Below are 112,049 nucleotides of genomic sequence, written 5' to 3'. Positions count from 1 at the left end.
GGGCAAGCCCTCAGGGGTCCGTCATGGCAACCGACGCCGGAACCAGCCGCGGCGGGGCGGCAACGGCGTCCGGCGGTGCCAGTGCCACGGAGGGCGGCACCGGGCCGAGGCAGCCGGTGCAGACCGAGGCGATCGCCCGGTTGGCCCGGGCGGTGATGCGCGCCTCGAACGCCTCCCGGGCCGCGGCGGCGCGGGCGACCGCCGCCTGGCGCTCGGCCTCGCGGGCGGCCTCGGCCGTCTCGTCGCCCGAGCCGTCGACCGGCGCTTCGTCCCGGGGGCGGATGCGCAGCAGCAGCGGCGCGCCCGCCTCGGTCACGGCCGCCGGCTCGGCGACCGGACGCTCGGGCGCCGCATCCTGCGCGGCCGCCGGGGCGGCGAAGGCCGCGCCGACGAGGAGCCGGGCGGCGAGGAACGGGACGGCGGCGGGACGCATCGAATCTCCCCGGGTGACGGCCTGCAGGGTCGGACGGCGCGGTGAACGCTGCCTTAACCATAACGGCCGCGCCCGCTTCCGGGTTCACCCGGGTTCACCGCGGCTCGCGGGCCCCGGCGGCTCCCTCGTGCGCGATTCGGACGACGGCCCAGAGCCCGAACGGGCCTTTCGGGTTGACCCGGAGAGGCGGCCGGTCCGGGGCTCCCGCGAGACCCCCGGCCCGGCCGCATTCAGGGTGCATTCAGTGCCCGACGCCGATGGTCCCCGTCATGCGCCAGCTCGCCCTCCTCCTGCTCCCCGCCCTCGCCGGCCTCGCCGGCGCCTCGGGCTGGCTCGCGGCCGCGGAGGAGCGGGACGAGACCGCGACCGGAGCGGTGCCGGCCCGGCCGGTCAAGGCCGTGGAGACGACCCAGACCTGCCTCTCCTCAGGCGACCTGCGCGAGGCGGTGGCGGAGAAGCGGGTGGTCGAGCCGGTGGCGGCGATCCGGGCGGCGCGGGCCGCCGTGCCGCGGGCCGACATCGTGCGGGCCAATCTCTGCCGGCGGGACGAGGCGCTGGTCTACATGCTGACGGCCTTGCGCAAGGACGGGCAGTTCGTGCACGTGATGGTGGATGCCCGGTCCGGGAAAGTGGCCGGGCAGTGGTGATCCCGGGTTTGTCTCGAGCGTGAGAGGGTCGGATCGTGCGTCTGCTCGTGGTCGAGGATGACCGGGACCTCAACCGCCAGGTCGTGAGCGCCCTGGAGGAGGCGGGCTACGCCGTCGACAAGGCGTTCGACGGCGAGGAGGGTGCCTTCCTGGGCGAGACCGAGCCCTACGACTGCATCATCCTCGACATGGGCCTGCCGAAGGCCGACGGCGTCTCGGTGCTGTCGGGCTGGCGCCGGGCGCAGATCAAGACGCCGGTCATCATCCTGACCGCCCGCGACCGCTGGAGCGACAAGGTCAACGGCTTCGATGCCGGGGCCGACGACTACGTCACCAAGCCCTTCCACATGGAGGAACTGCTGGCCCGGGTGCGGGCGCTGCTGCGCCGCACCGCCGGCCACGCCACGAGCCAGATCGGCGTCGGTCCGGTGGTGCTCGACACCCGCTCGGGCCGCGTCTTCGTCGACGGCAGCCCGGTCAAGCTCACCTCGCACGAGTACCGGCTGCTCTCCTACCTGATGCACCATACCGGCCGGGTGGTCTCCCGCGCCGAACTGACCGAGCACCTCTACGACCAGGATTTCGACCGCGATTCGAACACCATCGAGGTCTTCGTCGGGCGCCTGCGCAAGAAGCTCGCGGTCGACCTGATCCAGACGGTGCGCGGCCTCGGCTACCTGATCGACGCGGGCACCGGCGGAAAGCAGCCGTGACCGGCCCCGGCCGGGCCGCGGCCGAGGCGCCGAGATCGACCGGCACGGCCGAGACGGGCCTCGCCGGCGCGCCCGCCACGGGCTCGTCCGCCCCGCGAGCCTGGCCGTTCGGCTGGCGGCCGTGGCGCAAGCGCTCGATCGCGGTACGCCTCGCGGTCTCGGCGCTGCTGTCGAGCGCGCTGATCCTGCTGATCGCCGGCCTGATCCTCTCGACCCTCTACCGCGAGACCACCGAGCGCGCCTTCGACAGCCGGCTCCTCGTCTACGCCAACGATCTGGCCACCAACCTCGTCTCGCCCTCCGATTCCGAGGCGCGGGGCTTCGGCTCCCTCGGCGACCCGCGCTTCGACCTGCCGCTGTCGGGCTGGTACTGGCAGGTCGGCCGGCCGAACGCCCGGCCGCGGGACCTGCGCACCTCGCGCTCGCTCGTCGGCGTGCCGCTCCAGCCGCCCGACGACGCGGTCGGCGAGGCCGGGGCCGGGCAGCTGCGCAAGGGCTACGGCAAGGCGCAGGACGACCGGCCCCTGCGCATCATCGAGCGCACCGTCGATCTCGGCGAGGAGGGCCGCTACCTCGTGCGCGTCGCCGGCCCGTCCGACGAGATCGCCGCCGACATGCGGCGCTTCACGCTGGCCCTCACCACCACCTTCGCGCTGCTCGGCCTGTCGCTCGGCCTCACCACCCTCTTGCAGATCCGCTTCGGCCTCGCGCCGCTGATCAAGCTCCGGGCGGCGCTCGGCGCCATCCGCCGCGGCGAGGCCGACCGGATCTCGGGCGAGTACCCGCGGGACATCGCGCCGCTCGCCGGCGAGGTGAATCTCCTGCTGGAGACCAACCGGGAGATCCTGGAGCGTGCCCGCACCCAGGTCGGCAACCTGGCGCACGCGCTGAAGACCCCCTTGAGCATCATCGTCAACGAGGCCTCGGCGGGGGACGCCAACAGCGAGCTCGCCGTGAAGGTCCGCGAGCAGGCCGCGGTGATGCGCGACCAGGTGAACTACCACCTCGACCGGGCCCGCGCGGCGGCGCTCGCCGGCGCGCTCGGCACCTTCACGGACGTCGAACCGGTGGTGGCGGCTTTGGTGCGCACCTTCGGCAAGATCTTCTACGACAAGGACCTGACCTTCGAGACCAGCGTGACCCCGGGCCTGCGCTTCCGCGGCGAGCGCCAGGACTTCGAGGAGATGATCGGCAACCTCGTCGACAACGCCGCCAAGTGGGCCCATGCCCGCGTCTCGATCCGCGCCGAGGTGATCGGCCAGGGCGAGTACCCCCATCTCATCGTCACGGTGGAGGATGACGGGCCCGGCCTGCCGCCCGAGGCCCGGGTGGCGGTGCTGGAGCGCGGCCGGCGCCTCGACGAGACCAAGCCCGGCTCGGGGCTCGGACTGTCCATCGTCTCCGACCTCGCCGCCCTGTATCGCGGGCGCCTGCGCCTCGACGCGGCCGCACTCGGCGGCTTAAGGGCAGTGATCGAGGTGCCGGGGGATGCGAGCCCGGCGGCGCAGGCCTGACGGCCCGCGGATGACGGGACACCCCAGGGCAGCATGATTCTGCAGCGGAGCGAAGCGGTCTACGGCCATGCCGAGGTGCGCCAGGGCCGGCCGGCCCTGCGCCTGGTCGAGGATGCGCGCTACCTCGTGCGCACCCCGGGCTGCGACAGGATCCCGGTGATCTTCGACGCCGACGGCCGGATGGTGGCCGAATCCCTCGACCACCACAGCAGCGAGCGCACCCCGACCTGGCAGGCGACCGAGTGGCCGGCCGACCAGGGCCCGGTGACCGAGGAGGCGCCCGCCGGCCCGCACCTCTATGTCGGGGCGATCCACCCGCATTACGGCCACTTCGTCATCAACACCCTGGCCCGGCTCTGGCCGCTCCTCGACCATCCCGAGGGGACGTTGCGCCCGACGTTGCTCTGCCACGGGCCGGGGCTCGGGGCGAACTGGGGCGCCACCCCGTTCATTCCCGAGATCCTCGGCCGGCTGGGCTTGAACGTGATGGACCTCGCCTCGTTCGGGCACCCGGTGCGGATCCCCACCCTGCTGGTGCCCCAGGCGGCCCTGCAGCAGGACGACTACGCCTTCCCGGTGCTGGCCGACCTCTGCGGGCGGATCGGGCGCGGCTACTACGCGCCCGAGGAGGTCGATGCCGACCCCCAGCCGGTCTACCTGTCGAAGACCCGGCTGACCGCGGGCGTGCGGCGCTTTTCCAACGAGTCGGCGGTGACGGCGATCCTGGAGCGCGAGGGGGTGCGGATCGTCCATCCCGAGCTCCTGAGCTTTCCCGAGCAGGTGCGCCTGTTCGCCCGGCACCGGGTGGTGCTCGGGGCCAACGGCTCGGCCTTCCACACCCTGCTCTTCGCCCCCCCGGGCCGGCGGGTGATCGTGCTCTCCGACCGGCTCAAGCTCGGCGGGACCTACCGGCTGATCGACCTCATCACCCGCACGCGAGCGCATTACTACTACCCGGTCGGGACGAGCAGCCACGCCGGCGACGGCTTCACGGTGAACTTCACCCTGCCGGAGCCCGAGACGGTGGCCGCCGAGTTGCTCGACAAGATCGCCCGTATCGACACCCTGCGGGAGGACGACATGCGCACCGACCCGGGCGCCTGGCACCTCTCGCCGACGATCCCGCCCCTGCCGCCGCGGCGCGGCGGCCTGCTCACCCGGCTCCTGCCGGGACTCGGCTGACGCCGGATCGCCATTCCCCGCGGGCAGGGACTGCGCTATGTCCGGGCGCCCCCCGGAGCGAATGACCGATGCCCGACCTCGACGCGATCGCCGCCCGCCACGGCGTCGGCCCGGATGCCGTCCGCCACCTCCTCGACGCGCTCGCCCGCGGCCACGGCCGGATGGCGCAGTTCGACCATCCCGATCTCGGCGGTATGGGCCAGTGGAGCGCCGGCGGCATGACGATGATCGGCGACATGTTCAATACCGGCCTCAAGGCCCGGGTCGTGGCGCTCTGCGACGAGCTGGCCCCGCTCGCCGCCGCGATGCCCGGGGAGAACCGGGGATCGAGCCAGAGCCAGGGCTTCGGCTCGGGAGGCTCCTGGAGCGGGTCATCGGTCGGCGGCTCTTGGGGCGGCGGCTCCTGGTGGCCGGACGGCCTCGGCCAGCCGGCGACCTCCGGGTCGCAGAACGACGCGCGCTACGCGTTCTTCCCGCAGGCCCGCCGCCTCGCGATCGAATCCGGCGGCCGGGTAACGCTCTACGACACCGGCGACCACCGGATCGGCGGCGTCTCGCAGCAGCAGGGTTCGTCCCATTCCCTGGCCTTCACCAGCCAGTTCGGTCCGGTGCGGCTGGAGGAGCTGCCGGTGGTCGGTGCGCCCGGTCCGGCCGAGACCTCCGCTTCCCCGCCGATGCCCGTGCCGGAGACCGCCCCGGAGGCCGTCTCGCCGGCCTCCCCGGCCGCTGCGTCGGGTGGCGACGTGTTCGGGATGATCGAGCGCCTGTCGGAGCTGCACCGCCGCGGCGTGCTGACCGAGGCCGAGTTCGCCGCGAAGAAGACGGAGCTGCTGGCGCGACTGTAAGAACCTCAGGTCGGCCGGATCCTACGGCACATCATCCGTGTCGAAAGCCGCCTGGACGTTGCGGCCGGCATAGAGGATCCGGTCGATCACCACGTGGTCGCCCATGAGATGGAACGCGATCGTGACGCGGCGCTCGAACCCCGTCACCCGCAATCCCGGGCGAAGATCGTCTCGTCTGCGTCCGCGCTCCGGAAAGGTCGCGAACCCCTCGCAATGCGCCAGGATCCGGTCGACATAGCCGAGGGCGCGCGTCGCCCCGGACTGCTCGGAGATATGGTCGTAGATTCTCTGAAGATCGCCTTCGGCCTCCGGTGAGACGACGATCGTCAGGCTCACCGATCGGCATCCCGCAGGCGGGCGGCATGGCGCGTCTGGAGCCCGGCGCGCACGTCGTCGACGGATCGCCCGCGGCCGGGATCGCTCGTCATCGCGTCGTAGGTCTTCACGACCTCGTCGCGCAGCCAGGTTTCAACGGCGGCGTCGCGCTCCTGCAACGCTCTCAAGCCGGCTCGCACCACTTCGCTGCCGCTCGCGTAGGTGCCGGATGCGACCAGGGTATCGATGTAGTGCGACTGCGCGTCGGGCAGGCTGAAGGTCCGCTTGGTCGTGGCAGACATGATCGCAGCTCCCGGGATACGGTCGACATCATCGGTATGATTCTTTCATACCGATGATGTCGAGGGAAGAGCCGCTTGCCCTCACCCCGCCACCGGGCTCCACCCATATTCCTCCGCCGCCGCGACCTTGCGGTGGAAGGCGAGCCTGCGGTCGTATTCGAGCGGGTCCTTCGGCTTCACCAGGGCGCCGGGGGGCACGTTGAGCCAGTCGACGAGGCGGGTCAGCATGAAGCGCAAGGCCGCGCCGCGGGCGAGCAGCGGCAGGGCCGCGACCTCGCGCGGTTCGAGCGGGCGCACGGCCTGGTAGGCGGCGATCATCGCCTGGCCCTTGGTGCGGTTGAACGCGTAGTCGGCCTCGAAGCACCAGGCGTTGAGGCAGATCGCCAAGTCGTACGCGAAGGAATCGGTGCACGCGAAGTAGAAGTCGATCAGGCCCGAGACGTCGTCGCCGAGGAAGAAGACGTTGTCGGTGAAGAGGTCGGCGTGGATGACGCCGCCGGGCAGGTCCTGCGGCCAGGAGCCTTCGAGGAGCGCCAGATCCGCGCGGGTGCGGGCGGCGAGCCCCGGGGCGACCCGATCGGCCTGCGCCTCCGCCGCCTCGAAGAGCGGGCGCCAGCCCGCCACCGAGAGGGCGTTCGGCCGCTGCATCGGGAAATCGGCTCCGGCGGCGTGCAGGCCGGCGAGCGCCGCGCCCAGCGCCCGGCAATGCTTGACCCCCGGCCGGCGCACCGAGACGCCCTCCAGGAACGACACGATCACCGCGGGCCGGCCGCAGAGGCGCCCGAGGGTGGCACCGTCCCGGGTGCGGATCGGTTGCGGGCAGGCGAGGCCGCGGGCGGCGAGGTGCTGCATCAGGCCGAGGAAGAACGGCAGGTCGTCCTCCCTCACCCGCTTCTCGTAGAGGGTGAGGATGTAGGAGCCGGTGGTGGTGTGCAGGATGAAGTTGGTGTTCTCCACCCCCTCGGCGATGCCCTTGTAGGACAGAAGGTCGCCGATCTCGTAGGCGGCAAGGAAGGCGGCCAGCGCCTCGTCCGGAACCTCGGTGTAGACCGCCACGGCCGTTCTGCTTTGCTCGAAGAAGTGAGATGGAGACGCAGCGTTGGGTGCCGCTACCGGAACCTGAAAAGGTTGGCTCCTTCCCCTCCCCCTTATGGGGAGGGGCTAGGGGTGGGGGTGGTGCAGGAGGCACCGCAGCGCTCCATCCGGCACCACCCCCACGCAGGATCTTCGATCCCCATGACCCCTCCCCACAAGGGGGAGGGGAGGCGCCTCACCTTGCAATCAGTCGTGTGACGCTACTCCGCCGCCTCGCTGCGCAGCTCGCGCGGCAGCGGGAAGACCATGTCCTCGGTCGTGGTCGAGACGGTGTCGACCGTGACCTCGTAGCGGGTCGCGAAGGCGTCGATGATCTCTTCCACCAGCACCTCGGGGGCCGAGGCGCCGGCGGTCAGGCCGAGGCGGCGGATGTCGGAGAAGGCCTCCCAGTCCAGGTCCTCGGCGCGGTTGACGAGCCGGGTGATCGGGCAGCCGACCCGCTCGGCGACCTCGCGCAGGCGCTGCGAGTTCGAGGAGTTCGAAGAGCCGACGACGATCAGCGCGTCGACGAGGGGGGCCACCTGCTTCACCGCCTCCTGGCGGTTGGTGGTGGCGTAGCAGATGTCGTCCTTGTGCGGGCCGACGATCTTGGGGAACTTCTGCTTCAACGCCTCGACGATGTGGTGGGTGTCGTCGACCGAGAGGGTGGTCTGGGTCACCCAGGCGAGGTTGTCGCGGCTCTCGGGCTCCAGCGCCTCGATCTGCTCGATATCCTCCACCAGGGTGATCGAGCCCTTGGGCAGCTGGCCCATGGTGCCGACGACCTCCGGATGGCCGGAATGGCCGACCAGCAGCACGTGACGGCCGCGCTTGTGGTGGATCTCGGCCTCGCGGTGGACCTTGGTCACCAGCGGGCAGGTCGCGTCGATGGTGGTCAGCCCGCGGGAGTTCGCGTTCTGCGGCACGGTCTTGGCCACGCCGTGGGCGGAGAAGATCACCGGGGCCTTGCCGTCCGGCACCTCGTCGAGCTCGGCGACGAAGACCGCGCCTTTGCGCTTCAGGCTCTCGACCACGTACTTGTTGTGCACGATCTCGTGCCGCACGTAGACGGGCGGCCCGTAGAGGGCCAGCGCCCGCTCGACGACGTCGATGGCCCGCACCACGCCGGCGCAGAACCCGCGCGGGGCGCAGAGGAGGATCTCGAGGGGCGGCTTCGCGGGCGCGGCGGCACCGGCGTCGGTCTGGTTCACGGAGGCGCTCATGATCCGGGATGTGGCGAGGCGGGGCGGCCCCTGTCAACCTCTTGTGCCACGCATTCGCGCAGATCCCTAGCGCGCGCCCGCGACACCCGGCCCGCAACGTCACCCGCGGCAGGCGCCTCGGGCGGGAAGGGACCGAGGACACGGCCGCATCGCCGCGCCCGCGCCGAACCGGGTTCGCCCGCGGGCCCCGTTCGGGTTAAGGGAGGGAGCCTAAGCCGACCTCGAACCCCGGAGACCCCCGCGCGATGGCGACCGCCGCCGACCACGCCAGCTTCCTGCCGCCGGTCCTCACCTTCCTGTCCGCCGCGGTGATCGGCGTGCCGATCTTCCGCCTGCTCGGGCAGAGCGCGGTGCTGGGCTACCTCGTGGCCGGCGTCGTCATCGGCCCCTCGGGCCTGTCGCTGATCACCGAGCCGGAGACCGCCCGCAGCGTCTCGGAACTCGGGGTGGTGCTGCTCCTGTTCATCGTCGGGCTGGAGCTCGAGATCTCGCGGCTGATCTCGCTGCGGCGCGATATCCTGGGCCTCGGCACGCTCCAGCTCGGGCTCTGCGCCCTGGCGCTCGGGGGCTTGGGCTTCCTCACCGGCCTGTCGGCGGGGGCCGCGACCGTGATCGGCATCGCGCTCGCCCTCTCGGCGACCGCGGTGGCGCTGCAGCTCCTGGAGGAACGGCGCGACCTCGCCTCGCCCTACGGCCAGCGCGCCTTCGCGGTGCTGCTGTTCCAGGACCTCTCGATCGTCGGCATCCTGGCCTTCCTGCCGCTGATCGCCCAGACCGGCCCGTCGGGCGGCGGCGAGGCCTGGATCGGCACCGCCCTGCAATCGGCCGGGACGGCGGTGGCGGCGGTGATCGGGGTGGTGCTGGTCGGCCGCTACGGCCTCAACCCGTTCTTCCGGCTCTTGGCCGCCAGCGGCGCCCGCGAGGTGATGACGGCGGCCGCCCTCCTCGTGGTGCTCGGCACCGCGCTCCTGATGGAGGAGGTCGGGCTGTCGATGGCGATGGGGGCGTTCCTCGCCGGGCTGCTGCTCGCCGAATCGAACTTCCGCCACCAGCTCGAGGCCGACATCGAGCCGTTCCGCGGCATGCTGCTCGGCCTGTTCTTCATGAGCGTCGGCATGTCGATCGACCTCACCCTGGTGATGCAGAACTGGCTCGGCCTGTTCCTCGCCACGCTGGGGGCGATCCTGATCAAGGTCGCGCTGGTCGCCGGGCTCTTCCGTCTGTTCGGCTCGTCCTGGCTCGACGGCCTGCGCGGTGCCGCCGTGCTGGCGCCGGCGGGCGAGTTCGCCTTCGTGCTCCTGCCGGTGGGCCAGGAGCTCGGCCTCGTCGACGGGCCGTCCGGGCGGCTCGCCATCGCGCTCGCGGCGATCACCATGCTGATCGGGCCGATCGGCGCCAAGGTCCTCGACGGGGTGCTGTCGCGGCGTGCCACCGCGCCGCTCGAACCCGAGCACGAGGTGATCGAGGATGCCGAGGCCCGCGTCCTGGTGATCGGCTTCGGCCGCTTCGGCCACATCCTCAACCAGGTGCTGCTGGCCCAAGGACTCAGCGTCACGGTGATCGACAAGGACGTCGAGCAGATCCGCAGCGCCGCCCGCTTCGGCTTCCGGGTCTATTACGGCGACGGCACCCGCCTCGACGTGCTGCGCTCGTCCGGCGCCGGCAAGGCCGAGGTGGTGTGCATCTGCATCGACGACCCGGAGGCCACCCTCAAGATCGTCGACCTCGTCCACGCCGAGTTCCCGGCGGCGCGCACCTACGTGCGGGTGTTCGACCGCGTGCAGGCGATCGAGGCGATGGGCCGCGACGTCGACTACCAGATCCGCGAGACCTTCGAATCGGCCCTCGCCTTCGGGCGCGCCACCCTGGAGGCGCTCGGCCTCTCGGCCGAGGAGGCGGCCCGCACCGTCGACGACGTGCGCAAGCGCGACCTCGCCCGGCTGGTGCTGCAGCAGGCCGGCGATCCCCTCGACCGGGCCGACCCGCTGCGCAGCCTGGTGCGGATCAAGCCCGAGCCCCTGACCGCGCCGCTCCACGCCTCGCACGGCCTCAACCCGGAGACCGAGGACATCATCGCCCGCGAGCGGGCCGGCGCCGATGGGTGATCCCCGCCCGCCCGGGACCGACGCCGCGCCCGCCCGCTTCGTCACCGGCTCGACGCTGCGCCACGTCGTCGTGATGGCGGCGACGGGCTCGGTCGGCCTGATGGCGATCTTCGTCGTCGACCTCCTGTCGCTGCTCTACATCGCGCGTCTGGGCGATCCGGTACTGACCGCGGCGGTGGGGTTCGCCACCATCGTCCAGATCTTCGCGGTCTCGATCAACATCGGGATGATGATCGCGGTCGGCGCCCTGGTCTCGCGGGCGCTCGGCGCCGGCGAGGTCGAGCGGGCGCGCCGGCTCGCCGCCTCCGCCCTGGTGCTGGCGGTCGTCGCCGCGGGATTGGTGACCGGGCTGCTGCTGCCGTTCCTCGCGCCCCTCCTCCGGCTGATCGGCGCGGGCCCCGAGACCGTGCCGGCGGCCCGGACCTTCCTGTGGATCGCCCTGCCCTCGAGCCTCGCGATGGCGCTCGGCATGGGGTTCTCCGGCGTGCTGCGGGCGATCGGCGACGCGCGGCGCGGCATGAACGTGACGCTCGCCGGCGCCGCGGTGACGGCCGTCCTCGATCCGCTGCTGATCTTCGGCCTGAACCTCGGGGTCGAGGGGGCGGCGATCACCGTCGTGGTCGCCCGCCTCGCCTTCGCCTGGGTGGGGTATTCCGGAGCGGTCGGCGTCCACCGGATGGTGGCGCGCCCGCGCCTCGCGGAGGTGCTCTCCGACGCCGGGCCGATCCTGCGCGTCGCGCTGCCGACCGTGCTCACCAACCTCGCCCCGCCGGTGGCGAGCGCCTTCCTCGCCCACGTCATGGCGGGGTTCGGCACCGCGACGGTCGCCGGCAACGCGGTGGTCGACCGGCTGGTGCCGGTGGCCTTCGGCGGCCTGTTCGCGCTGTCGGGCGCGGTCGGCCCGATCCTTGGCCAGAACTGGGGCGCCGGCCGCTTCGACCGGATGCGCGCGACCCTGCGCGACGCCGCCCTGGTGACCGGCCTCTACGTCGCGGTGGTCTGGCTCGCCCTGCTGCTCGCCCGCGCACCGCTGACCGCCCTGTTCGGGCTCGACGGCGCCGCCGCCGACCTGCTGGCCTTCTTCTGCCTCGCGGGCGGGGCGATCTGGTTCTTCAACGGGCTCCTCTTCCTCGGCAACGCCTCGTTCAACAACCTCGGCTTCCCGCTGACGGCGAGCGCCCTCAACTGGGGCCGGGCGACGCTCGGCACCATGCCGACGGCGTGGCTCGGGGCGCATCTCGCCGGGCCGGAAGGGGCGCTGGCCGGGACCGGGATCGGCTCGGCGCTGTTCGGGGTGGTGGGATTGGCGCTGGCGTTCCGGACGGTGGGGGTGCTGGAGCGGCGGGATGGGGCGAATGGGGAGGCGCAGGCTCCACGGGCCTGAGCGACGCCGGCCTCCGCATCGCGACGCGATGGCGCATCAATCGCCGAGCGATCAATCGCGGATCCTATGAAACCCCGATTCGAATCGCACCGGGGCTACCCCGCGCTGCCGGCGAAGCGCTCGGCCATGCGATGCTTCCTGAACGCATCGGTGACCCAGTCGACGAAGGCGCGGGTCTTGGCGGGCAGCAGGGTGCGCGAGGCGTAGTAGAGCGAGATCGCACCCGCATCGGCATACCAGCGCGGGACGAGGCGGACGAGATCGCCCCGGTCCAGGGCCGGGAGCGCGTCCGGGACGGCGAGGAGCGCGACGCCGAGCCCCAGGACCGCCGCCTCGCGCATCGCGCTGGGATCGTTGACGACGACGGTCTCCCGCAGCGGCGCCATCATCGTGCGGCCTGCGTCGTCGCGCATGGTCCAGTGGCGGATGCGGCCGGTCCGCAAGGAGCGCATCACGATGCCGTCGAGAGCCTGGAGCCCGGCCGGGTCGGCCGGCAGCACCCGGTCCCGCAGGTAGATGGGCGCGGCGACCGCGACGATGTGAGCCGGGGCCAGGGTCCGGGCGACGACGCCGGGCGCCAGATCGAACCCGCCGCCGATGGCGACATCGTACCCCTCCGCCACGAGATCGATCGGCCGGTTCTCGAAGTGCCATTCGGGCTTGATGCGCGGGTAGCGGGCGAGCAGGCCCGGAAGCAGGGGTAGGACATGCATCGTCCCGAAGGTCGGCGGCAGGCTGACCTTGAGCGTGCCGGCCGCCTCCCCGCCCTCGACGGAGACGCTGGCGAGGGCGGCCTGGAGACCGTCGAGCTTGTCGGCGATGCCGAGGCGGAGGATCTCGCCCGCTTCGGTCAGGGTCAGCCGGCGCGTCGACCGGTGGAAGAGCCGCACCCCGAGGTGGCGCTCCAGCATCGCCACGTTGCGGCTGATCGCGGCCGGCGTCAGCGACAGCCGCCGGGCGGCTTCCGAGAAGCTGCCATGCTCGGCGCTGCGCATGAAGGCTTCCAGGTTGGCGAGGGATTCCACAGCGGCACCTTCAACGGATCGTTGAAGGCATAACAACCCGTCGGCGGCTAATCCAGGACGAGGGGACGGGCCATTCTTCCCGCCATCGAACCTGCGATGGAGCGACGACCGTGATCCAAGCCTCCCATTCCCAAGCCGGCAAGCTCGCCGGCAAGACCGCCCTCGTGACCGGCGGCTCCCGCTCCATCGGTGCCGCCGTCGCCCGGCGGCTGGCGGCCGAGGGCGCCGCGGTGGCGCTGACCTACAGCGCCTCGCCAGGACGGGCGGCGCAGGTGGTGGCGGAGATCGAGGCCGCCGGGGGCACGGCCCTGGCGATCGAGGCCGATGGCGGCGATCCCGCTGCCGTCCGGGCGGCCGTTGCCCGGACGGTCGAGTCCCTCGGCGGCCTCGACATCCTGGTCAACAACGCCGGAATCGCCCTCAACGCCCCGATCGAGGAGGTGCGGTTTACCGATTACGAGCGGATGCTCGCGGTCAACGTGACGGGCGTGTTCGTCGCCACCCAGGAAGCGGTGCGCCACATGAAGGCGGGTGGCCGGATCATCCACATCGGTTCGTCAATGACGCGGTACGCCGCCTTCCCGACGGCCTCGGTCTACACGCTGACCAAGGGCGCGGTATCGGGCTTCAACCGCAGCCTGGCGCGCGATCTCGGCCCGAAGGGGATCACCGTCAACACCGTGCATCCCGGCCCGACCGATACCGACATGAACCCGGCCGACGGGCCGGTCGCGGCCCTCGTCGGCCCCGGCATGGCGATCGGCCGCTACGGACGGCCGGACGAGGTCGCCAGCGTCGTCGCCTTCCTGGCGAGCCCCGAGGCAGCCTTCGTGACCGGCGCGGACATCGTCGCCGATGGCGGCCTCACCGCCTGACCCGGGCCCATCCCGGGAAGGATCGAGATCATGCCCACTCCCGGCATCATCGGCGCGGGCCGGATCAGCCGCGCCGTCGCCTCCGCACTCGCCCGGCGCGGCATCACGGCCATGCTTGCGAGCCGCCGCAGCCCGGACAGCCTGCGGGAAACCGTCGTCGCCCTCGATCCAAGCATCGCGGCACGCCGCTGCCGGCCCTCGACCTCGTGACGCGCGACTGAACGCGCGGTTCATTCGCCATCGAAGGATGCATCACCATGTCAGACACCGATCCGGCCACCAGCGGCACACCGGAGCCCGATTTCGACGGCGTGCTCCGGGCCAACCTGGAGCGCGTCTTCAACGAGCGTGACGCCGGGCGACGGGCGACCGCCCTGGCCGAGCTCTTCGTCGACGAGCCGGTCATGTACGAGCCCGCCGGCGTCGTGGAGGGCCGCGACGCGATCGCTGCGGTCGCCGGAGCCCTGCTGGAGCGGTTCGGCCCGAGCTTCCGCTTCGTGCCGACCGGCCGGGCCGTCGGTCATCATGGCCTGGGCTCGCTGTCCTGGCAGGCCGGCCCCGAGGGCGAGCCGGTCACCGTGACCGGGGCCGACGTGGCCGAGATCGTGGAGGGCCGGATCGCCCGCCTGTGGGTACTCCTCAACCCGCCGGTCGACTGAGGTCGCCCCCGATCGTCGCGCGATCCGGACAGGGTTGGCCCCTCTCCCGGCCTCGAGAGAGGAGCATGGCGCGCCGTCGGCCGGGCGATTCGGTCAGCGCAGGCGCCTCAATGCCCCCTCCCCTCCACCGCCTGCCCGTCCCGGGCGGCGACGCGCAGGCTCACGGGCGGCGGCGGGAGCTGGCGCCGGGTGCGACGTCGATGCACCAGGGGCACGGTCGGATCCTGCATGAACGGCAGGTCGAGGGCGCCCATCACGTCGTTGCGGGTCAGCCCGATGTCTTTCAGGCCGCGGTCGTCGAGTTCGGCGAGGCGGTAGGCGGCGCGGCGGTTGATCCACAGGACGACGATCCGCGCCACGATCTGCGCGGCCTTGCGGCCGTAGCCGGGCGCCAGCGCGAGAACACCGAAGAGGGGGGCAAAGCTGATCGTCATCGTGGTCTCCGGCGGGAGCTGTCGGCGAACCTCGTCATGCGCCGGCCATCGCTCTTCCGCTGCGTCCGTCATAGCGCCGCTTGGTCGATGCGTTGAGCGAATGCTTGAGATGTGTCACATCACGGGAATTGATGCAGGAACCGACGACGGAGCCGCCCGGTGCATCCCCTCGACATCGACCAGCTCCGCAGCCTCGTGGCGATCGCCGAGAGCGGCTCGTTCACCCGCGCGGCCGAGGCCGTGCACAAGACGCAATCCGCGGTCTCGATGCAGATGAAGCGGCTCGAGGAGCGGATCGGGCGCGAGATCTTCGTCAAGGCCGGGCGCGGCGTGCGCCTGACCGAGGACGGCGAGCGCCTGCTCGACTACGCGCGCCGCATCGTGCGGCTGCAGACCGAGTGCCTGGCGACCTTCGACGAGGGCGACCTGCCCGGCCGAGTGCGGCTCGGCCTGCCGGACGACTACGCCGACCGCTACCTGCCGGAGATCCTCGGCCGCTTCGCCCGGGCCCATCCGCGGGCCGAGGTCACGGTGGTGTGCGAGCCCTCCGACATGCTGGCCGAGCGGATCGCCGACGGCGACATCGACCTCGCCATCGTCACCGAGGCCAAGACGGGAAGCAAGACGGGAGGCAGGGCGGGGAGCGCGGCGCGAGGCGCCGGTCGGAGGGGCGTCGAGACGATCCGCACCGAGGCGCTGCTCTGGGTCACGTCGAGCCGCCACGCGGTGCACCGGGAGGAGCCGGTGCCCCTCGCCCTCGGGCGGCCGGCCTGCAACTGGCGGCTCGCCGCCATCGAGGCGCTGGAGCGCGGCGGGCGCCAGAGCCGGATCCTGTTCGTGAGCTGGAACTCCACCGCGGTCGGCGCCGCGGTGCTGGCGGGGCTCGCCGTCTCGGTCCTGCCGGAGAGCGCGCTGCGCTCCGGCATGCGGGTGCTCGGCCCGCAGGACGGCTTCGCGCCCCTGCCCGCCTGTCGGATCGGCCTGATGCGCCATCGGGCGGGCGAGCCGAACCCGCTCGCCGACATCCTGGCCGGGCACATCCGGCAATCGCTGGACAACCTCGCTCTCGACGGCCTCGCGCCCGACGCACCGGGGCTGGCGGCGGAGTGAACGCCGCGCGCCCTACTGGAGCGCGGCGAGGAAGCGGGTGCTGAGGTTGGTGAACAGGCTGCCGGCCGAGTTGCCGTAGACCGCGAGCGCTCCCGTGAGGGCCAGGAAGATCAGCCCGGCCACGAGCGCGTACTCGATCGCCGTCGATCCGGATCGCTCGTCCCGGAATGTCCGGACCGCCTCCGTTCTCCGCGCCCTGTCCCGCACGCCCCGCTCCCACGATCCGTCGGCGGCAGAGTAAGGAGAGACCTCCTCATCACAGGTTAACGCGACGGTCGAAACGGCCGGCAGGGCGCCCTGCCGGCCCGATGTGAGGGCGGAACCGAGATTTTCCCGGGTTCCGCCCCCCCGATCGTCAGGCCTTGCCGGTCTCCTTGCGCAGCGCGTCGATGCGCTGCGAGGCCTCGGCCTTGTCGAGATCGGGGTCGTAGGCGTCCTCGTCCTTGGCCTGCTCGGCCAAGGTCTTGAGATAGGACGCCTGCGCCCCGGTCATCGGCTCGGAGCCGGTGGTCCAGTCCTTGGGATCCTTGATGCGGTTCGAGGTGTCCTTGGGATCCTGCTTCGGGTTCTCGGTCTCGTGCTGCGCCTCGGCGTCGTGGGACTCGGCCTTCTTGGTCCTGGCGGTCATGGGGATCCCCGTGTTCCCTTAATGTTCCAGCCAGACAACGGGGAAGCCCCGGCTCGTGTTCCCGGCCGGGACGCCGGAACGCGGCTTGTCCCCGCAAATCACGGCCGCGGACGCGCGAAGGCCCCGGGCGGTCTCCCGCCCGGGGCCTTGTTCACGCGCTCGTCGTGGGAATCGAGCGGCCTTGTTTCAGGCCGGCACGATCCGGGCGGCCTCGCGTCAGGCCGCGTTGTTTCAAGCCGCCTTGGCCTTCGGCTGCACCTCGGCGGTGTAGTCGTCCATCAGGGTCTTGGTCATCGCCGCCGGGGTGAAGCGGTACTGGGCGATCTCCGAGACCGGGGTGACCTCGGCGGCCGAGCCGGTGATGAAGCACTCGGTGAAGCCCGCCAGCTCCTCGAGGCGGATGCGCCGCTCGACCACCTCGTAACCGCGGCGCTTGGCCAGCTCGATCACGGTCTGGCGGGTGATGCCGTTGAGGAAGCGGTCGGCCTGGGGCGTGTGGATCACCCCGTCCTGGATGAAGAACACGTTGGCGCCGGTGCACTCGGCGACGTTGTCCTCCCAGTCGAGCATCAGGGCGTCGGCGTAGCCCTTGTTCTCGGCCCGGTGCTTGGAGATGGTGCAGATCATGTAGAGGCCCGCCGCCTTCGAGGCCGACGGCGCGGTGCGCGGATCGGGCCGGCGGTACTCGGCGAGGTCGAGCCGGATACCCTTCATCTTGGTCGCCGGGTCGAAGTAGCTCGGCCATTCCCACGCCGCGATGGCGAGGTGGATGGTGTTGGCCTGCGCCGACACGCCCATCATCTCCGAGCCGCGCCAGGCGACCGGGCGGAGATAGGCGTCCTGGAGGCCGCTCTCCTTGAGCACGAGCTTCTTGGCGGCGTCGATCTCGGCGACCGTGAACGGGACCTCGAAGTCGAGGAGCTCGGCCGAGCGGCGCAGGCGCTGCGAATGCTCAGTGCACTTGAAGATCTCGCCGCCATAGGCGCGCTCGCCCTCGAACACGCTGGAGCCGTAGTGCAGGCCGTGGCTGAGTACGTGAATCTTCGCGTCCGCCCACGGCACCATGCGGCCGTCGACCCAGATGTGGCCTTCACGCTGGTCGAAGGGAATGACGGACATGACGATGATCCTCGTATGCGTTCGTTTCCGCCTGGCTGGTTCTCGCGCAACCTTCGTGCTTGAGCGGGGCGCGGGGCGTTCGTTCGTTTCGCCGGCGGGGTTGACGGGTATCAATGGGACTGAGATATGTCAACAAGACTGACATAAATGACGCGAGCCCGCGAAGGCTCGGTTCCGCCAAGAGGTGCGACCCTTGACCCAGGCCGCCCGGACCCGTCCGGACCCCATCCCGGACGCCGCCGACGAGGATGGACGGGCGGCAGGCTACTCCCCGGAGGGGCCGACGCAAAGATCGCCGGAACACGGCTCGCCGGACCGAGACCAGCCGGCCTACGACCTCATCGAGCTCTTGTTCTTCGCCTACCGCGACTTCGTCGCCGATCCCGACCGGATCCTGGCCGAGTACGGCTTCGGCCGCGCCCACCACCGGGTGCTGCACTTCGTCGACCGCCATCCCGGCCTCACCATCGCCGAACTCCTGGATATCCTGCGGATCACCAAGCAGAGCCTGAACCGGGTGCTGAAGGAATTGATCGAGCAGGGCTACATCGCGCAGCGGACGGGCACGAGCGACCGCCGCCACCGCCTCCTCACCTGCACGCCGCAGGGCCGTGCGCTCGCCCAGCGCCTCGCGGGCGTCCAGGGCGAACGGGTCCGGCGGGCGCTCGCCGAGGTCGGCCCCGCGCTCCGCGAGCCGGCGGGCCGGTTCCTGCTCGCGATGATCGAGCCGGAGGAGCGCGCCGCGGTGAGCCGGCTCATCGGCGGCGAGGCGCCGGCCGAGGTCCCGGCGGAGATCCAAGCGGAGATCCGGGCCGGGAGCCCGTCCGCCGACGGGGCCCGCCCGTGAGCGCCGGCCCCGCCCTCAGCCCCCGGGCCGAGCTGCCCGACCACGCCCCCCACATCCTGGTCGTCGACGACGACCGCCGCCTGCGCGACCTCCTCGCCCGCTTCCTCGGCGAGAACGGTTATCGCGTCACCGCTGCCGCGAGCGCCGCCGAGGCGCGGGCGCGGGGCCGCAGCCTGGTCTTCGACGCGGTGGTGCTCGACGTGATGATGCCGGGCGAGACCGGCTTCGACTACGCCCGCCAGATCCGCCTGACCTCGAGCGTGCCGATCCTGATGCTCACCGCCCGCTCGAACCCGAACGACCGGGTCACCGGGCTCGAGATCGGCGCCGACGACTATCTGCCGAAACCCTTCGAGCCGCGGGAGCTGATCCTGCGCCTCAACAATATCCTGCGCCGCAACGCGCGGGGCCCCGCCGACGGCACGGCCGCGCCGCTCGACGCGGTGCGGTTCGGGCCGTTCCAGTTCCGCATCGAGCGCGGCGAGCTCACCCGCGACGAGGAGGCGATCCGCCTCTCCGAGCGCGAGCGCGAGATCCTCACCATCCTGGCGCTCGCCCGCGGCGGCAACGTCGAGCGCGAGGCGCTGACCGGGACCAACGGCGCCGCCAACGAGCGCACCGTGGACGTGCAGATGAACCGCCTGCGCCGGCGCATCGAGGACGACCCGGCCAACCCGCGCTACGTGCAGACCGTGCGCGGCGTCGGCTACCGTCTGGTCCTGGACTAGCCGTGGCCACCCCCACCCTCGCCGGGACGCTGCCGACGCCCCGGCGGGCCTGGCGCCGGCTCGGCCGCGTGATCGGCGACCGGCTGCCGAAGGGGCTCTACGCCCGATCCCTCATCATCATCATCGCCCCGATGGTGCTGCTGCAATCGGTGATCGCCTACACCTTCATGGAGCGGCACTGGCAGCTGGTGACGCGGCGCCTCTCGGCCGCGGTGACCGCCGACGTCGCGGCCTTGATCGACATCTACGAGAGCTACCCGCAGGACAAGGGCTCCGAGACCCTGGAGCGGATCGCCAGCGAGCGGCTGAACCTCGACATCGACATCCTGGAGGGCGCCAAGCTCCCCGCCCCCGGCCCGCGCCCGTTCTTCTCTCTCCTCGACGAGGCCCTGTCCGACGAGATCCGGCGCCAGATCGCCCGGCCGTTCTGGATCGACACCGTCGGGCGCTCCAATCTGATCGAGATCCGGGTCGAGATCCCCGGCGGGGTGATGCGGGTGATCGCCCGGCGCAGCCAGGCCTACGCCTCGAACTCGCACATCTTCCTGCTCTGGATGGGCGGCTCCTCGATGGTGCTGCTCGGCGTCGCGATCCTCTTCCTGCGCAACCAGATCCGGCCGATCCTGCGGCTTGCCGACGTGGCGGAGAGCTTCGGCAAGGGCCGCGAGCTCGATTTCCGCCCCCGCGGCGCCCGCGAGGTGCGCAAGGCCGGCCACGCCTTCATCGAGATGAAGCGGCGCATCGAGCGGGCGATGGAGCAGCGCACGACGATGCTCAACGGGGTGAGCCACGACCTGCGCACCATCATCACCCGCTTCCGGCTCTCCCTGGTGCTGCTGCCCCAGACCCCCGAGATCGACGACCTGCAGCGCGACGTCGACGAGATGAGCCGGATGCTGGAGGCCTACCTCGCCTTCGCCAAGGGCGATTCCGGCGAGCCGGCCGCGGCCATCGACCTGCGCGCGCTCCTCGAGGACGTGCGCACCGACGTGGAGCGTCTGGGCGGCCACGTCTCTGAGGTGACGCTGGAGGGCCAGGCGACCGTGACGGTCCGGCCCGACGCCTTCCGGCGCTGCCTGTTCAACCTCGCCGCCAACGCCGCCCGCTACGGCGACACGATCGCGATCACCGCCCGCCAGGAGGCGCGCTGGCTCGCCGTCTCGATCGACGACGACGGTCCGGGCATCCCGGTCGAGCAGCGCGAGGAGGTGTTCAAGCCCTTCGTGCGCCTCGACGACGCCCGCCAGGATGCCGGCGGCTCGGGGCTGGGCCTCGCCATCGCCCTCGACATCGCGCGGGCACATGGCGGCGACGTGGCGCTGTACGACTCGCCGCTCGGGGGCCTCAGGGCGACGGTGCGGGTGCCGGCGTGATCGAGCGATGGGACGACCGTAGCGCGGTCGCCGTTCGGGCCGGCACCCCGCGGATGGAAGCGCGCCGGATCGCACCCTGAGGCTTCGTCAGGGCCGACGCTCCCCGCTGCGAGGCTCTGACAATAACCTTTTCGCACCGCTCCCCGTGTTAAGCCCCTGCCGGATCGGGAGGGCGGGACGATGAGCGAGGCGGAACCGAGTACGGCCCCCCTGGTCGGCCTCGCAGCAGCGATCCTGGCGGCGACGCTCGACGAGCCGCGGGTGCTCACCGTGCCGGTGGCCGATCAGCCCGAGGGCCGGACCGAGGGCCTGCCGGCCGGGCCGCTCGAGCCGGCGCATCCCACCCTGGAGCGGGGCCTGCGGGCCTGGGTCGAGCGGCAGACCGGCCAGAGCCTCGGCTACGTCGAGCAGCTCTACACCTTCGGCGACCGCGACCGGCGCCGGGGCGGCAAGGGGGATGTCGGGCTGCACGCGCTCTCGGTCGCCTATCTCGCCCTGGTGCGCGAGGCGCGGCCCGCCGCCGATTCGGCCTGGCAGAGCTGGTACCGCTATTTCCCCTACGAGGACCGGCGGGCGGGGCGCACGGACGACCTCGACGCCATCGCGGCCCGGCTCGCGGCCTGGGCCGAAGCCGCATCGAGCCCGGAGGTGCGCCGGCGCCGGGGCGACCGGATCGGCCTGACCTTCGGGGCGGCCGGCAGCGGCTGGAACGAGGAGCGGGTGCTGGAGCGCTACGAGCTGCTGTTCGAGGCCGGCCTCGTGCCCGAGGCCGGGGCGGACCTGGACGTGAGCCCCCTCACCGGCCGGCCGATGGCCCACGACCACCGGCGCATGCTCGCCACCGCCCTCGGCCGCCTGCGCGGCAAGATCAAGTATCGGCCGGTCGTGTTCGAGCTGATGCCGCCCGCCTTCACGCTGGGCCAGCTCCAGCGCGTGGTCGAGGCGCTGTCGGGCATCCTGCTGCACAAGCAGAACTTCCGCCGCCTCGTCGCACATCAGGGCCTCGTCGAGGAGACCGAGGCCGTCACCGCCGAGACCGGCGGGCGCCCGGCCCGGCTGATGCGCTTTCGACGCGAGGTGCTGCTGGAGCGCCCGGCGCCGGGCCTGCGCCTGCCCTCGAACCGGACCGGCTGAGCGGCCACGGGAGCGGCCGGGGCGCCGAAGTTGCGGCACCCTGCCGCACTTATGCTCACATCCAACATATCTGGACAGTCTCGAATCCGCGGATTAGCCTAGCCGGGTAAATGCTCATATTGAGCATATGCCGGGAGGCGAGAATGGACGCGGCAACCCTCGATCGGGCGGGCTCCCTGCCCCTGCCGGAGCTGTACGACCGGGTCCGCCACCACGTCCCGGCGATCGAGTGGCCGGCGCTGGCCGGCGACGTCGCGGCGATCCAGGCGCTGAAGCGCGAGCGCAACGCCGTGGTGCTGGCGCACAACTACCAGGCGCCGGAGATCTTCCACACGGTGGCGGACATCGTCGGCGACAGCCTGGCGCTGGCCCGCGAGGCGGCCCGCACGGATGCCGACGTGATCGTGGTGGCGGGCGTGCACTTCATGGCCGAGACCGCCAAGATCCTGAACCCGGCGAAGACCGTGCTGATCCCGGACCTCGCGGCCGGCTGCTCCCTGGCGGATTCGATCACCGCCGCCGACGTGCGGGACCTGCGCCGCCGCCACCCGGGCGTGCCGGTGGTGACCTACGTCAACACCTCCGCGGCCGTGAAGGCGGAGTCGGACCTCTGCTGCACCTCCGGCAACGCCAGGGCGGTGGTCGAATCCCTCGGCGTGAAACGCGTCCTGATGATCCCCGACGAGTACCTGGCGCAGAACGTCCAGGCCGAGCTGCCGCATATCGAGATCCTGACCTGGGCCGGCCATTGCGAGGTGCACGAGCGCTTCACGGCAGCCGACATCCGCGAGGCGCGCGAGGCCTATCCGGGCGTGACGGTGCTGGCCCACCCCGAATGCCCGCCGGGCGTGGTGGCGGAGGCGGATTTCTCGGGCTCGACCGCGGCGATGCAGGATTACGTCGAGACCCGGCGGCCGGCGCAGGTGGTGCTGATCACAGAATGCGCGATGGCCGACAACCTCGCGGTGCGCAATCCGGACGTCGCGTTCGTCAAGCCGTGCAACCTCTGCCCGCATATGAAGCGGATCAGCCTGCAAAAAATCCGGCAGAGCCTGGAGGGGCTGACCCACGAGGTCACGGTGCCGGACGACCTGATCGCCCCGGCGCGCCGCGCCGTCGAGCGCATGCTGGCGGTCCGGGCATGACGGCCGATCGCGTCGTCGTGGTCGGGGCCGGCGTCGCCGGCCTCGCCACGGCCCTGCGGTTGGCGCCGCTCCCCGTCACCCTCGTCACCGCGGCGCCTTTGGGCGAGGAGACGGCGACGGCCTGGGCGCAGGGCGGCATCGCGGCGGCGATCGGCCCCGACGATGCCCCGGCGCTCCACGCCGCCGACACGCTGGCGGCCGGCGCGGGCCTGAGCGACGCAGGCATCGCCCAAATCGTCGCCGAGGCCGGTCCCGGCCTGGTGGACTGGCTCGTCGGGCTCGGCCTCGCCTTCGACCGTGGACCTGACGGCGCCCCGGCGCTGGGCCTGGAGGCGGCGCATTCCCGCCGCCGCATCGTCAAGGCGGGGGGCGACGCCACCGGCGCCGCGGTCCTGCGCACGCTGGCCCGGGCGGCGGCGGCCTGCCCGTCGATCACCGTCACGGTCGGGCGGGCGACGGCCCTGGCGCAGGACGGCGAGGGCCGGGTCACCGGCCTCGTCCTGCGCACCGACCGGGGAGCCCTGGAGCTGCCGGCCCGGGCGGTGGTGCTGGCGACCGGGGGCCTCGGCGGGCTCTACCGCTCGACGACCAACCCGACCGGCGCGGTCGGGGCCGGCCTCGTCCTGGCGGCCCGGGCCGGCGCGGTCCTGCGCGACGTCGAGTTCGTGCAGTTCCACCCGACCGCGATCGCAATCCGCACCGACGGCCCGCTGCCGCTCGCCACCGAGGCGCTGCGCGGCGAGGGCGCGGTCCTGGTCGACGCCGCGGGCGGCCGGGTGATGGCCGGCATCGCCGGGGCCGAGCTCGCCCCCCGCGACGTGGTCGCCCGGGCCATCGCCCGGCGGACCGGCCGGGGCGAGGCGGTCTTCCTCGATGCCCGCCGGATCGACGTGGCGCGCCGCTTCCCGACCGTGGCCGCCCTCTGCCGTGCCGCCGGGCTCGATCCGGCCGCAGCCCCGATCCCGGTGCGGCCGGCGGCGCACTACCACATGGGCGGGATCCGGGTGGACGGGCACGGCCGCAGCACGCTGCCCGGCCTGTGGGCCTGCGGCGAGGTCGCGGCGACCGGGCTGCACGGGGCAAACCGCCTCGCCAGCAACTCGCTCCTCGAGGCGATGGCCTTCGCGGAGCGGATCGCCGCCGACATCCGCGATTCGAAGCGCGCCGCGGCGGGCGCGGGCCGCGCCCCGGAGCCGCTCCCCGCGTCCGACGCCCTGCCGGAGATCCGCGACCTGCAAGAAATCCGCGACCTAATGGAGGCGGGGGTCGGGCTGGTGCGCGACGAGGCCGGCCTCGCCCGGGCCGTCTCCCGGCTCGCCGCCCTGGCCCGGGCCGGCTCCGCGGAGGCCGTCGCCGGGCTCCTCGTGGCGGCGGCGGCGCTTGCCCGGCGCGAGAGCCGCGGCGGCCATTGGCGGGCCGACCATCCGGGGCAGCAGGCGCCCCGCTCCACCGACATCACCCTGACCCAAGCCTTCGCGACAGCCGATGCCCTCGCGACGGCCGACGCCGTCGCGCGCCCCTCCTCCCTCGTCGAGGCAACCCGATGACCGACACGACCCTTCCCCCCGCCCTGCCCCGCCTCATGGTCGAGCCGATCGTGCGCGCCGCCCTCCTGGAGGATCTCGGCCGCGCCGGCGACCTCACCACCGACAGCATCGTCCCGGCGGATGCCCGCTTCTCCGGCGCGATCGTCTCGCGCCAGGCCGGCACGGTCGCGGGGACGGACGCGGCGGCGCTCGCCTTCGCGCTCCTCGATTCCACGGTGAGGGTCTCGGTGCTGCGCCCCGACGGCAGCCCGATCTCCCCGGGCGAGGCGGTGATCGCCCTCGACGGCCCGGCCCGGGCGATCCTCTCGGCCGAGCGCGTCGCCCTCAACCTGCTGTGCCGGCTCTCGGGCGTGGCCACCGCCACCGCCTCGCTGGTCGAGGCGGCGCGCCCGCACGGCAAGGCCCGCATCGTCTGCACCCGCAAGACCACGCCGGGCCTGCGCAGCCTGGAGAAGCACGCGGTGCGGGCCGGAGGCGGGTCCAACCACCGCTTCGGCCTCGACGACGCGGTGCTGATCAAGGACAACCACGTCGCGGTGGCGGGCGGCGTCGCCCCGGCGGTGCGGCGGGCGCGGGCCGGGGTCGGCCACCTCGTGAAGATCGAGGTCGAGGTCGACACCCTGGCCCAGCTGGACGAGGCCCTGTCGGTCGGCGCCGACGCGGTGCTCCTCGACAACATGAGCCCCGACACCCTGCGCGCGGCGGTGGCGATGATCGACGGGCGGGCGGTCAGCGAGGCCTCGGGCCGGATCAGCCGCGAGACCGTCGGCGCGGTGGCGGCGACGGGGGTCGACCTGATCTCGACCGGCTGGATCACCCACAGCGCGCCGATCGTCGATCTGGGGCTGGATGTGGCGTGAGGGGGCACGAGGCACGGGCGGCTCGGAAAGAGAGCCACCCGCGCCAGTCGTCAACCACCGCCCTTTCCCGGACGACCGGAGCGAGAGCGGAAGGAGATCCGGGAAACGGGAGATCGGCGAGGTCCGGCCTTCCCGATGTCCACAGCGATGCCCTGCCGAGCCGCCCTCAATGCGCCTCCTGCCAGTTCAGGGCCGCCTTGGCCTCGACGGCGAGGGGCACCCGCAGGGTCACGGCCGGGTGCGGCGCTTCCTCCATCACCCGGGCGATGATCGGCAGCGCGCGATCGACCTCGTCGTCGGGCGCCTCGAACACGAGCTCGTCGTGGACCTGGAGCAGCATCCGGGTCGAGAGGCCGGCCTCGGAGAGCGCGCCCTCCATCCGGACCATCGCCCGGCGGATGATGTCGGCGGCCGTACCCTGGATCGGGGCGTTGATCGCCTGGCGCTCGACCGAGGCGCGCTCCTGCGGGTTGTTGGAGCGGATCTGCGGGTAGTGGCAGACCCGGCCGAACAGGGTCGTGACGTAGCCCTTGTCGCGGCAGAGCTTCTTGGTGTCGTCGATATAGGCGCGGATGCCGGGGAAGCGCTCGAAATACTGCTTGATGAAGGCCGCGGCCTCGCCCTGCGGGATGCCGAGCCGGTCGGCGAGGCCGAAGGCAGAGATGCCGTAGATGATGCCGAAGTTGATCGTTTTGGCCCGGCGCCGCAGGTCCGAGGTCATCTGGTCGAGGGGCACGCCGAACATCGCCGAGGCGGTCGCCGCGTGGATGTCGATGCCGTCCTCGAAGGCCTGGCGCAGCTGCGGGATGTCGGCGATGTGGGCGAGCAGCCGCAGCTCGATCTGGCTGTAATCGGCCGAGATCAGCTTGTGGCCGGCATCGGCCACGAAGGCCTGGCGGATGCGCCGTCCCTCCTCGGTGCGGACCGGGATGTTCTGGAGGTTGGGGTCCGACGAGGAGAGGCGCCCGGTCGTGGTGGCGGCGAGCGCGAAGGAGGTGTGGACCCGGTCGGTCTCGCGGTCGGCATGCTCCTGCAGGCTGTCGGTGTAGGTCGATTTCAGCTTCGAGAGCTGGCGCCATTCGAGGATCCGGCGCGGCAGGTCGTGGCCCTGGCCGGCCAGTTCTTCGAGCAGCGTCGCGGGCGTCGCCCACTGGCCGGACGGGGTCTTCTTGGCGCCGGGCAGGCCCATCTTGCCGAACAGGATGTCGCCGATCTGCTTGGGCGACGAGACCGAGAACTTTTCCCCGGCCATCTCCTGGATCTCGTCCTCGAGACGCGCCAGCGACTGGGCGAAATCGCCCGAGAGCCGGCTCAGCATCTGGCGGTCGACCTTGATGCCCTCGCGCTCCATGCGCGCCAGCACCGGCACGAGCGGCCGCTCCAGGGTCTCGTAGACGGTGGCGCGGCGCTCGGCGGCGAGCCGCGGCTTCATCAGCCGCCACAGGCGCAGCGTCACGTCGGCGTCTTCCGCCGCGTAGGCCGTCGCCTTGTCGAGGGCGACCTTGTCGAACGTCACCTTCTGGCGCCCGGTGCCGGCGACGTCCGCGAAGGTGATCGGCTGGTGGCCGAGATGGCGGCGGGCCAGTTCGTCCATGCCGTGCGAGCCCTTGCCGGCATCGAGCACGTAGGAGATCAGCATCGTGTCGTCGAAGGGCCGGACCTCGATGCCGTGGCGGGCGAGCACCAGCCAGTCGTACTTGACGTTCTGGCCGATCTTGAGAACCGACGGGTTTTCCAGGAGCGGCTTGAGGCGCGCCTGCACGGCCTCCCAGGAGAGCTGCCCCGGCAGCAGGCCGCCGCCGAACAGGTCCTCGCCGCCGCGGTGGCTGAGCGGGATGTAGCAGGCCCGCCCCGGCGCGGTGGCGAGCGAGACGCCGACGAGGTCGGCCTTGTTGGCGTCGAGCGCGGTCGTCTCGGTATCGACCGCGACGATGCCCGCCTCGACCGCCTCGGCGATCCAGGAATCCAGGCTCTCGACCGTGGTGACGGTCTCGTAGGACGCGGTGTCGAACGGCTTGACCGATTCCGCCGCGCGCGCCGCCACCAGCGTCGTCGGCGTCGCCTCGGTGGGGGCCTTCGGCTTCGGGGGCGCGTCCGGCAGGTCGAGGTCGGCGAAGGGATCGACCTCGGCCTTCGCGTCGGCGGGAGCGCCGTCGGGCGTGTCGCCGAAGAACGGCGTGACGTCGCTGCCGCCCTTCTCGTTCGAAAAGCCGGGCTCGGCGCCCGCCGGCAGCAGGGCGGGGTCGGGCCGCACCGCCTCGGGGTCGACGTGCAGCATCTGGGCGATGCGGCGCGTCAGGGTGTTGAACTCCATCGCCTTGAGGAAGCCGACGAGGCGCTCGGGGTCGGGCTTCGGAAGCCTGAGGTCGTCGAGCGGCACCGGCACCGGCACGGCTTCGTCGAGGGCGACGAGGCGGCGCGACAGGCGGGCCTGGTCGATGTTGGCCAGAAGCGTCTCGCGCCGCTTGGGCTGCTTGATGGTGGCGGCCTTGTCGAGCAGCGCATCGAGGCTGCCGAACTCCTTGATGAGCGCCGCGGCGGTCTTCAGGCCGATGCCCGGCACGCCCGGCACGTTGTCGGAGGTGTCGCCGATCAGCGCCAGGGCGTCGCCGATCTGCTCGGGCCCCAGGCCCTCCCAGCGCTCGAGGATGGCGGCGCGGTCGAGGTTGCGCTCGGGCCGGTAGCCCGGCTTGCCCTTCTGGCCCGATTCGAAGTCGTAGAAGCGCACGAGGTCGCCGACGAGCTGCATCAGGTCCTTGTCGGACGAGACGATGATGACGCCCGCCCCCCGGCCTTCCGCCTGGCGCGAATAGGTCGCGATCAGGTCGTCGGCCTCGTAGCGCGGCAGCTCGATCGGGTGCAGGCCGAAGGCGCGGACCGCGTCGCGCATCAAGGGCATCTGGCGCTTGAGGTCCTCGGGCGCGTCGGGCCGGTGGCCCTTGTAGTCCGGGAAGATCTCCTTCCGGAACGAGCCCTCGGACTTATCGAACACGATGGCGAGATGGGTCGGGACGACGCCGGCCGCGCCCTCCTGCACGAACTGCGCGAGCTTGGCGCAGAACAGCCGCACCGCCCCGGTCGGCAGCCCGTCGGAGGGGCGGAAATTGTAGCGCTCGGGCTGGTTGATCGACTGGAAATAGGCCCGGAAGATGAACGACGAGCCGTCGACCAGGAGCACCTGATCGCCGGGGCCGACGGGCTTCGTCTCGGGGACGGTCTCGGTGCTCATGCGGGCTGACACTTTTGCGGCGGTCGGTCGAGACCCGTCTTAGTGCGTCGCCGGGACGAGGCAAACCGCGGCGCGGGCGCGCTCCCCCGGTATGGCAGGGCCTGCGAGGCATCGGTCGGGAACAGGCCCCGGCGAAGCCCGTAATGGACGCGGTTCCTATTTCGGTTTCGTCGGCCGTTTGATGAGACCCAGCCGCAGCTTCTCGCCATAGGTGAGACGCGGCATCGTGCCGGCCGCCAGATCGTCGGCGACCCGTGCGTCGATCTCCTTCTCGCGGGTCACGATCCCCTGCGAATGAAATCGATGGAGTCGCTCCCCGACGGGTCGATCGGCGAACGGCTTGTGATCGCTGAGTTCCAGGAAGACGACGTGGTCGGAATACTGGACGAGCCAGAGCAGCTCCTCCGTGTTCCACCGGCCGAGATGCAAGTGCATGATCCCGAAGTTCATGAGCATCGTGTCGGAGCGCAGGCCCGCGCCCTTGCTGTAATAACCGGACGGCAACGGCGTGCCGTTGGCGATGCAGCGGCGGATATGATCGACGGTCTTCGCGAAATCGTCGTTTCGCGCGATCCCGCTCGGATCGCGGAAGGTCGGGGAGAGCAAGACCTTCTTCGGCTTCGCCTCAAGCCTGCTCAGCTTCTGCCGGATCGGCATGGGTACGGAGGCGCGAGGCTCAACGCCGCAGGCGAGCGATGAAATCCTCCGACGACAGGTCGGTGACGTCCTCACCCACCTGCCCAGCGTCGTGCCGGTCGGCCGCCGCCTTCAGCCGTCGCGCGAGCGCGGCGCCCTTGCGCGCCTCGCGGCGCTCCTCCGAGGCCGCCGGAATGGGGTTCGTCTCGCCTGCTCGCGAGGCGTGTGGCCGAACTATTTCGGAAGAGGGAAGGGCGCGCGGCATGAACGTAGCGTAACATCGGAGCTGCGGACATTCAATTCGCGACACGGTCCCGGTTCGGGTTCACGCCGGTGGCAGACGCACGGGTGTGCCCCCGGCACACCAGGGGCCCGCGAAAGCGCCGGCCGGCCGGCCCGAAAGCTTGACTTGGCGCGGACGGAGCCTTGGTGTCGGGATCGAGAGAGCAACCGTCATTTGCCCGGGAAGCCGGACGCCGCCTTCGGGCGGGCGCCGCCCGGGCCCAGGGACCGGCCCATGCCCAAGACATCCTTCAGCAGGACACCCCTTCTCGCCGCCCTCCTGCTGGGTCTCACCGCCGCCGGCCTGTCCGCCGCGCAGGCCCGCTCGGCCCGCCAGGAGATCGCCCCGGCCGAGGAGCGCGAATTCCCGTTCGACGCCCAGATCCCCGGCTGCCAGGACGAGGGCGTGCTGGAGAAGATCACCTACCAGTTCGCCGAGAAGGAGGCGAAGTTCTGGAACTCGACGCTGACGATCGCGACCTACGACAGCATCGAGCGCACCGCATGGCGGCCCTGGGGCCTCGACTTCTACCCGCGCCGCTTCTGCACCGCGGTCGCCACCACCTCGGACGGGGTGCGCCGGCGGGTCGACTACTCGGTGCGCGAGAGCCTCGGCATCATCGGGGCGACCTACGGCGTCGAGTTCTGCGTCCACGGCCTCGACCGCAACCTCGCCTACGCCTACGCCTCGGCCTCGTCCTGCCGCGAGGCCCGGCCCTGATGCGCGCGCTCGCCGGCCTCCTCCTCGCGGCGACCGTCGCGGGCTCGCTCGCCGCCGGCCCGGCCGCCGCGCAGGGGCGCGGGGGCGGCGAGCCGGGCGTGTTCGACTTCTACGTCCTCTCGCTGTCGTGGTCGCCGACCTACTGCGCGCTCACCGGCGAGCGGCGCAACGACCGCCAATGCGACACCGGCCGCAACCCCGGCTTCGTGGTCCACGGCCTGTGGCCGCAATACGACCGCGGCTTCCCGAGCGAGTGCGGCGCCTTCCCCCGCAGCCCGAGCCGCCCGGCGATGCAGGAGGCCGAGGGCGTCTTCCCGAGCGAGGGCCTGGCCCGCCACGAATGGCGCCAGCACGGCACTTGCTCGGGCCTCGACCCCGCCGCCTATTTCCGCGCGACCGCCAAGGCCCGCGACGCGGTGACGATTCCCGCCGCCCTGGCGAGCCCGAAGGAGGATCTGCGCGCCGCGCCGATCGACATCGCCCGCCAGTTCGTCGCGGCCAATCCGGGCCTGCGCCCTGACATGATGTCGGTGACATGCCGGTCCGGGCAGCTGCAGGAGGTGCGGATCTGCTTCACCAAGGACCTGCGCGGCTTCACCGCCTGCCCCGAGGTGGCGCGCCAGAACTGCCGGGCCGGCGAGGTGACGGTGGGGGCGGGGCGGTAGCGCCTCGCCTTCCCGTGGAGGGTGTTCGCGCGCGGGCGCCGCGGAGCGCCCGGTGCGGTGAACGCCCGACGTCGTCGTGCCGGGGTCCGCGCGCGAGCCCGAGGAAAGGCCGCCGAGGTGGAAAGCCGTCGGCCCGCTTCCGCTCGCGATGTCGACAAAGCGGGTCTCGACGGCGTGCGATCGTGGCGCGGGGCCCGATCGCTTTGCCGCCGGGCAACGCCCCCGGTCTTCGATTTTTGCCAACTTTACTTCGAAGAACCAGTCAGTCCGTCGTCGAAAAAACCCTCTCGTCTCTTTCGAGATGCCGACCCAGGAAGTCGCCCACCAGGTGTGCGATCTCGGCGGCGTGCGTCTCCAGGGCGAAGTGTCCCGTATCGAGGAAATGGATCTCGGCCTCGGGAAGATCGCGCCGGTAGGCCTCCGCCCCGGGCGGGAGGAAGAAGGGATCGTTTTGCCCCCATACCGCGAGCAGCGGCGGCCGGTGCTCGCGGAAGTAGGCCTGGAATTGCGGGTAGAGTGCCACGTTCGTACGGTAGCTGAGGATCAGGTCGAGCTGGATCTCCCGGGCTCCCGGACGATGCATGTAGTGCATGTCAAGCGTCATCCCGTCGGGGGATATGCGGCCGGCCGGCGCGCCGTGCTCGTACTGCACATGAATCGCCTCGTCGGTGAGCGCTGCGCGGCAGGCCTCGCGGTTCCCCGGGCTCGGGTCGCGCCAATAGGCCTGCCACGGCTCCCATTTCCGGCTGAGACCCTCGAGGTAGGCGTTGCCGTTCTGGGAGACGATGGCCGTCACCCGCTCGGGATGGCGCATGGCGAGCCGGAATCCGGTCGGGGCGCCGTAGTCGAAGATGTACAGCGCGTAGCGTGTCAGTCCCATGGCCTCGACGAAGCCTTCGATCACCTCGGCAAGACGATCGAAGCTGTAATCGAAGGCATCGCGCCCGGGCGACGTCGTGTTGCCGAAGCCCGGGAGATCGGGTGCGATGACGCGGTAGCGATCGGCCAGGAGTGGGATCAGATCGCGGAACATGTGCGAGGCGGTCGGGAAGCCGTGCAGCAGGAGGAGGACCGGCGCATCGCGCGGCCCCGCCTCCCGGTAGAAGACGCCAACATCGCCGACCTGCTTGGTGCCGTAGCCGACCGTCATAGTGCCGTTCTCCGATGGGGAAGGAGCGTGCGGACGGGGCTCATGCGGCGCTGCCTCCACGGACCGTTGCGCGAGACCCACCAGGGTCACGTCCGGTCCGAGCGTTCCTGAGACGCGTGCGTCGCGCCTGGCCGTCTCGTGGCGTCGTCATGATCCCCGCGGCTCCGCGCCGCTGGACGAAGGGGATCTAGCACCTTGCTCCGGATGCAATAAGATCGACCCATCGCAAGCTACGATTTCAGGATATGAAACGATGGATCGGCTCGATGCGATGGCCGTGTTCGTCGCCGTCGTCGAGACCGGCTCGCTCGCCGCCGCGGGGCGAAAGCTGGGCCACTCACCGGCGGCCGTCACCCGGGCGGTGGCGATGCTGGAGGAGCGCCTGGGCGAGCGTCTGCTGCACCGCTCGACCCGTGCATTGCGATTGACGGAACGCGGCGAGCATCAGGTCGCCGTCTATCGCAGCATCCTGGCCGAGCTCGCCGAAGCGGACGGTGGCGATGCGGCAGGCGACCGAATCGCGGGCCGGATCGCCCTGACCGCGCCGGAGCTGTTCGGTCGCACCGTCCTCATGCCCGTCGTCGAGACGTTCCTCGACGAGCACCCCGACGTCAGCCTGCGCATGCTCCTGCTGAACCGCGTGGTGAGCCTGGTCGAGGAAGGCGTCGACGTCGCGGTCCGGCTCGCGCCGCTCCCCGCCTCGGGCATGATCGCCGTCAAGCTCGGCGAGATGCGCAGGCTGGTATGCGCGGCACCGGACTATCTTATCGATGCGGGGATACCGCCGGATCCGGGCGCCCTGCAGCATCACCGCTGCATCGGCACGGAGGACGGCGTCGCCCGCGAGCAGTGGCATTTCATCGATCGCACCTCGGCCCGCGAACGCCGGCTCTCGACGGCCGTCCAGCCCCGCATCGCACTCAACGGCGCAGGCGCTGCCATCGATGCCGCGATCCGCGGTCAAGGCGTCTGCCGCGTCATGGCCTATCAGGTGGTCGAGCACATCGAAGCCGGCCGCCTGACGGCGCTCCTGTGCGACTACGAGCCCGAGCCGCTGCCGATCCACCTGGTCTTCCACGCGATTCCGCGGCGGAACGCGGCCCTGCGCGCCTTCGTCGACCATGCGACGCCGAGATTGAGGGCGGCCGTCAGAGACGTCTCGGATCGTGCCGCACGCGCCGCAGGTGCTTCGTCGGGTGTCCGCTCCGGATGACCTGCGGCGCAGCGTTCGGGCGAAAAAATTCGGTCGAACGCAGTCCGTCCGGCAGCCGGCCCGATTCCGCCCCTCAGGCGTGCCCCTCCCGCGTGCCCCTTTGGCGGAGACGATCGGCAACACGCCAGAAACAGGCTTGCCAACAAGTTGCGCCCAATTCATCCTGCCGCCGCAGAATTCTGGGAAACGCCGTCATGATCCAATCTTCCGCGCTCCTGGCCGGCGCCGCCGCGCTGGCCGCCCTCACCGTCCCCGTACACGCCGAGGAGGCCGATCCGGCCGCCATCGTCGGCCTGCAATTCGCGGTCAGCGGCAACCACAAGGGCGTGCGGGCGAGCGGCGCCAAGGGCGTCTGCCTGAAGGGCAGCTTCGCACCGGCTCCGGACGCCGCCTCCCTGTCCAAGGCGCCCCAATTCACGAAGACCGTGCCGGTCACCGCCCGCTTCTCGATGGGCGGCGGCAACCCGAAGATCTCGGACAAGACGAAGGCCACCACCCGCGGCTTCGCGATGCGGATGGCGGACCCGGCCGGCGACATGACCTTCGTGATCATCTCCGCCCCGGTCTTCTCGACCAAGACGCCGGCGCAGCTCGAGGAATTCCTGAAGGTCCGCGTGCCGGGGCCGGACGGCAAGCCGGATGCCGAGAAGATCAAGGCCTTCGCGGCGCAGAACCCCGAGACCGGCCGACAGGCGGCGTGGCTCAACGCGCGGCCGGTGCCGGCGAGCTTCGCGGGCACCGATTACTGGGCGGTCCACGCCTACACGCTGACGAACGCCAAGGGCGACAAGACGGTCGCGAAGCTGAAGTTCGTCGCCGCCGACAAGGCCGGCCTCTCCGACGAGGAGCTGAAGGCCAAGCCCGATTCGTTCTACGCCGACGAGCTGAAGGAGCGGCTCGCGAAGGGCCCGGCGCGGTTCGACCTCGTGGCGATCCTGGCCCAGCCGGGCGACCCGACCGCGGACGTGACCGCGACCTGGCCGGAGGAGGAGCGCAAGACCCGCACCCTCGGCACGCTCGCCATCACGGCCATCGAGCCTGACGCCACCTGCGACGCCGCCACCTTCGACCCGGTGGTCGACCTGCCCGACGGCATCGCCGGCCCGGCCGACGACCCGATGTTCGCGATCCGCTCGCCGGCCTACGCGGTGTCGCTGTCGCGCCGCTCGAACTGAGGGATCACCCCCCGCGGCCGCGCAGCACGTCGAGGCGGTAATCCGCGGTGCGGACCTGCCGGTCGAGGGCGAGGTGGTCGCGGGTCTCGCGGACGAACAGGTCCGCGGCCTCGTCTCCGGTGAGCGGGTAGTGCGTCTCGCCGGTCCAGTGGACCAGAACGACGTCGCCGTCCGGGCGCAAGCTCGCCCGGACCCGGCCGGCGAGGCGGGCGACGTCGCCGGCATCAAGGTAGTAGACCACCTCCGAGAGCAGGATCAGGTCGAAGCGGCCCTCCGGCCACTCCCCCGGCACCCGGGCCCGCATCAGGCGCAATCCCGGCCGGTCGCCGCAGCGCGCCCGGGCCTGGGCCAGGGCGGCCTCGGCCACGTCGAGGGCGACGAGTGCGTCGCAGCGGGGCGCGAGCGCCGCGGTCAGCACGCCGATCGAGCAGCCGACCTCGAGGGCCGAGGCGTAGCGCTCCCGCGGCAGCGCCGCCAGGGTGGCGGCGTACTTGTCGCGCTCGTAGGGGCTCCCGGCGAAGTTCCACGGATCGGGATCGGCGGCGTAGCGCACGTCGAAATAGTCCGGCGGCAGCGAGGTCGCGTGGCGGGTCATCGAGCCATCCTCACGGGTCGATCTGGAGAAAGATTTCGTCGTCCCGGAGGAAGCGGGCGATCATCGCCGGCTCGAGGCGGAAGCCCTGCGGGTCGTCGGCGATGAGGGCGGTGGTCTGCGAGCGGTGGGCGCCGATCGCCGCCGCCTTGGCGTCGCGGTGGGGGGCGACGGCGAGGCGGGCGCCCCGGGGCGGCGGGCCGACCTCGGTTTCCGGCGGCAGCGTCCAGCCCCAGACCGGGTAGGCGTAGAGCGGCACGCCCGCCAAAAGATCCCGCGCCTTGCGGGCGAGCGCGGCGCTCGCCCGGTGGTCGCCATGCGGGTCGTGCTCCCAGGTCACGAACAGGGCGCCGGCCCCGCAGGCCCGGGCCGCGGCGGCGATCGCCTCGGCCGCCGCCTCGGCCCGGGGGCCTTCCGCCGGCACGAACCGGTCGGGCAGGCGCAGGAAGGCGACGTGGGCGGCGGGCAGGCCGAGGCAGGCCGCCGCCGCCAGGGTCTCGGCCTCGCGCAGGGCCCGCAGGCGCCCGGGCGGATGGCTCGGGGAGGACGGATGCGAGCCGACCCCGTCGCTCACCACGACGAGGCGGACCGGGATGCCGCGGGCCGAGGCCTCGGCCAGCAGCGCGCCGCAGCCGAGGCTCTCGTCGTCGGGATGCGGCGCCACCACGACGATCCCGCCGCTCGGCACGATGGCGCGCAGGTCGCGCCGGGGAAGCTCAGCGGCGGCGGCCAGGAAGGCATCGGCCCGCATCAGCCCGCCTCTCCCGGATTCCAGAGCCGGTCGACCGGCCCGTCGGCGGCCAGGATCGTGGCGGCGGCGGCGGTGAGCGCCCGGTCGGGTGCGGGCTGGCGCAGGTAGGTCGCGAGATCGCGCGACAGGCGCTCGAGCGGGTGGCCGCGCAGGAACCCCTGCAGGCCGACCGAGCGCTGGGCGAGCCCCAGCACCTCGAGCCCCGCCCGCTCGACCGCGAGCCGGGTGAGGCCCACGAAGGCGACGATGCGCTCGGGCGGCAAAGCGTCGTGCGCGACGAGGCCGGCGGCCCGGGCGACGAAGGACCGGGCGCCCTCGAGCGCGATGGCGCCCTCGCCGAGGCGGGCGAGCTGGTGGGGATCGACGCCGCGCCCGGTGCGGGCGAGATGACCGCGCCAGGCCTCGAACACCGCCTCGATCCCGCCGAGCTGGACCGCCGCGAAGCGCCAGGCTCCGCCGGAGAAATGCGGCTCGCGGTGGTAGTCGTCCGGCCCGCCGAGGCGGGCGAGGGGAGCAAGGCCCGTGAGGTCGACCGAGCCGGTGGCCGAGGCCCGCATCCCTTGCGCGCGCCAGGCCGAGAGGTCGGCCCGCGTGCCGGGGTCGAGGGCGACGACGAGCATCTCGGGTTCCCGCCGGCCCGGACGGCGCGCCGTCACGAGGGCGCGGGTGACCCGGCCGGCCCCGGACGCGAAGGTCTTTTGCCCGCGCAAGGACCCGTCCTCGCCAAGGACGAGGCCGTCCGCCGCCGGCTCGGTGTTCCAGACCCCGAACAGGTGGCCGGCCACGGCATCCGCCAGGAGGGCGCGCCGTTCCGCCGGGGCGGCGTAGCGCAGGACGAGGTCGAGGGCGTTGACGTGGCCCTCGTAGACCCGGCCGAGCGCCAGGCTCCCCGAGCCGACGAGGCGAAGGATTTCGGCGAGGTCGGCCGCGTCCGGCTCGCGGCCGAGCCCGGCGCCGCCCTCTTCCGCCGGGACCGGGGCGGCGAGGAGGCCGAGCCGGGCGAGGTCGGCGACGTCCTCGGCCGGGAAGCCGTCGTCGCGATCCTGCGCGTCGGCCCGGCCGGCGGCGAGCGCCGCGACCCGGCGGGCGGCGGCGACGAGGCGGGCGGTCTCGCGGCCCCGGCCGCCGGCCGGGCCGCGGAGGTCCCGGGCGAGGGAGAGATCGATCGGATCAGGCATTGCCGGCCTCCTCGGAGGCGCGGCCGAGGACCGGTGGGCCGGGCCGGACGGCGCCGAGGACCGGCAGGCCGCGCGCGCCGCGCCGCAGCCCGGCGAGGAGCAGGCGCGCCACGGCGATGTGGCGCGGCAGGGCGCCCGGGCGCAGGGGCCGGCGGGCGAGGAGCGGGCTTTGCGCGTCGATCGCCGCGAGCGCCGCCCCGAGGGTCGGCAGGCCGGCGATGCGGCGCGCCTCCGCCGGCCCGATCCGCAGCCAGGGCGCCCACAGCCCGGTGCGGCCGAGGCGCCCGGCCCCGTGCAGGCGCCGCAGCCGGCGCGCCCAGGCGTACCGGACCAGGGCGCGGCCCACCGGTTCGAGGCGCGCGTCGCAGGGGCTCTCGGGCCTCTCGCAGCGTCGGCGCATCGTGTCGGCGGCCCCGCCGGGGGCGCGGCCGTCGAGCCGGCCCGAGGTGACGACCACGATCTCGGGATCGTGGCGCACCCGGGCATCCATCCGCAGCAGCGCCTCGACGAAGGCGCGGTCCTCGCCGAGGGGGAGCGCCGGCATGCCGCCGACGGCCAGGTAGGCGGCATGCCGGACCGCGAGCGTCGCGCCCGAGCGGGTGGCGTGGCGCGGCCAGGGATCGTGCGGGATCGGGTCGATCAGGCCCTCGAGGGCGACGAGCAGCGCCTCGTAGGTCCCTTCGAGCCGTCCGCGGGCGTGGAGCGCATCGGGCAGGCGCGCGGCCTCGTCGCCGTCGAGGGCGATCCGCCCGGCGACCGCGTCGGCGCCGCGCGCCAGCGCCGCGAGGTTGCGGGCGACCCAGTCCGGCGGCACCCGGCTGTCGGCATCGGTGGTGAGGATCACGCCCTCGGCCGTCCCCTCCCCGAGCCAGGCGGCGGCCGCCTCCATCGCCTCGCGCCGGGCCCAGCCGGCCTGCGCCCCGGGATACTCGCGCTCGATCGCCCGCAAGGGGAGGCCGAGGGGCCGGGCGAGATCCGCCACGGCCTCGGCCGTGCCGTCGGTGCAGTTGTTGAGGAACAGGACGATCCCGAGGGCTCCCGCCCCGATCCCCTCCTGCCCGGCGAGCGCCCGCAGGCAGGCTCCGATCCGGTCGACCTCGTTGCGCACCGGCACGGCGACGATGCAGCGCGGCGGCGGGCCGGCCGGCTCGGGGGTTCGGCCGCGGGTCGGCGCCTCTCGGTTCGTCACGTACGGGGTCTCCGGCAGGCCGCGCAGACGGCCCGTCGAGACAATCTATGTCATACCCCACCCCAGTTCCCCGGGGTGCGACCATATCGACGCCGGCCGGCGCCGATGCCGGAACGGGCCCGGCTCCGGGCCCTGCGCGGAACCGTGCCGGGTATCCCACACGGAGTTTGCAGCTTCAAACCGCCGAGCCGTGCGCCCGGCGCCGGACCGGATGCGCATCCGGGCGAGCTCGGCTATTCTGCCGTCATGACCGGATTCGCGGATCGCCGTTCCCGCCGCCCTGCGGCCTGCCTCGTCGCCTGCCTCGGGGTGGGTCTCCTGCCGGGCCTCGCGGCCTTGCGGCCGGAACCGACCGCGGCCCAGGGCCTCGTCGGCTTCGGGCTCCTGCCCGTCTTCGCCTGGCCCCGGGCCCTGGAGGACCGCCTCGGCGAGGATTCGCGCTGGGCCGGCTCCTACGCCCGGGTCTCGACCGGGTTCGAGGCGGTCTCCTCGCGGCGCTTCGGCAGCTATGCCGGGCCGACGATCGGCTTCGAGGGCGGACGGATGTGGCAGGAGGGCCGGTTCGTCTACGGCATCGCCGGCGGGTTCGATTATCTCGCGGCGACCTCCGGCGGCCTCACCCCGGGCTTCGGCGGCCTGTCCTACACCCGCGACTTCGCCGGGGCGGTCCAGGTGAAGGTCGGCACCCTGCTGACGCCGGACGTGCTGCTCTACGCCCGGGCCGGGGCGGCGGCGGTGCACGGAACGCTGCGGGCCGGGGCGACGCCGGTCTCGATGCCGTTCTCCCGCGACGACGTCGTGGTCCGGCCGGACGCGCATGTCGGGGTCGAGTGGGCGATCACCGACCGCCTGTCGGTCGCCGTCGAGGCCGGCGTCGGCGGCTACGCCCTGCGCTGAGGCGCGCTGAGGCCAGGCCGGCCCGGCCGGTGCGGTTCGCCCGCCGGCTCCCCACGAGGGCAGCTGCCGCGAGGGCGGCTCACGCGCCGCCGGCCTCGCCCGTCGCCCGCACCAGGAGCCCCTCGACCGAGCTCTCCACCAGCGTGACGTGGCGCAGCATCGCGGCATGGGCCTCCTCGGCCCGGCCGGCGAGGATCGCCGCCGCCACCACCCCGTGCTCGTCGTGCGAGCGCGCGAGCCGCCCCGCCACCCGGAACTGCGCCTCGCGGTAGGGCTGGAGCCGGCGCCGCAAGGAGAGCGCGAAGTCGGCCAGCACCGTGTTGTGGGCGCCGGCATAGACCGCACCGTGGAAGGCAGTGTTGGCCCGCGCATAGGCCGCCGGATCGCCGGCCCGGGCGAGGTCGGCCATGGAATCGTGCAGGGCGTCGAGGCGGCGGCGCTCGAGCGGGCTCATCGACTGGGCGGCGAGCCGGGCGCAGGTCGCCTCGATCTCCGCCATGGCGACGAACAGCTCGGCGAGCTGCTCGGCCGTCACCTGCGCCACCACCGCGCCGCGCCGCGGCCGCACCTCGACGAGGCCCGAGGTGCCGAGCTGGCGCAGGGCCTCGCGCACCGGCGTGCGCGACACCCCGTAGCGCTCGGCCAGCGCCTGCTCGTCGAGGCGGCTGCCCGGCGCGAGCGCCCCGGTGACGATCGCCTCCGCGATCTCCCCCGCCAGCCGCTCGGCCTGCGTGCGCCCCGACCTCTCGCCCGACCGCCCGTCCATCCCGCCCCCGTCGCGAACCGCACCCCGACCCTGCCGCATCGTCACCCGGCTGGCCTGCCCGAAATTGCGGCGTCCGCGCCCAAACTAGATGCGTGCAAGATCTGTCTCATGCATGCACACTCCAGGTGTTGCATGCAATTTTTGATCCGGCCCGAACCGTGGCCGGTCCGAACCTTGCCTCACGGTGGCTCGTCCCCGCCGGTCGCGGGCGCTCGCCTCCTCTCGCCAGATAAGGTCCGTGCCGCATGATCACCCGCCGCACCGCGCTGACCGCCGGTCTCGCCGCGCCGTTCGTGGCGCGCTCGCAGGCGCAAGGCCAGAACCCGACCCGCAACGAGACCTTGCTCCTGGTGCAGGAATACGGGCCGAACTCCCTCGACATGCAGGGCATCGGCGCCTCGCAGCCGGTGAACGGGGTGGCGCTCAATTGCTACGACCGGCTGCTGCGCTTCAAGCCGGTGCCGATCCCGGGGGGCGGCGGCAACGCCGTGAGGATGGGCGAGATGGAGGGCGAGCTCGCCGAGAGCTGGCAGGTCGCCTCCGACGGGATGAGCTGCACCTTCAAGCTCCGCGACGCCACGTTCCATTCCGGCCGGCCGGTCACGGCCAGGGACGTGAAGTGGTCGCTCGACCGGGCGGTCTCGATCGGGGGCTTCGCCACCACGCAGATGAATGCCGGCTCGCTCGAGAAGCCCGAGCAGTTCGTGGCGCTCGACGACAAGACCTTCCGCATCGACTTCGTCCGCAAGGACAAGATGACGATGTCGAACCTCGCCGTCACGATTCCCTTCGTGATCGATTCCGAACTGGCGCAACGCAACGGCGGCGGCGATCTGTGGGCCAAGGACTGGCTCAAGAACAACGTCGCGGGCTCGGGTGCCTACCGGGTCGAGAGCTGGAAGCCCGGCGTCGAGACGATCTACGCCCGCAACGACGCCTGGGCGTCGGGCAAGCTGCCGCAGCTGCGCCGGGTCATCGCCCGCGACATCGCCTCGCCCTCGACCCGCCGGGCGCTGATCGAGAAGGGCGATGCCGACATCTCGTACGGGCTGCCGCCGAAGGACTTCAAGGACCTGATCGACGCCGGCAAGATCAAGGTCGTCGGCGTGCCGATCCCGAACGGGGTCTGGTCGGTCTACCTCAACTCTGCGGTCGGGCCGTTCACCGACGTCCGCCTGCGCCAGGCGGTTGCCTGGGTGCTGCCCTACGAGAAGATTCTTCAAGCCTCGCTGTTCGGCCGCGGCCTCGACATGTCGGGCGGGCCGGAGACGCCGCGCGTGGCGTGGCCCCAACCCTTCCCCTACCGGACCGATCCCGCCAAGGCCAAGGCCCTGGTGCAGGCGGCCGCCCCCGGCGGGCTCACGACCACGCTGCTGTTCGATGCCGGCAACGCCACGGTGGCCGAGCCGATGGCGGTGCTGATCAAGGAAGCGCTCGCCGGGATCGGCATCACGGTCGAGATCAGCAAGATTCCGGGCGCCAACTTCCGCGGAGAAATCTCCAAGAAGACCAACCCGATGGTGCTCAACCGCTTCGCCGGCTGGCTCGACTATCCGGATTACTACCTGTTCTGGACCCTGCACGGGGCGAACTCGATCTTCAACATCGCCTCGTATCAGAACCCGGCGCTGGACAAGCTGATCGACACCGCGCGCTTCACCGACGATCCGGCGGTCTACCAGAAGAGCGTGATCGACTTCGTGTCGCTCGCCGAGCGCGAGGTGCCGATGGTGCCGATCGCCCAGCCGACCCACGACGTCGCGATGCAGCGCACGATCAACGGCTACCAGTTCCAGCCCTGCCGCGAGCCGGATTTCCGGTACCTGACCAAGGGGACGGCTTCGTAAATGCCTGTTCTGATAAGATTTTTCTTCCAATTCTTTGAAGCGGACAGCACTTCCCACTCTCAAACCTCATCCTGAGGTGCTGCGCAGCAGCCTCGAAGGAGGGCTCCAGAAATCTCAGTGTTCTCTGGAGCCCTCCTTCGAGGTCAGTCGATCTTCGATCGACTAACGCCTCAGGATGAGGTCGCGAATGGGATGGACAATGGTCTTTCGACGCTGCTCTCGCAACTCGAACAGGTTCTGAGGAGTGGATTGATGCTGCGCACGCTCCTCGACCGCCTCTTGACCACGCTGCCGGCGCTCGCCGGGGTGGTCGTGGTGTCGTTCCTGCTCACCCGGGTCCTGCCCGGCGACACCGCGGCCTATTTCGCCGGGCCCGCCGCCACCCCGCAGGCCATCGCGCAGATCCGCACGGAACTCGGCCTCGACCGGCCGCTGCCCGAGCAGTTCGCTCGCTACGTCGCCGACCTCGCCCGGGGCGATCTCGGCCGCTCGCTCACCACGGGCCAGCCGGTCACGGCCGATCTCGGCGCCCGGCTGCCGGCGTCGGCCGAGCTGACCCTGGTCGGCCTCGTCCTCTCGCTCCTGGTGGCGATCCCGCTCGGGGTCGCGGCGGCGCTGAAACAGGGCTCGCTCGTCGACCATGCCTGCCGGGTGGTGGCGACGGCGGGGGTGTCGCTGCCGGTCTTCTTCACCGGGCTCCTCCTCGTCTACGTCTTCTACTTCGTCCTCGGCTGGGCGCCCGCACCCCTCGGGCGCCTCGACGCCTTCGCCTCGCCGCCGCCGACGCGTACCGGCTTCTTCCTCGTCGACAGCCTCGCGGCCGGCGATGCCGAGACCTTCCGGGCGGCGCTGGGTCAGATCGCCCTGCCGGGCCTGACGCTGGCGATCTTCGCGCTGGCCCCGATCACCCGCATCACCCGGGCGGCGATGCTGGCGGTGCTCGCCGCCGACTTCGTCCGCACCGCCCGGGCCGCCGGCCTGTCGCGGCGCCGGGTCGTCGTCACCTACGCGCTCCGCAACGCCCTGCTGCCGGTGGTGACCACGCTCGGCATGGTCTTCTCCTTCCTGCTCGGCGCCAACGTCCTGGTCGAGAAGGTCTTTGCCTGGCCGGGCGTCGGCTCCTACGCGGTGGAGGCCCTGATCGCCTCCGACTTCGCCCCGGTCCAGGGCTTCGTCCTGGCGATGGCGCTGCTCTACACGGTCCTGAACCTCACGATCGATCTCGCCTACGGGCTGATCGACCCGCGCGTCCGGGGGGCGGCATGAGCGCCTCCGGCTCCCCCGCCCTCGGCGCCGCCCGGCCCCGCAGCGGGATCTCGGCGACGCTGGCGCATGCCGGCACCGTCGTCTCCGGCAACCCGGTCACGGGCTTCGCCTTCGCGCTGCTCCTCGGCCTCGTCGCCTGCGCCGCCCTCGGGCCCTCGCTCGTGCCCTACGACCCCCTCGCCTCCGACACGTCAGTCGCGCTCCAGGCCCCGTCGCTCGCCCACCCCTTCGGCACCGACCAGCTCGGGCGCGACATCCTCTCGCGGGTGGTGGTGGCGGCAAGGCTCGATCTCGCCATCGCGGTCTTCTCGGTGGCGCTCGTCTTCGTCGCAGGCGGGCTTGCCGGGATCATGGCCGGGTTCTTCGGCGGCTGGACCGACCGGATCGTCGGGCGGCTCGCCGACACGATCATGGCCTTCCCGCTCTTCGTCCTCGCCATGGGGATCGTCGCGGCGCTCGGCAACACGGTCGGCAACATCGTGCTCGCCACCGCCATCATCAACTTCCCGCTCTACGCGCGCCTCGCCCGGGCCGAAGCCGCGCAGCGTCGCAACGCCGGCTTCGTGATGGCGGCGCGGCTCACCGGCAACACCGACCTGCGCATCGTGCTCACCTCGATCCTGCCCAACATCCTGCCGCTGATGATGGTGCAGATGTCGCTCACCATGGGCTACGCGATCCTGAACGCGGCGGGCCTCTCCTTCATCGGGCTCGGCGTGCGCCCACCCACCCCGGAATGGGGGATCATGGTGGCGGAGGGTGCGGGGTTCATCGTCTCGGGCGAGTGGTGGATCGCGCTCTTCCCGGGCCTGGCGCTCATGCTCGCGGTGTTCTGCTTCAACCTCATCGGCGACGGCCTGCGCGACATCGTCGACCCCCAGAGGCGGACATGACCGCGATCCCGCTCCTCGCCATCCGCGACCTCACGGTCGAGTTCGCCACCCGCCGCGGCCCGGTCCAGGCGGTGCGCCGGGTCGACGTCTCGGTCGCCAAGGGCGAGACCGTCGGCATCGTCGGCGAATCGGGCTCGGGCAAGTCGGTCACCTCCTACGCGGTGATGCGCATCCTCGACCGGGCCGGGCGCATCGCCGGCGGCGAGGTCGATTTCTCCGGCATCGACCTGCGCTCCGCCTCCGAGCGCCAGATGCGCGACCTGCGCGGGCGGGAGATCTCGATGATCTTCCAGAATCCCCGCGCGGCACTCAACCCGATCCGCAAGGTCGGCCACCAGATCGAGGACGTGCTGCGCCAGCACGCGGAGGCCGGCTCGGGCGATGCCAAGGCGAAGGCCATCGCGGCGCTCGACCAGGTGAAGATCGCCCGGGCGTCCGAGCGCTACCACGCCTACCCGTTCGAATTGTCGGGCGGCATGTGCCAGCGGGTGGTGATCGCGCTGGCGCTCGCGTGCCGGCCGCAGCTCCTCATCGCCGACGAGCCGACCACCGGCCTCGACGTGACGACCCAGAAGGCGGTGATGGACCTCGTCACAGGCCTCACCCGCGAGCGCGGCATGGCGAGCGTGCTCATCACCCACGACCTCGGGCTCGCCGCGACCTATTGCGACCGGATCGTGGTGATGGAGCAGGGCCGGGTCGTCGAGACCGCGCCGGCCTCCACCATCTTCCGCGCGCCCGCCCACGCCTATACCCGCAAGCTGATGCAGGCGACGCCGCGCCCCGGCGTCTCCTTGCGCGATCTCCTGCCCGAGGGCGCGCCCGCCGCGCCGACGGCGCATGCCGAGGCCGCGGGGGCGCCGCTGCTGGCGGTCTCGGGGCTGGTGAAGGAATACCCGAAGCCGAAGGCCCTGCTCTCGCGCAAGCCGGCGGAGGCGCCGTTCCGGGCGGTCGATGCCTTGAGCTTCACGGTCGCCCGCGGCGAGAGCGTCGGCCTCGTCGGCGAATCGGGCTGCGGCAAGTCCACCACCTCCACCATGGTGATGCGCCTCCTCGACCCGACCGAGGGCTCGATCGTGTTTGCCGGCGAGGAGATCGGCCGGGTGCCGGCGGCGCGCTTCGCCCGGCATCCTCTGCGGCCGAAGATCCAGATGGTCTTCCAGGACCCGACCGATTCCCTCAACCCGCGCTGGACCGCCTCCCGCGCCATCGCCGATCCGCTCAAGCGCTTCGGCACCGTGACGGGCTCCGACGCGATCCGGGCGCGGTGCGAGGAGCTGGCCCGCCTCGTCGGCCTGCCGGTCGAGCTCCTCGACCGCTTCCCGCACCAGCTCTCCGGCGGCCAGAAGGCGCGGGTCGGCATCGCGCGGGCCATCGCCCCCTCCCCCGACCTCGTCATCCTCGACGAGCCGACGGCGGCCCTCGACGTCTCGGTGCAGGCTTTGGTGCTCAACCTCCTCGCCGACCTCAAGCAGGCGCTCGGCATGAGCTACCTGTTCGTGAGCCACGACCTCCAGGTGGTGCGGATGCTCTGCGACCGGGTGATCGTGATGCGCTCCGGCCGCATCGTCGAGGAGGGTCCGACCGAGGCGGTGCTGGGCGCGCCGCAAGCCGAGTACACCCGCGCGCTGCTCGCGGCGATTCCCCACCCACCCGTGTGAGGGCCGATCCATGACGACACCTCCTCCCTCTCCTCCCCTTCCCATCGACGACGTCTCCGCCGGTGCGATCGTCGACGCGATGGTGCCGCTCGCCGGCATCCCCATGGCGCCCGAATGGCGCGGGACGGTGATCACCGCCGTCCAGGCGACGGCGGCCGCCGCCGCCCTCCTGCTCGACTTTCCGCTCGACGACACCGTCGAGCCGGCGCCGGTCTTCCGGGCATGAGGGAGGAGCGCGTGACGACCGACACGGCCGCCGGGATCGCCGCCGCCGTGGCGGCGGGCCGGCTCACCGCCGGCGACGCCGTCGAGACGGCGCTCGCGCGGATCGCCGCCCTCGATCCGGGCCTCAACGCCTTCACGGACGTGACGGCCCCGCGTGCCCGCGCCCGGGCCGCGGCGATCGACGCCGAGCGCGCCGCCGGCCGGAGCGTCGGGCCGCTCGCGGGCGTGCCCTTCGCGGTCAAGAACCTGTTCGACGTCGCCGGCCTGCCGACCCGCGCCGGCTCGAGGATCAACCGCGAGCGGGCGGCGGCCCCCCGCGACGGCGCCCTGGTGCGGCGGCTCGAGGCGGCGGGCGCGGTGCTGGTCGGCGCCCTCAACATGGGGGAATACGCCTACGACTTCACCGGGGAGAACGCCCATGACGGCCCCTCGCGCAACCCGCACGACCCCGCGCGGATGACCGGCGGCTCGTCGGGCGGGTCCGGCGGGGCGGTGGCGGCCGGGATGGTGCCCCTGGCGCTCGGCTCGGACACCAACGGGTCGATCCGGGTGCCGTCGGCCTTCTGCGGCACCTTCGGGCTCAAGCCCACCTTCGGCCGGCTGTCGCGGGCGGGCTCGTTCCCGTTCGTCGGCAGCTTCGACCACCTCGGACCCCTCGCCCGCTCGGTCGCCGACCTGGCGCTCTCCTACGATGCGATGCAGGGCGCGGATCCCGACGATCCCTGGCAGGCACCGCGCCCGATCGAGCCGGTCGCGGACGCGCTGGTGCAGGGCACCACGTCCTTGCGGATCGCGGTCGCCGGCGGATACTTCGCCCGCGGCGGCGAGGCGGATTGCTTTACGGCGGTGCGCCTCGCCGCCGAGGCTCTGGGCGCCCACCGCACCGTCGAGATCCCGGAAGCGGCGCGCGCGCGGGCCGCCGCCTTCATCATCACGGCGGCGGAAGCCGCCGGCCTCCATCTCGACCGGCTGCGGACGCGCCCGGGCGATTACGACCCGGCGGTGCGCGACCGCCTGATCGCCGGCACGACGATCCCGGCCGCCTGGGTCCACCGGGCGCAACGCTTCCGCAGCTGGTACCGCGAGCGGGTCCTGGCGCTCTTCGACGAGGTCGACGTGATCCTCGCCCCCTGCACGCCGTGCCGGGCGCTCCGGATCGGCCAGGCGACGATGGAGCTCGACGGGCTCACCGTGCCGGCGCGGCCCAATATCGGGGTGTTCACCCAGCCGATCTCGTTCATCGGCCTGCCGGTCGTCGCCGTGCCGGTGCGGGTCGGGGGCGGGCTGCCGCTCGCCGTGCAGGTGATCGCGGCGCCGTGGCGGGAGGACCTGGCCCTGCGGGTGGCCGGAGCGCTGGAGAGCGCGGGCGTCGGGGCGGCGCCGGTGGCGGGGTAGAAGCAACCGACTGAATTGACCCCCTCCACGTCATCCCGGGGCCGCGCAGCGGAACCCGGGATCCATAACCGCCAACCTTTCAGGATGAGGCGGCAGGCCCACCGCTTCGTTCGGAACCGTCAGCGATTATGGATCCCGGGTTCTCGGCAAGCCTCGCCCCGGGATGACGTGGAGATTGATGGATGCGGGGGCCTGAGCCTTGTGCCGTGCAGTCAGGTAGGCCTGAAAGGATGATTTCCATGGATATCGACAACCCCGAGGTGAAGGCCGAGGTCGAGGCCGCCTTCGCGGCATACGAGACCGCCCTCGTCACCAACGACGTACCGACCCTGGAGGCCCTGTTCTGGGACGATCCCCGCACCATCCGGTACGGCATCGGGGAGAACCTCTACGGCATGGATGCGATCCGGGCCTTCCGGCGGGCGCGCTCGCCGGTCGGGGTCGAGCGGCGCATCGACGAGACCGTCATCACCACCTTCGGGCGCGACTTCGCCACCGCCTCGACCCTGTTCTGGCGCGAGGCCCATCCCGGCAAGGTCGGGCGCCAGATGCAGTCCTGGGCCCGGCTGCCCGAGGGCTGGCGCGTGGTCGCCGCCCATGTCAGCCTGATCGACGAGGTGCCGGCGTGACCGACTTCCCCCTCACCCTCGCCCAGTACCGCGAGGCCTACGCCTCGGGCGCGCTCACGCCCGCGCAGGCCGTGCGCGAGGTCTACCGGCGCATCGCCGCCCACGACGACCCGGCGGTCTTCCTCGCCCTGCGGCCGGAGGCCGAGGTGGCGGCGGAGGCCGCGGACCTGCCGGCAGGCCCGCTCCACGGCATCCCGGTCGCGGTCAAGGACAACATCGACGTCGCGGGGCTGCCCACCACCTGCGCCTGCCCGGATTACGCGCGGCCCGCCGCGCAGGACGCCGCGGTGGTGGCGCGGCTCCGGCAGGCCGGGGCGCTGATCATCGGCAAGACCAACCTCGACCAGTTCGCCACCGGCCTCGTCGGCATGCGCTCGCCCTACGGCGTGCCGCGCAACACCCTCGACCCGGCGCTCGTGCCCGGCGGGTCCTCGTCCGGCTCCGCGGTCGCGGTGGCGGCAGGGCTGGTGCCTCTGGCGCTCGGCACCGACACCGCGGGGTCCGGCCGGGTGCCGGCGGGGCTCAACAACATCGTCGGGCTCAAGCCCACGCTCGGGGCGCTCTCGACCCGCGGCGTGGTGCCGGCCTGCCGCACCCTCGATTGCGTCTCGGTCTTCGCGCTGACCGCGGCGGACGCCTTCGCGGGGTTCTCGGCGCTCGCCGGGTTCGACGCCGCCGACCCGTTCTCGCGTCCCGTTCCGGTCGGGCGGCCGGGCCCGCACCCGCGGCGCATCGGCGTGCCGGATGCGGCAAGCCGGCGCTTTGCCGGCGACGTCCTGTCCGAGGCCGCCTTCGACGCGGCGCTCGCCGACCTCGAGGCGCTCGGCGCGACCCTGGTGCCGGTCGACCTGACCCCATTCTTCGCCGCCGCCGCGCTCCTCTACGACGGCCCCTGGGTGGCCGAGCGCTGGGAGGCGATCCGGGGCTTCATCACCGCGCGCCCCGAGGCTTTGCACCCGGTCACCCGGGCCATCACCGAGCGCGCCACCGCCTTCTCGGCCGCCGACGCCTTCGCGGGCCGCTACCGGCTGGCGGAGCTGCGCCGCGTCACCGAGCCGGTCTGGCACGCGATCGACGCGCTGTGCGTGCCGACCTTCCCGCGGCCGCAGACCGTCGCGGCGCTCGCCGCCGACCCGATCGGCCCCAACGCCGAGCTCGGCACCTACACCAACTTCGTCAACCTGCTCGACCTCTGCGCGCTGTCCGTCCCGAGCCGTCCACGCGCCGACGGCCGGCCGGCCGGCCTCACCCTGATCGCGCCCGCCGGCCGCGACGCGGCGCTGATCGCCCTGGGCGACGCCCTCCACCGCGCCGGCGGCACCCCGATGGGTGCAACCGGCGCCCCGCTGCCGTCGGCGCCGGAACCGGCCTCGGCCGGCGCGGACGAGATCGAGCTGGCGGTGGTCGGCGCGCATCTCTCCGGCCTGCCGCTGAACGGCGAGCTGACGGGGCTCGGCGCGCGCCTCCTGCGGGCGGTCGCGACCACGCCCGACTACCGGCTCTTCGCCCTGCCGGGCGCCGGCCCGCGACGCCCGGGCCTCGTGCGGGTGGAAGAGGGCACCGGCACGGCGATCGCCACCGAGGTCTGGGCCCTCGCGCCCGAGGCCTTCGGCCGCTTCGTCGCGGCGATCCCCGCCCCCCTCGGCATCGGCACCCTGCGGCTCTCCGACGGCACGACGCCGAAGGGGTTCCTCTGCGAGCCGGAGGGCACGCGCGAGGCCGAGGACGTGTCGCGCCACGGAGGATGGCGGGCCTATCTGGCGGCGGGGCGGGGGTAGTTTTTTCGGGCGGGGGGCCGCTCGACTCGCTCTCCAGTCCCGTCCCTGCGGGGATGCCGGTTGCGGCATCCCCGCAGGGACAAGGCCACGGCCGGGACGGAGCCCCCTTACGCCACCGCCACCTCCCGCCGGGCCTGCGCCCGGATCACCGCGAGCCCGCCCAGGCTCACCGCCAGGATCACCCCGGCATAGAGGTCCGCCGTCGCGGCGTAGCCGAGGCTGCGGGCGAGGAAACCGGCGGCGACGGCGGGCAGGCTGAAGGCGAGGTAGCTCTGGACGTAGAAGGCGGCCAGGAGCCCGGCCCGCTCCTCCGGCTCGGCGAGCGGCATCACCGTGCCGAGGCAGCCGAGGAAGCTGGCGCCGAAGCCGGCGCCGGTGACGAGGGTGCCGAGGATCAGGACCGGCACGCTCGCCGCGTGGATGCCGGCGACCACCGCGACGACGCCCAACGCCGTGGCGAGCACCCCGAAGGTCAGGTTCTCCCGGGCGCCCGCCGTGCGCCGCACGAGCACCGAGACCGCGCCGGCGACCATCAGGGCGGTGACGACGGCCCCGCCGGTGAGCGGCGCCCGGCTGCCGGTGGCGGCGGCGACGACCGAGGGGACGAGCGACAGGTAGAAGCCGCCGAGCGTCCAGTTGGCGAGGTTGATCGGCGTCACCAGCGCCAGAGGCCGGCGGATCCGGGGCGGCACGGCCATGCGGGGCCGCAGCGAGGCGAGCGCCCCGGGCCGCAGCGCGCCGGTCTCGGGAATGCGCCGGATCGCGAGCGCCAGCCCGGCGAAGACGAGGAGCAGCCCCCCGTAGACGAGGTGGAGCGGCCAGGGCCCGTACTGGATCAGCGCCGAGGTGCCGAGCGCCCCCAGCGCCATGCCGGCGAGCGGCGCCACCGCGTTGACGACCTGGCCGCGGGCGCGATCGACATCGACCAGGGCCGCGCCCAGGGAGGCGGCGGCGATGCCGGTGGCGAGCCCCTGGACGATCCGGGCGACGACGAGCCAGCCCGCCCCCTCCCCGACCAGCAGGAAGAGCCCCATGGCCAGAGCCTCGAGCGCCAGCGCCCCGGCGATCACCGGGCGGCGCCCGAGATGGTCTGAGAGCGACCCGGCGATCAGCAGGGCCTTGAGCAGCGCGACCGCGTAGACCGCGAAGACGAGCGTCACGAAGACCGGCGAGAGCGCCAGGGTCTCCTGGTAGATCCGGTAGAGCGGCGTCGGGGCGGCGGCCGCGGCGAAGAACGCCCCGAGCGTCGCGGCGTGGAAGACGAGCGGGTCGCGCCAATGGGGGCTACGCCACCGGAATCCTTGACCTTCGCGCATCGCTGTGGCCCTTAAAGCAAATCCGTTGCGTTAACGATCTAGCGCCGCGGGACGCTAAAAGCAAATTATTTGCGTTTGGAGGACGGGGAACGATGGTGGAGCGGGAGGGAGGGCCGCGCCCGGGCGGGCGCAGCGCGCGGGTCCAGGCCTCGGTCCACCGGGCCACCCGCGACCTGCTCGCCCGGATGGAGCGCACCGCCGTGACGATCCCGCTCATCGCCGCGGAGGCCGGCGTCACGCCCTCGACGATCTACCGGCGCTGGGGCGAGCTGAACGAGCTTCTGGCCGACGTCGCCGTCGAGCGCCTGCGCCCGGACATGGTGCCGGTGGAGACCGGCCACGGCCGCGGCGACCTCCTGGCCTGGGCCGAGCAATATGCCGAGGAAATGTCGTCCGATCTCGGCCGCGAGATGATCCGCGACGTGCTGGCGGCCGAGGGCGCCGCCGGCCCCCGCCGATGCTGCAGCTACGCCCGCCAGCAGATCGCCCTCATCGCCGAGCGCGCGGCGGCCCGGGGCGAGGCGTTCCCGAGCCTCGACGCGGTGCTCGACGGCGTCATCGCGCCGATCCTGTTCCGGATCCTGTTCGACGAGGCGCTCGGCAACGCGCGCGTCGGGGAGCTGGTCGCGCGGGTGTTCGAGGGCGATCGACGCGGCGACGATCCGTAGTTTTCACGAACCACGGAATGCCCGCATCCCTCCCTCTCTCGACTTCATCCTGAGGTGTCAGAGCCTGTTCGATACACGCAATAGGTCAACGGATGATCTTGCCTCCCACACGCAACCTCATCCTGAGGTGTCAGTCCATCGCAGATGGACTGACACCTCAGGATGAGGTCGAGAGCAGGATAGGCCACGCCCCTCGTCGGCAGCCGGATCCGCCCGGACGGGCTTTCGGGATGAGGTGGCGCGTCGGATGAAAGCCTCCGCCCGGGTCATTTCGACCCCGAATCGACGCTCCCCTCCCCCGCCGCCAGCCCGCAGATCCGCCGCGTCACCCGGTACGACGCCGCGAAGGCCGGGACCGGCAGGAACTCGAACCGGGAGTGGAAGTTGCTGGCGCCGGTGAAGTAGTTCGGGGTCGGCAGGCCGCGGGCCGAGAGCGCCGCGCCGTCGGTGCCGCCGCGCATCGGGATTTCCTTCGGCGCGATCCCCTCCGCGGCCAGCGCCGCGAACAAGAGGTCGACGGAGCGGCGGTCGTCGCCGAGGCTGTCGTGGATGTTGCCGTAGGTATCGGTGATCCGGCAGTCCACCCGCCCGGTCGGGTAGAGCGCGGCGATGTCCTCGGCCACCGCGTGCAGGCGCGCCTTGCGGGCGGCGAAGCCCTCGCGGTCGAAGTCGCGGATCATCGCCTGGAGGCGGGCCTCGCCGGAATGGGCCTGGAGGCCGTTGAACCAGACGTAGCCCTCGCGCCCCTCGGTGGCCTCCGGCGTCGCCGCCCGGTCGAACCGGCCGATGAAGTCGTGCGCCATCAGGAGCGGGTTCACCATCACGCCCTTGGCCGACATCGGATGCGCGGCGACGCCGGTGAACACGATCTCGGCGCCGGCCGCGTTGAAGGTCTCGATCACCACCTCGCCGACCGCGCAGGCGTCGATCGTGTAGGCGAAGTCGCAAGGGAAGCGCGCGAGGTCGAGGGCCTTGGCGCCGCGCAAGCCGATCTCCTCGTCCGGCACGAAGGCCACCACGATGTCGCCGTGCGCGTCCTCCGGCGCCAGGGTGGCGAGCAGCGTCATCACCACGGCGATCGCCGCCTTGTTGTCGGCCCCGAGCACGCTCGTCCCGTCGCCGACGATCACGTCCTCGCCGCGATAAGCCGCGAGCTCGGGATGCTCGGCGGCGCGCAGCCAGATGTCCTCGGATGGATTGAGGCAGAGGTCGTCGCCGGTAAACCTTAGGACCTGCGGGCGGATCTCGGGCGACAGCCCGACATCGACCGTGTCGAGATGGGCGATGAAGCCGATCCGCGGCGCGCCCGGCCGGGTGCCGGGCTTGCGGGCGGTGAGGATCGCGTGCGCGTCGAGCACCACGTCGTGGAGGCCGAGCTCGCGCAACTCCCCGGCCAGCAATTCGGCCAGCCGGAGCTGGCCCGGCGTGCTCGGGAGGGCGGTCGCGCGGGCGTCGCTCTGGCTCGGCACGGCGAGGTAGCGGAAGAAGCGCGCGATCAGCTGCGCCCGGAGCGCGGTCTCGTCCGTCATGGCGTAGGCTCCCATCAGCTGAGCGCGACCGAGAAGCCGCGCTGCACCGCCGGCCGCGCCATCAGGGCGTCGTACCAGCGCCGCACGTTCGGGTACTCGGCGAGGTCGACCCGGTGCCGGGCGTGGCGCCAGGCCCAGCCCAGGATGGCGAAATCCGCGATCGAGAGGTCGCCGGCGACGAACTCTGTTCCCGTCAGGCGCCGGTCGAGCACGCCGTAGAGCCGGTGCGTCTCCTTCTGGTAGCGGGCGAGCCCGTAGGCGCGGTCCTTCTCGTCGACCGAGAGGAAGTGGTGGACCTGGCCCGGCATCGGCCCGAAGCCGCCCATCTGCCACATCAGCCATTCCATGGCCTGGACCCGGCCGCGGCCGGTCGGCGGCAGGAAGCGCCCGGTCTTCTCGGCGAGGTAGACCAGGATCGCGCCGGATTCGAACACCGGGAGCGGCGCCCCGTCCGGCCCGTCGGGATCGACGATCGCCGGGATGCGGTTGTTGGGGCTGATGGCGAGGAAGTCGGGCTCGAACTGCCGGCCCTTGGTGATGTCGACGGGCTCGACCCGGTAGGGGAGCGCCATCTCCTCGAGCGCGACGCTGATCTTGCGCCCGTTCGGGGTGTCCCAGGCGTAGAGCTGGATCATTCGGTGCATCCTCCGGTGCCGGGGACGGACCGTAATGCGGTTCCGCCCCGGAGTCGTGTCAGTTCTCCGGTCGGCCCGTCCGCCGCGACCGCGCGCCAGCCTCTCCACCGGCCTTGACGCGACGATCACCGGATCGTCTCACGCGGGGATGACGACCGGGATACCCGGTTCGTTTTCAGACACGCCCAAGTCATGATTGGCACCATCGAGCGATATATGACTCCTTCATGCCTCTTGTTTTGACGCCATATCATTGCGGTTCGCGATTTTTACGACTGATCGGTCGCCTCGAAATCCGATCCGATTCGGACGATCGACGTCTCGACCCTATTTTCAGTCGATCTTCGATCTGAAACGGGAGATTCATGCCATATAACCGGTAATACAATTGTCAAAATTGTGAAATATTGTTATGTCATCCTGGCAATCAACATTCCTTTGGCGGGGAGGCACGGGGGATGCGCGCGCGTGCGACGGGCGGATCGATCGACCTGCGAGCGATTGCGGGCACGCGCGTCGTGCTGCTCGCGATCGCCATCGCCGAGGAGGCGCGCGCGGGCCTGCTCGGCTTCGCCATCGCGCGGATGAACGGGTCGGTGCCCGACTGGCTCGAAGGCCGCAAGGTCTTCCGCTCGGTCGTGCCCCGGCCCGATCCCCAGGACCGTTTTCCGAGCAACCTACATCCGATCCAGAGCCTGATCTGGTCCGACTACGAGGCCAAGCCCGGCACGACCACGCGCTACCGCGTCCAGCCCGTCTACGGCAGGCCCGCGGCCCCAGTCCTCGGCGAGGGGACCGAGATCACGGTGACGACCGAGGACCCCACGACCGGCACGCACGGGATCTGGTTCAACCGCGGCGCCATCGCCTCGCAGGCCTTCTCCAGCCATTTCCAGAACCGGCCGCCGGAGGACGAGGACGATCCCGCCGATCCCGAGGTGCGCTGGCTCTCCCGCGGTGCCCTCGATGCCGCCCTCGCCTTCATCGACCGCGCACAGGACGGCGAGGCGCTGCGGGTCGCCGCCTACGAGTTTACCTACGCGCCGATCCTCCGCGCCCTGAAACGGGCGGCCCGCCGCGGGGTGGACGTCCGGATCGTGCACGAGGCCGGCCAGGACTACGACCGGGACGACAAGCGGCTGGAGGACACCTCCGCCACCGTCGCGGCGCGCAACGCCATCGCGGCGCTCGGTCTCGACCGCCAGGCCAACCTGCAGCTCATCCCGCGCACCCGCCGGCGCAAGATCCCGCACAACAAGTTCATCGTCTGGATCCGGGCGGGCGCTGCCCGCGAGGTCCTGACCGGCTCGACCAACTTCACCGCCTCGGGCTTCATCGGCCAGACCAACGTCCTACATGTCGTGCGCGAGGAGGGCGTGGCGCAGGCCTATCTCGACTACTGGACCGTGCTGTCGCACGACCCCGCGACGCCGACGCTCTCGACATGGACGCAGGAGCGCACCCCGCAGGACGCGCTCGACGCCCTGACGGCCGTGCCCGGCACCACGCCATTCTTCTCGCCGCGCAAGAACGACGCGATGCTGAGCTGGTACGCGGCGCGCATCGCCGGCGCCCGAGAGACGGTGATGTTCACCGCCGCCTTCGGCGTGAACAAGCTTCTGGCAGCGCAGTTCGGCATAAACCGGGACTTCGTGCGCTTCCTTCTGCTCGAGGATGCGCCCGACCGGGAGCTGCGCGACAGATTGAAGGGCGATCCGGACGTCGTGGCCGCCTACGGCGCGCTGCTGGGCGCCTATGCCGAGGGCAAGAAGGCGTTTCCGGCGACGAGCCTCGACGACTGGTTCCTGAAGGAGGAGCTATTCCGCAAGCAGGGCCACATCTTCTTCATCCACACCAAGTTCCTGCTGATCGATCCGCTCGGCGACGATCCGCTGGTGTGTACCGGCTCGGCGAACTTCTCGTCCTCATCGCTCACCGGCAACGACGAGAACATGCTGCTGATCCGCGGCGACACCCGGGTGGCCGACATCTACCTGACCGAGTTCGACCGCCTCTTCCGCCATTTCTACGCGCGCCAGACTATCGACCGGCTGGCCGAGCGGGGGGCGCCGCTGGCCGAGGCCAAGTTCCTCGACGAGACGGCCGGCTGGCTCGACGCCTACGTCGCACCCGGCCGGATGAAGACCAACCGCCAGCGCCTGTTCTTCCCCGCCTGGCCCGCCCGCTGACCGAATCGGCCCCCGAATCGATCCGTCGCCGCCGAGACACCGCCCGGGAGAACCCGTCATGCCGCTCAAGACCTATTCCGTCCTGAAGGGCCGTCCGATCAACAACCGCCTCGCCACCGGCCGCAGCCCGCATTACCAGGTGCTGGTCTCGGCCAACGGCGAGATGCATCGCATCGCCATCAACGTGCAGTCGCAGGACGGCAGCGAGGTGCAGTTCCTCGTCCGCTCCCGCTTCGAGCACCCAATCACCGCGGCGCTGGCGACGCTCCCCGAGGGCGTGAACCCGGCCTCGAGCCGACCGGACGGCGTCGCACTCGACTACATCCGGGGCAACCTCATGCAGCCCTGGGAGTTGAAGCCGCTGCCCCTCTCGGCCGCCGGGCCGGACAACGACCTCAACGAGAAGCTCGACGCCTATGTGCAGCGCGCGATGGCGGACGAGGAATCCTGGATCTATGCCTTCGGCGAGACCTGGGGACCGGAGGAGGACAAGGCCGACCGGTATTTCGGCTTCAAGCCGGGCCGGGGAATCCACGACATCCACATGAACCAGGGAAACCCGCCTGGGCGCTTCGCCGGCGACAACGGTCCCTATCAGGATGGCGGCCTGATCTTCCGGTTCCCGCGCGAGGAGCAGTGGGTGGCGGTGTTCCTGAAGTTCCAGACCCAGGCCTGGCACTCGGACGACGCCTCGGCGAATCCGGCGGTGCCGCCCGATCCGGGTCACGGCGGAGAGCCGCACGCGCCGGTCGACCGCGACCGCATCCCGCCTCGCGACGTGCCGGACGGGCTGGTGCGCATCATCGCGGCTCTCGTCAACGACACCCATACGCCGGAGCGCGAGACGGTGACGCTGCTCAACACCGCGGACGTCTCCGTCGACCTGACCGGCTGGTCGCTCAAGGACAAGCAGAAGAACGCGATGCCGCTCACCGGCACGATCGCGGCCGGCGCGACGCTGACCGTGGCGGTGCAGGCGCCGGCCACCCTGTCGAACAAGGGCGGCATCATCACCCTCCTCGACGAGAAGGGGATCAAGGTGCACGGCGTCGCCTACACGAAGGAGCAGGCGCGCCAGCCCGGCCGCACCATCCCGTTCCAGGGCTGAATCCGGCCCGTTCCGGGTCCGACCGGCGATCCCGGTCGGACCCGGGCGGATCAGGGCGCCAGGTCGCCCACCGGCCCCTTGACGGGGGCCTCTGTGCCGGAAGCGCTGACCGGGAGCGGCTTGAGGGTGCCGCGGTCGATCGCCGGCGGGGTCGGGAGCTGCAGCTGGCCGCTGGTATAGGCCCATTCCTGGGCCACCTTCTCCGGATCGTCGTTGAGCTTCCCGCCGAAGCTCGGGACGATCTGGCGGATCTTGGCCTGCCACTCGGGGGTGGCGACCTTCTGGGCGAAGACCTTCTGGAGCACGTCGAGCATGATCGGGGCGGCCGTCGAGGCGCCCGGCGAGGCGCCGAGCAACGCCGCGATGGTGCCGTCCTTGGCGTTGACGATCTCGGTGCCGAGCTTCAGCACGCCGCCCTTGTCCTTGTCGCGCTTGATGATCTGCACGCGCTGGCCGGCCTGCCACAGGCGCCACTCGCCCTTCTTGGCGTTGGGGAAGTACTCGCGCAGCGCCGCCATCCGGTCGTCGTCGGAGAGCATCAGCTGCCCGGCGAGGTACTCGACCAGCGGGTACTCGTCGATGCCGACCCGCATCATCGGCCAGACGTTGCTGCTCGTGGTCGAGGTGAGCAGGTCGAGATACGAGCCTTCCTTCAGGAACTTGGTCGAGAAGGTCGCGAACGGCCCGAACAGAAGGACGCGCTTGCCGCCGAGAACCCGGGTATCGAGGTGGGGCACCGACATCGGCGGCGAGCCGACCGAGGCCTTGCCGTAGGCCTTGGCGAGGTGCAGCGTCGCGACGTCCGGGTTCTCGTTGATCAGGAACGAGCCGCCGACCGGGAAGCCGGCGTAATCCTCGCCCTCCGGGATGCCGGAGGCCTGGAGCAGGTGCAGGGCGCCGCCGCCGGCGCCGATGAACACGAACTTGGCGTCGACGCTCCGGCGCGAGCCGTCCTTCACGTTGCGCGCGGTGACCCGCCAGGAGCCGTCGGCGTTCTTCGTGATGCCCTGGACCTCGGTCGAGACGTCGAGGCGGAAGGTCTTCTGGGCCTGCAGGTGGGCGACGTACTGGCGGGTGACCTCGCCCCACTCGACGTCGGTGCCGAGCGGCGACCAGGTGGCGGCGACCTTCTGGTTCGGGTCGCGCCCCTCCATCATCAGGGGGACCCACTTCTTCAGCTGCTCGGGGTCGGTCGAGAACTCCATCCCGGCAAACAACGGGCTCGCCTGCAGCGCCTCGTAGCGCTTCTTGAGGTAGGCGATGTTGTCGTCACCCCAGACGAAGCTCATGTGGGGGGTGTAGTTGATGAAGGTCTTGGGGTCCTTCAACACGCCGTTCTTGACCTGCCAGGCCAGGAACTGGCGGGTGATCTGGAACGCCTCGTTGATCTCGACCGCCTTGGCGATCTCGATCTTGCCCTTCTTCTCGGGCGTGTAGTTCAATTCGGCCAGCGCCGAGTGCCCGGTGCCGGCGTTGTTCCAGCCGTTCGAGCTCTCCATCGCCACCTTGTCGAGGCGCTCGAGCATGCGGATCGACCAGGTCGGCTCCAGCTCGTTGAGCCACACGCCGAGCGTCGCGCTCATGATGCCGCCGCCGATCAGCAGCACGTCGACCTTGTCGGCGCCCTGCGCCAGCGCGAGGGAATCGGGCAGGGCCGAGGCCGCGAGGCCGGCGGCGGCGCCCCCGAGGATCCGGCGGCGGCTGATCCCGGTCGGGGCAGTGGCCTTCGGGCAGGTGGTCGTGTCGTCGGCGCGCATGGCCCAATCCCGTTCTCGTTCAGGCCGGTCCGGCGGCGCGAGGCGCGCGCGGCTCCGGTCGTGACAGGCGTCCGCTCGCGTCGCGCGGGATAGGGCCCGCACGGCGCGTCAAGCCATTTTCGGGGTGGTTTCCTCGGTAGGAGCCGCTGTCGCGGGGCCGCGGTACCCCGACCCGGTCTGGTCGGTCCCTCGCGGCGAAGAGTCCCGGTCCGCTCGATCGGACGCGCGAGGCGGCGCGGATTCTGCGATCCGCTGGCCGGCCCCGGGCGGTCGCGACCGCCTGGGACGAGAAGAACGCTGGCGGGTTGAGCTCAGCGGTTGTGCGGCCGCCTCATAGACGATGCGGACGCGAAGGACAATCGCCGCTCCGCGCCCGCGGCCGATTCCATCATCGGCCGGCGCGGGCCGTGCTGAAGAGCATCAACGCTTCCTCAACGGCGCCCCGGCCGGCGACTTGGCGTATCGGGCTTGGGATATCGGGATCCGGTCCGCGCGGGGCGCCCGCGCTCAGGAGGCGCGGCGGAACCGGATGAGGCTGCGCGAGGGCTTGCCCTCGTCCCAGTTCGGCATCTCCCGCCAGGGGGTGGTGACGTCGGCGGTGTCGCCGTCGATGTGGATGGTGCGCCGCTGCTCGGTGCCGACCCATTCGGGCGCCCAGGCGGTCTGCACGCTCGTCACCCACTGGTCGCCCTCGACCCGGTAGCGGCCGATATAGGCGACCAGGGTGTGCATCAGGGCGGCGCGGTCGGCCTCTGACCTGGCCGGCTTGCGGTCGCTGCCCTCGAGGTTGAACGCCACCCAGCCGTCGGGCGTGAAGATCACGCGCCCGCGCGGCGTCTCGCCCATCGCGTCGACGAGCTTGCCGGTCGCCTTATCCTCGACCTTGTAGGAGACGAGCTCCCAGGTGCCGACGATCCGGCGCGCCAGCGCCTCGCCGGTCGGGGCCGTCTCGCCCGCGGCCCCGGCCGGCACCGCCCCGATCGCGACGGCGAGGGCGAGCCCGCACAGGGACGTCTTCAGGAATCCGGTCATCGTGTGGTCCTTCCTCGGGGACCGGGACGGGGCGTCCGCGGTCGTGTCGAGCCTCACAGCCGCGCCGCGACGACCTCGGTCAGGGTCACGGGACGGCCGGCCTCGCGGGCGAGCCGCAGCAGCGTCGACTGGCGGAAGCGCGCGTCGGCGGTGATCTCGCGGCCGATCCAGTCCGGCAGGACGAGGGGCTGTCCCTCGTGCTCCAGCTCGACCTCGGCCAGGACCATGCCGGCGAGGGCGCCGCCATACTCGTCCACCACCCACTCCATCCCGTCATGGGGCACGCAGTGGCGGGTCTTCTCGATCAGGCAGGTCTCGCAGACGAGGCCCAGCATCGCCTCCGCGTCGGCCCGCGGGATCTCGTACTCGAATTCCGGCCGCGCCAGGCCGTCGCGCCGGCCCTTGACGGTGATCCAGGCCTGCTCCTCGTCGAGCCGCACCCGGACCTTGCCGCCGGGAAACTCGCCGACGAGCCCGTCGGTGAGCCGGCGCCGGCTCACCGCGCGCTTGCGCCAGCCCGCATGGGCGACCATGAACTTCCGCTCGACCTCGTACCGCATCGCCCTCGACCGCGCGCCCTGCCCGGGCTCCGACCCCGGCGAATGTCCGGCGGGCTCGGCCGCCACCGGCGCGGCGGGGCTGATACCCGATCGGGCCCGTGAGAGCCAGGGCCGGCAGCCTAGGCCGCGCGCCCTATCCTGGCCGGCACCGGACGCGCCCCATCCGATTTCCGCATCGCCCCGGCGTGTGGAGCCTGCGGCTCCGCCGCGCGGGCTCTTGGTCCGGGATCCGGAATCCTTCCGGATCCCGTGTCACTCCGCCATCAGCCGCCCGAGCGCCGCCGCGTACCGCGAGCCCACCGCCTCCCGGGCATGGTGGCGCCCGCCCGCGACGACCTGGCGCCCGGCGACCCAGACCGCGTCCACCGCGCGGGAGCCGGCGGCGAAGATCCAGCCGTCGAGGAGGGCGTCGCCGTGGCGCTCGATCAGCGCCGGATCCGTCCCGGCCAGCGCCACGCAATCGGCCGGGGCCCCGGGGGCGAGGCCGCCGCCCTCCGCGGCCAGGGCCTGGCCGCCGCCGGCGAGCGCCGCGTCGAAGAGCGCGCGGCCGGTCGAGGCGCCGGGGGCGGCGAGCACGTTGCGCTGGCGGTGCCCGAGGCGCTGGGCGTATTCGAGCTGGCGCAGCTCGTCGGCGGCGCCGACCAGCACGTTCGAATCGGTGCCGACCCCGTAGCGGCCGCCCGCCGCGACGAAGTCCGGCGCCGGGAAGATGCCGTCGCCGAGGCTCGCCTCGGTCACCGGGCACAGGCCGGCGACGGCGCCGCTTCCGGCGAAGCGGGCGGTCTCGTCGGGCGTCATGTGGGTGGCGTGGATCAGGCACCAGCGCGGATCGAGCCCGGCGTGATCGAGGAGCCACTCCACCGGGCGCGCGCCGGACCAGGCCAGGCACTCCTCGACCTCCCGCACCTGCTCGGCGGCGTGGATATGGACCGGCCCGCCGTCGGCCAGCGCGACCGCCGCCGTCAGGTCGTCGGGCGTCACCGCCCGCAGGCTGTGGGGCGCGACGCCCAGGGTGGCGCCGGGCAGATCCGCCACGACGGCCCGGGAGGCCTCGACCATGCGGGCGAAGAGATCGAGATCGGAGACGAAGCGGCGCTGGCCGTCGTTCGGTGCGATGCCGCCGAAATTCGACCGGCGGTAGAGCACCGGCAGCAGGGTGAGGCGCAGGCCCGCGAGGGAGGCCGCCGCGGCGATCCGTTCGGCCATCTCGGCGACGTTGGCGTAGGGCGCACCGTCGGGCGCGTGGTGCAGGTAGTGGAACTCGCCGACCCGGGTGAAGCCGGATTCGAGCATCTCGACATAGGCCTGCGCCGCCACCGCCTCGGCCTCGTCCGGGCTCATCCGCAGGGCGAAACGGTACATCGTCTCGCGCCAGGTCCAGAACGTGTCGGCGGCGGGGCCGCGCCGCTCGGCGAGCCCGGCCATGCCGCGCTGGAAGGCGTGGCTGTGGAGGTTCGGCAGGCCCGGCACCAGCACGGCCACCCGGGTGTCGCCGGGCTGCGGGGCGCAACCGGCCTCGACCGCCGAGAACCGCCCCTCGGCCACGGTCAGCCGGAGGTCGGCCTGCCAGCCCGTGGGGGTGAGGGCATGGCTCGCGTGCAGCACGGTCATCGGCGCGTCTCCTGCATGGGGGCGAGGACGAGGATGGGGGCGAGGACGAGCGGGCGCGGCAGCGCTCCGTCCATTCATGTCTATACAAAGCGCACCGATAATGTCTATACATATGCGCGAATCACGGGAGACGTGCATGAGCGAGACAGAAGACGGGCCGCGGGTCTGGCGCAACGTCCGGCTCGCCACCTTCGCGCCCGGGCTTCCCGGGATCGGCGCGGTGGAGCGGGGCGCGCTCGCGGTCCGCGACGGCCGCATCCTGTATGCCGGGCCCGAGGCCGGGCTGCCGGGGGCGCTGGCGGGCGCCGAGGTGGTCGACGGCGAGGGCCGCTGGATCACCCCGGGGCTGATCGACTGCCACACCCACCTCGTCTGGGCCGGCGACCGGGCGCACGAGTTCGAGCTGCGGCTCGCCGGGGCCTCCTACGAGGAGGTGGCGCGGGCCGGCGGCGGCATCGTCTCGTCGGTCGCCGCCCTGCGCAAGGCGAGCGAGGACGACCTCGTGCGCGAGACCCTGCCGCGGCTCGACGCGCTGATCGCCGAGGGCGTCACCACGGTCGAGGTGAAGTCGGGCTACGGGCTCGACCTCGCGAGCGAGCGCAAGACGCTCCGCGCCGCCCGCCGCCTCGCCGGGATGCGGCCGGTCTCGATCCGCACCACGTTCCTCGGCGCCCACGCCCTGCCGCCGGAGGCTCGCGGCGACAAGGACGCGTTCATCGCCGAGGTCGCCGACACGATGCTGCCGGCGCTCGCCGCGGAAGGCCTGGTCGATGCGGTCGACGCGTTCTGCGAGGGCATCGCCTTCTCGCCCGACCAGGTCGCGCGGGTGTTCGCGCGTGCCGAGAGCCTCGGCCTGCCGGTGAAGCTCCATGCCGACCAGCTCTCGAATCTCGGCGGGGCCGCGCTGGCGGCGCGCCACGGCGCCCTCTCGGCCGATCACCTGGAGCATACCGACGAAGCCGGCGCCGCCGCCATGGCGAAAAGCGGCACCGTCGCGGTGCTCCTGCCCGGCGCCTACTACTTCATCCGCGAGACCAAGCTGCCGCCGGTCGGGCTCTTCCGGCAGCACGGCGTTCCGATGGCGGTCGCCACCGACGCCAATCCGGGCACCTCGCCGCTGACCTCGCTGCTGCTCGCCATGAACATGGCCGCGACCCTGTTTCGCCTCACCGTCGACGAGTGCCTGGCCGGCGTGACCCGCGAGGCCGCCCGCGCCCTCGGCCTCCTGTCCGAGGTCGGAACCCTCGAGGCCGGCAAGCGCGCCGACCTCGCGGTGTGGTCGGTCGAGCGGCCGGCCGAGCTCGTCTACCGCATGGGCTTCAACCCGCTGCACGCCCGCATCTGCGGAGCGCGATGAGGACCAGCCACCCCACGATCGAACCCCACCCTCCCGCCCGGAGCCCCTGCCCATGAGCCGCATCGACAACGCCCGCACCATCCGCGCCCCCCATGGCGCCACCCTCACCGCCAAGAGCTGGCTCACCGAGGCGCCGCTCCGGATGCTGATGAACAACCTCGATCCCGACGTCGCCGAACGCCCGGGCGAGCTGGTGGTCTATGGCGGCATCGGCCGGGCGGCGCGGGACTGGGCGAGCTTCGACCGCATCGTGGCGGCCCTGAAGGATCTCGACGACGACCAGACCCTGCTGGTGCAGTCGGGCAAGCCGGTGGGCGTGTTTCGCACCCATGCCGACGCCCCCCGGGTGCTGATCGCCAACTCGAACCTGGTGCCGCACTGGGCGACCTGGGAGCATTTCCACGAGCTCGATCGCAAGGGCCTGATGATGTACGGCCAGATGACGGCCGGCTCCTGGATCTACATCGGCAGCCAGGGCATCGTGCAGGGCACCTACGAGACCTTCGTCGAGATGGGCCGCCAGCACTACGCCGGCGACCTGTCGGGCCGGTGGATCCTCACCGCGGGTCTCGGCGGCATGGGTGGCGCGCAGACGCTGGCCGCCACCATGGCGGGGGCCTCCTGCCTCGCGGTCGAGGCGCAGGCCTCGCGCATCGAGTTCCGGCTGCGCACCGGCTACGTCGACGTCCAGGCCCGCGACCTCGACCACGCCCTGGAGCTGATCGAGGAATCCCGCCGCACCAAGACCCCGCGCTCGGTGGCGCTGCTGGGCAACGCCGCGGACGTGTTCGGCGAGCTCTACGCCCGCGGCGTGCGCCCCGATTGCGTCACCGACCAGACCTCGGCCCACGATCCGGTCAACGGCTACCTGCCGGCGGGCTGGACGGTCGCCGAGTGGGAAGCCCGGCGCGAGACCGATCCGGCCGCGGTCGCCGCGGCGGCCAAGCGCTCGATGGCGGTGCACGTCCGGGCGATGCTCGATTTCCACCGCGCCGGCGTGCCGGTGGTCGATTACGGCAACAACATCCGGCAGATGGCGCTGGAAGAAGGGGTCGAGGACGCCTTCGCCTTCCCGGGCTTCGTGCCGGCCTATATCCGTCCGCTCTTCTGCCGCGGCGTCGGGCCGTTCCGCTGGTGCGCCCTCTCGGGCGACCCGGAGGACATCTACGCGACCGACGCCAAGGTGAAGGAGCTTCTGCCCGACAACCACCACCTCCACCGCTGGCTCGACATGGCGCGGGACAAGATCCGGTTCCAGGGCCTGCCGGCGCGGATCTGCTGGGTCGGCCTCGGAGACCGCCACCGCCTCGGGCTGGCCTTCAACGAGATGGTGCGCAAGGGCGAATTGAAGGCCCCGATCGTCATCGGCCGCGACCACCTCGATTCCGGCTCGGTCGCCTCGCCGAACCGCGAGACCGAGGCGATGCGCGACGGCTCGGACGCGGTCTCCGACTGGCCGCTCCTGAACGCGCTCCTCAACACCGCGTCGGGCGCCACCTGGGTCTCGCTGCACCACGGCGGCGGCGTCGGGATGGGGTTTTCGCAGCATTCCGGCATGGTCATCGTCTGCGACGGCAGCGAGGACGCCGACCGGCGCCTGGAACGCGTCCTGTGGAACGACCCCGCCACCGGCGTGATGCGCCACGCCGATGCCGGCTACGACGAGGCGGTCGCCTGCGCCCGGGAGCATGGGCTGGACCTGCCCTCGCTCGGGTGAGGGCGTCTTCGCGCATGCGACCCGGGCCTTAAGGGAATCGATCGAGCGATCATCGACCCATCTCGCGGAACGGCTGCAGCGGTTGTCACCTCCGCTGGAGCCGTTCGCCGGGTTGGGCCGATCGTCGAACTGCCCATCCCTCAGGATGAGATCTGGGTCGCACGAGCAGCCGAACGGCGATTTTTCTGCAAGTCCGCGCCGGATGACGCGCGGCGTATTTCGGGAACGGGACCGGTATTCACGAAAACCGATCGCCTGGACGTCCCGGCAGCGCGGTCCGGTCCGTTCCTGGATTTCGGCGTCGCGATCCCCGGGACCGCCCTCTGACGTCCGCCTCGTCCACGGGTGCAGGGGTTGGATTGCGGGGAAACCGTGCAGGGCTTCCTGCCCGGTCGGCTGCTTGTCCCCGCTGTCCCCGATGTACGTCGGCCTCCGCCGCACCGTTTCGCATCAGGCCGCGTACCGCTCCGGCCTCATCGCGATCGAGCCTTCCAATCCGCCCGGTTGCCTGGGCCGACCGCTGCAAGGCCTCGCCACACGGACCGACCGCCGTCAGGGCGTACTTCACGAACGGCTCGCCGAGGCGCCACCCTTCGCCGTTTCGCCTTCGCGCCTTGACCGGTGGCCTGTCCGATCCCGTGCATCCGCTCGTACGATGCGAGGTCCCGCGAGTCGAGAACCCGATCCTCCCTCCCGAAGAGTCCCACAGGAAAGCTTACGCGAGTCGAGTCCAGCCCGGTTCCCCCGGTTCGACAGACGCCGTGGCCGATTGGTTCGTTCCGACGAGTCCGGTGGACTCCTGTGGACGCCCTGTGACTCGCCTCTCGACTCGCGATTGCCGCGCACGACTCGGGGTCCACGCTCCCTGTCCGGGTTTTCCCCAGTATGCACCGTTTAGAGTGTTACAGGAATCTTTATGGATTTAGGCGCTCCGGCGGCAGCGATTCCGCGAACCCGCCCAAAAGCTTAACGCGAGTCGGCCGTTCCCGATGTACCGAGGATTCGTCCCCGTTGTGCCGGCCCTCGCGTCCCCGATGTGCCGTGCCGGCGTTCCCGATGGGACGGGGCCGTTCCCGAAGTACCGATCCGCCCCCGCGGCGTTCCCGATGTGCCGACGAGGCCCGAGTCATTCACAGGGATTCCGGGGATTTCCCCTCGGGGCCGTCCGCTCCTCCCGCCCGCCGACCCGTACATCGGGAACGGCGGGGCCTGTGGATTACCGGGCGTCGCGCACGAACCGCTCGGCGAAGCCCAGGAAGGCGCTCTCGTAGTTCTTCGGCTCGCGGGTCGCGTCGCCCTCGAGCCAGTGGTCGAACTCGGTCTTGAGGCCGTAGACGTCCCAGCCCGGATGGGCCTTGCGGCACAGCGCGATCGTCTCGTCCGACAGGTGGCGGAAGAGCGGCAGCTCGGCCCCGGCCTTGGGCTTGCGGGTGCGTTTCGGCTTCTCCGCCGGAGCCGCCAGAACCTCGTCGCTCGCGAGGTCGCGGCGGATCATCCGCAGGTGCGGCTCGCCGCGCTCCTTGTCCTCGATCCGCAGCACGAAGCCCGGCAGTTCGTCGGCCTTGGCGATCTTGGCGATCTCGAACTTGAACCGGCGATAGGTGCCCTCGGCGCCCGACTTGTCGAACAGGGTCGGCAGGCTGATGGCGAACCCCCCCTCCCCCGCCCCGCCGGCATGCTTGCGGGCGATGCGGTAGAGCCAGCGCTCGCGCCCGCCGGTGATGCCGAAATAGGTGGGGTCGATGGCGAGCACGCCGCCATCCATCAGCACGCCCTCGTAGAACCAGTCCGACAGGGTGATCGACATGCCCCGGCTGGCATTGGTTTCCTCGTCGATCGTGTCGTCGAAGGCGTCGATCCAGCTGAACTGCCGCTCCTTGCGCTTGGCCTTCTCGGCCCGGATGTTGGTGCGCACCGAGGTCGATTGCAGGCGAAACAGCGCGTCGCGCAGGAGCTTGTACTGGCGCCCGCCGGTCTCGCGGCCGATGCCCTTCAGGAGGTCGTAGGGCATGAAGTGGAGCTTGCGCGGGATGTCGTTGCGGCCGCGCTTCTTCATCTCGCAGATCGTCGAGGCGGCCCAGATCAGGATGTCGGCGTCCCAGATCGTCGCCATGCCGTAGGCCTGGTTCGGCAGCACCCGCACCCAGACCGAGCCGTCGGGGCTCGTATAGTCGATCTCCTTGAGCCGCTTCTGCTTGGCGATCGAGAAGAACGGCCGCTCCATCGTCTCCCGCTGGTCGCGGAAGTGCACGAAGGGCACCACCATGTCGATCTGGTCGTTGCGCCGATGGCTCATCGTCACGCCCGTGTCAGGCCCGCAGCCGGATGCGCCGGCCCGCGCCGTGCCGTCCCGTTCCCGCCGCGATGCCGTCCCGCACTCCGTCTCATGCCGGCGACGCTAGGACCCGCCCGCCTTCCAAATCGTGGACGAAACAGGGTTTTTCGATTCCGTCCCCGATCCTCTTCAATCGCGGTTAACGCCGAATCCGGATGCCGCGCGCCGCCTCGACCGGTCGCGTCCGGGAACCGGAATGGCGGCCGCGCGGTTCTCGGTCCAACAGCCAAGCTCGCCCGAGACCGCCCGTCATGACTTCTCGCTCCCTCCGCCGTACCGCCCTGCCCCTCGCCGCCCTCCTCCTCGGCTTCGGCATCGCCGCCGCGCAGGCGCAAGGCACGGCGCGCGGCGCGCAGGACGGCGCGACGCGGGGCGAGGCGATCGCCGGGCCGGTGGGCGCGGTGGTGGGCGGCGCCATCGGGGCCGCGGTCGGCACCGCCAACAGCATCCTGGGGATCGACCGGCGCGAGCGCTTCCGCATCTACGCCGCCGGCGAGCACCGGCCGTCCTTCCGCCTCGCGGGCCCGGTGCAGGTCGGCACGGTGCTGCCGCCGGACGGCGTCGTCTACTACGACGTGCCGCCGGAATTCGCCCTCAAGGGCCTCAACTACACAATCGTCAACGACCATCCGGTCCTGGTCGAGCCCGGCACCCGCCGGATCGTCGAGGTGATCGACTGAAGGCGGAGGGCAATCCCTTCAGGATGACGGGGGATCGACGGTGACGGGGCATGCACCTTCGCGCTAAGAGCGGGACCGGATCACCCCGCCGGCCCTGAATGCCCCGTCCCCCCGACCTGCCGAGCCCCGTCTGCGACCCCGAGCGCCTCGCCGCGCTCGACGGCTACGCGGTGCTCGACACCCTGCCCGAGCGGGGGTTCGACGACGTGGTGCGGCTGGCCAGCCGCCTGTGCGACGCGCCGGTGGCGCTGGTGAGCCTGGTCGCCGGCGACCGGCAGTGGTTCAAGGCCCGCACGGGCTTCCCCTGGCCGCAGACGGATCTCGACAGCTCGGTCTGCGCCCACGCCCTGGCGCAGCCCGATTCGCTCCTCGTCATCCCCGACCTGAGCCGGGATCCCCGCACCCGGGCCAATCCCCTCGTCACCGCCGAGCCCGGCATCCGGTTCTATGCCGGCGCCCCCCTGCGCACGCCGGAGGGGCAGGTGCTCGGCACGCTCTGCGTGATCGACTACGTGTCCCGGCCGGACGGCCTGTCCGAGACCGAGGCCGGCGACCTGCGGGCGCTGGCGCGCCAGCTGATGACCCAGCTCGCCCTGCGCCGGGTGGCGGCGGATCGCGAGACGGCGCTCCGGGCGGCGCGGGCCACCGAGGAGCGCTACCGCCTCGCGGCGCGGGCCACCAACGACGCGATCTGGGACTGGGACTTTTCCGCCGACCAGGTTCTCTGGAACGAGGCGCTGGAGGCCGCCTACGGCCACGCTCCCGAGGCCGGCTCGACCACGGGCGCCTGGTGGATTGACCACATCCACCCCGACGACCGCGCCCGGATCGACGCCTCGATCCACGCCGTCATCGACGGGGGCGGAACCGCCTGGAGCGACGAGTACCGCTTCCGCCGGGCCGACGGCTCCTACGCCCGGGTGCTCGACCGCGGCTCGGTGATCCGCGACGAGGCGGGCCGCGCCGTGCGGATGATCGGCGCCATGTTCGACCTCTCCGAGCGCGAGCGCGCGGAGGCCGCCCGGCGCGACTCCGCGCGCCGGCTCGACCTCGAGCGCAGCCTGCTCGAATCGGTCTTCCGGCAGGCGCCGGTCGGCATCTCGGTCGTCGGGCACGAGCCGGGCGGGCCGAACCTCATCAACGCGAAGGGCGAGGAGATCCTGGGCCACGGCCTCGTCGCGCGGGCCCTCGCCCGCTACGAGCGCTTCGGCGCCGTCCATGCCGACGGGCGCCCCTACGCCCCGGACGACTATCCGTCGCTGCGCGCCCTGCGGGACGGGACCGTGGTGAGCGGCGAGGCGATGCTCTACCGCAACGCCGCCACGGGCCTGCGCCGGCTCGAGGTCTCGAGCGCGCCGGTGCGCGACGAGGACGGGGCGATCCGGGCGGCGGTGACGGTCTTCCTCGACGTGACCGAGCAGCGCCGGGCCGAGGCGCAGCTGCGCCGCCTCGCCCTCGTCGCCGAGCAGTCGAGCGACTTCATCGCCATCGCGGATGCGGAAGGGCGGATCGCCTACGTCAACCCGGCCGGCCGCGCCCTGGTGGGCCTCGCCGACGAGGCCGCGGCCCGGGCGATGCGCCTGACCGACTTCTTCCCGGCCGAAGACCTGCCCTTCGCCGAGGCGACGATCCTGCCGGCGATCCGGGACGGCGGGGCCTATGGTGGGTCTTGGAGCGGTGGGTCCTGGAGCGGCGATTTCCGCCTGCGCAACCTCGCCACCGGCGCCGCGGTGCCGGTCCGCTACAACCTGTTCGCGTTGCGAGGGCCCGGCGGCGCCTTCGAGGGCTTCGCCGCGGTGGGCCACGACATCTCGGCCCGCAAGGCCGCGGAGGCGCAGCAGGAGATCCTCAACCGCGAGCTGAGCCACCGGCTCAAGAACACCCTGGCGATGGTGCAGGCCATCGCCATGCAGACCCTGCGCAACGCGGCCGACCCGATGGCGGCCCGCGAGGCCCTGGCGGCCCGGCTGATCGCGCTCGGCAAGGCCCACGACCTCCTGCTCACCGGCGAGGGCGAGAGCGCGTCCCTGCGGGCGGTGCTCGAAGGCGCGCTGGCGATCCACGACGACGGCCGGCCCGGGCGCTTCCGCCTCGCGGGGCCGCCGGTGCCGTGCGGGTCGCGGGCGGCCCTCTCGCTCGCCCTGATGGCGCACGAACTCGCCACCAACGCGGTCAAGTACGGGGCGCTGCGGGTGCCCGAAGGCCACGTCACCCTCGACTGGCGCATCGACGGCCCGGACGCGCCGGTCCTCGCCCTGCGCTGGCAGGAGCATGGCGGTCCCAGGGTGGTGCCGCCGGCCCGCCGGGGCTTCGGCTCGCGCCTGATCGAGCGCGGGCTCGCCGGCACCGTCGACGGCGAGGTGGCGATGCACTACCCGCCCGAGGGGGCGGTCTGCACCCTGACGGCGCCGCTGGCGGAGCTGCAGCGCGGGGAGTGACGCGGTTTCCGCCTCGCGAAGCGATCGCGCAGCAATCGCCGAGCGATCGGAACCCCATGAGGCGCCGCGTTCGTCGCACCAATCCGGTTTCGCAAAAGCCGCGGCCCGGAGCCGCCGCGCATCCCGGCGAAGCGGACGCCGCCGGCCCGCATGGCGAGGGCGGCAAGGTCCGGGAAGAGATGCCGCGATGCCGGCGTCACGGCCGTACCGCCGGGCCGTCGGCCGCGAGCACGAAGGCCGCGAGCTCGGCCCCGAACCGGGCCGGTTCTTCGAAGAACGGGCTGTGCCCGCTCTCGGCATAGACCGACAGGCGACGACCCGGCCCGAGCGCCGCGATCCGCTCGGACATCGCCAGCCGGACGAGGCGGTCGTGGAGCCCGTGGGTCAGCAGGATCGGGCCGTCATAGGCGGCGAAGACCGGCTCGAGATCGGTGGTCGCGGTCCTGACGAAGCCCTCGTTCGCCGCCCGCGCCGCCATGCCGTTGACGACGAGCATCCGCTGCCAGTCGAGGCCGGTCGGCGGCCGGTGGAAGCAGGCGGCGAGGAAGTCCGCGGTCGCGGCGACGCGCGTGCCGAGGTCGTGCGAGGTCGCGCTCCGGGTGAAGTCGCCGGCGAGCGGCGTGAGCAGGTCCGGGGACAACCGGGTCACGGCATCGACGAGGTTGATCCCGGCGATGCCCGCGCCGCCGTACTTGCGCAGGTAGGCCCCGGCCACGTAGCCGCCGAGCGACCAGCCCACCAGCACGGGACGGCGCAGGCCCGCGGCGGCGATCACCGCGGCGACGTCGTCGGCCCAGAGGTCGGCCGCCGCGTAGGCGTCGAGGGCGTCGGGCTTGTCCGAGTCGCCGTGCCCGCGCAGGTCGAAGCGCACCCGCCGGAAGCCCGAAAGGGCCGGGTCGGCGAATTGCCGGTCCCAGCTCAGCCGGCTCTGCCGGAGCCCGTGGACGAACAGGATCTCGGGCGCGGCCGGATCCCCCGCCGCCTCCGCGGCCAGCCCTGTGCCGTCGCTGGAGCGGACCGGGATCGGAGCGCCGTCCCCGGCCGCCTGCGCCGGCCGGGCGGGCGACGCTGCCCCGGCGGCGCCGGGCCGGAGGGCCATGGTGGCGAGAGCGGCGGTGAGAGCGGCGCGGCGCGTCGGCTGCATGGGCTCGTCTCCTGTTGTTTAACGATCGCTATCAAACCGGTTTGACACGGGGTGTCAACGGTTGTTTAGTGTTCGATATGGAACGGGATGCGCGACGGCCGGGCGGACGGCCCTGGAGCTTCGACCGGGAGGCGGCGGTGGAGACCGCGATGCTGCTGTTCTGGCGTCATGGCTACGAGGGCGTCTCCGTCGGCGACCTGACGAAGGCGATCGGGATCGCGCCGCCGAGCCTCTACGCGGCGTTCGGCAGCAAGGCCGGCCTCTACCGGGCCGCGCTGGCCCGCTACGAGGAGATGCCGGGGCGCCTGGATCTCTCCGCCGTCGCGGCGGCGGGATCGTTGCCGGAGGCGGTGCGCCTGCTGCTCGAAGGGGCCGTGGCGGCGGTCACGCACCGCGAGCGGGAGCGGGGCTGCATGGTGTCGAGCGGCCTCGTCGCCTGCCACCCGGATCACGCCGCGCTCGCCCGCGAGGCCGGCGAGCGGCGGGAGGCCCTCCGGCGGCGGATCGCGCAGTCGCTCGCCGCCTTCGCGCCGCCCGATCGGGCCGAGCGGCTGGCCCGGCACCTGAGCGCCGCGATGCAGGGGATCTCGATCCAGGCCCGCGACGGGGCGTCCCGGGAGGACCTTCAAGAAATCGTCGAGGAGGTCGTCGCGGGTGTCGCGGCGCGCGCGGCCGCAGGGGCGTGACCGGGGCGCGCAGGCCCGCCCTTGCCGACGCGCGCCGCCGTCCCGGCGCTCAGAACCGGACCGTCTCGGTCCCGTTCACCGCCCGCACCGTGCCGCTCGGCCGTCCCGCCGTCGCGTGCAGTGCGATCAGGCGCTCGCTGCCCGGCGCGAGGTGAAACCAGTTGTCCGCCGGCCTCCCCTCCCCGTCGAGGCCGATATGGACCGACAGCGCGTGATGGTCCGTCGCGATCCGCAGCGCGGCGCCGGTCCCGCCCTCGACCAGCTCCGCCGAGAGCCCGATCTCCCGGGGAGCGGCGGCCCGCCCGGCCGGGAAGTGGAAGGCGTCGGCCAGCACCGTGCCGTCGGGGCGGCCGAGCCGCAGATGCGCGAGGTCGTGCGCCGCCGGGCCGAAGCGGTAGGCGGCGGTGGCGTCGAAGAAGCGGCCGAGCAGCGCGCCCGAGGACAGGGCGAGCGCGGAGCGGGGCGCCAGGGACACCGCCCGCTCGGCCCTGGCGGCGACCTTGCCGGCGCCGGTGGCGAAGGTGAGCGTCAGGACGGCGTCGACCGGCTCGGCGGTCTCGTTCAGCAGGTGGGCGTGGAGGCCGTTCAGGCCCTCGTCGGTGAGGAGCGCCTGGACCGGCCGGAAGGCGCGCTTCAGGGCGTACCAGGCCGATTTCGGCCGCCCGGCGACGTCGACCACGCCCCAGCCCGCGCCCGGCGCGAGGTCGCGCCAGAGCCAGACCAGGCCGCCGGCGGTGACCGAGCCGGTGCGCCGCCACTCGGCGAAGGTCGCCTCCATCACCTCGGCGACCGCCGCGCGGCCGAGCACTAGGTAGCGCTCCGGGTCGTCGCCGCGCAGGCGGCCCGGATCGAGGCCGTAGAGGGCGCCGACGTAATGGTCGCGCACGCCCTCGAAATCCCAGCCGGCGCCGCGGTCGCGCGGCACGCCGAGGGCCCAGGCCGGATCGCGCGGATCGGCGAGGCGGGCTTGCGTGGGCGAGGCGGGCTCCGGCACGTTGGCGAAGGCCAGGCACTCGGAGGCGAAGCGCACCTCGGCCCGGCGGGCATCCTCGAACGGGCGGAGATAGGCGCCGACCCCGTAATAGTGGGTCACGCCGGCATTCGTGGAGAACGGCAGGTCGCCGCCCGAGGGCGAGTTCGGCACCACGACGAGGTCGGGCCGGCGCGCGGCCGCCGCCTCGCGCAGCATCGCCTCCACCGCGGTGGCGCGCCAGACGGCTTCCGGAAACCCCAGCATCGCGGCCTGCTGCTCGACCTCGCTGCCGCCGCCGACGACGCAGAGCGAGGGCGAGGCCTGGAGCCGGTCGAGGAGCTGGCCGATCTCCGATTCGAGGGCCGACCGGAAGGCCGGGTCGTCGACCGGATAGTCGAAATTGGCCAGCATCAGGTCCTGCCAGACCAGGAGGCCGAGCTCGTCGCAGAGGTCGTGGAAGGCCGTCGCCTCGTACACCATCGTGCCGCCGACCCGCAGCATGGTCATGCCGGCCTCGACGGCGAGCGCCAGGAGCGGTGCGTAGGCCGCGCGCTCGCCCGGCAGCCCGACGAGGTCGGGCGGGGTCCAGCAGGCGCCGCGGCAGAAGACCGGTACGCCGTTGACCGCGAGGCTCAGGCCCTCCGCGAAGGGGCGCCGCATCGTGATCGTGCGGAATCCGACCCGGCCGAGATCGAAGCTCCGCCCCTCGGCCTCGACCGTGACGGCGTGCAGCCGCGGCTCGCCGTGGGTGTGCGGCCACCACAGGGCGATGCCGGGCAGGTCGAGCCGGCCCTCGAACCGGCCGGGGGCGGTCTCCGCGAGGACGGTCGCCCGGCCGTCGCAGCGCAGGATGACCGGACCGGCGGCGCCGGGGAGGTCGAAGCGGGCGGTGAGGCTCCCGGTCCCGTCCGCGACGCTGGTTCGCAGGTCGATGGCGGTGGGGCGGTCCCCCTCCCCTCTCCGGGTGACCGTACGGTAGGGGCCGACCGCCTCGACGCCCGGGCACCAGCCCGGCATGAAGCCGAGCAGCGTGGTGCGGGCGTGGCGCAGCGAGCCCGGGGTGGCGAGCTGCGGCCGCCAGCGGCCGCGCTTGTGCGGCCGGGCGAGATCCCGGGCGAGCGACCGGAAGGCGAGCGCGAGGGTATGGGTGCCGTCGAGGTCGACCGCGATCTCGTGGGCGAGGAACATCGAGCGGGAGGTGAGACGAAGCTCCCCGTCGAGCCAGACCTCGCACAGGGTCGCGAGACCCTCGAAGCGCAGGATCTCGCGGCCGTGGCCCTCCACCGCCGTGCGGTACCAGACGTCGGAGCCGTGCAGCGGCGTCGGCGCCGCGTCCGACCACAGCCTGGCGGCGCGCAACGCGCCGGCGGCGGTGCCGGGGACCGGGGCCGCGATGAAGCCCGGGAGCCCGTCGATGTCGCCCGGGTGCGTGCAGGCGCCGGGGGCGGTGACGATCATCTCCCACGGCCCGTCGAGGGCCCGGTCGACGGTGCGCAGAACGGCCATGGTGTCCCCGGAGGCTGTTTTCGCGTGTTCGAAGGCGCCGAAACGCTCCCCGTCAGGACGGGGGAAGGAGGGCGCGGGCTTCCCCCTCTCCCCGCGGGTGGGGAGAGGAGGCAACCCGCCCCTTTTTGCCGGATGGCACTCTCGGTATGGCGCGCTCCGCTGCGCGGTCTCGGATCGGCCCGATCCGCCGATCGCGCGCGTCACCCCGCCGCCAGCGCCCGATCCAGGGCCTGGAACACCGCCGCGTAGGTCGCCTCGGCGCCGGCGAGCCGCTCGGGCAGCCCGGCGAGCTTGCCGCGGGCATAGGCGCGGGCGAGCTGGAACTGGAAGGCCTTGGCCTCCTGCGACAGGCGCGTCGCCGCCTCCGCCGCCTCGCCGAACGGCCCCGTCCCTTGCGCCGTCAGCCAGGCGAGGTGGCTGCCGAGGAGCTCGAAATTCGCCCCGAGCTGGCGCGTGGTGTTGAAGGCGTAGGCGTGGAAGGCCGAGAGCGGGCGCTGCACGAAGGTGTCGTCCTTGCCCGCCAGCGCCGCGCGAAAGGCCGTGACCGGATTGGTGCTCGGCGCATGGGCGCGGTGCCGGCGCAGCAGCGCCAGGGCGGCGCCCGCGAGTTCCCGTCCCGCCAGGGCCGGGCCGCAGGGCTTCACGAACTCGGCATAGGGCAGGAGTTCGCCGCGGGTGAAGATGCCGTCGTAATCCTCGCCCGAGAGCGCGAAACGACCGGCATTGTGGAGGTAGTCGAGCCGGCGCTCCCGCGGGTCGAGGGCGAGGATCCCGATCGTGGTCTTCGAGGCCTCGCGCCGGTAGGTGGTGCCGGCGGTGTCGGGCAGGAAGAACGCGTTGACCTCGACCAGCACGGGCAGGCCGCGCCCCGCCTGGACCCGCGCATGGCTCTCCAGGTCCTCGTAGAGCGCGAGCTCCAGGATCTCCAGGCCGTACAGCGCTTCGAGGTCGGCGGCCTTCGGCTTGAAGAAGGTGAACTGGTCGCCCTCGAAATCCTGGCGCAGGGTGAAGCCCAGCATCGCCTCGGGCTCGAGCCCCCGCAGGTGCAGGAGCTCGATCCAGAGATCGACGTAGCAGTTCGTCTCCGGCCAGGTCCGGTCGGGGGCGTGGAGCGTGTGGGGGGCCGCGGACGTCTCCGTCCGCGGCGCGTCGAGGGAGAGAGCGAGGGCGGCCGACATCCCTGGCCTCAGCCGAAGAGCTGGGCGCGGACCTCCGCCGGCCAGGCGTCGAGGTCGAGGCCGTGGTGGCGCAGGAGCGCGAGGGTGATCCGCTCCAGCCCGAACCCGACGCAGGCCGTGTGGGCGGTGGTGCCGTCGGCCTGCTCGATGCCCCAGGTCGTGCCGAAATGGTCCTGGTGGTAGTTGAAGCTGAGGCAGGCGGTCGGCTTGTCCTCGCTGTTGACCGGCACGTTCAGCTCGAACTTCAGCGCCTGGGCGCGCTGGTTGTTGGCGAGCATCTTGCCGGCGCGGCCGAAGAACGGATCGTTGGCCGGATCGATGGCGAGCGGCAGGCCGAGGTCGCGCATCATCGTGGTGCCGCGCTCGAGCCACAGCTCGCGGAAGGCCAGCACCTGCTCGGGCGTGCCCATGCGGACGTATTCGCGCATGCGGAAGAGCTGCATCCGGGTCGGCTCCAGCGAGGGCTCGTGCCGGAAGCAGTAGGATTGCAGGTCGAACAAGAGCCCGCCCTCGGGCAGCCGGCCGCGGGCGGCGGCGACCGGGTAGAGCGGGTAGCAGGCGGCCGGCGTCAGGACGATGTCGGTCGCGGCCTGCTTGGCGGTCCAGTCCTCGCCGGCATCGAGGCAGGCGAGCAGGCGGGCGTGGTCCGCCTCGTTGCCGCAGAAGCTGTGCACCGTGCCGGCGAGGTGCGGGAAGCCCTTGAGGTAGCCGCTGCGCTCGAAGCTCGACCGGGCCATGCCGGGGGGAAAGCGCAGGGCCTCGGCGCCGTCGGCCGCGCCGATGCGCGAGACCAGCCGGTCGAGGGCCTCGACCACGCTCTCGAAGGCGCCGGAGCGGCCGTAGAGCCCGTCGACTCCGGTGCGGATCAGGAGCCCGCGGTCGAACAGGCGGTCGAGGAACGAGCGTGGCGCGGGAGGCGCCTCGTCGATCGCCTCGGGGTTGACCGCCTCTTGGACGGGCAGGAGATCGGAGGAGAGGCTCTGGTCCATCACGCGCTCAGGAGCTTGCCGCTGCCCTTCTGCACCAGCAGAAGGTTGGCGGTGTTGGAGAGGATGCGGTCGTTGTTGATCATCAGCGGCGCCGAGAGGACGTCGCGCAGCTGCCGGCCGAGGCTGAACGGGGTGCCGTTCTTGTAGCCGGCGAGGCCCACTACCGAGAGGGCGCGCTGGACGATGTCGACGGCCTGGGCCGACACCGTGGTCTTGACGTTGTTGAGCATGATCGAGAAGCCGATGGCGCTCAGGGCGTCGGGGTCGCCCTTGGCGGCCTCGTAGCGGGCGAGCCCGGCGACCACCGTGCTCCTCATCGCCTGGAGCTCGTTGGCGGCTTCCGCCAGCCGCAGCGCGCCCGGGGGCACCTGGCCCGGCTTCTTGCGCGCCTCGGCCTGCACGAAGGCGCGGGCGCGGTCGACCGCGTAAGACGCGATCCCGAACCACACGCTGCCCCACAGCAGGTGCGAGGCGGCGAGCATCGACTGCGCGGCGATCTCCGCGAAGGGCTTCTGCAGCACCTGGGCCACGGGCAGGCCCTCGGCCTTGAGCAGGAAGCCGTCGCTGCAGGTACCGCGCATGCCGAGCGTGTCCCAGGTGCTGGTGCGCTCCAGCGTGATCTGGTCGGCGAGCAGCGCCACCAGCACCTGATCGGAGGTCGCGGCCTCCTTGTGGCGGCGGGCGGTGGCGAGGATCAGGTCGGCCTGCGCGCCGTACGAGATGACGCTGGCCTCCTTGGTCAGCCGGAAGGTGTCGCCGTCTCCCGTCCCCTCGGACTCGACGGCGCAGAGGCTGTTGCGGAGATCGCCGCCGATGCCGGCCTCGGTGGTCGAGGAGGCGATTAGCATCTGCTCGCCGGCGATCCGCTGCATCAGGCCGCGATGCCAGGTGCTGTCGACGCCGTGGGTGACGAGGCTAGCGAGCTTGATGTGGTGCATGGCGAACACCATCGCAGCGGCCGAGCAGGCGCGGCCGAGAACGGCGCAGAGCTCGGCGATCTCGCTCATCGAGGCCCCCTCCCCTCCGAGCGAGGCGGGCACCTGGATGCCGAGCAGGCGCTCGGCCTTGAGCGCCGCCACGGCTTCGGCCGGAAAGCGGCCCTCGCGGTCGACCGCGTCGGCGTGGCGGGCGGCGATGTCCGCGGCGCGCTTGGCGCGCGCATCGAGGGCGCCCGCCGGTGCGTCCGTCGCGACGGGTGCCGCACCGGGCACCGTCGCCGCGACCTCGACATGCATGTTCATGCGGCCTCCTGCTGACGCAGGCCCGCGACGGTGTCCCGGATGATCCGGATGGTCGAGAACGAGCGCCGGCCGAGCGCCGAGTCCGGGAACTCGATGTCGAACCGCTCCTCGAGGGCCAGCATCAGTTGCACGGAGCCGAAGGAATCGAGGCCCTTCTCGAACAGGTCGTCGTCGTCCGCCAGGGTGTCGACCACGCCCTTGAGGGATTCCAGCGACTTCAGCACGTCACGAATGTCGGAGATTTCGACCATGGGGCTCCACCTTCTCTGCTTGGCGCAGGATCCCATCCCGCAGTTGAAATTGCAATCTTGCGCCTAAATCTTGGTAAATTTTTACATGTCTATTTTTGAGAATTACCTGCTCCATTGCGGAGCGGGTGATTGATCCGATCTGGCACGGGTATTCAACTCGGCACAGCTTAACGGCTGGCGAAGCGCCGACGGGGCGACAGGGTGGACATCGCGTCAAGCTTACGGAATTGCCTCTCGCCCCGCGGAGCGTCGGCGCAGCGGGGCCGCTGTCGCGCCAGGCTTGCGCGGGGCTTGCGCCGGTTTGGCGGCCCCGATTGCGAATCGGTCGAAAACCGGCGAATTGCAGTTCGAGCGCCGAACCGGCGAAATTTCTGCAAACAGGGCCCGCGCGGATGAATCAGCACACGCCGCCCCACTCCCCTGCCCCCGCTCAAGTCGCTTCCGCGCAAGTCGCGCCCGCGGCGACGATCGGCGCCCATGCGGCGACGCTCCGGGCGCAACTGCAGGCGATCTCCTCCGGGCTGTTTCCGCCCACCGCCGCCAAGGGCCTGCGCCGCTTCACCTCGGCGGAGGCCGCCCGGATCATCGGCGTGACGGTATCGCGCCTCCAGCAACTCGCCGCCGAGGGGCTCGGGCCGCAGCCCGAGGTGTCGGCGAACGGCCGCCGCTCCTACACGCTGTCCGACATCCACGGCCTGCGCGCCTACCTGGACGAGAACACCCGGGGCGGCCGGCGCTACCAGCCGCGGCGCAGCGGCGCCGAGCACCTCCAGGTCGTCGCGGTGGCGAACTTCAAGGGCGGCTCGGGCAAGACCACCACCACCGCCCACCTCGCCCAGTCCCTGGTCCTGCGCGGCTACCGGGTGCTCGCCATCGACCTCGATCCCCAGGCCAGCCTCTCCGCCCTGATGGGCGTGCAGCCCGAGCTTGATGTTGGCGCCGACGAGACCTTGTACGGCGCGATCCGCTACGACGACGCCAAGCCGCTGCGCGAGGTCGTGCGCCCGACCTACTTTACCGGCCTCGACCTCGTGCCCGCCAACCTCGAGCTGATGGAGTTCGAGCACGAGACGCCGCGGGCGCTGACCCGCCGCCGGGCCGGCGAGCCGCTGTTCTTCGACCGGGTGGCCCACGCCATCGACACGGTGGCGCAGGATTACGACATCGTCGTCATCGATTGCCCGCCCCAGCTCGGCTACCTCACCCTCTCGGCGCTCTGCGCCGCGACCTCGCTGCTCATCACCGTGCATCCGCAGATGCTCGACGTCGCCTCGATGAGCCAGTTCCTGGCGATGACCGAGGACCTGCTCGGCGTGGTGGCGGAATCCGGCGGGCGGCTGCACTACGACTGGCTGCGCTACCTCGTGACCCGCTACGAGCAGCAGGACGCGCCCCAGACCCGCATCGTCGGGATGCTGCGCACCCTGTTCGAGGACGCGGTGCTGACCGCGCCGATGCTCAAGTCCTCCGCCGTGTCGGATGCCGGCCTGTCGAAGCAGACCCTGTACGAGATCGGCCGCGAGGGCGTGACCCGCTCGACCTACGACCGGGCGCTCGAATCCCTCGAGGCGGTCAATGGCGAGATCGAGGGCCTGATCCGCCGTGCCTGGGGCCGCCCATGAGCCGCAAGTCGAACCTCGACGCGCTGTTCGGCGCCCGCCCGGCTCCGAAGCCGGCCGTCCCGCCGCCCGCGGCCGAGCCGGCCGCCGCCCCGCCGGCGCCCGAGCCGTTTGCAGCTGCAAACCCGACCCCGGCCGAGCCCGAGTTCGCAGCTGCAAACCCGGCCTCCCGCTCGCCGGAGCGCAGCCGCAGCGGCGCGGTGCGGGCGATGAGCAGCACGCTGCGCGGGCTCGCCGCCCGGGCCGACGCCGCCGCCGAGATCGAGGCCGGCACGGTTGTCGTCGAGATCGCCCCGGAGCGGATCGACGATTCCTTCATCGCCGACCGGGTGGCGGACGCGACCGATCCGGGTTTGGCGGCCCTGGTCGAGAGCATCCGCGAGAGCGGCCAGCAGGTGCCGATCCTGGTGCGCCCCCACCCCGCCGACCCGGACCGGTTCCAGGTCGCCTACGGCCGCCGCCGCATCCAGGCGGCGCGCCGCCTCGCCCGGCCGGTCCGCGCCGTGGTGCGCCCGCTCTCGGACGCCGAACTAGTGGTGGCCCAGGGCAAGGAGAACCTGGAGCGGCAGGACCTCAGCTACATCGAGCGGGCGTTCTTCGCGCTGCGGCTCGAGGAGCACGGCTTTTCCCGCGCCACGATCATCGCCGCGATGGGCGTCGGCAAGGGCGACCTCTCGACCCTGATCTCGGTCGCCCGCACGGTGCCGGCCGACGTCGTCCGGGCGATCGGCCCGGCGCCCGCCGCCGGGCGGCCGCGATGGATGCTGCTCGCCGAGCGGATCCGGGCGGCGAGCCCGAAGCGGATCGCCGGGCTCATCGCCGATCCGGCCCTCGCCGAGACGCCGACGAACGAGCGCTTCGCGGCCGTGCTGCACGCGCTCGCCCCTCCGGCGGCCCCGCGGCCGGCGCCGCAGGTCTGGAGCGACGAGGCCGGCCGCGGCATCGCCCGGATCGAGCGCCGCTCGGATCGGGTCGCGGTGTCCTTCGACGAGACCGCGGAGCCGGGCCTCGCCGACTACGTCCTCGACCGGCTGCCGGAGATACTGGCCGCCTACCGGGCCGGCCGCGCCAAGCCCTGACAGGAACCGCCGGCGCACGGGAACCATCGCACGGGCGCGACGATGCCTCACCGGTCCCGCCCGACATTCCGAGATCCGCCATGCGCCGCGCCGTCCTGCTCCTCGCCCTGCTGGCCCCCGTCCTGGCTCCCGCCGCCGTCCTCGCCGAGGACGCCCCGCGGACCGGCGAGCGGGACGTCTGCGAGGCCAAGGCCGACCGGAGCGGCATCACCGGCGACGGACGGGCGACCTTCCTGCGCGAATGCGAGGCCGGCGAGCGCCTGGTGCGCGGGTCCGCGCCGCGCTGACGGTGAACGGCGGCAGGCGCGGCGCGTTGGACGACGAGTGTCCGCCGCCGCGGAGCAGACGATGAGGAGCAGCCGATGACCGATTGGAGGCCCATCGATCGCGCGCCCCAGGACGGCCGCTGGATCATCGCCATCCACCGGGACGAGCCGGACCGGCGCGCCGTGATCCGCTGGGATCCCGGGCGCGTCGGCGATGCGCGCCCCTGGCACGTCGCCACCACCGAGCACGGCTACGCCCCGGAGGCGTTCACCCACTGGACGCCGTTTCCGGATCCGCCGGAGCCGGGGCGTGCCGCGTGATGCCGGATCGTGTCCCGGGGCGTGGCCTCGACGCGAACTGGCCCGGCGCGCATCGGTGCCCGGGTGCAACGACCTGCCGGCGACGAGACATGCGCGTTCGCAATCGCACCGCGGGGCATTGACCCGGATCCCCCGAACCGCCACCCTCACGGCGACGGTTCCCCTCGGGGATCAAAAGGGAACGCGGTGGGGGTTTACCCGATGCCGCGGCTGCCCCCGCAACTGTAAGCGGCGAGCCTTCCACCACCATAGTCACTGGGTGACTCACCCGGGAAGACGGTGGCGGGCACCGACCCGCGAGCCAGGAGACCTGCCGTCAGTCGTGGTCACGCGCGAAGCGCGTCGGGCGGGGTGTCCTGACGGGTGTCGGAACGGGTCTTCGCGATCCGGGCGGCCTCGTTCGCGGTGACGTGCCACTGCCGTTGCCCGAGTCCCGACCGTGCCTGCCTCCCGCCTTTCGTTCGTTCCCCCGCTCGTCGCCTGCATCGCCGCCGTGGCATCCTCGCCTGCCGGTGCCCAGGGGCCTGCGGGCGAGATCCGCCTCGACGAGATCGAGGTCTCCGCCCCGCCGCCCGCGTCGTCGGGCCCCGCCGCCAGTGCCGGTTACGTCGGCGGCGTCACCGGCATCGGCGGAGCGCTCGCGACCGTCGATGCCGCCAGCGCCGGGATCATCTCGGGCGCGCAGCTCAACAGCCGCCCCGTCACCCGTCCCGGCGAGGTACTGGAATCGGTGCCGGGCCTGATCGTCACCCAGCATTCCGGCGAGGGCAAAGCCAACCAGTTCTTCCTGCGCGGCTTCAACCTCGACCACGGCACCGACATCGCCCTCCACGTCGACGGCATGCCGGTGAACATGCGCACCCATGCCCACGGCCAGGGTTATGCCGACCTCAACTTCCTGATCCCCGAGCTCGTCGGCGCCGTCGAATTCCACAAGGGCCCGTACTTCGTCCGCGACGGCGACTTCGCCTCGGCGGGATCGGTGCGGATCGACTACCTCGACAAGCTCGACCGCAACGTCGCGCTGACCACGCTGGGCAGCTTCGGCTACAAGCGCGGGCTCTCGGCCGCCTCCGTGCCGCTCGGCGCGGGCAACCTCCTGGTGGCGGGCGAGGCGCAGACCTACGACGGGCCGTGGGTGGTGCCCGATGCCCTGCGCAAGCTCAACGGCGTCGCCCGCTACAGCCAGGGCACCGCGACCGACGGGTTTTCCGTCACCGGCATGGCCTACTGGGCGAAGTGGAACGCCACCAACCAGATCCCCGAGCGGGCGGTGGCGGAGGGGATCATCGGCCGCTACGGCACGCTGGACCCGACCGATGGCGGCGAGACCGGGCGCTTCTCGCTCTCGGGACGCTGGAGCCAATCGGACGCGGGCGGCATCACCCGGGCCTCGGCCTACGTGATCCGCTACCAGATGAACCTCTGGAACAACTTCACCTACTTCCTCAACGATCCCGTCAACGGCGACCAGTTCCGCCAGCGCGACGCCCGGGTGCTCGGCGGCGGCGAGATCAGCCGCGTCTTCCAGGGCGACCTGCTCGGGCTGCCGATGGAGAACGAGATCGGCCTCCAGACCCGCACCGACGACATCCGGGTCGGTCTGTTCAACACCACGGCGCGGCAGTACCGCTCGACGGTGCTCGACGACCGGGTGCTGGAGGCGAGCGCGGCGTTCTACTACGAGAACCGGGTGCGCTGGACCGACTGGCTGCGCACCAGCGTCGGCTTCCGGGCCGACGGCTACTCGGCCGATGTCCGCTCCGACACCCCGGCGAACTCGGGCCGGGCCCGCGACGGCATCGTCACCCCGAAGCTCGGCGCGGTGCTCGGGCCGTGGCTCGATACCGAGATCTACGTGAACTACGGCGGCGGCTTCCACTCGAACGACGTCCGCGGTGTCACCGCGACGGTCGATCCGGCAAGCCCGCTGTTCAACATCAGCCGCTCGCCGTTCCTGGTGCCCTCGACGGGCTACGAGGTCGGGATCCGCAACCGTTCCATCGCCGGGCTGGAGACGAGCCTCGCCCTGTTCCGGCTCGACTTCGCCTCCGAGAACCTGTTCCAGGGCGACACCGGCACCACCGAGCCGAGCCGGCCGACCCGCCGCTTCGGCATCGAGTGGAGCAACCACTACGCGGTCACGCCGTGGCTGCGGCTGGAGGGCGACCTGACGATCACCAACGCGCGCTTCTCCGACCGCGACCCCGTCGGCCAGCGCGTGCCGGAGGCGCCGACCACCATCGCGTCGGCGGGGGTCACCTTCGGCGAGGGCCGGGGCTGGTTCGGATCCTTGCGCTTCCGCTACTTCGGCTCCCGGCCGCTGATCGAGGACAACTCGGTGCGCTCGAAGCCGACCGCGCTGCTCAATGGCCGGCTCGGCTACGCCTTCGACAACGGCGTGAGCCTCGCCCTCGACGTGCTCAACCTGACGAACGCGAAGGCCGACCAGATCACCTACTTCTACGAGTCCCGCCTGCCCGGAGAGGCCGCCGCCGTGGCCGACCGGCACTTCCACCCGGTCGAGCCGACCGCGTTGCGCCTGACCCTGGCGGGGCGGTTCTGACGGGCGCAGTCCCGTCGTGTCCCCGGGGCCATCGGCCGGGCGGGATCTCTCGCGGTGGTGGCCATCGGCCGCGAGCGGTCCGGGGGCGGGCGCCGGCGAGCGGCGGCGTCACCGCCGGCACGTTCGTCATCTCGTGGAGCGGCGTGACCCCAAACGAGAAGCACCGCCGCGATGGCGTCGCGGCGGTGCTTGCCCTTCAAGAGGGCCTTCCTCCCCAGACTGCGGACCGCTCTCGAGGGCGGCTTGTGTCGTGTCTGTGATCACAGTGGTAGCCGCCGCGCCGCCCCCACACAAGCACAATTGTGCGCCATCCGTGTGCAACCGGCACTTTGATGCGTGGTGCCGGAGGCCCAACCGGGGTGGGGGAGGGGGGGCGGCACCCCCTCAGATCGGATGGGCCGAATGCCCGGTCGGCTCGCGCCGGTCGGCTTTCGGTCCGCCGGCCTCCGGCTTGATCCGCACCGGCACCGATTTCGCGGCCGGCGTTCCCGACTGGATGTCGTGGTGCGAGAGCGCCATCAGCGGGTTCATCTCGGGGTAATAGGCCCCCAGGCACCCGTCCGGCAGGGAGAACGGCGTCACGGTGAGGCCGGTCACCTCCCGGGTGATGCCGTCGCCGGCATCGCTGACGAGCGACACGACCTGGCCTTCCGTGAGCCCCGCCCGGCGGATCTCGGCCGGGTTCATCAGCAGCACGTCGCGGGTGCCCTCGATCCCGCGCAGGCGGTCGCTGTAGCCGTAGATCGTGGTGTTGAACTGGTCGTTCGACCGCATGGTGATCAGCCGGTAGCGCCCGTCCGCATCCTCGAACCCGGCGGCCGACATCACCTCGGGCGCCGTGAACGTGGCCTTGCCGCTCTCGGTCTTCCAGATCCGCTCGCGGGCGGAGTTGCCGCGGTAGAACCCGCCGGGGATCCAGAGCCGGTCGTTGAAGTCGTGGAACTCCTCGACGTAGGTCTTGGCGATCTCGTCGCGGATCAGGCCGTAATCGCCGACCCAGGCGTCCCAGGTCACCTTGGGGTTCGGCGCGAGCGTCGCCTTGGCGAGGCCGGCCACGATCGCGACCTCGGATTTCAGGAAGTCGCTCGCCGGCGTGCGGCGGCCCTTCGAGCCGTAGATGCAGCTGAACGTATCCTCGACGCTGACCGCCTGCGGCCCGCCCGCCTGCTTGTCCTCCTCGGTCCGGCCGAGGCAGGGCAGCAGGTAGGCGATCTCGCCGTTGACGAGGTGCGAGCGGTTGAGCTTCGTCGCGACCTGCACGGTGAGCCGCATGCCGGTCCAGGCCTTCTCCATCCGGTCCTGGTCGGGGATCGCCCGCACGAAGTTGCCCCCGAGCCCGATGAAGGCCTTGATCGTGCCCTTCAGGATGCCCTCGCAGGCCTCGACCGTGTTGACGCCCTTCTCCCGCGGCGGCTCGAACCCGAACTGCGCGGCGATCCGGTCGAGGGGCACCAGCTCGGGCTTCTCCGAGATGCCGACGGTGCGCTGCCCCTGCACGTTGGAGTGGCCCCGCACCGGCGACACGCCGGTGCCGTCGCGCCCGATATTGCCCTTGAGCAGCAGGAGGTTGACGACCATCGCGACGTTCTCGAAGCCGTGGACGTGCTGCGTCAGCCCCATGCCGTAGAAGGCGCAGACCCGCTCGGCCTCGACATAGACCTGGCCCGCCGCCTCGATGTCGGCGCGGACCAGTCCCGATTCGCGCTCGATCTCCTCCCAGGAGGTCGCCCGGACCTTGGCTTCGAATGCGTCGAGCCCGGTCGTGTGCTGGGCGATGAAGTCGACGTCGAGGACGCGGGTGCCGCGCGCCTTGGCGGCGTCGTCGGCGGCAAAGACGTGCTTGCACAGGCCGAGGATCGCCGCGATGTCGCCGCCGGGCCGGACCTGGTGGTACTGCGCGCTGATCGGCGTCGCCTTGCGGGTCAGCATCTCGACCGGGCTCTGGGGATTGGTGAAGCTCTCGAGGCCCCGCTCGCGCACGGGGTTGAAGGTGATGATCTTCACGCCCCGCTTCGAGGCCTCCTGCAGCGGGTGCAGGAACCGCGGCGAGTTGGTGCCGGTGTTCTGGCCGAAGAAGAACATCGCGTCGCAGGTCGACAGATCGTCGAACACCACCGTGCCGACGCTCTCGCCGATTACCTTCTTCAAGGCCACCGAGGTCGTCTCGTGGCACATGTTGGAGGAATCGGGCAGGTTGTTGTGGCCGTAGAGCCGCGCGAACAGGGCGTAGAGATACGAAGTCTCGAGGCTCGCCCGTCCCGACGAGTAGAACACCGTCGACTTGGGATCGAGCCGCTGCAATTCGGCGCCGATCTCCCGGAACGCCTCGTCCCAGCCGCACGCCACGTAGCGGTCGCTGGCGCGGTCGTAGCGTAAGGGATGGGTCAGGCGTCCGGTCTGCTCCAGCTCGTAGTCGCTCCAGCCGCGCAGTTCGGTCAGCGTGTGCTTGCCGAAGAACTCGGGCTTGCAGCGCCGCGTGGTCAGCTCCCACAGCGTCGCCTTGGCGCCGTTCTCGCAGAACTCGAACGGGTGGTAGTTCGCGGGCTTGGCCCACGAGCACGACGTGCACATGAAGCCGCCGGGCTTGTTCTGGTGGAACAGGGTCTCGGTGGCGAGCGGCGTCGCCCATTCCTTGCCGAACACCTCGGCGATGCCGCGCACCGAGCCCCAGCCGCCGGCCGGGCTGTCGTAGTGGACCGTCTTTTCCTCGACCGACATGCTGGCTCTCCCGTGCGGCAGGCGCGGAAACCGCGGCCGACGACAGGGAACCCGCAGGGGGTAGGGAAGTTCGCCCGCGTCCGTCTCAGCCGCCCTGGGCGTTGCGCCGCAGCCGCACCAGGGCCCGGTCGAGGGCGCCGAGGAAGGCCGAACGGTCCCTGGCCGAGAACGGCTTGGGCCCGCCGGTGACCGCGCCGGCCTCGCGCAGGGACTGCATCAGGTCGCGGGTGGCGAGCGCCATGCCGACGGAGGAATCGGTGAAGGCCTTGCCGGTGGGCCCGAGCACGCTGGCCCCGGCCTTCACGCAGCGGCTCGCCAGCGGCACGTCGGCGGTGACCACGACGGCGTGCGGCCCGGCCCGCTCGGCGATCCAGTCGTCGGCGGCGTCGAACTTGTCGGAGACGATCACCCGCTCGATCCACGGCTCGCGCGGGACGGTGATGAAGCTGTTGGCCACCACCACGACATGCGCGCCGTGCCGCCCGGCGACGCGGTAGACCTCGTCCTTGACCGGGCAGGCATCGGCGTCGACGTAGACGGTGATCGGGGACATGGTGGTCGAGGACATGGTGCGTGGGGACTTGGAGCGTCAGCGGCCGGGATTGAGGAACAGGCTGTCGAATTCCGGCGGCGCGTAGTGCCGCCCGGTGATGTCGGTGATGACGACCCAATCGTGGCCCTCGGCCTCGAGTTCCTGCGCCTTCTGCAGGGCGTCCTCGGGCGAGGTGCGCTGGTGCGAGAGCGGGCCGTCGGCGGTGTGGGCGGTCACGACGAGCTGCATCTTCGTCCTTGTGCTGGCGGGGCCGGCGCGCAGGACGCGCGCCCCGGGGCAGGGGAGGGGGCCGCCCAGGGTCGGGGAAGAGGGTTAACGAGATGTTGACGGGCGGAGGCCCGTCCCTGCGCCCGTTCCCGCCAGGGCGGCCTCGTAGAGCGCGACGTAGCGGGCGGCGACACGCGGCCAGCGGTACTCCGACAGATCCTCGGCACCGGGCAGGCTTGCGGCGCCGGGATCGAGCCGGCCCTCGGCCAGGTGCGCGTAGGCGTCCCGGATCGCCCCGGCTGCGCTCGCGGGGTCGGCGAAATCGCACAGCGAAATCAAGGGGTGGCGCTCTTTGAGCCAAGCGAAGGCGTCGTTGGGATGGGCAACGGGAACGAGGCCGGCGCTCAGCGCCTCGATCAGGGCGAGGCCGAAGCCCTCGTACTCTGAGGCCGAGACGAACAGGCTCGACTGCCCGATGAGCTCGCGGACCGCCGGGACGTCGAGCCCGACATGGAGCGTCACCGCGTCGGTCAGGCCGAGCCGGTCGATCTCGGCGGTGAGCGCCGCGACCGTCACGTCGGACGGGACCCCGACGATCCGCAGCCGCCAGCCGGGGCCGAGCGCCCGCATGGCGGAAAGCAGCCGGTCGAGGCGCTTGTTGTGCGAGAACCGGCCGATCGTCAGGAGGGCGCGGCGCGGCGCGGCCGAGGCGGCCCCCGCGAACTTGTCGAGGTTGACCCCGTTCGGGATCACCGTCACGCCGGCGGGCGTGATCGGCGCGAACATCCGGGCATCGCTCTCGCTGCAGGCGACGATCCCCTCGTAGGCCCGCACGCTCACCCGGGTCGGGCCGGAAAACCACAGCGCCTTGAGCCGCGAATGGGCGTTGGTGTGGAAGAAGCCGCCGTGGGTCGTCGCCACCATCGGCCGGCGGTGGAAGGGCCGCGCCCAGGCCAGCGCATCGAAGAAGAAGTCGACGGCGTGGACGTGGACGAGGTCGGCATCGCCGAGGTGGCGAAACACCGAGGGCGCCAGCGGGTAGCGGTGCGAGCCGGAGAACGGGATCCGCTCGATGTCGATCCCCTCCAGGCGCTCGCGCGCCGGCAGCCGCACCTCGGGCTTCGAGAACAGCCGGTCGAGGGTGACGACCCGCACCCGATGGCCGAGGCGCGCCTGCTCGCGGGCGAGATTGGCGACCACGTCCTCGAGCCCGCCCCGGTTCGGCAGGAACTGGCGGACGACGTGGAGGATCGAGAGGGGCCGCGCCGGGCTCGTCATGACGGGGTCCTCCCCAGGGCTCGTCGCGCCGCTCACCGCTCGCAGGTCGGCTTGGCCTGGGCGGCGGCCTGGATCGCGGCCACCACGGGAGCGTTGGCGCCGGCGGGGTCGAGCTTCAGGGGGTAGTCGGGCGCCCACAGGTCGCCGGCAGCCCAGGCGGTCCAGCCGACCCATTGCTGCGGGTTGGCGTTGACGTGGTCGAGCACCGCCCGCAGGCGCTCCGGGCAGTTGCGGCGCGCCGAGGCGCCGATCTCGCCCAGGAAGGCGCGGCGCCCGGTCTTCGCCAGCCAGCCGGTGAGGCGCTCCACCGCCTCGAGGGCGTCGGCGCCCCGGCTGCACTCGGCATGAGTGCCGGAGAAGTCGGCGTCGAGATACTGGTGGACCTCGTAGGCGGTGTTGCGGGCCGGATCGACCACGCCGAGCATGATCGCGGCGTTGTTGCCGGTGGGCAAATCGGCGGTCCAGCTATGGGCGCCGCTCCAGCCCGAACCCGAGACCAGGACCAGCTGCCTCGCCCCCGTCTCGCGGATCGCCGCGATGGCGGCGTTGGCGGCCACGAGCCAGCGCGCGGCCGGGATGTCGTGCGGCTCGTTCATCAGCCCGAACGCCACCGACGCGTCGCCGCGGAAATGCTGCGCCAGGCGCCGCCAGAGGTCGGCGAAGGCCTCGGCCGTCACCATCTCCGAATCGACCCGCGCCTTGCCGTGATAGGCGTAGTTGTGCAGGTCGATCACCGTGCGCAGGCCGGCCTGCGTCGCGGCCGCGACCGCGGCTTCGAGCCGGGCGAGCTCGTCCGGGTCGAGGGGCTGGCGCAGCGCCGGCTGCAGCCGCTCCCAGCGGATCGGCAGCCGCATCGCCGTCAGCCCGAGGGCGGCGAAGCGGCCGATCGTCTCGGCGGAGGGGTAGAGGTAGTCGAAGCCGTAGCGCCCCGGCACGGTGCCGAACTCGGCCCCGCTGATGTTGACCCCGCGCAGGCAAAGGGGCGGCGCCGGCTGGGCCGCGCGCGCCGGCTCGGCCGGGAGCGCGGCCGCCAGAAGCGCGCCCGCCAGGAGGGGACCGGCCAGCGACAGGGCGGCGGAGGGAAAGCGGGCGAGCGGGCGGGCCATGTCGGGTCGGTCGCTTGTCACGTCTGTTGCCCGTCACTCTGCCGCCTGGGCGACCGTCCCGGGCGGGACGGCCGGCACCGGGCTCCAGGCCCGGCGCGTGAAGAAGGCGGTCGCCCGGCTGTCCACGTCCCAGTGCGCCCGCACCCAGCGCGCCAGGACGAGGTTGATTACCACCGTCCAGACCACGTTCGCCACCGCGACGCCGAGGATGCCGAACGGCACCGCCACGAGGCAGAGTAGCACCGCGTAGACCGAGAACAACGCCGCGTTGGCGACCAGGATGTAGCGCTCGCCGCCGCCGATCGTCAGGAGCGTTGCCCCCGGCCCGAAGAACGCGATGACGACCGAGGACAGGCTCAGCACCATCAGCACGTCGGTATGGGCGGCGAAATCGGGCTTGAACAGGGCGAGCGCGAACGGCGCGCCGACCGCCATCACCAGCGCGCCGGCCGCGGAGATCGCGAAGCTCGCGAGCGACAGCCGGCCGACCAGGCGCTGCGCGCCGACCCGGTCGCCGGCCTGGAAATGGGCGGCGATCATCGGCATGCTGACCGTGTCGATCGCCGCGCTCGGCAGGTTCACCAGCGTCGCGTAGCGCAGGGCCACGAAGTAGAACGCCGCCTGCTCCATGCCCAGCAGCGCGCCGACGATCACGGTCTCGAGGAAGGCCGTCACCGCCACCATGGCGTTGTTGGCCGTGAACAGCAGGCTCTCGCCGCGCCAGGCCGCGCCCTTGGCGGGGTGGCGCAGGCCCCCGCGCCAGAGGCCCCCACGCCAGGAATCCCAGCCGTGATGGGCCGCGAGGTGCCAGAACTGGTAGAGCGTCGTTGCGGCGAGCAGCCCGAGCAGGATCTGCATCGCCGCGGTGGCACCGTCGAGGAGGCCGAGGAACGCCGCGGCTGCGAACGCGACCGAGCAGGCGCCGCGCCAGATCACCTCCCGCGGCAGCAGCGCGAGCCAGATCCGGCCGTGGACGCGGAAGTAGCTCTGCAGGTACTCGGCGAGCGCGAACACCGCCGCGAAGGCGCAGGCGAGGTGGAGCCGGTGATAGGGATCGGGCAGCGATTCCTCGGCGACGAACACCGCCGCGCTCACCGCCACCATCGCGACGGTCGCGGCGGTCAGCCAGCCGAGATTGTAGCGCACCAGGGCGTCGTTGTGCGGCCCGACGCCGCCCTGAGCCCGGTAATGCTTGAGCACCAGGTTCTGCTGGCCGAGCGCCGCGATCAGCCCGAGCCCGCTGCCGAGGGTGAACAGGAAGACGTAGACGCCGTACTCGTAGGTGGTGAGCAGCCGGCTCGCGACGAGCAGCATCACGAAGCCCAGGACCGCGCTGGCGATCCGGGCGACGAAGGCCGAGGCGAATTGCTGCGAGCGCCCCGACCGGCGCAGTCGCGCGACGAGTGTCAGCATCGTGTCCGTCGCCTCTCGATCGGGCGGGTGGGCGGCAGCCGGTGCCGGCCCTCCTCCCGCCCGGCGTAGCAGCCATCTCCTATCGGGCCTTTAACGCGATCTCGTGCGCCCAAGACAATCGCCGCGAAATCATCGCGATCGTCGACCCATGACGACAAGCTTAGCCATTCGTCAAGGTTGCGAAACCTGCGAGTCGAAATCTCTCCAAGATGTCGTTAACCCTGTGCTGAATTAAGGCTGCATCTCCGTCCGGGGGCGGCGCATTGACTTTGCGCGGGGTGGCGCCGGTCGGTACTTCTTCACCGATCACGGCGATGATCTTGCCTCGACACGGATCCTCCCACCCCCTCGGAAGCGTCCCATGCCTGATCGCGCCCTCGACACCGCGCCCCGAGCTGCGAGCGCCGACCGGCTCGACCTCGAAGGCGTCAGCGTCGCCGATCTCACCCGCGACGAGCTCCTCGCTCACCTGCACGAGGTCCTGGAGCGGAAAACCCAGCTCTGCCTCGGCTTCTGCAACGCCAACATGCTGCTGGCGGCCCTGCGCGAGCCGGCCTACGCGGCGGCGTTGCGCGGCTTCCTCCTCGTCAGCGACGGCCTCGGCATCGACCTGTGCTCGGCGCTGTTCCGCGGCCGGTTCTTCCGCGAGAACCTCAACGGCACCGACCTCGTCCCGGCCTTCCTGGCCGCCGAGACGACGCCGCGCACGCTCTACCTCCTGGGGGCCAGGCCCGGCATCGCCGGGGCCGCGGCCCGCAACCTCGCGCTCGCCTATCCCCAGCACCGGGTCGTCGGCGTGCGCCACGGCTATTTCCGGCCCGAGGAGGCCGGCGCGGTCGTGGCCGAGATCAACGCCGCCGCGCCCGACATCCTGCTGGTCGCCCTCGGCAACCCGGGCCAGGAGCTGTTCATCGCCGAGCACGGGGCGCGGATCGACGCGCGCCTGCTGATGGGGGTCGGCGCGCTCGTCGACTACACCGCCGGCACGGCGACCCGGGCGCCCGAGGCCGTCCGGGCGCTGCGGCTCGAATGGGTCTTCCGCCTCCTGCGCGAGCCGCGCCGGCTGGGGCGCCGCTACACCCTCGACGTCGCGGTCTTCCTCGTCACGATCCTGAAGCTCCGGCTCGCGCGCTGGCTGCGCGACCACCCCGTGCGGGTCGCCCGCCCGTGAGCCCGTCCCCGACCCCGAGACACGCCGTGAGCCCGACTGATCCCATTCCGGTCGCCATTCCGGTTGCCTTGGGCGACGCCTTCGCCTGGTACGCGCCCGGCCCGCTGCGGCGCGGGGTGCTGCTCTGCGGCACCTTCGGCTTCGAGCAGGGCTGCGCCTACCGCTCCTGGCGCGAGCTCGCCGCGACGATCGCCGGGGCCGGCTGCCCGACCCTGCGCTTCGACTATCCCGGCCAGGGCGATTCGCGCGACCCCGACGGCCCCGAGATCCCGGCGGCCCTCGACGCGATCCGCGCCGGCATCGCCTTCCTGCGCGAGCGGGCGGGGGTGGAGGAGGTCGCGGTCGTGGGCCTGCGCCTCGGCGCCACCCTGGCGGCCCTGTCGCAGGAGGATTCCGCGGGGGCCGGGATCGACCGGCTGGTGATGCTGAGCCCGTTCGCCACCGGCAAGGCCTACCGGCGCGAGATGGCGATGCAGTCGCGCCTCCTCGACGTGATGCCCGACCGCACGCCGATGCCCCAGGAGCCCGACGCGCTGATGGTCGGCAGCTTCGTGCTCGGGGCCCGGACCCTCGCCGACCTCGCCGGCCTCGACCTGATGGCGCCGGCGCGCCCGCCCGCGCCCCGGATCCTGCTGCTCGGCCCGAAGGTCGAGGCCCTGGCCGGGCGCTACCGGGCGCTGGGCAGCGCCGTCGAGACCGGGCCGTTCCCCGACCTGACCCAGCTCGTCTCCGATCCGCTCTTCTCCCGCACCCCCGAGCAGACCTTCGCGCTCGTGCGCGACTTCGTGGTGGACGGCGCGACGGGGGAGAGGGACGGGGCGCGGGACCGATCCCTCGAGCCCTGCCGGCTGACGGACGCGGCGTGGTCCGAGGAGGTCTCGCGCTTCGGCCCCGGCCTCGTCGGCATCCTGTGCCGGCCGGCCGGCGCGTGGAGCGGCGATACCGTGCTGGTGGTCAATTCCGGCCGCAACCCGCGGGCCGGGCACGGCCGGCAGACCACCCGGATGGCGCGGCGGCTGGCGGCGGCGGGCATCGCCTCGTTCCGCTTCGATCTGCGCGGCATCGGCGACAGTCCCGACCGGCCGGACGGCTCGCTGCCGCTCTACGCGGCGGATTCGGTCGGCGAGGTCACGGCGGCGATCGACCATCTCGCGGGGCTTGGTCACACCCCGGGCGTGATCCTGGGCAATTGCAGCGGCGCCTACCAGGCGTTCCAGGCCCTGGCGCAGGATGCGCGCCTGCGCGCCGCCCTCCTCGTCAACCTGTACTGCTTCGACCTGAAGCCCGGCACCGACGTCGAGACCATGGTGCGGGACACCTTCCGCCACAGCCAGGGCTACCTCGCCCGCGCCCGGCAGGGCCGGTTCTGGCGCCGCATCCTCAGCGGCGAGATCGGGCTGTCGCGCATCGCCGCCGCGCTCCTGCGCGACGCCGCCGCCCGCCTCGACCGCTGGAGCGCCCGGATGCCGTGGCGCACGCTGCAGCGCGCCAGCGTCGCCGGGCGGGTGGCGCGCATCCGCCGGCGCGGCGCGCGGATCTGCATGGTCTACAGCGCCGACGACCTCGGCATCCCGACCGTACAGGCGCATTTCGGCGCCTCGGACGACCGGATCGGCCGCCGCCTCGGCTATCCGGTCACGATCCTGCCGGGCACCGACCACAACCTCAGCCGCCAGGCCGACCAGGACCGGGTCTTCGCGCTGCTCGAGCGGGTGGTGCGAGAGGCGCGGCCGGCCGCCGAGCCGGCCCCGGCTCGGCCGAGCCGAAGCCCGGGCGGCCTGTCGCTGCGCCTCTCGCGCAGCGGCTGAACGCCCATGACCGGAGACACCGCGATCCCGAGCCCCGCCATGCCCGCCTCCTCGCCGCTCTTCTCGCTCCTCGTCTGCACCAAGGGCCGCTCGGTCCAGCTCGAGCGCCTGTTCGACTCGCTGACCCGCCAGACCCGCCGCGACTTCGAGGTGGTGCTCGTCGACCAGAACGAGCCCGGCACCCTCGAACCGCTGGTGGCGCGCTACCGCGACGACCTCGCCATCGACCATGTCCGCTCGGCCCCGGGCCTGTCGCGCGCCCGCAACGTCGGGCTCGCCCGCTGCCGCGGCGAGCTGATCGCCTTCCCGGACGACGATTGCTGGTACCCGGACACCCTGGTCGCCGAGGTGGCGGGGCTGTTCGCGGCGCATCCGCAGGCCGACGCGGTGACCGGGCGCACCCTCGACGCGGCCGGCCGCGAATCCCTCGGGGCCTTCCTGCCTGCCGACCGCGCGGTCGACCGGCGCAACGTCTGGTCGGCGGGCAATTCCAACGGCCTGTTCGTGCGCCGCGAGGCCGCCCGCGCCGTCGGCGGCTTCGACGAGACCCTCGGCGTCGGGGCGGCGACCCCGTTCCGCTCCGGCGAGGAGACCGACTTCCTGCTGCGCCTCCTCGGGCAGGGGAGGGGAGTGGTCTTCCGCCACCGCCTGATCGTCCACCACGACCAGGTGGCGAGCGCCGGCCGCCACGCCCGCGCCGCCGACTACGCCCGCGGGTTCGGCCGGGTGCTGCGGCTCCACCGCTACGGCCTGCCCTACCTCGCCTTCCGCCTCGCCCGCTTCACCGCGAGCGGCGGCCGCGCGCTGCTGCGACGGGATGCCGGGACGGCGTACGACAAGGCGCTGTGGGCGATCGGGACGGTGGCGGGCTACTGCGCCGGCCGGCCGAGGGCCGGGATGGCGCCCGGCGAATAGGCGGCGATCCGCGTCAGCCCTGTGTCGCGGCCGCGAAGGCCCGGCTCAGGCCGCGCCACACCTCCACCCCGTACATGACCTCGCTGCCCGGGGGCGGGCGCGAGAAGTCGTAGATCGGCGCCGCCCGGAAGCGCTCGGGACCGAACCCGAACAGGCCCAGATTGCCGGTCTGGCTGCGGTGGCAGGCGAAGGCCGCCTCCTTGCGGCGCGCCGCTTCCGGCGTCAGCGGCACGACGACCTCGGGCGCGCACGGGTCGTCGAGGAAGCGCCCGGTGCGCAACCGGCCGCCGACCCAGTGGTAGCTGGTGAATTCGAGCCGTGCCGGGACGTGGCCCCCGAGCCGCGCGAGCCGCGTGCAGGCTTCCTGCACCGCGAAGGCGGCCGCGTCGTGATCGAAATGGCCGCCCTCGTAGGGGTGGGTCAGGACGGCGTCGACGCAGATCAGGTCTTCGACGAGCCGTTCCACCACCCCGGCGAGGTGGTCGGCGAGCCGCCCGTCCGGGACCTCGTAGAAGACCTGGCGGGAAAGCCGGCCCTCGACCAGCACCGCGAGGGCGTCGACGATCTCGCCCCGCCGCGCCGCCGCGTAGGCCTGCCGGTTCGGGAAGCCCGCCCCCGCGGCGGCGGCGGAATCGAGGGGGGCGCCGTCGGTGAGCTGGAGCAGCGTCAGGTTGCGCAGGTGGGCCATGACGCCGCCCAGCCCGATCGTCTCGTCATCCGGATGCGCGGTGACGACCGCCACCGCCAGGTCGAGGGGCCGGCGCATCGCCAGCCCGTGCAGCACCGTCTCGGGGGAGGTCGTGGCGGAGAGAGAATCGGCCGAGAGAGACTTGCGAAGCGTCGCCATGGCGTGTCCGTCCGGATGGGTCATCGCGCGTCTCCGCCGGGCCGGGGCGCGCCGAGGCGGTAGCGCGAGAGGTCGGCGAGGCCCGGGCGGGTCGCCTTGCCGGACCAGGCATCGGCGATCGAGCCGATGTCGACGGCGACGCCGCCCCGCGCGGCGATCTCGTGGCAGTAGAGCTTGCCGAGATAGCCGGCCGCCACGAGCCAGAGCGTGCCGGACCAGTCCCGGCCGCGCAGGCGCGCGGTCACTCGGCCGAAGGCATCCGGGTAGTGGGTTCCCGCCAGGCCCGTCGTCCCGATGACGGCGGTAAAGCCCTTCTCCTCGGGCACGAGCACGGCGGCGGCGACCCGGATGCCGGGAAGGCGCGCGAGCGCGGCGGCGAGCGGCGGGTGGCACGAGATCAGGCCGACCGGGTGGCCGGCCGCCATCAGGCGGCGCAGCGCCCCCGCATGGTGCAGGTCGAGGTGGATGTCGTGGGTGCAGACCGACGGTCCGCCCTCGCCGACCAGCGGCGCGACGTGGCGCAGCACGTTGGTGCAGCTCGGCACCCCGTCGGGGCTGGCGAGGCCGTATTCGTGCCGGACCCGCTCCGGGTAGGTCACGCCCACCACCGAGGCGGCCGGGATCGTCGCCAGGAACCGCTCGCGCAGGGCCAGGAAGTCGGGTCGGTCGACCAGGGCGTCGGTGCCGAACCAGGTCCGCAGGATGCGCTTGCGGTTGCGACGGTAGAGCTGGCGGAAGCGTCCGTCCGCCTCGTCGGGATCGCTGATCCACGCGCCCTCGCCGTCGCCGAGCCGGATCAGCGAGAAGGGCCTTCTCTCGGCCAGGGCGGCGGCGATCCGCGCCTCCACCGCCACGGTGTCGAGGTGGTACGGGCTCGCCCGGACCGCCATGGCGAGGCGCATCGCCTCCGCCTCGGGATGGAGCCGCAGGTAGGCGAGGAACTGCTCCAGTCGCGCGACCCGGCGGACCTGCGCCGGATCGCGCGGCGCGAAATCGGCGAGGCAGGATTCTGCCGCGTCGAGCCGGCCCGCGCCGGCGAGCTGGCGCACCGCCTGGACCAGGGTGAGGAGGTCGCCCGGATCCGCCGCCCGCGCCCGGGCGAAATCGCCCGCGGCCCCCGCGGCGTCGCCCGCACGCCAGCGCAGCACAGCGCGCTCGCGCCAGCCGTAGGGCAGGTGGGGAAAGAGCCGGCACAGCTCGGCCAGGACCGCGCCCGCGCCCAGGATGTCGCCGGAATTCCGCAGGGCTTCCGCCAGCCGGACCGCCGCCACGGGATCCTCGCCCGCCCGTGCCCAGCCGGCGCGCGGGCGTGCCGCGGCCGGACGCGGGGGCTCCGGTGCAGCGGAGGGCTGCCGCATCGCCGCGGCGCTCACGGCGCGGGCTTCTCGATCTCGAACACGAAATGCGTGCAGAACAGCAGCCGCAGCAGGTTGATCATCCGGATGTCGAGGCCGAGCCGCCGCCCGGTCTCGATCAGGCTGCGGTGGACGACGCCCTCGGGGCCCATCATGGCGTTGAACGGCGTGTCGTCGCTCGCCGTCAGGGTGATCAGCAGGCGCCGCAGCAGGAACACGAAGGCGTCGTGCTTCGGGTCGACCCGGGTCAGGCGCAGGCCGGCGCCCTGCGCCGCCACCTTCAGGCCGTAGGGCGTGAAGTTGAAGGTGCCGTAATCCTGCATCTGCTCCAGATAGGCGACCTGGCCGATCAGCTTGCCGCCGGGGCGCAGCACGCGGGCGATCTCGCCGAAGCTGAGGTCGACGTGCTGGACGTGGTGGAGCACCACCATCGCCCAGACCACGTCGAATTCCCCGTCGGCGAAGGGCAGCACGCGCCCGTCGTAGAACCGCACCGCGTCCCCGAGGCGGCCGACCTCGTCCCGGACCGTGCCCGAGACGCTGTCGAGGTAGTCGACGCCCTGCCACGCATAGCCGAGCGATTCGATGAAGGGCCGGCTGTGCATCGCCCCGCAGCCGAAGTCGAGGAGCCTCGCGCCGGGGCGGAAGGCGGCGGCGAGCAGGTCCTCGGCCGAGCGCGCCTCCAGGCTCTCCCCGTCCACCGCCGGGCCGACCTCGTGGTAGAACGAGCCGTCCATCGCCAGCGTCGTCGCCCGGGCGGTGATCGCTTCGATGAGGCGCGCCAGCAGGGCGTCGAGGGTGTCCGGAACCGGCTCGGGCGCCGGGATCGGTGCCGGCGCCGGCGGCCTCCCTCGATCGGGGTCGAGGCGTCGGGCGAGGGCGCGGCGCAGGGCGGTCAGGCTGAAGCGGTCCGGGTCGGTCATCGCGGCGTCCCGATGCGGAGGGATTCGATCGCCGCGCGAAGGTCGTCCGCAGCGGCCTCATGCGAATGGTGCGCGGCGGCGCGGGTGGCGGCTGCGGCCCCGATCGCCGCGCGCAGGTCGGGCCGCGCCACGAGGGTGGCGAGGCCGTCCTCCCAGCCGGCCGCGTCGGCGGCGAGCCGGACGTCGACCCCGTCCGCCAGCGCTTCGCGATGTCCGGGCGTATCGCCCGCCAGGGTCGGGATCCCGAGGCGCGCGGCGGCCAGCCAGCCGGTCGCCGAGAGGCAGCCCTCCGCCTCGCTGCCGTCGGCGAGGACGATGTTGAGGTCGCTGTCGCGCAGCGCCGCGTCCCGGTCCGGAGCGGGCCCCCGCTCGGCGATGCGGTCGGCGAAGGGCGCGAACGCCTCGTCGAGGATGGCGAAGCCGGCGGTGGTGAGCCGGACCCGCGGCTCCCGTCGCAGGGCGCCCAGCAGCGCCGCGCCCGCGGGATCCGACGCCCGCAGGGTCGTCGTCCGCGGCGCGTGCAGGAACAGCCGGACCTCGCCGCCCGGGCCCTGCGGCCGGTGCCGCGGTCCGGGTTCCGGCGCCGCCGCATCCCGGACGACGAAGCTGCGCCCGGTCGCGACGACCCGGTCGAGGTGGCGCGCCAGGGCGCGGGTCGGCGCGAGGCCGTGGTCGCACAGCGTCGCGGCCGCCCGGTAGAGCGCCACCCCGAAGACCAGGTCCTCGTGGACCCGCTCGCCGATCCGGCCCTCGAAGGCCGGGAGGGGCGGCGGGGCGAGGCGCGGGTCGATCGTCAGCTCGTCGGTCTCGTACAGGGTCGGGACGCCGAGGCGCCGCGCCCGCACCAGGGCCTGCACGACGGTGGGCCAGGCCGGCATCCGCACCACGATCGCGGCCCGCGCCTCCGGCAGCGCCGCCTCGAAGGCCCGGACGGTGCCGAGATCGAAGACCCGGACCGCGTGGCCGAGGCCGCCCAGGAGCGCCACGGTCCGCTCCAGCCGGTGCCGGGCGCCGTCCGGCAGGCCGTCCGCCAGGATCAGGACGAGGGGGGTGGCCGGGTCCGCGCGGGTCCCGGCCGGCAGGCAGGCGGCCGACAGCGCGGCGACGCCGCGCACGGCCTCTGCCAGGAGCGCGTCGCCCTCCTCCCGGCGTCCCTCGGTGTAGAGCGCCCGGACGGCCCGGCCGCGCTCGGCGAAGTACGCTTCGGTGACGTCGCGGGCGAAGGCCTCGCCCGCCGGGGCGATCCGGGCGAGCGCCGGCGGCAGCCGCGCGAACAGCCGCGGCCAGGCGCCGCGCGCCGCGGCGGCGGCGAGGGCGCCGCGCAGGATGGCCTCGTCTCCCTCCTCCTGCGCCAAGAGATCGTCGTAGAGGTCGAGGGCGGCGCTCCAGGCGCCCGCCCGGCCGTAGGCCTCGGCGAGGCGCACCCGGGCGGCGGGGGACGGGGCGTGCGCGACGGCGAGCTCGTAGGCCCGGATCGCGGCCGGATGGTGCCGGTTGGCAAAGTGATCGGCGACCGCGCCGAGGAACGCGGCGGCGTCCTCGCCGTAGGGAATGTGGTCCCCGACCTCGGTGAAGCCTTCGTCGAGGAAGTGGGCGAGCGCCGCCCAGCGATGGGCGGCGGCGCGCGGGTAGAGGCGGGTGTAGGAGCGCCACGGGAAGGCCGCGGGGTAGCCGGCGAGGGACAGGCCGAGCCGGCGCAGATGCGCGGTCTGGTTCCCCGGGGTGCCGTCCGGCCCGCCCTGTGCCCGCCAGGCGTCCAGGCAGGCCGCGTCCTCCGCATGGGCGAAAGCGGGATGCGTCTCGCGGAAATGATCGGGGTCGAAGCCCGCGACCTGGTCCGGCCGGTAGGCGAGGCCGGCGAACCGTCCGACGGCGCGGTAATGGCGGGCGGCCTCGTCGTCCGGGAGATGCGCGACCCCCGGGTTCCGGTCGCGGTAGCCCTGCGGGTCGAAACCGTCCGGCAGGCACGCGAGGCCCGCCCGATCCGGATCCGCGGACCGATCCCGCATCCCCTCCTCCGGCGGGAAGGGCTGCCCGGCGACGTTCGGTCCGTGCCCGGCAGCGCGGATGCCGAGCATCGGGTCAGTATCGACACGGCCGGACCGGCTCGCGTTGCTGTCCTGTGTTGCCGGGCGGTTGCTCCGAAGCAGGCGAATGTGTCTCGTAACGTTCTTGATGAGCTTCATAACCTGCCGCACAAGACGAGACCGACGACGGAAGTCCGAATGAAGTTCTTTGATGTCTAACGCGAGGCGCTATCAGACTCGATGTATCGTGTAAAGACAAGATTGCGGCATCGACTGCTTCCCGGCGCAACGATGCGTAGTTTGCGGCCGGTATAGCCGATGTACATGCAGAACAAGAAAATGTCGGCGAGCGATTGCAATTTTGGATTGTATCGGAAGCGCGACGTTTCGCTGCGGCTGAGCGTGTGCCGACGCTTCCCGGCGGTCCGCACCACGAAAGCTCCGGGACGAACCGAGGCGGCGAAGCGTGCGGTCCCGCGAAGGTTGCGTGGACGGCAGGGCGGATAACTCGGCTTCCCGCATCCGCAGCGAGGGCCCGCGGTTCGCGCCGGGATCCCTTCGGCGCCGGCAGGCCCGGGGCCGCGGGCCTCAGCCGGCGTGCGAGAGCCGCGCCGCCTCGCCGGCGGCCTCGTGCCGCACGAGGAAGTCCGGGATCGCCTCGCCGAACACCGCGTCGGCCGCCGCCCGGTCGTCCGCCGTCACGGCCGCGGCGAGGCGGTCGAGCCAGGACGACAGCTGGGCGCGGTCGGCGAAGATGGGCTTGGCCGCCATCACGCCGTCGATGCCTTCGAGGTTCACCATCGGCTCGTCGCGGGCGAACAGGATCTCGTTCAGGCGCTCGCCCGGGCGGGCGCCGGTGACCACCACGTCGATGTCCTCGCCGGGCTCGAAGCCGGCGAGCCGGATCATCCGCTCGGCGAGGTCGCGGATGCGCACCGGCTGGCCCATCTTCAGCACGTAGACCGCCGCGCGCTGGTCGCCGGCCTGCGGATCGCGGGCCTCGCGGTCGGCGTGGGAGGCGGCGGTGAGCACCAGATCGGCGGCCTCGCGCACGGTCATGAAGTAGCGCACCATCTCGGGGTGGGTGAGCGTGACCGGGCCGCCGCGGGCGATCTGCGCCTTGAACACCGGCACCACCGAGCCGACCGAGCCGAGCACGTTGCCGAAGCGGACCGCGACGAGGCGGGTCTCGGCGGGCGCGCGGCCGGCATCGAGGGCCTGGGCGTACATCTCGGCGAAGCGCTTCGTCACGCCGAGCTGCGAGACCGGCTCGATCGCCTTGTCGGTCGAGATCATCACGAGCGCACGCGCACCCGCCGCCAGCGTCGCGTCCGCGACGTTGACCGAGCCGAAGACGTTGGTCTTGATGCCCTCGCTCCAGTCGCGCTCCAGGTAGGGCACCTGCTTGAGCGCGGCGGCGTGGAAGACGGAGTCGGGCCTGAAGTCCGCCAGCACCCGGAAGAGCCGGTCGCGGTCGCGGATGTCGGCGATGACGCCGCTCAACCGGTCATTGCCGGAGAGGCCGGGGCGGCTCAGGACCCCGTGCAGGGCGGGTTCGGAACTCTCCAGCACCAGGACGGCGCTCGCCCCGAAGGCGAGCGCGCGGGCGCAGATCTCCGAACCGATCGAGCCGCCGCCGCCGGTGACGACGACCCGCTGCCCGGTCAGGAAACGCTCCAGCCGCGGCCGGTCGATGGCGACCGTCGGGCGCAGGAGCAGGTCCTCGATCTCGATCGGGGCGAGCTCGGCCCCGCGCCCGGCATCGCCCAGGCTCGTCACCCGGGCGAGCGGCAGGCCGAGGCGGCGCGCCTTGGCGATCAGCGCCTCCGGCTCGGCCTCGGGCGCGAGCGCGCTCGGGGTCGCGACGAGGCGGCGGATCGGCACGCCGCGGGCCGCCATCCCGGCCACCACGTCCTCGAGGTCGCAGACCGCGCCGAGGACCGGCACGCCGCGCATGGTCTGGCCCTGCTCCTCGGCCCGGGGCGAGAGGATGCCCTTCGGGTCGAGCTTGCGCACGGCGCCCGATTCGATGGCGCGGAGCACCACCTCGATGTCGTGGCCGCGCCCGATCAGCAGGGTGGGCGTGCTGGCGGCCCGGGCCGCGCTCTGGCGCGAGCGGCTGTATTTCAGGTAGCGGAACGCCAGCCGCGGCCCGCCGAGCAGGAAGATCTGCAGGACGAAGTAGAGGCCGATGGCGATCTTGCCGAAGAAGTAGATCCCGAACAGGACCGGCGAGACCAGCACGTAGTCGAGGACGAGCAGCAGCAGCGTGAGCACCGCCACCGCCCGCACGATGTTGGCGAGATCCGGCAGCGAGGCGAAGCGCCACTTTGTCCGGTAGAGCCCGAAGGCACGATAGACCAGGCCGGCGCAGGCCACGAAGGGCGGCAGCAGCAGCGGCAGGTGGGCGAGCCGTTCGGCCAGCAGCGGGCCGTCGAACCGGATCGCGAAGGTGAGGAGCACGGCGAGGGCCGTCGCCACGAGGTCGTGGGCGATGATCGTCGCGGTCTTGAGGATCTGTCTGCGCATCGGGAGCCGGGCGCGGTATCGGCCGGGGCTCCCGCGGTGTCAACGCGGGGGGAGGGGTGCGTGCGCCGCGCGGGCCGTGTCCCGGTTGCGGGATCGCCGCCGGCCCGAGCCCGGCCTATAACGACGGGAACGAACAGCCCGGGGGGAGCATGGACGCGTTCGACTTCGTCATCGTCGGCGGGGGCACGGCGGGCTGCGTGCTGGCCGACCGCCTGAGCGAGGACGGCCGCCACCGCGTGCTGCTGCTGGAGGCCGGCGGCGAGGGGAGGGGGTTCTGGGTCGGCATCCCGGCCGGATTCCCGAAGCTCCTCACCGGCGCGGCCTTCAACTGGCGCTTTGCCACCGAGCCGGAGCCGAACACCCACGACCGGACCATCGTGGTGCCCCGCGGCAAGGGGCTCGGCGGCTCGACGCTGATCAACGGCATGATCTTCGTGCGCGGCCAGCCGCAGGATTTCGACACCTGGGCCCAGGCCGGCAACCGCGGCTGGAGCTGGTCCGACGTGCTGCCCTATTTCCGCAAGCTCGAGCATTTCGAGGGTGGCGACCCCGCCTTGCGCGGGCGCGACGGCCCGCTCCACGTCACCCGGGTCGGGATCAGGAACCCCCTCGCCGATGCCTTCATCCGGGCCGGCACCGAGGCCGGCTACCCCGAGAATCCCGACTATAACGGCGCCTCGCAGGAGGGCTTCGGCTACTACCAGGCCAACCAGCGCAACGGCCGGCGCTGGAGCGCCCGGGACGCCTACCTGACGCCCGCCCGCCGGCGCCCGAACCTGACGGTGCGCACGAACGCCCACGTCCTGCGCCTCGACCTCGACGGCACCCGCGCGACCGGCGTCACCTACCGGCGCGGGGGACGCGAGGAGCGGGTGGAGGCGCGGGCCGAGGTGATCCTGGCGGCGGGCGCCGTGCAGTCGCCCCACCTCCTCGAACTCTCGGGCATCGGCAGGCCGGAGGTGCTGGCGGCGGCCGGCCTGCCCGTCCGCCACGCCCTGCCGGGGGTCGGCGAGAACTACCGCGACCACTACGCCACGCGGATGAACTGGCGGGTGAAGCTGCCCGTCACCCTCAACGAGGCGACCCGCGGCTGGCGCCTCGGCCTCGCGGTCGCGCAATACGCGCTCACCCGCCGCGGCATCCTCACGCTGGGCACCGGCCTCGCCCACGGCTTCGTGCGCACCCGGCCCGAGCTGGCGGGTCCCGACGTGCAGTACTTCTTCATGCATGCGAGCTACGCCAACGCCGCCGACCGCACCCTCGACCGCGAGCCCGGCATGACGATCGGCGTGACGCAGCTGCGCCCGGAATCCCGCGGCACCATCCACGCGGTCTCGAGCGACCCGTTGCGCCCCCCGGCGATCCGCCCGAACTTCCTGAGCGTGCGCGGCGACCAGGAGGCCCTGATCGAGGGCATGCGCATCGCCCGCCGGGTGATCGACCAGCCGGCCATGGACCCCTACCGCGCCCACGAGCTCGCTCCCGGTCCGGGCGTGCAGTCGGACGACGAGTGGCTCGATTTCGCCCGGCGCAACGGCCAGACCATCTATCACCCGGTCGGCACCTGCAGCATGGGCCGGGGGCCCGAGGCGGTGGTGGACGAGCGCCTGCGGGTCCGCGGCATCGCGGGCCTGCGGGTGATCGACGCCGCCGTGATGCCGACCGAGGTCTCGGCCAACACCCAGGCCGCCGTGATGATGATCGCCGAGAAGGGGGCCGACATGGTGCGCGAGGATCGCCGCTGAGCTACGCCACCGGGAATGAGGATATCCTTCCTGGAGCCGCCGCCATGCGCACCCTTCCGATCGCGCCGATCACCCCGGAGGCCTTCGCGCCCTACGGCACCCTGCTGGTCGGCCCCGCCGCCGGCCCGCGCCAGGACCGGGCGGCCGAGGTCGAGAACGGGCGGCCGGACGTGCCGCTCAACCTCGCGCTGATCCGGAGCGAGCCCTTCGCCGCGACGATGCCGCTGCGCCGGCTCGAGCGGCATCCGCGCTCGGCGCAAGCCTTCCTGCCGCTCGCCGTCGGCGACTACCTCGTGGTGGTGGCGCCGGATGCCGGGGGCCGGCCGGACGAGGCGGGCTTGCGCGCCTTCCGGGTCCCGGCCGGGACCGGCATCGTCTATCGCAGCGGCGCCTGGCACGCCCACATGACCACGCTGTCCGCCCCCGGCACCTTCGCGATGCTGGTCCACGAGGATGGCGGGCCGGAGGATTGCGTGTTCGCGCCGATCGAGCCCGTCTCCGTGGACCTGGCGGAGGCGTGAGGCGTCAATTCACCGACGGCTCGTCGAGGCGGAACGCGAAGGTCGCGGTGTAGACGTCCTCGTCGGCGAGGGTGGGGGTGGCGGAGGGGCTGACCGTCTGGCTCACCGTCAGCACCTGGCTGCCGGCCTTGCGGATCGGCACCGTGGCGATGCCGTCCTGGTCGGTGGCGTAGGCCGGCAGCCCGGCCCGCTCCGGCTCCATGCCGCTGTCGCCGTAATAGAGGTCGGCCCCCGGCAGCGGCGCCCCGCGAAACAGCACCCGGACGCGGATCGCCCCGGCGGTCGGGCCCGGCACCTCCACCGGCACGATCTCGAGCGTGTGGCCGACCACCCGCAGCCAGGGCGCGCCGGGGCCGAAGGCCGCCTTGGCGTATTTCACCGACCAGCGGCTCTCGCGGGCCTCCGCCACCAGGCGCCGGCTCGAATTGACGGTGGTGCCGTCGCGCAGGGTCGACCAGTAGCCGGAATCGTAGGTCGCCGCGACCAGCGTCCGGCCGGGCTTCGTGCCGAGGGGGGCCAGCAGGGCCGGCGGCACGTCCGGGGGCGCGGGCTTGAGGCCGGCGCGCAGACCGTTGGCGCCATCCTGCGTCAGGGCGACGAGCTCGATCAGCTTGGGCAGGCTCGGCGCCCGGCGCTTCGAGGCGTGACCGTAATTGACCCGCACCTGCGGCACCGAACCGATGGTGCTCAGGGTCAGCCACAGCTCGTGCGCCCCGGCGCGGGCCGGACCCCCGAGGACGAGGGCGGCGGCCAGGGTGGTGCGGAGCAGGGGCAGCATCGGTGATCGAACTCCTCGGGCCGGCACCGGGGCCCGTCGGCCCCCGAAGGCGCCAAGGGCCATCGGCCCTCGGATGCGTCAAGGGCGGTGAGGCCCCTGCGTCGGATGCAAGGCCGACGCCGTCGCAACGCACCATAACGCGTCGGGCGCGAAACGGCTCCCCGGCAGGTGCCCTCGGGGCGGATTCCCTTCTGGCGGAGGCCCGCCCCGTCGTCCGTCTCGGGTCGGCTTTGCCTGCCGGTCGCGCCGCGAATCGGTCGTGCCGCCCGCCAGCCCGGACAGGGCCGGCGCCCCGGCGGCGCGCGCCGTCATCGTCCCCACCGTCACCGCGCTCCGCACCTTCCCGCCTCCCGTCCGGGCGAGCCCGGAATCAGTTGTCGTGAGAGCTTTGCGAACGGGCGGTGTCGTCGCTCGTTCCCCGGGCCGGTCCTCCGGCCGCCGCGAGGGCGAGCGCGGTGAGCCGCCGGCGTGCCGCCGCGTCGGTCGGGCAGCCTTCCGTCAGCCAGGCGTGGCGGGCGGCCGCGAGTCCCTGCCCGAGCCCGCGGCCGGGCGGCGCGCCCGCCGCCACCAGGGCGGCCCCGGTCACGGGCAGGACCGGCGCCCGTTCCTCCCCGGCGGCGAACCGGGCGAGGAGCCCTCCGGCCTCGCGGGTCAGGACCGGCCGTGGCTCGCCTTCCAGAACCAGGGCGGCATCGGCCGCGGCGACAGGCCCGTGCAGCGCCACCAGGCGGCGGATGTCCGGCTCCGTCAGGGGAGCGAGAGCCCCGTGCAGCGCGGACTCGGCCCCGGCATAGAGGAGGAGCCGGGCGTGCTCGGCCTTCGACAGGCGCAACGTCTCGCGCAGCCGCTCGGCATCGGCGGCCGAGCGTACCGCCAGGGCGGCGAGGCGGCGCACCGGGTCGGGCGCCGGCTCCGCCGCGGCAAGCCGCGCGAGGCGGCCGAGATCGCCGACCCCGCCGGTCAGGCGCTGCAGCAGGCCCGTCTGCGACAGGACGGCGACGACGGCGGGCGCGCCGCGGGCGACGAGGAGCTTCAGCAGTTCCCCCCGCACCCGCTCGCGCGAGAGGAGCGCCAGCCCGTCCCGGGCCGCGATCGCGGCCGACAGCCCCTCCGCGTCCGGGGCGCCGGCGCCGTAGCGGGCGTGGAAGCGGAAGAAGCGCAGGACCCTGAGGTAATCCTCGCGGATGCGCTGGCGCGGCTCGCCGATGAAGCGCACCCGGCCGGCCGCGAGATCGGCGAGCCCCCCGACCGTGTCGTGGATCCGCCCGTCCGGCGTCGCCGAGAGGGCGTTGATGGTGAAGTCGCGCCGGGCGGCATCCTGCGCGAAGTCGCGGCCGAAGCGCACCACGGCGTGGCGCCCGTCGGTCTCGATGTCCTCGCGCAGGGTCGTGACCTCGAACGGCTCGCCCTCCACCACGACGGTCACGGTGCCGTGCGCGATGCCGGTCGGCACGGGCTTGAGGCCGGCCGCGCGGGCGCGCGCCACCACCTCCTCGGGAAGCAGGGTGGTGGCGAGGTCGATGTCCTCGACCCTTCGGCCGAGCAGCGCGTCGCGCACCGCGCCGCCGACGAGGCGGGTCTCCTCGCCGGGCGCCTCGAGCGCCGCGAGCACCCGGGTGAGGCGCGGCCGCGCCAGCACGGCGCGCAGGGCGGCCTCGTCGAGGGCAGGGCTCACCGGAACTGTCCCGGCACCACCCGGCCGTTCTCGATATGGGTCGGCACGAAGCCGTCCCGGTGCCGCTCGGCGGTGAGCGCCACCACGACGAAGGACAGGATCACGAAGGCGGCCCCCGCGATGGCGAGCCGCGTCGCCTGCTCGCTCCAATGCGACCAGAGCAGCGGGTTGCGCCGGCTCACCACCAGCCAGCCGGCGAAGACCACGAAGGGCAGGAGGAACAGGAGGACGTCGTCGATCAGCGCGCGGGCCATGGATGTCTCATGCTGTCGCGCCTCGGCATCGATGCCGAGGCGTCCGGCGCATCGGCGCCGACGCCCGTTCGGGCTTGCCTTGCACCGTCGAACGGAGCCGTTCGACGGTGCGGCGGTCTCACTCGTCCCCGTCGCGGAGCCGGTCGTAGAGGTTGCGTACGATGCCGGCGGTGACGCCCCAGATGTAGCGGTCGCCGAAGGGAATCGCGTAGTAGCGCCGCTGGCGCCCGCGCCATTCCCGGCTGTGCAGGGCGTGGTTGGCCACGTCCATCAGGAAGGCGAGCGGCACCTCGAAGGCTTCCGCCACCTCGTGCGGGTTGAGCGTCAGGCGCGCGTCCGGCGCCACCAGCCCGACCACCGGCGTCACCAGGAAGCCGGTGCCCGAGAGGTAGGGGTCGAGGTAGCCGAGCGGCGTCACCGCCGCCGGGTCGAGGCCGACCTCCTCCTCCGCTTCCCGCAGCGCGGCGGCGAGGGGGGAGGGGTCCGCGGGATCGATCTTGCCGCCGGGAAACGCGATCTGTCCCGAATGGTCGCGCAGGTGCGGCGAGCGCAGGGTGAACAGCACCGACACGCCGTCGTCGCGCGGCACCACCGGCACCAGCACGGCGGCGCGCCGGGGCGGGCGCGACAGGGCGGCCTCCAGCACGTCGGGTTCGAGGTCGTGGTCCCCCCGCGGGTTCGCGGTCGAATCCTCCGGGCCCGGCGGCTCGGGCCGCAGGCGGGCGCGGGCCCTCTCGAGGAAGCGGTCCAGCGCGGTCGGCGCGGCGAGGTCGGTCACGACAGCTCGGTCGATCGCGCGAGGCGGTGGAAGCGCCCGCCGGCGGCAAGGCCGAACCACCGCTCGCCCGCCTCCTCGCGCTCCTCGCACAGCGCGACGAGGTCGTAGGCCAGCGCCCTCGTGATCCGGGCCCAGAGGCCGTGGCGCACGGCGATGTAGGGCTTGAACCCGCCGTCCCGGTCGCGCTCGACCCGCAGCGGGTGGGCGTCGTCCAGGGGCACGACGTCGTCGAGGTTGGTGCGGAACGCGATCACCCGGTCCTCGCCCTCGCCCTCCACCGCCATCTCGACCGCCAGGAAGGCCGCGTCCTCGACCTCGATCCCGACCCGCTCGACCGGCGTCACCAGCACGGTGCGCCCGTCGGGATCGCGGCGCAGGATGGTGGAGAAGAGCTTGACCAGGGCCGGCCGGGTGATCGGGCTGCCGTTGTAGTGCCAGGTCCCGTCGGCGGCGATGCGCAGCGGGATCTCGCCGCAATAGTCCGGGTTCCAGCGCTCGACCGGCGGCGGACCGCGCCGGCCCGCCTCCGCGCCGAGCGCCGCGGTCAGTCGTTCGAGGACCCCGCCGGGCGGGCTGCCGTTCGGATCGTGCGTCATCCCGCTCGATATAGCGGACCGGGGCGGGTTGTGTACGGGGACCTGTTGCCGGCCTGCCGGGTGCCCTGCCGGTCAGGGCCGGACCGGTCGGAAGAGTGGAAGGAGGGGAGGCCAGTTCATGAACCAGGACGGGAGGGCGACCACTGGTGCTGCTGACCGTGCAGGACTTGTCGAGATCAGCGAGTCGACCGCCATGGCTAGCGGAATCATCGTGTTGGTGCTGTGATGGGCGATCAGCCACGTCTTCGGTTCGTGACCCCAGGAGTTCAGGCGGCCGAGGGCGTCGATCCGTCCGAGAAACTGATCGTATGTGGCCTTGGTCCCGTCCTGATTCACCGTGCAGCCGAACGTGACGACGGACAGCGTGTCGGTGATCGGCGAAGCGAGCGAGCGGATCGCGTTGGCGATGGCGAGCGCGCCCTTGCTGTGGCCGACCACCCGGGTGATGCCGATGTTCCGCTGAAGGATGGCGTGGAGCGTGTCAGACCCGACGCTGCCTTGCCGGAAGACCGGCGCGGCGGTGTCAGGGTTTTGCTTGCCGTCGGGGAGGCTGGCGAGGAGATTCCGGCCGACGCCCGCCAGGTGAGGCGCGGCGGCGGCGAGCCATTCCTGGGTCTGGCTCCTGATCCAGTCGTGCAGGCCGAAGCCGAACCAGCCGCCAAGGGCTTGGTATGCCACATCCGCCAAGCCGTAGCCCGGCACGATAGCCACAACCGGCTCGCCCAGGGCCTTCGAGATTCCCCACGCGAATGCGACCGAGCCCAGGGCGGAACTGCCGACTCCCGTGAGGGTCACGGTGCGCAGGTCGTCGCGCTTCGTCCCGGCCTCGTTGAGGAACTGGGCGACGTCCCTGTAGGGCGGATACACGTACGGTGGGTTGGCTGCGTCTACCACGAGGATCGCGCCCTCGGGATTCGTCAGAGCGCTGAGATCGAGATGGGTGATCGCTCGGGCCATCTGCGGCGAGGCGCCTACAGCGAGGGCACCCGCACTGCCGATGGGCGTTGTCATGCCGGTCGCGATCTGTTGGCCGCGATCCTGGAGATCTTTGTATAAAACGCCGACATCGTAAAAAACAATGTCGAGCGCGGTGTTGCTAAGGCGAAATGTTCGCAGGAACGGCTCGATCGCGGCTTTCTGAGCTTCGTAGATGGACAAATCGCTGATCGTTGCGGTCGACATGCTACATTGTCCTCTTGTCACTTTCGGAATCGAAAAGCAAGAGGTGTGCCAGTCGTCTCAGTAGGTTGCGGGCCTTCCCGTGCGTCGTCACTACGGTAAGCGGAATGGAAGTCTGATTATTGTCCCGCGACCACCACGATCCGGCTCGACGCCGGCGCTACGATTACGAGCGGGACTCACTCTGCACCCGCCTGCGGCCGCCGCCGCAGGATCTTCCACACGCCGGTGGCGGTCGCGACGATGCGGCCCTCGCAGCGCGCGTCGCCGCGCAGGAAGACCAGGCTCTGCGTGCGCTGCACCACCTCGGGCGTCATCGTGATCGTCTCGCCGATCCGTGCGGCGGAGACGAACTGCATCTCGAACTGCACCGTGACGCAGTTCGCCCCGCCCGCGGCCCGCATGGCGGTGAAGCCCAGCGCCCGGTCGGCGAAGGTCATCGTCATGCCGCCCTGGACCACGCCGATCAGGTTGGCGTGCCGCGGCTCGGCGCGGAACGCGAAGTGCAGGGTCTCGCCGTCCTCGCGCAGGAGCACCGGGCCGACCAGGGCGATGAAGCCCGGATCGTCGAAGGCGCGCCAGCCGGCCGGGTCGGAATCGGGGGAGCTCATGGACGTCTCGGGGCTCGAGGGCGCTGGACAGCGCGGCCGTGGCCGTGCCTCAACGTCCCTACACAACAAGCCGGGGGGAGGCCCAGTGCCCGTGACGGACCAGACGCCAGAGGTGCCGATGCACGCCGTTCCCGAGGAGATCGGACGCCGCGTCCGCGCCAGCTTCGACAGGCAGGGCCTGATGCGGACCCTCGGGGCGACGCTGGAGGCGGTCTCGCCCGGCGCGGTCGAGATCGCGCTGACGCCCGGTCCCGGGGTGTCGCAGCAGCACGGCTTCGTCCATGCGGGAGCGGTGAGCGCCATCGCCGACAGCGCGGCGGGCTACGCGGGCCTGACCCTGATGCCCCCCGGCGCCGGGGTGCTGACCGCGGAGTTCAAGATCAACCTGCTCGCCCCGGCCGCCGGGGAGCGCCTGCGGGCGCGGGGCCGGGTGGTCAAGGCCGGCCGCACCCTGACGCTGGCGCAGGCCGAGGTCTTCGCCGAGAGCGCAGGCCGCGAGAAGCTCGTCGCGCTGCTCACCGCCACCCTGATGGCCGTGCAGGACCGCGACGGCATCGGCGATTGAGACGAAAAAAGGCCCCGGCGAGCGCCGCCGGGGCCGGAACGAGCCTTACTTCTGGGTCTCGAGGTAGGCTTCCAGGTCCTTGATCTTCTTGTCGTCCTTGACGCCGGCGAAGATCATCTTGTTGCCGGGGACCTTGGCCTTCGGGTCCTTGATGTATTCCATGAAGGTGGCCGAATCCCAGGTCAGGCCGGAATTCTTCATCGCGGCCGAATAGTTGTAGCCCTCGTGGGTGCCGGCCTTGCGGCCGATCAGGCCCTTGAGGTCCGGGCCGACGCCGTTCTTGCCGAAGGCGTGGCAGGCCTTGCACGTCGCAAAGACCTTCTCGCCGGCTGCGGCGTCCTGCGCCTGGGCGGCAAAGGGGACGAGGACCGCCAGGGCGGCACCGAG

Annotated in this window: 101 protein-coding genes and 1 riboswitch (1 of these 102 cut by a window edge); of the genes, 50 read left to right on the top strand and 51 right to left on the bottom strand. The window is 72.4% G+C overall.

Features of this window, described 5'->3' with window-relative positions:
* Positions 1 to 10 precede the first annotated feature (10 nt).
* Positions 11 to 433 carry a hypothetical protein gene (locus V3T34_RS26050; protein WP_305079166.1) on the bottom strand — a complete coding sequence of 141 codons (423 nt, stop codon included), beginning with the start codon at positions 431 to 433 and terminating at the stop codon, positions 11 to 13.
* A 269-nt stretch (positions 434 to 702) separates the two neighbouring features.
* Here V3T34_RS26050 and V3T34_RS26045 point away from each other — a divergent pair, with 269 nt between their 5' ends.
* The 5 genes from V3T34_RS26045 (at position 703) to V3T34_RS26025 (ending at position 5,334) form a co-directional block, all read left to right on the top strand.
* A complete protein-coding gene (locus V3T34_RS26045) occupies positions 703 to 1,080 on the top strand; it encodes a PepSY domain-containing protein (protein WP_091753059.1) in 378 nt (125 codons plus the stop codon).
* A gap of 35 nt (positions 1,081 to 1,115) precedes the next feature.
* Complete coding sequence (locus V3T34_RS26040; protein ID WP_048431373.1) at positions 1,116 to 1,793, top strand: response regulator transcription factor; 678 nt, start codon at positions 1,116 to 1,118, stop codon at positions 1,791 to 1,793.
* Between the two features lie 137 nt (positions 1,794 to 1,930).
* On the top strand, positions 1,931 to 3,307 hold the full coding sequence (locus V3T34_RS26035) for a sensor histidine kinase (RefSeq protein ID WP_060850800.1): 1,377 nt from the start codon (positions 1,931 to 1,933) through the stop codon (positions 3,305 to 3,307).
* Positions 3,308 to 3,340: 33 nt separating this feature from the next.
* Positions 3,341 to 4,489, top strand: coding sequence for a glycosyltransferase family 61 protein (locus tag V3T34_RS26030; RefSeq protein ID WP_060849676.1), 1,149 nt, complete (start codon positions 3,341 to 3,343; stop codon positions 4,487 to 4,489).
* Positions 4,490 to 4,557: 68 nt separating this feature from the next.
* Positions 4,558 to 5,334 (top strand): SHOCT domain-containing protein, encoded by a 777-nt coding sequence (locus V3T34_RS26025; protein WP_305079167.1) that lies wholly within the window; start codon positions 4,558 to 4,560, stop codon positions 5,332 to 5,334.
* Between the two features lie 21 nt (positions 5,335 to 5,355).
* Here V3T34_RS26025 and V3T34_RS26020 read toward each other — a convergent pair whose 3' ends face one another.
* From V3T34_RS26020 to ispH, 4 genes are all read right to left on the bottom strand, one after another.
* Positions 5,356 to 5,670, bottom strand: coding sequence for a type II toxin-antitoxin system RelE/ParE family toxin (locus V3T34_RS26020; protein WP_305079168.1), 315 nt, complete (start codon positions 5,668 to 5,670; stop codon positions 5,356 to 5,358).
* On the bottom strand, positions 5,667 to 5,951 hold the full coding sequence (locus V3T34_RS26015) for a type II toxin-antitoxin system ParD family antitoxin (RefSeq protein WP_091885839.1): 285 nt from the start codon (positions 5,949 to 5,951) through the stop codon (positions 5,667 to 5,669). Before V3T34_RS26015 ends, V3T34_RS26020 begins: the two co-directional genes overlap by 4 nt.
* An 81-nt stretch (positions 5,952 to 6,032) precedes the next feature.
* The gene (locus tag V3T34_RS26010; RefSeq protein ID WP_091885836.1) at positions 6,033 to 7,007 is read right to left on the bottom strand and encodes a homoserine kinase; all 975 of its coding nucleotides are present in this window, start codon (positions 7,005 to 7,007) and stop codon (positions 6,033 to 6,035) included.
* Positions 7,008 to 7,246: 239 nt separating this feature from the next.
* Positions 7,247 to 8,248: a 4-hydroxy-3-methylbut-2-enyl diphosphate reductase gene (gene ispH / locus V3T34_RS26005; protein ID WP_048433975.1), complete on the bottom strand. Its 1,002-nt coding sequence runs from the start codon at positions 8,246 to 8,248 to the stop codon at positions 7,247 to 7,249.
* A gap of 245 nt (positions 8,249 to 8,493) precedes the next feature.
* Between ispH and V3T34_RS26000 the strand changes: the two genes are divergently transcribed.
* Both V3T34_RS26000 and V3T34_RS25995 read left to right on the top strand, forming a co-directional pair.
* Positions 8,494 to 10,353, top strand: a complete 1,860-nt coding sequence (locus V3T34_RS26000; protein ID WP_060849672.1) for a monovalent cation:proton antiporter-2 (CPA2) family protein — start codon at positions 8,494 to 8,496, stop codon at positions 10,351 to 10,353.
* Positions 10,346 to 11,737 carry an MATE family efflux transporter gene (locus V3T34_RS25995; RefSeq protein ID WP_305076898.1) on the top strand — a complete coding sequence of 464 codons (1,392 nt, stop codon included), beginning with the start codon at positions 10,346 to 10,348 and terminating at the stop codon, positions 11,735 to 11,737. The genes V3T34_RS26000 and V3T34_RS25995 overlap by 8 nt, the downstream gene beginning before the upstream one ends.
* Before the next feature lie 95 nt (positions 11,738 to 11,832).
* On the opposite strand, the gene V3T34_RS25990 is transcribed toward V3T34_RS25995, so the two are convergent.
* Positions 11,833 to 12,762 (bottom strand): LysR family transcriptional regulator, encoded by a 930-nt coding sequence (locus tag V3T34_RS25990; RefSeq protein WP_091885830.1) that lies wholly within the window; start codon positions 12,760 to 12,762, stop codon positions 11,833 to 11,835.
* A 110-nt stretch (positions 12,763 to 12,872) separates the two neighbouring features.
* On the opposite strand from V3T34_RS25990, the gene V3T34_RS25985 reads away from it, so the two are divergent.
* Genes V3T34_RS25985 through V3T34_RS25975 form a run of 3 tightly spaced genes read left to right on the top strand, consistent with a single transcriptional unit; the run spans position 12,873 to position 14,296 of the window.
* The gene (locus V3T34_RS25985) at positions 12,873 to 13,637 is read left to right on the top strand and encodes a 3-oxoacyl-ACP reductase family protein (protein ID WP_305076897.1); all 765 of its coding nucleotides are present in this window, start codon (positions 12,873 to 12,875) and stop codon (positions 13,635 to 13,637) included.
* A 30-nt stretch (positions 13,638 to 13,667) separates the two neighbouring features.
* The gene (locus V3T34_RS25980; protein ID WP_305076896.1) at positions 13,668 to 13,847 is read left to right on the top strand and encodes an NAD(P)-binding domain-containing protein; all 180 of its coding nucleotides are present in this window, start codon (positions 13,668 to 13,670) and stop codon (positions 13,845 to 13,847) included.
* A gap of 47 nt (positions 13,848 to 13,894) precedes the next feature.
* Positions 13,895 to 14,296, top strand: a complete 402-nt coding sequence (locus tag V3T34_RS25975; RefSeq protein WP_305076895.1) for a nuclear transport factor 2 family protein — start codon at positions 13,895 to 13,897, stop codon at positions 14,294 to 14,296.
* A 107-nt stretch (positions 14,297 to 14,403) separates the two neighbouring features.
* Here the strand turns inward: V3T34_RS25975 and V3T34_RS25970 are convergent, their stop codons facing one another.
* Positions 14,404 to 14,730: a DUF1127 domain-containing protein gene (locus V3T34_RS25970; RefSeq protein ID WP_305076894.1), complete on the bottom strand. Its 327-nt coding sequence runs from the start codon at positions 14,728 to 14,730 to the stop codon at positions 14,404 to 14,406.
* A 159-nt stretch (positions 14,731 to 14,889) separates the two neighbouring features.
* Between V3T34_RS25970 and V3T34_RS25965 the strand changes: the two genes are divergently transcribed.
* The gene (locus V3T34_RS25965) at positions 14,890 to 15,840 is read left to right on the top strand and encodes a LysR substrate-binding domain-containing protein (RefSeq protein WP_060849666.1); all 951 of its coding nucleotides are present in this window, start codon (positions 14,890 to 14,892) and stop codon (positions 15,838 to 15,840) included.
* A gap of 355 nt (positions 15,841 to 16,195) precedes the next feature.
* On the opposite strand, the gene V3T34_RS25960 is transcribed toward V3T34_RS25965, so the two are convergent.
* Together V3T34_RS25960 and V3T34_RS25955 are read right to left on the bottom strand one after the other, a co-directional pair.
* Entirely contained in the window at positions 16,196 to 16,468 is a 273-nt protein-coding gene (locus V3T34_RS25960; RefSeq protein WP_091885815.1) for a DUF3072 domain-containing protein, read from the bottom strand.
* A gap of 231 nt (positions 16,469 to 16,699) precedes the next feature.
* Positions 16,700 to 17,587 (bottom strand): branched-chain amino acid aminotransferase, encoded by an 888-nt coding sequence (locus tag V3T34_RS25955; protein ID WP_305076892.1) that lies wholly within the window; start codon positions 17,585 to 17,587, stop codon positions 16,700 to 16,702.
* A 340-nt stretch (positions 17,588 to 17,927) separates the two neighbouring features.
* On the opposite strand from V3T34_RS25955, the gene V3T34_RS25950 reads away from it, so the two are divergent.
* The 7 genes from V3T34_RS25950 (at position 17,928) to nadC (ending at position 25,221) form a co-directional block, all read left to right on the top strand.
* Complete coding sequence (locus tag V3T34_RS25950) at positions 17,928 to 18,434, top strand: MarR family winged helix-turn-helix transcriptional regulator (protein WP_305076902.1); 507 nt, start codon at positions 17,928 to 17,930, stop codon at positions 18,432 to 18,434.
* Positions 18,431 to 19,162: a response regulator gene (locus V3T34_RS25945; protein WP_060849663.1), complete on the top strand. Its 732-nt coding sequence runs from the start codon at positions 18,431 to 18,433 to the stop codon at positions 19,160 to 19,162. The genes V3T34_RS25950 and V3T34_RS25945 overlap by 4 nt, the downstream gene beginning before the upstream one ends.
* Positions 19,163 to 19,164: 2 nt before the next feature.
* Positions 19,165 to 20,535, top strand: coding sequence for an ATP-binding protein (locus tag V3T34_RS25940; RefSeq protein ID WP_305076891.1), 1,371 nt, complete (start codon positions 19,165 to 19,167; stop codon positions 20,533 to 20,535).
* 180 nt (positions 20,536 to 20,715) lie between these two features.
* A complete protein-coding gene (locus V3T34_RS25935) occupies positions 20,716 to 21,669 on the top strand; it encodes an NUDIX hydrolase (protein ID WP_305076890.1) in 954 nt (317 codons plus the stop codon).
* A 143-nt stretch (positions 21,670 to 21,812) separates the two neighbouring features.
* Positions 21,813 to 22,814 carry a quinolinate synthase NadA gene (nadA, locus tag V3T34_RS25930; RefSeq protein WP_060849660.1) on the top strand — a complete coding sequence of 334 codons (1,002 nt, stop codon included), beginning with the start codon at positions 21,813 to 21,815 and terminating at the stop codon, positions 22,812 to 22,814.
* Positions 22,811 to 24,361, top strand: a complete 1,551-nt coding sequence (locus V3T34_RS25925) for an L-aspartate oxidase (protein WP_331369317.1) — start codon at positions 22,811 to 22,813, stop codon at positions 24,359 to 24,361. Before nadA ends, V3T34_RS25925 begins: the two co-directional genes overlap by 4 nt.
* Positions 24,358 to 25,221 carry a carboxylating nicotinate-nucleotide diphosphorylase gene (nadC, locus tag V3T34_RS25920; RefSeq protein WP_305076888.1) on the top strand — a complete coding sequence of 288 codons (864 nt, stop codon included), beginning with the start codon at positions 24,358 to 24,360 and terminating at the stop codon, positions 25,219 to 25,221. Before V3T34_RS25925 ends, nadC begins: the two co-directional genes overlap by 4 nt.
* A 166-nt stretch (positions 25,222 to 25,387) precedes the next feature.
* Here nadC and polA read toward each other — a convergent pair whose 3' ends face one another.
* The 3 genes from polA to V3T34_RS25905 all read right to left on the bottom strand — a co-directional run bounded on the left by polA (position 25,388) and on the right by V3T34_RS25905 (position 29,351).
* Entirely contained in the window at positions 25,388 to 28,450 is a 3,063-nt protein-coding gene (gene polA / locus V3T34_RS25915) for a DNA polymerase I (RefSeq protein WP_305076887.1), read from the bottom strand.
* Positions 28,451 to 28,606: 156 nt separating this feature from the next.
* Positions 28,607 to 29,107, bottom strand: a complete 501-nt coding sequence (locus tag V3T34_RS25910; protein WP_060849656.1) for a hypothetical protein — start codon at positions 29,105 to 29,107, stop codon at positions 28,607 to 28,609.
* A gap of 19 nt (positions 29,108 to 29,126) precedes the next feature.
* On the bottom strand, positions 29,127 to 29,351 hold the full coding sequence (locus V3T34_RS25905) for a hypothetical protein (RefSeq protein WP_145984720.1): 225 nt from the start codon (positions 29,349 to 29,351) through the stop codon (positions 29,127 to 29,129).
* Positions 29,352 to 29,603: 252 nt separating this feature from the next.
* On the opposite strand from V3T34_RS25905, the gene V3T34_RS25900 reads away from it, so the two are divergent.
* Both V3T34_RS25900 and V3T34_RS25895 read left to right on the top strand, forming a co-directional pair.
* Positions 29,604 to 30,089 (top strand): hypothetical protein, encoded by a 486-nt coding sequence (locus V3T34_RS25900; protein ID WP_060849655.1) that lies wholly within the window; start codon positions 29,604 to 29,606, stop codon positions 30,087 to 30,089.
* A complete protein-coding gene (locus V3T34_RS25895; protein ID WP_305076886.1) occupies positions 30,089 to 30,754 on the top strand; it encodes a ribonuclease T2 in 666 nt (221 codons plus the stop codon). The genes V3T34_RS25900 and V3T34_RS25895 overlap by 1 nt, the downstream gene beginning before the upstream one ends.
* A 262-nt stretch (positions 30,755 to 31,016) precedes the next feature.
* On the opposite strand, the gene V3T34_RS25890 is transcribed toward V3T34_RS25895, so the two are convergent.
* Positions 31,017 to 31,904, bottom strand: coding sequence for an alpha/beta fold hydrolase (locus tag V3T34_RS25890; protein WP_305076885.1), 888 nt, complete (start codon positions 31,902 to 31,904; stop codon positions 31,017 to 31,019).
* A 253-nt stretch (positions 31,905 to 32,157) separates the two neighbouring features.
* Here V3T34_RS25890 and V3T34_RS25885 point away from each other — a divergent pair, with 253 nt between their 5' ends.
* Both V3T34_RS25885 and V3T34_RS25880 read left to right on the top strand, forming a co-directional pair.
* Complete coding sequence (locus V3T34_RS25885; RefSeq protein WP_305076884.1) at positions 32,158 to 33,117, top strand: LysR family transcriptional regulator; 960 nt, start codon at positions 32,158 to 32,160, stop codon at positions 33,115 to 33,117.
* Between the two features lie 194 nt (positions 33,118 to 33,311).
* Positions 33,312 to 34,292, top strand: coding sequence for a catalase family peroxidase (locus V3T34_RS25880; protein WP_305076883.1), 981 nt, complete (start codon positions 33,312 to 33,314; stop codon positions 34,290 to 34,292).
* 4 nt (positions 34,293 to 34,296) lie between these two features.
* Here the strand turns inward: V3T34_RS25880 and V3T34_RS25875 are convergent, their stop codons facing one another.
* The 4 genes from V3T34_RS25875 to V3T34_RS25860 are packed head-to-tail and all read right to left on the bottom strand — an operon-like array spanning position 34,297 to position 38,002.
* The gene (locus tag V3T34_RS25875; RefSeq protein WP_060849650.1) at positions 34,297 to 34,887 is read right to left on the bottom strand and encodes an SAM-dependent methyltransferase; all 591 of its coding nucleotides are present in this window, start codon (positions 34,885 to 34,887) and stop codon (positions 34,297 to 34,299) included.
* Between the two features lie 10 nt (positions 34,888 to 34,897).
* Entirely contained in the window at positions 34,898 to 35,635 is a 738-nt protein-coding gene (locus V3T34_RS25870; RefSeq protein ID WP_305076882.1) for a PIG-L deacetylase family protein, read from the bottom strand.
* Entirely contained in the window at positions 35,635 to 36,813 is a 1,179-nt protein-coding gene (locus tag V3T34_RS25865) for an acyl-CoA dehydrogenase family protein (RefSeq protein WP_305076881.1), read from the bottom strand. Before V3T34_RS25865 ends, V3T34_RS25870 begins: the two co-directional genes overlap by 1 nt.
* Complete coding sequence (locus V3T34_RS25860; RefSeq protein WP_305076880.1) at positions 36,806 to 38,002, bottom strand: glycosyltransferase family 2 protein; 1,197 nt, start codon at positions 38,000 to 38,002, stop codon at positions 36,806 to 36,808. Before V3T34_RS25860 ends, V3T34_RS25865 begins: the two co-directional genes overlap by 8 nt.
* A gap of 246 nt (positions 38,003 to 38,248) precedes the next feature.
* On the opposite strand from V3T34_RS25860, the gene V3T34_RS25855 reads away from it, so the two are divergent.
* Complete coding sequence (locus tag V3T34_RS25855; RefSeq protein WP_060849648.1) at positions 38,249 to 38,899, top strand: outer membrane protein; 651 nt, start codon at positions 38,249 to 38,251, stop codon at positions 38,897 to 38,899.
* A 79-nt stretch (positions 38,900 to 38,978) separates the two neighbouring features.
* Here V3T34_RS25855 and V3T34_RS25850 read toward each other — a convergent pair whose 3' ends face one another.
* On the bottom strand, positions 38,979 to 39,665 hold the full coding sequence (locus V3T34_RS25850) for a GntR family transcriptional regulator (protein WP_305076879.1): 687 nt from the start codon (positions 39,663 to 39,665) through the stop codon (positions 38,979 to 38,981).
* Positions 39,666 to 39,910: 245 nt separating this feature from the next.
* On the opposite strand from V3T34_RS25850, the gene V3T34_RS25845 reads away from it, so the two are divergent.
* The 8 genes from V3T34_RS25845 (at position 39,911) to atzF (ending at position 49,359) form a co-directional block, all read left to right on the top strand.
* Positions 39,911 to 41,512 (top strand): ABC transporter substrate-binding protein, encoded by a 1,602-nt coding sequence (locus tag V3T34_RS25845; RefSeq protein WP_305076878.1) that lies wholly within the window; start codon positions 39,911 to 39,913, stop codon positions 41,510 to 41,512.
* A gap of 252 nt (positions 41,513 to 41,764) precedes the next feature.
* Positions 41,765 to 42,778 carry an ABC transporter permease gene (locus V3T34_RS25840; protein WP_305076877.1) on the top strand — a complete coding sequence of 338 codons (1,014 nt, stop codon included), beginning with the start codon at positions 41,765 to 41,767 and terminating at the stop codon, positions 42,776 to 42,778.
* Positions 42,775 to 43,671: an ABC transporter permease gene (locus tag V3T34_RS25835; RefSeq protein WP_060849644.1), complete on the top strand. Its 897-nt coding sequence runs from the start codon at positions 42,775 to 42,777 to the stop codon at positions 43,669 to 43,671. Before V3T34_RS25840 ends, V3T34_RS25835 begins: the two co-directional genes overlap by 4 nt.
* Positions 43,668 to 45,332: a dipeptide ABC transporter ATP-binding protein gene (locus tag V3T34_RS25830; RefSeq protein WP_305076876.1), complete on the top strand. Its 1,665-nt coding sequence runs from the start codon at positions 43,668 to 43,670 to the stop codon at positions 45,330 to 45,332. The genes V3T34_RS25835 and V3T34_RS25830 overlap by 4 nt, the downstream gene beginning before the upstream one ends.
* A gap of 10 nt (positions 45,333 to 45,342) precedes the next feature.
* Positions 45,343 to 45,558, top strand: a complete 216-nt coding sequence (locus V3T34_RS25825) for a DUF4089 domain-containing protein (RefSeq protein WP_063920142.1) — start codon at positions 45,343 to 45,345, stop codon at positions 45,556 to 45,558.
* An 11-nt stretch (positions 45,559 to 45,569) separates the two neighbouring features.
* Complete coding sequence (locus V3T34_RS25820; protein ID WP_305076875.1) at positions 45,570 to 46,952, top strand: AtzE family amidohydrolase; 1,383 nt, start codon at positions 45,570 to 45,572, stop codon at positions 46,950 to 46,952.
* A 239-nt stretch (positions 46,953 to 47,191) separates the two neighbouring features.
* Positions 47,192 to 47,581, top strand: coding sequence for an oxalurate catabolism protein HpxZ (hpxZ, locus tag V3T34_RS25815; protein WP_091753025.1), 390 nt, complete (start codon positions 47,192 to 47,194; stop codon positions 47,579 to 47,581).
* Positions 47,578 to 49,359, top strand: a complete 1,782-nt coding sequence (gene atzF / locus V3T34_RS25810) for an allophanate hydrolase (protein WP_331369316.1) — start codon at positions 47,578 to 47,580, stop codon at positions 49,357 to 49,359. The genes hpxZ and atzF overlap by 4 nt, the downstream gene beginning before the upstream one ends.
* A gap of 107 nt (positions 49,360 to 49,466) precedes the next feature.
* Here atzF and V3T34_RS25805 read toward each other — a convergent pair whose 3' ends face one another.
* Positions 49,467 to 50,675, bottom strand: coding sequence for an MFS transporter (locus V3T34_RS25805; RefSeq protein ID WP_305076873.1), 1,209 nt, complete (start codon positions 50,673 to 50,675; stop codon positions 49,467 to 49,469).
* Between the two features lie 92 nt (positions 50,676 to 50,767).
* Here V3T34_RS25805 and V3T34_RS25800 point away from each other — a divergent pair, with 92 nt between their 5' ends.
* The gene (locus V3T34_RS25800) at positions 50,768 to 51,343 is read left to right on the top strand and encodes a TetR/AcrR family transcriptional regulator (protein WP_305076872.1); all 576 of its coding nucleotides are present in this window, start codon (positions 50,768 to 50,770) and stop codon (positions 51,341 to 51,343) included.
* 266 nt (positions 51,344 to 51,609) lie between these two features.
* Here the strand turns inward: V3T34_RS25800 and pepT are convergent, their stop codons facing one another.
* A complete protein-coding gene (gene pepT / locus V3T34_RS25795) occupies positions 51,610 to 52,872 on the bottom strand; it encodes a peptidase T (protein WP_305076871.1) in 1,263 nt (420 codons plus the stop codon).
* A gap of 14 nt (positions 52,873 to 52,886) precedes the next feature.
* Positions 52,887 to 53,507, bottom strand: a complete 621-nt coding sequence (locus tag V3T34_RS25790) for a glutathione S-transferase family protein (protein WP_060849636.1) — start codon at positions 53,505 to 53,507, stop codon at positions 52,887 to 52,889.
* 458 nt (positions 53,508 to 53,965) lie between these two features.
* On the opposite strand from V3T34_RS25790, the gene V3T34_RS25785 reads away from it, so the two are divergent.
* A complete protein-coding gene (locus V3T34_RS25785) occupies positions 53,966 to 55,696 on the top strand; it encodes a phospholipase D-like domain-containing protein (protein WP_305076869.1) in 1,731 nt (576 codons plus the stop codon).
* Positions 55,697 to 55,754: 58 nt separating this feature from the next.
* A complete protein-coding gene (locus tag V3T34_RS25780; protein ID WP_305076868.1) occupies positions 55,755 to 56,804 on the top strand; it encodes a DUF2278 family protein in 1,050 nt (349 codons plus the stop codon).
* 50 nt (positions 56,805 to 56,854) lie between these two features.
* Here the strand turns inward: V3T34_RS25780 and mqo are convergent, their stop codons facing one another.
* The 4 genes from mqo to V3T34_RS25760 form a co-directional block, all read right to left on the bottom strand.
* A complete protein-coding gene (mqo, locus tag V3T34_RS25775; RefSeq protein ID WP_305076867.1) occupies positions 56,855 to 58,561 on the bottom strand; it encodes a malate dehydrogenase (quinone) in 1,707 nt (568 codons plus the stop codon).
* Between the two features lie 507 nt (positions 58,562 to 59,068).
* Positions 59,069 to 59,593 (bottom strand): lipocalin-like domain-containing protein, encoded by a 525-nt coding sequence (locus tag V3T34_RS25770; protein ID WP_091885743.1) that lies wholly within the window; start codon positions 59,591 to 59,593, stop codon positions 59,069 to 59,071.
* Between the two features lie 53 nt (positions 59,594 to 59,646).
* Complete coding sequence (locus V3T34_RS25765; protein ID WP_305076866.1) at positions 59,647 to 60,153, bottom strand: CYTH domain-containing protein; 507 nt, start codon at positions 60,151 to 60,153, stop codon at positions 59,647 to 59,649.
* 252 nt (positions 60,154 to 60,405) lie between these two features.
* Positions 60,406 to 61,764: a formimidoylglutamate deiminase gene (locus tag V3T34_RS25760; RefSeq protein ID WP_305076865.1), complete on the bottom strand. Its 1,359-nt coding sequence runs from the start codon at positions 61,762 to 61,764 to the stop codon at positions 60,406 to 60,408.
* A 136-nt stretch (positions 61,765 to 61,900) separates the two neighbouring features.
* On the opposite strand from V3T34_RS25760, the gene hutI reads away from it, so the two are divergent.
* Together hutI and hutU are read left to right on the top strand one after the other, a co-directional pair.
* Positions 61,901 to 63,121, top strand: coding sequence for an imidazolonepropionase (hutI, locus tag V3T34_RS25755; protein ID WP_305076864.1), 1,221 nt, complete (start codon positions 61,901 to 61,903; stop codon positions 63,119 to 63,121).
* Between the two features lie 52 nt (positions 63,122 to 63,173).
* The gene (gene hutU / locus V3T34_RS25750; protein ID WP_091885732.1) at positions 63,174 to 64,838 is read left to right on the top strand and encodes a urocanate hydratase; all 1,665 of its coding nucleotides are present in this window, start codon (positions 63,174 to 63,176) and stop codon (positions 64,836 to 64,838) included.
* Between the two features lie 1,216 nt (positions 64,839 to 66,054).
* Here hutU and V3T34_RS25745 read toward each other — a convergent pair.
* Positions 66,055 to 67,134 (bottom strand): replication initiator protein A, encoded by a 1,080-nt coding sequence (locus V3T34_RS25745; protein ID WP_305076901.1) that lies wholly within the window; start codon positions 67,132 to 67,134, stop codon positions 66,055 to 66,057.
* Positions 67,135 to 67,424: 290 nt separating this feature from the next.
* On the opposite strand from V3T34_RS25745, the gene V3T34_RS25740 reads away from it, so the two are divergent.
* Both V3T34_RS25740 and V3T34_RS25735 read left to right on the top strand, forming a co-directional pair.
* A complete protein-coding gene (locus V3T34_RS25740) occupies positions 67,425 to 67,853 on the top strand; it encodes a DUF1236 domain-containing protein (protein WP_305076863.1) in 429 nt (142 codons plus the stop codon).
* Positions 67,854 to 67,951: 98 nt separating this feature from the next.
* A complete protein-coding gene (locus V3T34_RS25735; RefSeq protein ID WP_060850795.1) occupies positions 67,952 to 70,291 on the top strand; it encodes a PAS domain S-box protein in 2,340 nt (779 codons plus the stop codon).
* 196 nt (positions 70,292 to 70,487) lie between these two features.
* Here V3T34_RS25735 and V3T34_RS25730 read toward each other — a convergent pair whose 3' ends face one another.
* Positions 70,488 to 71,435, bottom strand: a complete 948-nt coding sequence (locus V3T34_RS25730; protein ID WP_305076862.1) for an alpha/beta fold hydrolase — start codon at positions 71,433 to 71,435, stop codon at positions 70,488 to 70,490.
* Between the two features lie 77 nt (positions 71,436 to 71,512).
* Between V3T34_RS25730 and V3T34_RS25725 the strand changes: the two genes are divergently transcribed.
* Complete coding sequence (locus V3T34_RS25725; protein WP_060850793.1) at positions 71,513 to 72,121, top strand: TetR/AcrR family transcriptional regulator; 609 nt, start codon at positions 71,513 to 71,515, stop codon at positions 72,119 to 72,121.
* A 49-nt stretch (positions 72,122 to 72,170) separates the two neighbouring features.
* On the opposite strand, the gene V3T34_RS25720 is transcribed toward V3T34_RS25725, so the two are convergent.
* The 5 genes from V3T34_RS25720 to V3T34_RS25700 all read right to left on the bottom strand — a co-directional run bounded on the left by V3T34_RS25720 (position 72,171) and on the right by V3T34_RS25700 (position 78,259).
* A complete protein-coding gene (locus V3T34_RS25720; RefSeq protein ID WP_305076861.1) occupies positions 72,171 to 74,600 on the bottom strand; it encodes a glycosyl hydrolase 2 galactose-binding domain-containing protein in 2,430 nt (809 codons plus the stop codon).
* Positions 74,601 to 74,800: 200 nt separating this feature from the next.
* On the bottom strand, positions 74,801 to 75,778 hold the full coding sequence (locus tag V3T34_RS25715; RefSeq protein ID WP_305076860.1) for a DUF1839 family protein: 978 nt from the start codon (positions 75,776 to 75,778) through the stop codon (positions 74,801 to 74,803).
* An 8-nt stretch (positions 75,779 to 75,786) separates the two neighbouring features.
* Positions 75,787 to 76,767: an amino acid--[acyl-carrier-protein] ligase gene (locus V3T34_RS25710; RefSeq protein ID WP_305076859.1), complete on the bottom strand. Its 981-nt coding sequence runs from the start codon at positions 76,765 to 76,767 to the stop codon at positions 75,787 to 75,789.
* Positions 76,767 to 78,008 carry an acyl-CoA dehydrogenase family protein gene (locus tag V3T34_RS25705; RefSeq protein WP_305076858.1) on the bottom strand — a complete coding sequence of 414 codons (1,242 nt, stop codon included), beginning with the start codon at positions 78,006 to 78,008 and terminating at the stop codon, positions 76,767 to 76,769. Before V3T34_RS25705 ends, V3T34_RS25710 begins: the two co-directional genes overlap by 1 nt.
* Positions 78,005 to 78,259 (bottom strand): acyl carrier protein, encoded by a 255-nt coding sequence (locus V3T34_RS25700; protein WP_060850790.1) that lies wholly within the window; start codon positions 78,257 to 78,259, stop codon positions 78,005 to 78,007. Before V3T34_RS25700 ends, V3T34_RS25705 begins: the two co-directional genes overlap by 4 nt.
* Positions 78,260 to 78,651: 392 nt before the next feature.
* Between V3T34_RS25700 and repA the strand changes: the two genes are divergently transcribed.
* The 5 genes from repA to V3T34_RS25675 all read left to right on the top strand — a co-directional run bounded on the left by repA (position 78,652) and on the right by V3T34_RS25675 (position 84,110).
* Positions 78,652 to 79,881 carry a plasmid partitioning protein RepA gene (repA, locus tag V3T34_RS25695; RefSeq protein WP_060850789.1) on the top strand — a complete coding sequence of 410 codons (1,230 nt, stop codon included), beginning with the start codon at positions 78,652 to 78,654 and terminating at the stop codon, positions 79,879 to 79,881.
* A complete protein-coding gene (gene repB / locus V3T34_RS25690; protein WP_305076857.1) occupies positions 79,878 to 80,957 on the top strand; it encodes a plasmid partitioning protein RepB in 1,080 nt (359 codons plus the stop codon). Before repA ends, repB begins: the two co-directional genes overlap by 4 nt.
* 80 nt (positions 80,958 to 81,037) lie before the next feature.
* Positions 81,038 to 81,244: a hypothetical protein gene (locus V3T34_RS25685; protein WP_305076856.1), complete on the top strand. Its 207-nt coding sequence runs from the start codon at positions 81,038 to 81,040 to the stop codon at positions 81,242 to 81,244.
* Between the two features lie 75 nt (positions 81,245 to 81,319).
* Positions 81,320 to 81,544 (top strand): hypothetical protein, encoded by a 225-nt coding sequence (locus V3T34_RS25680; protein WP_305076855.1) that lies wholly within the window; start codon positions 81,320 to 81,322, stop codon positions 81,542 to 81,544.
* 139 nt (positions 81,545 to 81,683) lie between these two features.
* Positions 81,684 to 81,876, top strand: a riboswitch (cobalamin riboswitch).
* A 203-nt stretch (positions 81,877 to 82,079) separates the two neighbouring features.
* On the top strand, positions 82,080 to 84,110 hold the full coding sequence (locus tag V3T34_RS25675; protein WP_060850947.1) for a TonB-dependent receptor: 2,031 nt from the start codon (positions 82,080 to 82,082) through the stop codon (positions 84,108 to 84,110).
* 384 nt (positions 84,111 to 84,494) lie between these two features.
* Here the strand turns inward: V3T34_RS25675 and V3T34_RS25670 are convergent, their stop codons facing one another.
* From V3T34_RS25670 to V3T34_RS25645, 6 genes are all read right to left on the bottom strand, one after another.
* A complete protein-coding gene (locus tag V3T34_RS25670; protein ID WP_305076854.1) occupies positions 84,495 to 86,828 on the bottom strand; it encodes an FdhF/YdeP family oxidoreductase in 2,334 nt (777 codons plus the stop codon).
* Between the two features lie 85 nt (positions 86,829 to 86,913).
* Positions 86,914 to 87,381: a YaiI/YqxD family protein gene (locus V3T34_RS25665; RefSeq protein WP_091885930.1), complete on the bottom strand. Its 468-nt coding sequence runs from the start codon at positions 87,379 to 87,381 to the stop codon at positions 86,914 to 86,916.
* 36 nt (positions 87,382 to 87,417) lie between these two features.
* Positions 87,418 to 87,609 carry a hypothetical protein gene (locus V3T34_RS25660; RefSeq protein ID WP_060850784.1) on the bottom strand — a complete coding sequence of 64 codons (192 nt, stop codon included), beginning with the start codon at positions 87,607 to 87,609 and terminating at the stop codon, positions 87,418 to 87,420.
* A gap of 84 nt (positions 87,610 to 87,693) precedes the next feature.
* A complete protein-coding gene (locus V3T34_RS25655; protein WP_305076853.1) occupies positions 87,694 to 88,866 on the bottom strand; it encodes a glycosyltransferase family 4 protein in 1,173 nt (390 codons plus the stop codon).
* 32 nt (positions 88,867 to 88,898) lie between these two features.
* Positions 88,899 to 89,972: a glycoside hydrolase family 5 protein gene (locus V3T34_RS25650; protein WP_305076851.1), complete on the bottom strand. Its 1,074-nt coding sequence runs from the start codon at positions 89,970 to 89,972 to the stop codon at positions 88,899 to 88,901.
* A gap of 33 nt (positions 89,973 to 90,005) precedes the next feature.
* A complete protein-coding gene (locus tag V3T34_RS25645) occupies positions 90,006 to 91,385 on the bottom strand; it encodes a lipopolysaccharide biosynthesis protein (protein ID WP_305076850.1) in 1,380 nt (459 codons plus the stop codon).
* A 361-nt stretch (positions 91,386 to 91,746) separates the two neighbouring features.
* On the opposite strand from V3T34_RS25645, the gene V3T34_RS25640 reads away from it, so the two are divergent.
* Genes V3T34_RS25640 through V3T34_RS25630 form a run of 3 tightly spaced genes read left to right on the top strand, consistent with a single transcriptional unit; the run spans position 91,747 to position 95,279 of the window.
* On the top strand, positions 91,747 to 92,556 hold the full coding sequence (locus V3T34_RS25640) for a WecB/TagA/CpsF family glycosyltransferase (protein WP_305076849.1): 810 nt from the start codon (positions 91,747 to 91,749) through the stop codon (positions 92,554 to 92,556).
* A 26-nt stretch (positions 92,557 to 92,582) separates the two neighbouring features.
* A complete protein-coding gene (locus tag V3T34_RS25635; RefSeq protein ID WP_305076848.1) occupies positions 92,583 to 94,364 on the top strand; it encodes an alpha/beta fold hydrolase in 1,782 nt (593 codons plus the stop codon).
* Between the two features lie 6 nt (positions 94,365 to 94,370).
* The gene (locus tag V3T34_RS25630) at positions 94,371 to 95,279 is read left to right on the top strand and encodes a glycosyltransferase family 2 protein (RefSeq protein ID WP_305076847.1); all 909 of its coding nucleotides are present in this window, start codon (positions 94,371 to 94,373) and stop codon (positions 95,277 to 95,279) included.
* Between the two features lie 13 nt (positions 95,280 to 95,292).
* Here V3T34_RS25630 and V3T34_RS25625 read toward each other — a convergent pair whose 3' ends face one another.
* From V3T34_RS25625 to V3T34_RS25605, 5 genes are all read right to left on the bottom strand, one after another.
* Positions 95,293 to 96,150 carry a PIG-L deacetylase family protein gene (locus V3T34_RS25625; RefSeq protein WP_305076846.1) on the bottom strand — a complete coding sequence of 286 codons (858 nt, stop codon included), beginning with the start codon at positions 96,148 to 96,150 and terminating at the stop codon, positions 95,293 to 95,295.
* On the bottom strand, positions 96,147 to 97,397 hold the full coding sequence (locus V3T34_RS25620) for a GT-D fold domain-containing protein (protein WP_305076845.1): 1,251 nt from the start codon (positions 97,395 to 97,397) through the stop codon (positions 96,147 to 96,149). Before V3T34_RS25620 ends, V3T34_RS25625 begins: the two co-directional genes overlap by 4 nt.
* A 98-nt stretch (positions 97,398 to 97,495) precedes the next feature.
* Positions 97,496 to 98,404 carry a class I SAM-dependent methyltransferase gene (locus tag V3T34_RS25615; protein ID WP_091885686.1) on the bottom strand — a complete coding sequence of 303 codons (909 nt, stop codon included), beginning with the start codon at positions 98,402 to 98,404 and terminating at the stop codon, positions 97,496 to 97,498.
* Positions 98,401 to 100,413, bottom strand: a complete 2,013-nt coding sequence (locus V3T34_RS25610) for a glycosyltransferase family protein (RefSeq protein WP_305076844.1) — start codon at positions 100,411 to 100,413, stop codon at positions 98,401 to 98,403. The genes V3T34_RS25615 and V3T34_RS25610 overlap by 4 nt, the downstream gene beginning before the upstream one ends.
* 606 nt (positions 100,414 to 101,019) lie before the next feature.
* A complete protein-coding gene (locus tag V3T34_RS25605) occupies positions 101,020 to 102,960 on the bottom strand; it encodes an SDR family NAD(P)-dependent oxidoreductase (protein ID WP_305076843.1) in 1,941 nt (646 codons plus the stop codon).
* A 149-nt stretch (positions 102,961 to 103,109) separates the two neighbouring features.
* Between V3T34_RS25605 and V3T34_RS25600 the strand changes: the two genes are divergently transcribed.
* Positions 103,110 to 104,705, top strand: a complete 1,596-nt coding sequence (locus V3T34_RS25600; protein WP_305076842.1) for a GMC family oxidoreductase — start codon at positions 103,110 to 103,112, stop codon at positions 104,703 to 104,705.
* 44 nt (positions 104,706 to 104,749) lie between these two features.
* On the top strand, positions 104,750 to 105,226 hold the full coding sequence (locus V3T34_RS25595) for an ureidoglycolate lyase (RefSeq protein WP_305076841.1): 477 nt from the start codon (positions 104,750 to 104,752) through the stop codon (positions 105,224 to 105,226).
* Between the two features lie 4 nt (positions 105,227 to 105,230).
* Here V3T34_RS25595 and V3T34_RS25590 read toward each other — a convergent pair whose 3' ends face one another.
* The 7 genes from V3T34_RS25590 to V3T34_RS25560 form a co-directional block, all read right to left on the bottom strand.
* On the bottom strand, positions 105,231 to 106,004 hold the full coding sequence (locus V3T34_RS25590) for a DUF4198 domain-containing protein (RefSeq protein WP_305076840.1): 774 nt from the start codon (positions 106,002 to 106,004) through the stop codon (positions 105,231 to 105,233).
* 370 nt (positions 106,005 to 106,374) lie between these two features.
* The gene (locus tag V3T34_RS25585) at positions 106,375 to 107,679 is read right to left on the bottom strand and encodes a CCA tRNA nucleotidyltransferase (protein WP_305076839.1); all 1,305 of its coding nucleotides are present in this window, start codon (positions 107,677 to 107,679) and stop codon (positions 106,375 to 106,377) included.
* A complete protein-coding gene (locus tag V3T34_RS25580; RefSeq protein ID WP_060850770.1) occupies positions 107,676 to 107,933 on the bottom strand; it encodes a DUF6111 family protein in 258 nt (85 codons plus the stop codon). The genes V3T34_RS25585 and V3T34_RS25580 overlap by 4 nt, the downstream gene beginning before the upstream one ends.
* 118 nt (positions 107,934 to 108,051) lie before the next feature.
* Positions 108,052 to 108,711: a CoA pyrophosphatase gene (locus V3T34_RS25575; RefSeq protein WP_305076838.1), complete on the bottom strand. Its 660-nt coding sequence runs from the start codon at positions 108,709 to 108,711 to the stop codon at positions 108,052 to 108,054.
* Entirely contained in the window at positions 108,708 to 109,307 is a 600-nt protein-coding gene (locus V3T34_RS25570) for a DUF1285 domain-containing protein (protein ID WP_091885665.1), read from the bottom strand. The genes V3T34_RS25575 and V3T34_RS25570 overlap by 4 nt, the downstream gene beginning before the upstream one ends.
* A gap of 72 nt (positions 109,308 to 109,379) precedes the next feature.
* Positions 109,380 to 110,489 carry a hypothetical protein gene (locus V3T34_RS25565; RefSeq protein ID WP_305076837.1) on the bottom strand — a complete coding sequence of 370 codons (1,110 nt, stop codon included), beginning with the start codon at positions 110,487 to 110,489 and terminating at the stop codon, positions 109,380 to 109,382.
* A 176-nt stretch (positions 110,490 to 110,665) separates the two neighbouring features.
* Complete coding sequence (locus tag V3T34_RS25560; protein WP_060850766.1) at positions 110,666 to 111,097, bottom strand: PaaI family thioesterase; 432 nt, start codon at positions 111,095 to 111,097, stop codon at positions 110,666 to 110,668.
* Between the two features lie 118 nt (positions 111,098 to 111,215).
* Here V3T34_RS25560 and V3T34_RS25555 point away from each other — a divergent pair, with 118 nt between their 5' ends.
* Positions 111,216 to 111,662: a PaaI family thioesterase gene (locus V3T34_RS25555; RefSeq protein ID WP_060850945.1), complete on the top strand. Its 447-nt coding sequence runs from the start codon at positions 111,216 to 111,218 to the stop codon at positions 111,660 to 111,662.
* 45 nt (positions 111,663 to 111,707) lie between these two features.
* Here V3T34_RS25555 and V3T34_RS25550 read toward each other — a convergent pair whose 3' ends face one another.
* A protein-coding gene (locus tag V3T34_RS25550) for a c-type cytochrome (protein WP_060850765.1) crosses the window boundary here: on the bottom strand, positions 111,708 to 112,049 show its 3' portion. The gene runs 15 nt beyond the window's last position; 342 of the gene's 357 nt are visible here — the last part of the coding sequence; the start codon falls outside the window, past its right edge — the gene reads right to left on this strand; the stop codon is at positions 111,708 to 111,710.

It is taken from the genome of Methylobacterium ajmalii, from assembly GCF_036448855.1.
Taxonomy (GTDB): Bacteria; Pseudomonadota; Alphaproteobacteria; order Rhizobiales; family Beijerinckiaceae; genus Methylobacterium; species Methylobacterium ajmalii.
The sequence above is the reverse complement of the archived record's forward strand: the minus strand, read 5'-3'. Positions and strand labels throughout refer to the sequence as shown.

Bases quoted from the DNA above. Each gene is read 5' to 3' on its own strand.
- V3T34_RS25800 (WP_305076872.1), top strand. From the start codon at position 50,768: ATGGTGGAGCGGGAGGGAGGGCCGCGCCCGGGCGGGCGCAGCGCGCGG.
- V3T34_RS25835 (WP_060849644.1), top strand. From the start codon at position 42,775: ATGAGCGCCTCCGGCTCCCCCGCCCTCGGCGCCGCCCGGCCCCGCAGC.
- V3T34_RS25660 (WP_060850784.1), bottom strand. From the start codon at position 87,609: ATGCAGCTCGTCGTGACCGCCCACACCGCCGACGGCCCGCTCTCGCAC.
- V3T34_RS25910 (WP_060849656.1), bottom strand. From the start codon at position 29,107: ATGCCGATCCGGCAGAAGCTGAGCAGGCTTGAGGCGAAGCCGAAGAAG.
- V3T34_RS26000 (WP_060849672.1), top strand. From the start codon at position 8,494: ATGGCGACCGCCGCCGACCACGCCAGCTTCCTGCCGCCGGTCCTCACC.
- nadC (WP_305076888.1), top strand. From the start codon at position 24,358: ATGACCGACACGACCCTTCCCCCCGCCCTGCCCCGCCTCATGGTCGAG.
- V3T34_RS25925 (WP_331369317.1), top strand. From the start codon at position 22,811: ATGACGGCCGATCGCGTCGTCGTGGTCGGGGCCGGCGTCGCCGGCCTC.
- V3T34_RS25595 (WP_305076841.1), top strand. From the start codon at position 104,750: ATGCGCACCCTTCCGATCGCGCCGATCACCCCGGAGGCCTTCGCGCCC.
- V3T34_RS25725 (WP_060850793.1), top strand. From the start codon at position 71,513: ATGGAACGGGATGCGCGACGGCCGGGCGGACGGCCCTGGAGCTTCGAC.
- V3T34_RS25745 (WP_305076901.1), bottom strand. From the start codon at position 67,134: ATGAGCCATCGGCGCAACGACCAGATCGACATGGTGGTGCCCTTCGTG.
- V3T34_RS25665 (WP_091885930.1), bottom strand. From the start codon at position 87,381: ATGTCCCCGATCACCGTCTACGTCGACGCCGATGCCTGCCCGGTCAAG.
- V3T34_RS25605 (WP_305076843.1), bottom strand. From the start codon at position 102,960: ATGCGCAGACAGATCCTCAAGACCGCGACGATCATCGCCCACGACCTC.
- V3T34_RS25890 (WP_305076885.1), bottom strand. From the start codon at position 31,904: ATGACGGTCGGCTACGGCACCAAGCAGGTCGGCGATGTTGGCGTCTTC.
- V3T34_RS25830 (WP_305076876.1), top strand. From the start codon at position 43,668: ATGACCGCGATCCCGCTCCTCGCCATCCGCGACCTCACGGTCGAGTTC.
- V3T34_RS25615 (WP_091885686.1), bottom strand. From the start codon at position 98,404: ATGACCGACCCGGACCGCTTCAGCCTGACCGCCCTGCGCCGCGCCCTC.
- hpxZ (WP_091753025.1), top strand. From the start codon at position 47,192: ATGGATATCGACAACCCCGAGGTGAAGGCCGAGGTCGAGGCCGCCTTC.
- V3T34_RS25785 (WP_305076869.1), top strand. From the start codon at position 53,966: ATGCGCGCGCGTGCGACGGGCGGATCGATCGACCTGCGAGCGATTGCG.
- V3T34_RS25975 (WP_305076895.1), top strand. From the start codon at position 13,895: ATGTCAGACACCGATCCGGCCACCAGCGGCACACCGGAGCCCGATTTC.
- pepT (WP_305076871.1), bottom strand. From the start codon at position 52,872: ATGACGGACGAGACCGCGCTCCGGGCGCAGCTGATCGCGCGCTTCTTC.
- V3T34_RS25760 (WP_305076865.1), bottom strand. From the start codon at position 61,764: ATGACCGTGCTGCACGCGAGCCATGCCCTCACCCCCACGGGCTGGCAG.
- V3T34_RS25565 (WP_305076837.1), bottom strand. From the start codon at position 110,489: ATGTCGACCGCAACGATCAGCGATTTGTCCATCTACGAAGCTCAGAAA.
- V3T34_RS25955 (WP_305076892.1), bottom strand. From the start codon at position 17,587: ATGTCCGTCATTCCCTTCGACCAGCGTGAAGGCCACATCTGGGTCGAC.
- hutI (WP_305076864.1), top strand. From the start codon at position 61,901: ATGAGCGAGACAGAAGACGGGCCGCGGGTCTGGCGCAACGTCCGGCTC.
- V3T34_RS25655 (WP_305076853.1), bottom strand. From the start codon at position 88,866: ATGACGAGCCCGGCGCGGCCCCTCTCGATCCTCCACGTCGTCCGCCAG.
- V3T34_RS25900 (WP_060849655.1), top strand. From the start codon at position 29,604: ATGCCCAAGACATCCTTCAGCAGGACACCCCTTCTCGCCGCCCTCCTG.
- V3T34_RS25710 (WP_305076859.1), bottom strand. From the start codon at position 76,767: ATGGACCAGAGCCTCTCCTCCGATCTCCTGCCCGTCCAAGAGGCGGTC.
- V3T34_RS25970 (WP_305076894.1), bottom strand. From the start codon at position 14,730: ATGACGATCAGCTTTGCCCCCCTCTTCGGTGTTCTCGCGCTGGCGCCC.
- V3T34_RS26015 (WP_091885839.1), bottom strand. From the start codon at position 5,951: ATGTCTGCCACGACCAAGCGGACCTTCAGCCTGCCCGACGCGCAGTCG.
- V3T34_RS25905 (WP_145984720.1), bottom strand. From the start codon at position 29,351: ATGCCGCGCGCCCTTCCCTCTTCCGAAATAGTTCGGCCACACGCCTCG.
- V3T34_RS25645 (WP_305076850.1), bottom strand. From the start codon at position 91,385: ATGCTGACACTCGTCGCGCGACTGCGCCGGTCGGGGCGCTCGCAGCAA.
- repA (WP_060850789.1), top strand. From the start codon at position 78,652: ATGAATCAGCACACGCCGCCCCACTCCCCTGCCCCCGCTCAAGTCGCT.
- mqo (WP_305076867.1), bottom strand. From the start codon at position 58,561: ATGCGCGCCGACGACACGACCACCTGCCCGAAGGCCACTGCCCCGACC.
- V3T34_RS25600 (WP_305076842.1), top strand. From the start codon at position 103,110: ATGGACGCGTTCGACTTCGTCATCGTCGGCGGGGGCACGGCGGGCTGC.
- V3T34_RS25995 (WP_305076898.1), top strand. From the start codon at position 10,346: ATGGGTGATCCCCGCCCGCCCGGGACCGACGCCGCGCCCGCCCGCTTC.
- V3T34_RS25845 (WP_305076878.1), top strand. From the start codon at position 39,911: ATGATCACCCGCCGCACCGCGCTGACCGCCGGTCTCGCCGCGCCGTTC.
- V3T34_RS25765 (WP_305076866.1), bottom strand. From the start codon at position 60,153: ATGCGGTACGAGGTCGAGCGGAAGTTCATGGTCGCCCATGCGGGCTGG.
- polA (WP_305076887.1), bottom strand. From the start codon at position 28,450: ATGAGCACCGAGACCGTCCCCGAGACGAAGCCCGTCGGCCCCGGCGAT.
- V3T34_RS25685 (WP_305076856.1), top strand. From the start codon at position 81,038: ATGCGCCGCGCCGTCCTGCTCCTCGCCCTGCTGGCCCCCGTCCTGGCT.
- V3T34_RS25580 (WP_060850770.1), bottom strand. From the start codon at position 107,933: ATGGCCCGCGCGCTGATCGACGACGTCCTCCTGTTCCTCCTGCCCTTC.
- V3T34_RS25740 (WP_305076863.1), top strand. From the start codon at position 67,425: ATGACTTCTCGCTCCCTCCGCCGTACCGCCCTGCCCCTCGCCGCCCTC.
- V3T34_RS25805 (WP_305076873.1), bottom strand. From the start codon at position 50,675: ATGCGCGAAGGTCAAGGATTCCGGTGGCGTAGCCCCCATTGGCGCGAC.
- V3T34_RS25870 (WP_305076882.1), bottom strand. From the start codon at position 35,635: ATGCGGGCCGATGCCTTCCTGGCCGCCGCCGCTGAGCTTCCCCGGCGC.
- V3T34_RS25555 (WP_060850945.1), top strand. From the start codon at position 111,216: ATGCACGCCGTTCCCGAGGAGATCGGACGCCGCGTCCGCGCCAGCTTC.
- repB (WP_305076857.1), top strand. From the start codon at position 79,878: ATGAGCCGCAAGTCGAACCTCGACGCGCTGTTCGGCGCCCGCCCGGCT.
- V3T34_RS25705 (WP_305076858.1), bottom strand. From the start codon at position 78,008: ATGAACATGCATGTCGAGGTCGCGGCGACGGTGCCCGGTGCGGCACCC.
- V3T34_RS25895 (WP_305076886.1), top strand. From the start codon at position 30,089: ATGCGCGCGCTCGCCGGCCTCCTCCTCGCGGCGACCGTCGCGGGCTCG.
- V3T34_RS25570 (WP_091885665.1), bottom strand. From the start codon at position 109,307: ATGACGCACGATCCGAACGGCAGCCCGCCCGGCGGGGTCCTCGAACGA.
- V3T34_RS25875 (WP_060849650.1), bottom strand. From the start codon at position 34,887: ATGACCCGCCACGCGACCTCGCTGCCGCCGGACTATTTCGACGTGCGC.
- V3T34_RS25715 (WP_305076860.1), bottom strand. From the start codon at position 75,778: ATGTCGGCCGCCCTCGCTCTCTCCCTCGACGCGCCGCGGACGGAGACG.
- V3T34_RS25590 (WP_305076840.1), bottom strand. From the start codon at position 106,004: ATGCTGCCCCTGCTCCGCACCACCCTGGCCGCCGCCCTCGTCCTCGGG.
- V3T34_RS25880 (WP_305076883.1), top strand. From the start codon at position 33,312: ATGATCCAATCTTCCGCGCTCCTGGCCGGCGCCGCCGCGCTGGCCGCC.
- V3T34_RS25630 (WP_305076847.1), top strand. From the start codon at position 94,371: ATGACCGGAGACACCGCGATCCCGAGCCCCGCCATGCCCGCCTCCTCG.
- nadA (WP_060849660.1), top strand. From the start codon at position 21,813: ATGGACGCGGCAACCCTCGATCGGGCGGGCTCCCTGCCCCTGCCGGAG.
- V3T34_RS25735 (WP_060850795.1), top strand. From the start codon at position 67,952: ATGCCCCGTCCCCCCGACCTGCCGAGCCCCGTCTGCGACCCCGAGCGC.
- V3T34_RS25560 (WP_060850766.1), bottom strand. From the start codon at position 111,097: ATGAGCTCCCCCGATTCCGACCCGGCCGGCTGGCGCGCCTTCGACGAT.
- V3T34_RS26030 (WP_060849676.1), top strand. From the start codon at position 3,341: ATGATTCTGCAGCGGAGCGAAGCGGTCTACGGCCATGCCGAGGTGCGC.
- V3T34_RS25700 (WP_060850790.1), bottom strand. From the start codon at position 78,259: ATGGTCGAAATCTCCGACATTCGTGACGTGCTGAAGTCGCTGGAATCC.
- hutU (WP_091885732.1), top strand. From the start codon at position 63,174: ATGAGCCGCATCGACAACGCCCGCACCATCCGCGCCCCCCATGGCGCC.
- V3T34_RS25840 (WP_305076877.1), top strand. From the start codon at position 41,765: ATGCTGCGCACGCTCCTCGACCGCCTCTTGACCACGCTGCCGGCGCTC.
- V3T34_RS25855 (WP_060849648.1), top strand. From the start codon at position 38,249: ATGACCGGATTCGCGGATCGCCGTTCCCGCCGCCCTGCGGCCTGCCTC.
- V3T34_RS25680 (WP_305076855.1), top strand. From the start codon at position 81,320: ATGACCGATTGGAGGCCCATCGATCGCGCGCCCCAGGACGGCCGCTGG.
- V3T34_RS25935 (WP_305076890.1), top strand. From the start codon at position 20,716: ATGAGCGAGGCGGAACCGAGTACGGCCCCCCTGGTCGGCCTCGCAGCA.
- V3T34_RS25640 (WP_305076849.1), top strand. From the start codon at position 91,747: ATGCCTGATCGCGCCCTCGACACCGCGCCCCGAGCTGCGAGCGCCGAC.
- V3T34_RS25825 (WP_063920142.1), top strand. From the start codon at position 45,343: ATGACGACACCTCCTCCCTCTCCTCCCCTTCCCATCGACGACGTCTCC.
- V3T34_RS25625 (WP_305076846.1), bottom strand. From the start codon at position 96,150: ATGACCCATCCGGACGGACACGCCATGGCGACGCTTCGCAAGTCTCTC.
- V3T34_RS25730 (WP_305076862.1), bottom strand. From the start codon at position 71,435: ATGCAGCCGACGCGCCGCGCCGCTCTCACCGCCGCTCTCGCCACCATG.
- V3T34_RS25885 (WP_305076884.1), top strand. From the start codon at position 32,158: ATGGATCGGCTCGATGCGATGGCCGTGTTCGTCGCCGTCGTCGAGACC.
- V3T34_RS25790 (WP_060849636.1), bottom strand. From the start codon at position 53,507: ATGATCCAGCTCTACGCCTGGGACACCCCGAACGGGCGCAAGATCAGC.
- V3T34_RS25980 (WP_305076896.1), top strand. From the start codon at position 13,668: ATGCCCACTCCCGGCATCATCGGCGCGGGCCGGATCAGCCGCGCCGTC.
- V3T34_RS25960 (WP_091885815.1), bottom strand. From the start codon at position 16,468: ATGACCGCCAGGACCAAGAAGGCCGAGTCCCACGACGCCGAGGCGCAG.
- V3T34_RS25770 (WP_091885743.1), bottom strand. From the start codon at position 59,593: ATGACCGGATTCCTGAAGACGTCCCTGTGCGGGCTCGCCCTCGCCGTC.
- V3T34_RS26025 (WP_305079167.1), top strand. From the start codon at position 4,558: ATGCCCGACCTCGACGCGATCGCCGCCCGCCACGGCGTCGGCCCGGAT.
- V3T34_RS25720 (WP_305076861.1), bottom strand. From the start codon at position 74,600: ATGGCCGTTCTGCGCACCGTCGACCGGGCCCTCGACGGGCCGTGGGAG.
- V3T34_RS25610 (WP_305076844.1), bottom strand. From the start codon at position 100,413: ATGCGGGATCGGTCCGCGGATCCGGATCGGGCGGGCCTCGCGTGCCTG.
- V3T34_RS25865 (WP_305076881.1), bottom strand. From the start codon at position 36,813: ATGCCTGATCCGATCGATCTCTCCCTCGCCCGGGACCTCCGCGGCCCG.
- V3T34_RS25780 (WP_305076868.1), top strand. From the start codon at position 55,755: ATGCCGCTCAAGACCTATTCCGTCCTGAAGGGCCGTCCGATCAACAAC.
- V3T34_RS26045 (WP_091753059.1), top strand. From the start codon at position 703: ATGCGCCAGCTCGCCCTCCTCCTGCTCCCCGCCCTCGCCGGCCTCGCC.
- ispH (WP_048433975.1), bottom strand. From the start codon at position 8,248: ATGAGCGCCTCCGTGAACCAGACCGACGCCGGTGCCGCCGCGCCCGCG.
- V3T34_RS25670 (WP_305076854.1), bottom strand. From the start codon at position 86,828: ATGTCGGTCGAGGAAAAGACGGTCCACTACGACAGCCCGGCCGGCGGC.
- V3T34_RS25850 (WP_305076879.1), bottom strand. From the start codon at position 39,665: ATGGACGGGCGGTCGGGCGAGAGGTCGGGGCGCACGCAGGCCGAGCGG.
- V3T34_RS26050 (WP_305079166.1), bottom strand. From the start codon at position 433: ATGCGTCCCGCCGCCGTCCCGTTCCTCGCCGCCCGGCTCCTCGTCGGC.
- V3T34_RS25650 (WP_305076851.1), bottom strand. From the start codon at position 89,972: ATGGCCCGCCCGCTCGCCCGCTTTCCCTCCGCCGCCCTGTCGCTGGCC.